Here is an 89,127-nt window from a genome sequence, read left to right on the forward strand (position 1 = left end):
TATTGCAGGCCGAATGACAATCGACGTCATGATCGACCAACAGCACCTGCGCGCCGCAATGACCGTGAATAGCCTTGATGACGTCGCGCAGGTGCTCGCTCTCATGCTGTGCGAGCCCCGCTCCGGGCTCGTCCATCATGATCAATCGGGGTAGGCCTGCGGTCGCCCGCGCGATCTCCAGCATGCGGCGCTGATAGGCGTTCAGCTCATGTCCAGGCGTATTGCGCCTGGCGAGAAGACCGACGAAGTCCAACGCCTTGTCGATCGACAGCCGCTGCGGCTGGCCGTCCATCGGCACGTTGTCGAGCACCGCGGCAACATTGTCGCCGGCGGTCAGATTCTCGACGATCTGCTCATTCTGAAAGGTTCGGCGGAGGCCAAACGCGGCGCGCTTGCGAATGGGAATATCCTTCAGGTCTCGTCCATCGACCCGCACGCGGCCCTTCGTCGGCCGCACGAATCCGGAAAGGACGTTGATCAAGGTGGTCTTGCCGGCGCCGTTCGGGCCGACCAGGCCGGTGACCGGCTCCGCCAGATTGGCGGTCAAGGCGTTCAAGCCGAGCACGCCGCCGAATTGCACGGTGACATCGTCGATCTCGATCATGGCTCGGCCTCTCGCTTGCCGCGCAAGAGCCGGCGAACCGTCCGAACCAGATCCGCCAGTTGGCCGGCGACGCCACGCGGCGCCGTGATCAAGGCGTGCAGCAGGCCGAGGCCGAAGATCATGGTCGCGATATTGCCGTCGACACGAAAGTCGTTCAGCAGCGCCGGGAATGCCCGCAGCAGCAACCCGGCAATGATCGGGCCGAACCAGGAATAGGCCCCGCCGACGATAGTCAGCGCGAACAGCATGATCGACTGGCTGGCGGGGAATGCGCTTGCATCGAGCTGGCCGACGCCGCCCGCGAGCAGTCCGCCGGCAATTCCCGCAAGGAAGCCAGCCAGCGCAAAGGCCCGCACCTTGTAGGCGGTGATGTCGACGCCACCGGCCAGCGCGCAGACTTCGCTGCGGCGGATCATCGCCCATGCGCGGCCCGGTCGCCCACGAACATGCAACAGCACGAGCAGGTAACAGAGCGCTGCGATCACGATGGCATAACGCAGATAGGCTTCATCGTTCTGCGCGAGGAAGGGACGCGCCATCATCATCCGCGTTCCCGTGCTCTTGCCGAGGATGCCCGAGCCTCCATCCGGAAAGCCGAACGCGCTGATCAGCACCTGGATCGCACCGGCCATCATCAAGGTGATGATCGCCAGGTAAAGCCCGCGCATCCGCAGCGCGGGCAGGCCGATGACCAGCCCAACCAGCGCCGCGGCGAAGCCGCCCGTCAGCAGCGCGAGCTCGAACGGTACGCCGAGGCCATGCGATATTCTGAGCGCGAACCAGCCGCCAACTCCGAGCAGGCCATACTGGGCCAGTGAGACCATGCCGAGCTGAGCGAACAGCACACTGACGCTCAAGCTGGCGACGGTGAGCGCGGTGACCGAGATCAGCGTGCGCAGCCAGTAGTCGCTGAGCGCAGCCGGCAGGAAATAGAGCGCGGCAAGCGCGCCGGCACACATGGCGAGCTCGCGCAACGGCAATCGTGAAAAGGGAATCAGTGCGGTTGCCTCCAGGCTTCGATCAGTCACGCCAGCTCACCTGTAGACGAAGGTCATGCGACGCTGCATCCACAGCATGGCGCCAACCGCAAAGAGAAAGGGGATCGCGGTGCGGAACGGCCCGATCACGGGGACCGGCGTCAGCAGTGCCTCGCAGACCCCGATCACCAGGCCGCCAGCAACGGTCGCAGGCAGGGATACAAAGCGCCCGAGCACCGCGGCGGCGATCGCCGGAATCACCGCGAAGGTGAGAGCCTGCCCGCTCAAGCGCTGCAAATCGGCCAGCAACACGCCGCTGACGCCCGCCAGCAGGCCGGAGATCACCCACGCCCAGCTGTCGACGCGAAGTACGCGAACCCCGAGCATCGCGCTGAGATCGCGGTTGCTGGCGAGCGCGCGCATCTGAAGGCCAATGCGGCTATAGGCGAGAAACAACATCACGGCACTGGTCGCCAGCACGCCAAGGCCGAATGCAATTGCCCGCGTCATCGTGATCCGGACGCCCAGGAGCTCGAAACTCATCGTATCCGTGGGCAGGCGAAGCCGGCGTGGCGCCTCCCCCCAGACGTAACCCATGAAGCCGAGCAGGATCAGCGCAAAACTCAGCGTTGCCACCGCACGCATGATCGGATCGCTGTAGGCGAGGCGGGGTGCAATGACCCGACCATAGAACAGCGAGACGAGCGCGGCGGCAGTGACGCCGGCGACCCACGACCAGCCAGGGGGCCCTCCGTGCTCGACGATCGACCAGGAGATAAAGGCCGCCAGGGCACCGACGGCGCCCTGGGCGAAATTGACAATGCCCGCAGCCCGGTAGAGCACCACGATGCCGACGCCGGACAGGACGTAGGTTGCCGCCGTCGCGAGGCCCGAAACGAGAAAGGGCGTGAAATCAGGCATGGCTGCTACTTCGCGATGCCGATCGTCTTCTCGTAGGCGTGCACATCGTCGAGTTCGGGATCTTCCGACTCGATGCACACCGGCTTTGCCACGAGTTTGCCGTCCTTGACGAATGACACGGGGCCCGCATGATTTGCGTTGTGACGAGGCCCGTCGCCGACATACCAGGGCGAACACCACATATCGCTTTCGAACCGCTTGATGTTGCGCAGAGCCGCCGTCACCGATTTCCGATCGATCTTGGCGGCATCCATCTTCAGCAGGGTTTCAGCGGTGACCCGTGCGGCGAGGTAACCGGCTTGCGAGAACGTGTCCCTCGGATCGGAGGCCTGGCCGTATTTGTCCATCACCGCGAGCCAGTTCAGCATGTCGGGTGTGCCCGCATCGGCCGCATTCAGCTCCATGTCCACGGTGACCTTGCCGTCCCAGTATTTTCCGATCGCACGAGGAAAGTCCGGATTGTACAGGGAGGCGGGTCCGGTGAAATGCACCTTGTCGGCAAGCCCCTGCTCTTCCGCAGCGGCAAAGATCGGAACAGCCAGGCCCTTGGGCGTGCCAACGCTGATGACGTCAGGCTTGAAGGCCATTGCCTCGAGGACGACCGAGGTGGCATCGAGCGAGCCGGGGTCGAAGGTGATGATCTTGCCGTCGCCGCCCTGCTTCTTGATCCAGGCGACCGCACCGGAACAGGACCATTCACCGAGGTTCGGGATGTTCGGCGCGATGCAAACGACGCGCTTGATCTTGCCCGGATAGGTCTGCGCCACATCCATCACGGCTTTGGTGTTGCTGACGCGCGGGCCGGCGTTGGTCGGTGCATAGTTCTTCTGGAAGAAGCAGTCGCGCGGGACACCGACCCCCGCAATGACCATGATATCTTCCTTTTCGTAGATGCCCTGGTTCGCACCACAATCGACAAAGCTCATATTGCCGACCAGCGCCACGGCCTTCTGATCGCGGATGAGCTTGGCTGCGACCTGCGACGACTGCTCGGGATTCCAGCCGTCATCTTCCATCTGGTACTTGATCGGACGTCCGTTGACGCCGCCATTGGCGTTCAGGCACTTGAAGTAGGCCGCGGCTGCCAGGCCGGACGAGCTGAAATTATCCGGTCCGGTGACGCTGACGATTCCGCCGATCACGATCGGCTCACCGGTTGCCGCCTTGCCGGTGGTGGCGCCGCATTTGGCATCCGCCGCGTGGGCCACGCCGCCGGCACAGCCGAGCAGCGCTGCCGTAACGATTCCCAGGATCGTGTTCCTCAAGCTCATGCGTTTCCCCTCCTTAGGCCACCCAGCGGGATGGCGACGTTGCACCGGCGCGTCCGTTTGAGATCGCGGCGCTCCTTGGAGCGAAGCCGTCCGCAACCGTCCGACGCTTGTCGAGCTGGCGGATAGTAGGCCCGGCCCTTCGCAGGCGTCTTGGACTCCGACGCGGCCTGCCTAGGACGCAAACGAGCAAGGCTGGACCCGCAAAAAAAGACGCGGCCCACATCGTGAGCCGCGCCGAGGAGGGCCGAGGAGGAAGGAATCCCGGCTCTAGGTCGTCGCGTCGGCAACGAGGCTGGTGTCGGCAAACTGCTCGAAGCGAACGACCCGCCCCTCGTTCATGTCCCAAACATGCACCACGCGCGCCGTCATCGATTTCCCGGTCTGCTTGTAACGGCCCGAATAGGTCCCGACACCGACGATGGTGGCACCGCCATCGATCAGCCGTTCGAGCGCGAACGTATAGTCGATCCACTCCTCGCCGATGCGCTTGAAGACGCCGTCCACGATGGCGCCGGCGCCGACATATGTGCCCGCATACGGAAAGCCTGCCATCTCGGTCCAGCGCGTTTCGGGAGTGATGGGCGCCATCATGCCCGCAACATCCTTGCGGTCGGACGCCGCGTAATGCGCCTTGATTGCATCGTAGTTCGCGCTCACTTCGCCTTGCCTCCCGTCAAACCGGTTGCTTGCTGTCGTCGTAGGAGGTCCGCGACTTCATCGCGATGAACGCGCCGGCGGGCTTGTTCTCGATCGTGCCCTGGCTGGTCACGCCAAGAAATTTCCCGGTCGAACGCATGTCGTCCCAATTGTAGAAGAAGATCGACGCCACCGGGATGATGAACTCACGAAACCCGAACACATATTGGTTGTGATCGAATTTGTAGGTGGTGGCCAAATCGACGTCGCCGTGCCCGCGCTGCACGCCGACGATGTTCTGCCAAGCATAGCGCTGTGAACTCAGATAGACGTGCTCGTAGACGTGCTGCGGGCTGTATTCGTAATGCGCGGTCAGCCCGATCAGATCCCGCGTCGGCGCAGGCTCGATCCCTGTGGCCGGAACCGCGGGGTCGCCGACGATGCCGGGCGTATAGTCTTGCCGCACGCGGGGCTCACCAGGCGCTTCGCTCGCAGGCCGCACCCGCTCCCGCACCGAAAGGACCCGACGCGTCCTGAGATTGACGATGAAGGCCTCGTCCTCATCGGGGCGCCCGGAGAACGTCATGTTGATGAAGAGCACGTCCGGCGCGACATCGATCGCCTCGTACCAGTCCTGCCCGGCTGCGCTCCCCTCCGCCCATTCAACCCGATCTGCAGAGGCGAAGTTCAGTCTGACCGCACGCCCGTTTTGCAGCGTGACATCGAGCGACTTGCCCGCGAGCCTGTCCGTAACCGGCAGGCGATTGGTGGCGATGCCGGCGGCAAAGTCATCGAAATGTTTCCAGTCCGCAGGCCTGCTTGCTTGCTCCATCTCACACGTCCTCCTTACTCGACAAACGCCAGCGTCGGCAGATCGACCACGGTGGCGCCGCCATCGACCGTCAGGATCGAGCCATTCATCGCGCTCGCTTCGTCCGAGGCCAGGAAGCAAACGACATTGGCAACCTCTTCCGGCGTTGCCGGCCGGCCGAGCGGCACGTCCTTGGTCACCAGGCGATAAGCTTCTTCGATCGAGGAAAGCCGGTGCTTCTCGACCAGCACCTGCATCTGTTCGTCGGCCATGGCCGTCGCGACCCAGCCCGGGCAGACCGTGTTGGTCCGCACGCCCTTGCGGCCGTAGTCACGGGCCAGCGATTTGCCCAGGCCGATACAGGCATGTTTCATGGTGACGTAGCCGGCGGCCTGCGGGCCTGCGAACAGGCCGGCGATCGACGCAACGATCACAATGGCGCCCCGTCGCTCGATCAGGTCGGGAAGGGTTTCGCGCGCGCAAACGAAAGCCGTGTCAAGGTTGAGGCGCGTCGACAGCGCCCAGGTCTCGTCCGTCATCGAGATGGTCGGGCCGACCCCATGACCACCGGCATTGGCGACGAGAATATCGAGCTTGCCAAGCTTGCCCTGAATCTCACCGAGCGCGGCGCGGACCGCAGCGCCATCCGCGGCGTCGGCCTGCACCACGAGGCACCCGGTCTGATCGGCAAGCTCCCGCAGCGGCTCGCTGCGCCGCCCCATGACCGCGACCCTGGCGCCGTCCGCGGCAAGACGCCGCGCGACCGCCGCACCGATACCGGTTCCACCACCGGTCACCAGTGCATTTCGTCCAGCAAATCTCATTGGTACCTCGAGCGCTGTTCCCGGATCGACGCTTCGCAGAGACGCGGCGGCGCGCCAAGGACCAGATAGGCCAGCCGAATGGAAGCTGTCTTGGACTCGCGCGCAGGCCCGCTAGGACGGCGGCGAGACCGATTGGTGCCGACGGAGCTTCAGGCGAGTTGGGAGACAATACGAGGGCATCGAGACGAACCCTCAATGGCGGCCCTTGTCTCCACAGCCACGGGATCGCGGCGCATGACAGAGCCATCTTCGCCGCCACGGTCGCGACGACCGCGTAACCGGCATGAACGCACCGGCTCCGACCGATCAACAGATTCGGCTAGCTCGTCCGGATGCGAGGTCAAGCAATGCGACGAACGATCGGGCTTGGCACCTCGAACCGGTTGACGGCAGTCCTTCCGTCGATCTGCTTCAGCTTGAGCGACGGGCTCGGCCGCTCCACCGCGATCCGTTTCGTGACGGTCAGAACAGCCATCAAACTTGCGGCGCAGAAGCCCACCAGCAGGATTCCGCCTACCCATCGAAGGATGTTCATGTGATCAGGCCGCATGCCCGTTGGTGGGGTCTCGCTTGATGTAGGGTCCATGCAGGACGTCCTGCCGTCTCACATAGAGCGTGCTGGAAATCGCACCGACGGCAATCACTACGATCGATAAAATCATCAACTCAACAGGCATGTGGTGCCTCGCCATTTTGCAATAGGCGCAACATGGAGACGAGGCCGAAGCGCCGTCAACAGCACCACGGAATTAACCTCAATTGGTATGGCTAATCGGGCAACGCGCCCGAAGCGAGCCCAGTCATCCGATGGCGCGCGGACGAGCCGGGGTCGCCGGCACGCTGACGCGACGGATATCGGCCGCCACCGTCCGTCCCGGGCGGCCGGACGGTGATAGCCGCTGCGGGCAATCGATGATTGAACGGACACGCAGTAACCAGGAACGCCTCGAAGCTGGCGCCGCCAGTTCTTGTACGCCTCGGCGAGCTTCGTCGGCCGAATGGATGGAATTCAATCTGATCGACGCCGGATGGCGCATACCTGCAAGAATCGCCGACGCTACCGGGCAATCAAGCCGCACTCCCGCGTAAATGCCGTCCGAACGATGTGGGCGGGGGGGCCGCATTTTCTCGCAACTGCTCCGATCTCACGGCCGGGCAAATCGAGAAGGACAAGAGAACTCGAACCACCGTTCAGACCGATCTCGATCGCTCGCCAATTGCGTATGTCGACCTCACAAAGCCCGACATCCAGCGTATCCGGGGCCAGTGAGAAGCCACAACCAATGGCTTTCACGATAGCCTCTTTGCGTACCCACAGGCGAAGCAACATTGCGGCGGGGCAGCCAGCGGTGATCTCTGCCCTCTCCCGGTCGGAGAGGATCGCATCAAACCATCCTTGCTCCGCCGCCGGATCATCGGTTTCGATATCCACGCCGACCGGCGCCAGTTCATCAAGGGCGAACAGTGCGGCCCGGCCGGTATGCGATAGATTGAAGAACGGACCGTTCTTCAGTTCCGGCTTATTCCAGGCATTGTAGGCTATCGCGACGTCCACGGGCCGAACACCGAGCAACCGTCCCAAGGCGTGGCGCATCATCACCCGGCCCGCCACGAACCGCCGCGCAAGCTCTGGTCGCGCGTAGCGGCCCGCCCTTGCCCGCTCCGCCGTGTCGAGACAGCTCGCGACCGACGCATCGCTAAGCGACGGATCATCAAGGTCGGCGGAGAATAGCGTGAGAACCGCCATGCTATCCGTAGCGTCGCGACATCGATGGACGGCTGCTCAGCGCCGACGCCATCGTCCGCATCTTCACTTCGGTCTCCCGATATTCATCGTCGGGCGACGAGCCATCAACGATCCCGCAACCGGCAAACAGCGTGGCGCATCCCTCATGCAACAGTGCCGAACGCAACGCGACGGCAAATTCACCTTCTCCTCGGTCGTCGATCCAGCCGACCGGCCCAGCATACCAGCCACGATCCAAGCCCTCCTGTTCCCGAATGTGGGCAAGCGCGGCTGCGCGGGGTAGACCTCCGACCGCCGGGCTCGGATGAAGCTGCTCCAGCAGCGCGAGCAGTTGCAGATCATCATGTGCCTGCCCCTCGATCGGCGTTATCAGGTGTTGCACATGCGGCAACTTGCGCAGGTCCGGCTCCTCGGCAATTCGCAGCCGCCTGCAATGGCGGGCCAGAACCGATCGAAGTTCATGCACCACAAGCGCATGCTCATGACGATCTTTGGCGCTGCGCAGCAAGCCCAGTCCGAGGCGCGCGTCTTCGACCGGGACCGTGCTCCGCGGCGCGCTGCCAGCCAAAGCCCAGGTCGACAGGTAGCCGTCGCGGAACTCGATCAAGCGCTCCGGAGACGCTCCCAAGAAGCAGGCGTCCTGGCGCGCGAAGGCGAAGAGGTAGGCATCAGGATGGGTCTCGGACAGGTTCGAGAGAATATCCTCGATCGGAACGGTGAGCGGTACGGTCCTCGTGCGCGCCAACACCACCTTGGCCATTGCGCCGGCACCAATGCTGTCAATGGCCGCCGCCACCTTGCGTTTCCAGCTATCGGCGGCAACGTCGGGATCCGGCGCATCGGCAAGCCCGGCGCCGCATGACGCAGGTGGCCGACGCGACACGATCCTTGTCCAATCCGCAATCGCGTCGTTGGCCAACGCGACGCAATCCGATGTGGCGGTCACCAGGATATTGATGGTGAGCCGGGTCGCCCCGCCGCGCCGGGACAAGCAGAAGCGCGCCAAGGTGAGCGCGGCGGCCGGAAAGTGCCGCCACCGCGACCGGCGTGGACAGAATCGGTCAAAGGCAAAGCCGCCGCACAGCAGCGGCCGATGACCACCGTGGATGACGGCTGTCTCAACGAGATGCAACCATTGCTGCTGAATGGCGGACCACGGCGTCTCCGCTCCGACCTGGAATTCACGCGCCGCTCCCAGCCCAAGCAGCGCAAGCTCCCGTTGCGGGATCGCCCACAGCGTCGCCGATGGCTCGATCAACCGGTTCGACGCGAAGAGGATGGCGTGGTCGCTGGCGGTCCACGGCATGGAATACGATGCCAAAATCTCCGGCCGGTCTTCATTGACGCGGCCTTTCGCCTCGGTCAGGCATTGCAGCAGGTCCGAGGGAGGTTGCGACATCATCGCGATCCCCCTCGGGCCGCAACGCCGTGCAGCGTCCGCCAATGCAAAACCTGCTGGTCGATGAACCACTGGATCAGCCCCGCAAACAGCATTTCGACGCCGTCCGCCGGTAGCCCCGCAGCATCGGCCCAAGCGCGCCGGTCGGCCAGCATGACGGCCACCCGTTCAGGGGCCGGAATGCTTTCTTCGGTCGGTTTGAACTGCGCTGCTGCCCTGACGTAAGCCATGCGGTGTTTCAGGATCGCGACGATCTGCCGGTCCAAATCATCAAGTCCCTCGCGGATGTCACCGAGATTCTCACAACATTCCGGTGCCTTGGGTGGCGGCATTGGAGCCCTCCATGAAGATCAGAAACGGCCCTCGGTCGCACCAGTCACGGCGCCGTGGCGGGCCGACTGTGACGATGCCTCCGAATAGCGGACCGGCATGCGCCGGATTCCGGTGTGCTTGTTGCTTCGCACCCACTCGGTGTCACCGGCGAGGTCGAAACCGTCGACACGCTCCAGCAGCGCATTCAGCACGACGCGCATCTCGAGCCTCGAGAGTTGCGCACCGAGACAACCATGACCGCCACTGCCGAATGCCAGATGGGGATTGGCCGGCCGGCCGATATCGAACGCGAAAGGTTGCTCGAAAATCGCCTCGTCGCGATTGGCCGATGCCCACCACAACGTCACCTTCTCGCCACGCCGGATCAGCCGGCCGCCAATCTCGACGTCACGGGTTGCGGTCCGGCGGTTGTAGGGCGTCGGCGACGTCCAGCGCAGGATCTCTTCCAGGGCCGGGTCAATCAATGATCGCTGGTTCTGCAAGCGGGTCCATTGCTCCGGATGCTGGATGAAGGCACGAATGCCGCCGGCGATGGCGTTGCGGGTGGTCTCGAGGCCCGCGACCATCACGACATTGAACACCATCAATTGCTCGACGGCCGACAATCGCCCAAGCCCGTCGTTCAACTCGCCGGTCACCGCGAGCGAAATGACGTCCTCTCCCGGAGCCTGCCGCCTGGCTTCAACGAAGCGATGTCCATACGCCATGAACTGCTGCATCGCCTGCGCGCTGGTCTGACTGGTCTCGCCGAGCTGTCGATCGGCGTAGTCGAGCACCGCATTGATCCAGGCAAAGATCTGGTGGCGGTCTTGCGGCGGAATGCCGAGCAAACTCGCAATCGCAAGCAGCGGGAGCTCGGCGGCGATGTCGCTGACGAGATCGCCGTGGCCGCGCCGCACCGCTTGGTCGACCGCGCTCCGCGCCGCATCGGCCAGCACGGGCTCCAGCGCTGCAATCCTCGCATGGGTGATGCCCGGCGCGACCAGACGGCGCAACGCCCGATGCCTTGGATCGTCCATCATATTGATCACCGAGCCGACCCCGACCGAACGGGGCAGGTCCTCGATCATGGTGCCGCCGCCTTCCCGATCGCCGCCGCTCTCGGAGGAGAACGCGACGCTGTCGCGCGCAACGGGGACGATGTCGCGATACCGCGTGAACACCCAGAATCCCTCGCGTCCCGGCGTCAGCGCTGTAGCCGGGTGAAAATGCGGCCCTTCATGTCGCCGCAATGCCGTAAACAGCGGATGCGGAAAGCCGCTTGTGAACAGATCGAGGTTCGTCAGGTCCGTGTCGGGCAGCGGCCATGCCGCCGCACAAGCGCAGCTATCGAGAAGCGGAAGCATAGCGGCTCCGGTCGGGTGCGATATCCTGATCGAAGGCTTGCAGCCGCCAACCTGCCGATGCCGAACGCGCGCGCCAGAACGCCGCATAGCGTCCCTCGGCCGCAAGCAGTTGCGGATGGGTGCCCTGCTCGACGATGCGATGATTGTCGAGCACCACGATCTGATCCGCGTTCCGGATAGCGTCGAGCTGGTGCGTAATGATCAGAAGCGTCTTGCGGCCATGCAGCATGCGGAGGCTTTCGGTGACGGCTGACTGGTTCTCGCCGTCGAGCCCGCTTGCCGCCTCATCCAGCAGCATGATCGGCGCGTCCTTGAGCAGCGCCCGCGCGATACACACGCGTTGGCGCTCGCCTCCGGACAACAGGCTGCCGCGTTCTCCGACCTGACTCTCCAATCCCTGAGGCAGGCGGTCGATGACTTCGTCAAGCCGCGCCAGCTTCGCCACCCGCTCCAGCTCTGGCTCACTCGCCGCGGGATCGCCAAGCAGGACATTCTCGCGCAAGGTTCCAGAAAAGAGATAGGTGTCCTGGAAGACCGGGGCGATCAATCGCATCAACTCCGCGCTTTCGAGATGGCGCAGATCTACGCCGCCGATCCTGACCGCGCCGCGGTCAGGATCGTGAAATCGCGCAATCAGTTGCAGGATCGTGCTTTTGCCCGAGCCGGATATCCCGAGCAGGGCCGTGGTGGTGTTTGCGGGCAATTTCAGATCGATCGCGTCGAGCACCGGCGTTCCGCGGACATAGCCGAAGCCGACCTGATCCAGCTCGATGTCGTACGTCGCGGGCAGCGGCGCCACCGGCGTGAGCAACGGTAGCGGTTCGGCGACCAGAATGGCTTCCACCGCCTCCATCTGCGCCGATGCCATACGGATGCCGGCGCTGTAGTTCGCGACTTCGGTCAACGGGTCAACCACCCGATTGATCAGCACCAGCATCGCGATCAGCGTCGCCAAATGTTGCGGTTCGCTGCCGATTGCGAGCCAGGTGATACCAGCCATCAGCGAGAGAAAGCTGAGCTGGCCGAGCCAGGAATTGGCGAGCAGTGGCGGCAGCACGAGCCAAAGCTGCCGCCGGCTGGCGCGGCTTTGCGCGAGCAGCGCGTCGTCGAACATCGCGTAACCGCGATCGCCGCAACCATAGGCGCGCAGAACCGCCTGGTTCTGCGCGAATTCGACCATGCGCTCACTCGCCTCGGCGGCGGCGCTGGCGACGGCGCGGTCAGCGTCCCGGCCCAAGCGCCCGGCCCACCAATAGACCAGCGCCACCCCAGGAAAGATCACGGCAGCCATCACCGCCAGCCGCCAGTCGAAGAACGTCATCATCGCCACCACCACCAGTGGCGTCACGGTGGCGCGCATCAAAGGGGTCAACTGTCGCGCGGGGAGTCCGAGGATATCCATCACGCCCTGACTCAGGGTCATACCGAGCCGGCCGGTGTTCTGCGGGGTGAACCAGCCGAGCGGCAGCGAAACGACATGATCGCCGACGCGATGGCGCAGGGTCTCCAGCAGCCTGATGGCAACCCGAAAGCCGCGGACGGTCGCGGCATAGTTCAGCAGCCATGTCATGAAGGTGCCAAGGGCCAGCAACGGCAACCACCGCGCCGCGCCGCGCGGGTCGCCAGCCAGCAGCGCCTGCATGATCGGTACGACGAGCACGAAGGTAAGACCTTGCACGACGCAGCAGATCAGCATCAGCCAGAGATAGCGCCGCAGCAACGGTTCACTCCCCGTCCCGAGCAACCGGGCCAACCGTCGAACGATCATCGCTCGCTCGCCTCCGCTTGAGTATTGGGATTCTGAGCTCGCCACATGCGCGCATAGTATCCGTCGCGGGCGAGCAGCGCCTGGTGCTGCCCCGTCTCTACGATTCGGCCCTCGTCCAGCACGGCGATCAGGTCGGCATTCACCACGCTCTTGAGGTTGTGTGCGATCACGAGGACGGTTCGAGCCCGTCCTCGACCCGCCAACAGCGCCGAGAGCCCGGCCTGAATCGCAGCCTCGGCCTCGGCATCGGCCTGCGCGGTGGCCTCGTCCAGCACCAGCACCGGTGGATCGAGCAACAGAGCGCGCGCGATGCTCAACCGTTGCGCCTCGCCGCCCGAGAACCGCGCGTCCTCGCCGTAGACCGACCGGTAGCCGCGCGGAAGCTGGAGGATGCGGCGATGGATATCGGCCGCCGTCGCGGTCGCCTCGATCTCCTCGTCGCTCGTATCCGGTCGTGCCAGCGCGATGTTGTCGCGCACGCTCATGCGCAGCAGCCGCACGTCCTGAAAGACGAAGCCGACATGCCGGTAAAGGTCGCGGGAATTGATCGTGGCAATGTCACGCCCGCCGAGCGTGATGCGGCCGCTCTCGAGCGCATGAAAACGCAGCAGCAGCTTCGCCAACGTCGACTTTCCAGATCCCGAACGACCGACCAGCGCCGTCACCGTGCCCGGCTGCAATGTCAAGGATACGTCATCCAGAATCCGGCGAACTCCGTCGAATGAGAACGTCACGTGTTCGAAACTGACCGAACCGCCGTCCGGTTGCAGTCCCGGCTCAGGCTCCTGCTGTTGCGGAATACTCAGCAGCGCCGATAACCGGGCAAAGGCACCCCGACTGAGCTGAAGCGACTGTGCGCTGCTGCTCAACGCTGCGATCGGGATCGAGATGCCGAGACCCAAAACGGCGAAGGGCACAAGCTGCATGCCCTGCATCCAGCCCTGACTGACGGCGAACGTGCCGCACGTCAGCACCAGGAACAGCAAGGTAATCGGGGCGATCACCAGCGACGACAGCGTCTCCGGCCGGATCAACGGACGCACCCAGGCAAGAAAGAAGGCGAGGAAGTCGTCCACCGCCGCGCGATAGGCCTGATGAGCCTGCCCTTGCCGGCCGAATATCTTGACCAGCGGAATCCCCTGCGCGAACTCGATCACGGAGTGATTGACTTGTGCCAGCGCAGCGCCATATCGCGCCATCTTCTCGCTGCTGCTTGCGGCCACGACACGGCCGTAGAGAAACAGCGAAACCGGCAGCGGTAGCAGCGCCACCAGCGTCATTCGCCAATCGACCTGCATCAGATAGCCGTAGACGAAGAGCGTGGTCGCAACCGCGTTGGCGAGGTTGACGTAGGAATGGGCAATCAGATGATGGATCGCGGTGACGTCGTCTTGGACGCCTTGCTTGATCTGCCCGCTGCTATTGCCGTCCAACCAGCCGAGCGGCGCCCGCGCGATCCGCCGGGCGAGCCGCTGGCGCAGGTCCAGCGCGAATGCGTTGTCCGCTAGATGGGTGACGAGTTCGGCCAACCCGCGCAACGCCAGCCCGCCGCCGAGACATACGGCCGAAAGCACCACAAGCCGCCAGGACTCGTGCTGGCGTGCGCCGTTGCCCAAGAGGATCGGCGCCAGCTCGGACAGCCCGATCAACGGCGCCAGGACCAGCCCCGACGAGATCACCTGCAGGATGATCGCAAGGCACAGCCAGCCGCGGATCGACCGGAGCAGGCCAGCACCCGGCCGCCGGGCTCCAGCATTCGATACGAATGTAGATGTCATGGGCCGTTGATCCAATTACTGCGTACGCCCGATTGCCAACGGTTCGTCCCCTGTCGCGACCGTTGGTTGGCGTGAACGCGTGAACGCGGCAGCGAGCAAGGCCGAGACCGCATAGCCGATGCCGGGTAGAATCAACGTAACGCCATAGCCGAACCGGGCGGCGATGAAGCCGCTCGCCGCGAACCCGACCAAAGCGAATGCCGCCATCATTGACGTCAGGAACGTGACGTCGGTCGCCGTCTCATCCGGCCGTGCGAGACCGAGAAACCAATTGGTGAATGCGACGTGCTGGACCGCGAGGGCGGCAAACACGATACCTACGCCTGCCACGGCGCCGACACGACTCCCGACATACGGTTCGATCAACCAAAGCGCTGCAAAGCCGACAGCCAGGATTGCGCAGCACCAGATGACGCCGCGATGCGGGAGCAGGCGGGCGACGATCGCGCTGGTCAGCGGCGCGATGATCGTGAACGTCAGGATATTTGCTGACGCGCCGATCCAGCCGATGTCCGCGGCGCCAAAGCCGAGATCGACCAGACGCGGCTGAACCATCGCGAACGCCACCGCGACGCCAAGAACGCCGGGAGCGATCAGGACCGCTGTCGTCCAAAGGCTCTCGTTGCGCATGATCGCCAGGATGGACGCGCGACGCGGCATCGACGCCTCGTACTCGCGCCGGGCGGGCTCGGGGATGAAAAATACCCACCCCGCGAAGGCAAGCAACAGCATAGCAAAGCCGAGCAGGGATTGGCGCCAGCCAACCCACTCGATCAATTGTAGAAAGACGGCTCCGCCGATTGCATTGCCGACGGCCCCTCCCCATCCAAGCAACGCGGCGCCGAACGGACGCTCCCCGCTGTCGAGGGCCTCCGCGGCGTAGCCCAATGTCGCGATCCGCTGCGTGGCGGCAAGCGTCGCCAGCACGAGACAAACAACGAGAACCGCAGCGAAATCGATCGCTGGATTGAGCAGCGCCATCGCAACGATCGCCGCAGCGCTGGCCACCTGCGTTGTGAGGATCCACGAGCGCCGCAGTCCGAGACGGTTCAGGCTCCAGCGATCGACGACCGGGGCCCACAGAAAGTTGACAGCGAAGGCAAGGAACACCGTTCCGAACAGGCCGACCAGTTGCAGGCTGGCGCCGTTGGCCCGCAGAATCACCGGAACTGCCGCATAGATGAACGCGATCGCCAGGTATTGCTGGCACGCAAGCGCGGCGATCACGCCATACCGCATGTAACGCTCCATCGGCCCTTCTCCGAGCGCGCTTCTTCGCCTCGCGCCCGCCGCTTGAGTAGGCTCTTTGAGTACCGAAAGACCAGAGCGCTATCGTTTGCGATAAGTTGGATAACGTATGCAGGAAGCTGCGCGATGCGCTCGACCGGATCGGCTGGATGGCTGGCCTTCGGCAGCGGATACGGACCGGCGATCCCCTGCACCGGCGCGCAGCAAGCATCGATGAATCTCGAGGCGCCATTCAGTCGACGCGCAATACCGTGCCGCGAAAGATACGACCCGCTATTCGGCCGCCTGAGTAACGGACGCTTCGCGCGACGAGCGCCGCGTTGAGGTCGGAGCGACGCCGAAACGCCGCCGAAACGCCGTGGCAAAATTGCTGGCGTGGCGGTAACCGACATAGTAGGCGGCCTGCGATACCGTCCAGCCTTCATGCTGTAGCCCGTCGCGCGCACGCGCGAGCCGCTTGTCGCGCAAGAACTGGAAGACCGGCTGACCGATGACGGCCGCAAACTTGCACTTCAGGGTGCTCGTGCTCATTCCGACATCGCGCGCGAGATCGCAGAGGTGATGCTCTGCGTCGAGATTGGCGAGCAGATTGTCGCGCACCCGGTGGATTTTTGCGACATCGCGGGAATGAATCGGACAACCCGTCGACCTGCCCTGGGCTTGCTGGGCCGTGATGGCACATGCCAGCAACTCCAGCGCACAGCTCTCGGCCAACAATCGTCCGACCAGACCGGTATGCTCCGGGGCGAACAGTTCGCGGGTCAACGCGCGGGCACGGCAACTCATGGGTACCGGCTTTGCCGTCGTCTCCTGCAAATGCGCATCGAGATGCTCGGCGAGCTCGGTGTCCATTACGCTGGCCGGACAGGCCTGGATGACCAGAATGCGGGAGCTGTCACCGCGTCGGTAGCTACTCGTCATGCGCATATCGTCGGCCGCCGATAGTGCGACGGCGCTCTCCGCCACCAGACTGACCGTCTGGTCGTCATCGATTTCATAAGTGATCGACGACCCGTCAAGATTGATCGCAATCGTGAGCGATCTTTTGGCGAGACCCATCCGCTCGTTGTCGTGCAGCGTTGTCAGATCGCTGGCGCAGACGTGCAATCCGCTCGGCAGCTTCTGCGTTGCGATGAAGCCGGCGGCCAGGGACGAATCCTCCTGCGTCGGCCTCACATCGGTTGGTCCCGACATCTCGCAGCTATAGCCCCATTCGCTGGCGATATCGGCCAAACTTGAGGGAGAGTACCGATCGCCGTTCGCAATGACAGCCCGATCGGATCGACGTCCAAGCGCTACACTCATCTTGCCAATAGCGACCGGACACTCGGCCGGCGCTAGTCCCTGTTGCTGCAGGACAGCATTCTAGGGAGAGATCGAATAATCCGACAACTACAACGATTTACTTTGCCTCTAAAGAGCGAAACCCGCATCATGGCGGTTCACGACCGCCGAAGCAGCAACACACATCCGGGCGATGTCACGTCACCGATTCCCGAAGGATTGTCGCCAGCTGCCGCTTGTCGACTTTCCCGATTGGCGTGAGCGGGAACCGCTCGACATGCGACAGCTTGTCGGGCCATTTGTAGGCCGCGACCCGTTGGCGCGTGAAGAATGCGCGGATATCGTTCAGGGTGAGATCCCTATCGTCGCAGATGACAACGGCATGAACGGCCTCGTCATGCCCGGCCTGCGGGTCGGCGAACACCGCGGCATCGCGAACCGCGGGATGATCGCGCAAACAGGTCTCGATTTCATCCGCCGCGATCGATTCACCGTGCCGGTTGATGACATCCTTGATCCGTCCTTCGACGATCAGGTGACCGCTGGCCAAACGCCGCACGCGATCCCCGCTGCGATAGAATCCATCCGACGTGAAGGCATGGCGATTGTAATCCGCCGCCCGATAGTATCCGCGGATCGTATAGGGGCCGCGGACCAGGAGCTCGCCGATCTCGCCGGCCGGCACATCCCGCCCGCGCTCATCAACGATCCGCACCTCGTCAGCGTCGCATAGCGGCCGTCCCTGGGTCGCGGCGATCACCTCGGGCGCATCGTCCAGCCGCGTGAAATTCAGCAAACCTTCGGCCATGCCGAACACCTGCTGGAGACGGCAGGGAAATGCAGACGCCAGCCGATCGGCGGCGACGGCATCGAGCTTGGCGCCGCCGACCTGCAACAGGCGCAAAGAGGACAGATCGGGCTGTTCCCATTCGGACGCCTCCAGCCAGAGTGCGGCCAGCGAGGGCACCAGCGCCGTCAGTGTCGCACGGTGACCCGCGATGCTCTCGAACGCCTCCTCCGCCGCCGAACTAGGCGGTACGATGACAGCGCCGCCCCGATCCAGCGTACCGAGAATCCCGGGACATCCCAGCGGGAAATTGTGCGCCATCGGCAACGCCGCCAGATAGCGGTCCTCGGCGGTGACCGCACAGAGCTCCGCACTGGCGCGGAAATTGTAGATGTAATCGGCGTGGGTGCGAGCAATCAATTTCGGCATGCCGGTCGTGCCGCCGGACAGCAGGAGCAGCGCCACGTCTTCCGGAGATACAACGGGCCGCGGCAATGGACCCGTCCCATCGTCCGGCCAATCCGCAAACCGCCGATTCGGCGATCCCAGCAGCGAGAAGCGAAGGCTCGACACCGCGGACCGCAATACCGCTGTGTCGATGCCCGCCTGCTCGGTGCCAAGATAGCCGACCGCCGTTGCGAGTTCAGCCACGTGCGTCACCTCGCGCTGCTGGTGCGCCGGCAGTGCCAACACAGGCACGGCCCCGAGCAGAAGCAGCGCCAGCAGCGCGACGACGAAGTCCGTATCGTTGTGATGCTGCAACACGACCGCTTCGCCCGCGACGACCCCGCGGCCCGCCAGATGGCGCCCGAACCGGTCGGCGCGCGCGACCAACGTGGTGAAATCCCAATCGTCGCGCGCCGTCAGGAGCGCCGTTCGCCCGCCATGGCGGATTGCCCAAGCCCGAACGATATCGGGTAAAGTCTCTTCGCCCCAGTATCCGCGTTGTCGATAGCGGGCGCGCACGGCGTCCGGATAGCGCATGTCGGGCAGCAGCACGGTTCGCAAGGGGCTTGTCGCGTCAGACATAGAGAACTCCCGCCTGCTGGCTGAGCCGCTCGGCCCGGAGCCCGGTCTCGCGGGCGAGATCGTCCAGCCCGAATGTGTGCCAGATGCTGGTGTTGCGGATTGTCTGTGGAGGGCTGGGTCCGCCGGTGGCCACCCAGGTTGATGTCAAGCGCATGATGTCGCCCTCGCCAGGCTCGCCGTCGAGGGTTGCAGTGTAGCTGCGGCGGCCGATCGTCGCGCTCGCCAGCGGCAATGTCGGCAACTGCATCGGCTTCTCGATCGGCAGCAACTCGACGAAGATCGGCGCGCCGCTCGAAAGCCGCGGAAGCAAGCTTCGCCACAGCCTCTGGCGAGCCTCGAAATCGAGGTGGCCCAGAACGCCATAGGCGATCACGGCGCCGAGACGCTCGGGGAGCGTCAAATTTTCCACCGGCTCTGCAATGACCGTGACGCGGCGCGAGAGTGCGGGATCGCGGACGACCATGTTCATCAGCATCGCCCGCATCGCCGGCGCTGGCTCGACCGCCAGGATCTCGACATCCGGCACGGTTTCTGCGACCGCCAGCGTCGTGCGCCCGGTGCCGGCGCCGATATCGAGGACCGGACCACCGGCCGGATCGAGTAACCGCAATCTCTCGCGGAGCTTCAGTTCGCCCTCGCCATGCGCGCGCGCGACCAGATCGTAGAATTCCGCAACCGGCGAATAGTAGTCGCTCATGTCAACTCCTCGTCGAGCATTGCCCGGCGCACCGTCGCCACGACCTGCGCACGCTGGCTGGCGATAAAAAAGTGGTCACCCGGGAAAAAATGCACGCGGCAATTGCCGCGCGTGTAAGCCGACCAGGCATGCGCCGCCTCGCGGCTCAGCTCCGGATCCTGTTCACCAGCAAGCACGGTGATCGGACAATCGAGTGGCGGACAGGTGCCGGGGCGATAGCGTTCGATCAGGCGATAGTCGCCGCGCACGACCGGAAGCAGCAACGCCGCAAGCTCCGGCTCCTGCGCCAGCGCCTCATTGTCCGGACTGAGGCGCAACAACTCGGCCAGCAATTCCGAATCGGTGCTCTGGTGAATAGTGCTGTCCAGCGGATGATGACTGGGTGGCTGCCGGCCCGACACGACCAGACGACGAGGGCGGGCTCCGCGCGAGGTCAGACGCATCGCCAGTTCATGGGCGACGGCACCGCCCATGCTGTGACCAAGAAGACAGAACGGACGGCGCTCGACATGCGCCAGCGCTTCGTTCAGAAGCTCGTCGAGCAGGGTGTCCATATCCTCGACGCGCGGTTCGCCGAAGCGATCCTCGCGGCCCGGATATTGCGCGATGGCGACGTCGGTGTCGTCGTCCAGCAGGAACGGCCAGCTGCGGAACGCGCTGGCGCCACCGCCGGCATGGGGGAAGCAGATCAGCAGCCGCGAGGCCTGCGGCCGCGGCTGGTAGAAACGCAGATATCCATCGGTCCACGTCAAGGGTGTTCTCCAATGCCTGGAAGGAGTGCTGCCAGGTCGAGCGGCGGCGGCGCGTCCGGGTAGATCAATTCGGGTGAGCCCAGCGCCGTGGACACGTCATGCCAAAAAGCGGTCAGTCCGCTCGCCCATTGCGCCGACCGCGCCGCGGCGGACGGATCACCCCAGGACGCGATGAACTCGCTCACCGCCCGATTGATGGCCTGCGGCCACAGCACATCGAACACATCGCGAAACGTGCCGGGCTCGGTGCCCACGAGCAGTTCGCTCGACGGCACAGCGAGCCGTTCGGTTCTGGACCCGCGCAAGACCAGCCGGTGGGTGTCATCGCGATGGGTATGCAGACGCGGACTCCAGATCACCGGACCGTGGGTATCGGCGAGCGCGAGAATACCTGTGTCGAATCCCAGCGTCAGGCGATGCAACAGCAGAGCATGATTGTCGGCATCCGCCGGATGAATCTGATTTTGCACGCGCAGCGTACACGGCACCCCGCCGATATCGCCGTGGAGGCTGGTATAGGGACCACACCGGCGAGGCTCGAACGGCAGCAACGCCGATGGGCGAAGCCGTCCGACCGCCCGCGCCGCAACGTCGAGCAGCGGATACAGCACCTGGGCGCCGCAACTGCCATCGATGAACCGCGGCGCGGCGTGCCGGCGCAACAGCTCGGCGGCCTGGAGAAAACGGGCAATCGGCGCCACGGTCGGGTAGAACGCATTGACGCCGTAGCGCACACCATGACGGTGGGCGCTGCGCAGACAGCGTGCCAGCTCGGCCGGATGCAGCGGATGCTCCTGCAGCACGTGGATGCCGCGGCTGAGCAGCGCTTCGCTCACGTCGCCGCCCGGGCCTCCCGACACGCCGGCGCGCACAACGACGCAGGCGAAATCGATATCCGACGGCAACTCGGACGGCGCGGTGTAGTGCGCGACGCCGTACTGCTCCGCGCATTCGGCGGATGCCCGCGAGCCGGTCGACAGCACGCCGGCGAGCTCGATCTGCGGATGCTGCGCGAGCGCCTGCAGATAGAAGCGGCCGAAGCTCGTCCCGCATACGATGGCTCGTCGCCGGGGGCTCACAGCGCTCCCTCCTCGAGCTCGGCTTGGCTCAGGGTGTGACGACTGATGCGCGTCCCCGGATGCAGACGCAGCACGTCGTCCAGCGTGCGCTCCGGCGACAGCACATCGTCGGCAAAATGCAGGCCAGGCGGAATCTCGCCGCGAAGCAGCGCGCACAGCGCTGAAACCGCCGTCGCCGCCGTCAACGCCAGGCTGCTGTCGGTGACGATGGCGGCTCGCCGGGTCGGCTGCTGCGGTTGTTCGATCACGAACACCATCGCATAGTACGGCCGCATGCCGAGCACATCGAGTTCGCTCGCCCGCTCGACATCGCGCACCGCCGCGCTCAGCGCCCCGCTCGTGCCGCGCAGACCGATCAGGGTTTCGCGCAGCCGCTGCCCGCTGAACACGTTGAACCAGCGCAGTGTGGTGAACTTGCGTCGCATGGCTAGGCGCTCGGCATCGGCGCTGAGATACGGCAGCATCGCAGTCCTGCCCGGAAAGAAATCGAGTTGCACGTCTTCCTGCGCCGCAAGGCTGCGGCTTTGACGTCGGCCGAGTTCCCAACTCGCCCCGGCTTCGCCGTACCAGTAGCCGTCGATCGCCACGGCGTCCTGCGGTCGCAATGACAGCACCAGATCGGCGGCGGCCGCGCCGCCGATCCTTTCGACACCGCCGCCATAGACCGTCAATGCGCCTCCGGTCCGATCGCTCAGCCACGCCGGCACCAGATTCGCCAGTCCGGGCAGCATGCCGGCCGACAATATTGCGATCCAACCAGGATCGGCGGGCATGTGATCGCGGAGCAACGCATGCGCCGGTCCGTCGCCGGAAACATCAACGTAATGCGCGCCCTCGGCGGCCGCGGCACGCGCCACCCGGTCGAGCACCTGATATGATGGCCCGGCGCAGTTCACCACCACCCGGCAGCCGCGGCAGAATTCCGCCAGTGCGCGATCGTCGTTCAAGTCCAACGAACGGATGTCGTCGTTCGCATACTGCCGTAGCGCCTCGAGGGCGGTCCGCCGGCGCCCGCCGAGACGCAACGGTCCGACAGTCTCGCGCCGCAGCCAGCCGACCACATGATGGCCGACCTGGCCGCTCGCCCCCAGGATCCCGATCGGTGCGCTGCGCATCATGCGCCCGCACGCTGGGTATGCTGCGCGATCAGCGCCGCCAACTTCGATGCATGGGCCCGCGACAGACAACTGAAGTGATCGCCGGCAATGTCGTCGATAACGAGATCGCCCAGACAGATATCCCGCCAATAGCCCGCGACGTCCTGTGGCGTGCCGGGCAACAGCGGATCGCTGGCGCTGTTGCGCAACAGAACCGTGCGGCCAAGCCAGGCGTCGGGGCGATGCAGACCGACCGAGGCCATGCTGTGGCCGAACAATGCGTGCTGCCGCGCAAACGAGAGATCGGCGCCATCAGGCTGATGATAGATGCCGTCGGCCTGTCCGCCCGCGCTGAGCTGCGCCAGACGTTGGTCCAACGGCCGCGATGACCACGCCGCGAAACTGTCCCTGACCCCGCAATGCCTGTCATCGAGCTGGTCGAATGCATGCCGGGCGATCCGGCCGGGCTGGGCTTGCAGGATCTCACGCACCGCCGCCGCAAGTGACGGCTCCTCCGGCATCGCCAGGCGTTGTGGCGATGCGCCGAGCGCGCGGGCGAAGATGTAGTCGACCAATGCATCAGCCTCCACATGCGGCGGCTGGTAGGCACTGATCGCGACCAGTTCGGTTACCGTCTTGCCCTGCTCCGTCAGCATTCGGGCGATCTCGGCCGCCAGCAGGCCACCGAGGCAGTAGCCAATCAGCGTGAACTCATCGCCCTGCCGCGCCAGTTCGTCGGCGTAGCGCGCGGCCAGTCTGGTCAATGCGCGGTCCGGCGGCAGGTCCGTGAATGCCTCCTGCTGCGGCAATTCCACACCGATCCCGCGCGGCCATGCCGTCCTGTCGAGCGCTTGCAGCAGATGCTGGTAGGGCAACAGATTGCCGGTGCCGGCATGCACGAACACGCAGCAGCGGCCTCCCGGCGCCTGATCTCCCCACAGCGGGACCAGAGCCGAACGCACTTCCGCAACGGCCTGCTGTTCGCGCCGCGAATGGCGCAACCGCTCCGCCAGCGCGCGGATCGTCGGTTCGCGCAGCAGGTGCCTCAGCAACACTTCCCACTCCAACTCGGCTGCCGCCGGCAGTTGCTGGCGCAGCCGCGCGATCATGCGCGACAGCAGCAATGAATCGCCGCCCAGCGCATAGAAATCGACATCGCAGGCGGGCTGCGTCACGCCCAGCACATCTCCCCAGACATTCGCGATCTGCTGCTCCAGCGCGTCGCGCGGTGCCGCGCCGGACACCCCGGCGGAGCCGGTCCGCTTCCGCTCCGGCTGGACCAGGCCAAGCAACGCCGCGCGGTCGCTCTTGCCGCTGCGCAGCCGCGGCAATGCGTCGAGCACCTGCACTTGGGCGGGGACCATGTAACCGGGCAGCCGCTCGCGGAGAAAATCACGCAGCTCGTCGGCGCGCAGCAGCGACCGGTCGGTCTTGAACTGGGCGACGAAAACGCCCTGCCCGGCGGTGGCGAGGTTGCTATCGGCTGCCGGCGCGCAATCGGCGATCACCGCGCCCGTCTCCCGCAACCAGGTCAGCCACTGCTCGCGCGTGAAGAAGGTCTGGTCGGTATCGGCCCGCAAGTCGCGGAATCCGGTCAGCTCCGGAAAGAACTCCATCGACACCAGCAGCGGGTAATTGTGCCGCCGGAACGGTTCGATGAACACCACGCAGCCGCCTGGCGCCAGCAGCGTCGCGAACTGGCGCAGCACCTCGCCGGCATGCCGGGCATTGTGCAGCACGTTGGCGCAGAGAATGACGTCGAAGCTGTTGGGCGCGATGCCCTGCGGGCGTGCATCTTCGTTCATGTCGAAGATGCCGTAGTGCATCCAGGGATAGCCCGCGAACAGCCGGCGCGCTTCGGTGAGGAAGAACTCCGACAGGTCGGTGAACCAGTACTCTGGGGTAAACTCCGCGAGCGCCGGGACCAGATCGCTGGCGGTGCCGGCAACCCCGGCGCCTACCTCCAGCACCCGCAGCGGCGCCCCATTGCGCGTCTTCCGAGATTCGGCCAGCGCCCGCACGGCGGCGACCACCATGCCGTTCATGCTCCGGCTGACGAGGTTGTCGCGGTAGGCCGCGTGCGCGGTCCCCAGTTCGCCCTGAGGAAATAGAATGGCGCGCACATCGACTTCGCCGCGCAACAGACCGGACAATTGATCGCTGCACACTCGGATGTAGTGCAGGGTCTGGCTGCCATATCCGGCCTTGCGCTCGAGGTCATCGACTTCGGCCCAGAGCTTGCGAACCGTGGCGTCATCGGCGGCGATCAAGCCATGGTACTGCCCGTCATCGCACGACAGCGCGCCCGCATCGAGCAGACCGTCGAGCCAACGGCGCAGCAGCCGCTGATGCACCGCCGCCACGCCGGTCGCCTGGTAGATCTGCGCGAGGTCATGCCGCGCCTGCGGCGTCGCGAACAGGCCGTCGCCCCGCAAACGCGCGGCCATGGCCAGGATCGCGACGCGGTCGGCCCCGTGCATCAGCGCCGCAAAGGCATCGCCATCGATCTCATGCTCGATCGTAACCGCGCATTGATGCAGCCTTTCAACCACGACATCGGCCAGCGGCTGATCGTCCTGTCGCGCCTCGACAAACGCACAGAGCAGCTTCCCGCTGCCCTCCGCACTCAGCAACACCTGGGCGTCGCCGACCGCAGGATGCGTCCGCAACACGCCGGCGATCTCACCGAGCTCGACCCGGTGGCCGCGAATTTTGACCTGCGCGTCCTGCCGGCCGAGGAACTCGATCGTGCCATCGGGCCAATAGCGGCCGAGGTCGCCGGTCAGATACAACCGCTCGCCGTCGTCACGGGTGACGAACTGCCGCGCGGTCTTGTCGGGATCGTTGAGATAGCCCAGCGCAAGGCCGCGGCCGCCGATCGCAATCTGTCCCACCACCCAGTCCGGCCGTTCGCGCAAATGGCTGTCAACGACATGCATGCGCTGGTTGGCCAGCGGGCGGCCGTAAGGGATGCTGGACCAGTGTGCGTCAACCGCCGTGACCGGATGATAGATCGACCAGATCGCGGCCTCGGTTGCGCCGCCCAGGCTGATGAGCCGCGCCGCAGGGCTATGCCGTTCCAGCCGCTGCTTGAGATCGAGCGGAACCCAATCGCCGGACACCAGCGCCAGCCGCAAATGCGACGGCGCCGGGGCGCCGCCGTCCGCCGCATCGCACAGCATCTGTAGCTGCGCCGGCACCGTGTTCCACAGCGTCACGCGGTGCTGCGCGACGAGTTGCGCCCAGTGCGATGGATCGGTCTTGCGCGCCTCATCGGGATAGACCAGCGCCCCGCCGCCAGCGGGAATCCCAAACAGATCATAAACCGATAGATCGAAACCGAGACTGGCAAGCGCCAGCACGCGGTCGTCTGCGGTGACACCAAAGCGTTGGTTGATGTCCGCGACCGTGTTCCAGGCGGCCGCGTGGGAAACCACCACGCCTTTCGGCGTCCCCGTGGAGCCGGAGGTGTAGATGACATAGGCAGGCGCTTCCGGCGACACGGCCGGCAACATCAACGGTTCTGTGCGATCACGGTCCGGCTGCACCGCGACGATCGCCGGAGGCAATTCGCATTCGGGATCGGCAATCGCGAGGCGAATGCCGGCATCGCCCAGAATGGCGTTGCGTCGCGCGATCGGTTGATCGACGTCAATCGGAACATAGCAGCCACCGCACAGCAACACCGCCAGTGGCGCGATGGCCTGCATTCGTCCCTTCGCGCACAAGATGGCGATCCGCTCGCCGGGACGGCAGCCCTCAGCGGCGAGCCCCGCGGCCAGCGCCTGAGCCGCAGCCAACCACTCGCCATAGGTGACGCAACCACAATTGTCATAGAGCGCAGGCCGTTCAGGATGCTGCTCCGCCTGCGTCACCAGCGCCCGATACAACAACGCATCGGTGTGCTGCCACGCCGTCGCATTGACCACTCGCCGCACCGCCGCCTGCGCTTCGGGCAGCGCGACCAGCTGCGCCTGCTCGAGGACAGCGGCAGCATTGTCCGCAAGCCGCTCGACCAGGCCGCGGAACGCCGCGAACATCTGGTCAATGATATCAGGCGGAAACAGGCCGTCCCGCACGTCCCATGCGACCAGCAAGCCATCGGGCTGCTCGGTGATCTGGCAATCGAGGCTGACCTGCGGCGTCTGCGTCAAGCCGCGAAGGATGCGGTAGCCGTCCGGCTGCCCGCGCCGCGCTGGGGCTCCACCCGCCGTGCTGGTGAATACGACCGGCATCAGTACCGCCGTGCCGCGCCGACGGCTCAGTTCGCCGAGCACCTCGAGCCCGGAGAATCCGGCATGGTCGAGATCGTCGAACAGCTGACGGCCGATCGCCTGCACGCGGTCGCCAAAGCTCTTTGCGGCATCGAGATCGATCTCGAGCAGCGTCACCGACGTAAAATCCCCGATCACGGCGTCGATCTCGGGATGCAGCGGCTCGCGGCGGAAAATCGGCAGATTGAGCGTGAAGCGGCGGGTCCGGCTCCATGCCCCGAGCACCTCGGCGAACGCACCCAGCATCAGCGCATTGAGCGTGGTGCCACCCGCCGCAGCCGATGCATTCAGGTGTTCGCTTTGCGCCATCGACAATCGAAACGCGCGACGGCTGAAACGGCCGCTGTCCGTGGCAGCCGCGAGCGGCAAGGCGGCGGCCATCGGCAATTCCGGTGCGGGCGGCAACGCGTCCAGGCGCGTAAGCCAGTAGTTGCGGTCGCGCCGATAGCGCCGGCCCTGACGCTGCGCGCGACGCGCGATGACATAGTCGCGGAAGCTCACGGCAGGCACCGGCGGCAGCTCGGCGCCGGACACCAGCCGGTTGAGGTCATCGATCAGCAGATAGAGGCTTGCGGCATCGACCAGGATCAATTCGATCGCCAGCAGCAACACGGTCTGGCCCGGGCAACGGCAGAGATGGACGTCGAACAGCGGCCAGCGGGCATAATTGACCGGCTCCGACAGCATCCGCTCGCGCAGGTGCTCGATGTGCCGCTCGATCTGCGTATCGCTCTGGCCGGTGAGATCGTCGACCGGTATCGGGCGGGGCTCGACGTCCTTCAGGACCTGCTGATAGCCCTCATCCTCAATCGTGACACGCAGTACGTCATGACGGCGGACCAGTTGCTGCCAGGCCTGGTCCAACGCTTGCGGAGACGTCGGCGCGGGATAGGCGATCTCCAGATAGCCGCGGCACGACACGCCGCCATACTCAAATGCCCGATGTCGGCCGAGAAGGTAGGCACTCTGCGCTTCGGTCAGCGGAAACGGCTGATGGCGTCCGGCTTCATCCACGACGAGTTCGCTCGTAGCGTCGTCTTCGGAAAGATGTTGCAGGATAGCCGACTTGTTGGTGCTCAACCGCTGCTTCAGCTCGGACGTCATGACACCCTGCGGAGCGCGGAAGCGCAGCTGATCGCCCTCGTAGGAGAGTTCGACGCCGAGCGCTTCGACCTCTTCGACCAGATTGATGATGTTCATAGTGATCCTTCCTCCATGCGCGCCGCCGCGGCCAGGTGGCCGGCGATCGATGTCAACAGACCAGCGAGCGTGGCGTCGGCAAAGAACTCGCGCAGCGTCAGTTTGATGCCGTAGGATTCGGAGAGCCGCGCGACCAGACGCGTACCGAGCAGCGAGTTGCCGCCCAGCGCGAAGAAACTGTCGGTGCGTGCACGCGGTCTGACTTCCAGCAGCTCGTGCCAGAGCCGCGCGATCTCCTGCTCACGGGCGTCGTCAACCGGCAGCGCCTGTTCGGGTCGTTGCGGGCGAAGCTCGGCGAGGCGGTGGCGATCGATCTTGCCGTTGGCATTCAGCGGCCAGGCCGTCAGCGGCACGATCTCCGCCGGAACGGCATAGGCAGGAAGGCGCTCGCGCAGAAAGTCCCGCAGGCCGGCGCAATCGGATGCCACGTGCAACTCGACGAACGCCAGCAGGCGCGCAGCCTCGCCCTTGCCGTCGACGACGGCAACCGCGCGGCGGACCCTGTCGTGCTGTTGCAGGACCTGCTCGATCTCGCCAAGCTCGATGCGATGCCCGTGCAGCTTGATCTGGCCGTCGCGACGGCCGAGAAACTCCAGCACGCCATCGGGGCGGTAGCGCCCGAGATCGCCGGTGCGATACCAGCGCTGCGGATGGCTGCCGCTGAATTGCGCCGCGGTGAGATCCGGCGCGCCGCAGTAACCGCGCGCGACCCCCGCGCCGCCGATCCACAACTCGCCAGGCACCCAATCGGGCGCATCGTCGCCCAGCGCGTCGACCACACGGAAGGCCTGGTTGCGCAACGGCAGACCGTACGGCACCGACCCCCAACCATCGAGCGGCGGCGTACCAACCGGCCACGCATTCGACCAGATCGACGCCTCGGTTGCGCCACCCATGGCGATGACCTGCGCTTGCGGCGCTGTGGCGGCAAGCCGGGCAGCAATATCTGGCGCAACCCAGTCTCCCGACAATAGCGCCAGACGCAGCGCCGGGAGCGCGATCTTGCGCGCCGCAGCCATCGTCAGCGTCATCTCCAACAACGCCGGCACGCTGTTCCACAGCGTGATGCCGTGCTCGGCCATCAGCTCCAGCCAACGATCGGCATCACGCCGCTCGTCATCCGCCGTCAGCACCAGCGTCGCGCCGCGTCCGAGCGTGCCGAACAGATCGAAAACCGAAAGATCGAAGTCGAGCGCCGATACGCCGAGAACAACATCCTGCGTGTCGACTGCGAATCGTTGACAGATGTCGTCAACCGTGTTGACGGCGCTGCGATGCTCGATCTCGACGCCCTTCGGCTCTCCGGTCGAACCCGAGGTGAAGATGATGTAGGCCAACGCATCGGCGCCCGCCGGTCCGCAGGGCTGTGCCAGCGGCGCGGTATCGAGCGCCTCCGACAGCACGCCGAGCCCTATCGACGGCGGAAGCGCCGGCGCGTGATCGGCGAGCACGAACGGGATGCCGGCCTTTGTACACATCAACGCCTGCCGCCGAAGCGGATGCGCGGGATTGATCGGAACGTACGCAGCGCCCGCCGCCAGCACACCCAGCACCGCAGCAACCTGGCCGGCGCCGCGCCGGCAGCTGATTCCAACGTTGTCGCCCGGCCGGACGCCCTGGCGTTGCAGATAGGCCGCAATACTCAAGGCCTGGCGCGCCAGCGCGCCATAGCTGATCTCGCCGCTCTGCTGCGTCCATAACGCTCGACGTTCCGGCATCACCTCGGCCTGCCGGAAGAACGCCGCGTGCAACGCTTCGGCCGGCGACCGAGCTGCGGTGGCGTTGACGCGATCACGCTCCGCGCGCTGCCGCGCAGGCAACGCGCGCTGGAACGGTTGCCGCCAGTCGGCGTCGATCAGTTGATGCAGCAGTGCAAGATAGCTGTCGAACATGTCCGCGACCATGCCCTCAGGGAACAGCTCTTCGACGTAGTCCCAGCTCAACAGCAGCCCGTCGGCGAGATCGATCGCCTGATGATCGAGCCACACTTGCGGGGTCTGCGAACTGGTGAAGTCGGGCCAGCGGGTCGCCTTGGCAAGCGTATCGGAGACACCCAGCATGCTGGTGAACACCACCGGCACCGGCCGGACCTCGGCGCCGTTGCGACCCGCGAGTTCGCGAAGCACGCGTACGGCAGAGACTTCCTGGTTATCGAGATCCCGCCAGATCTGCGCTTGCAGGCGTTCCGCGCGCGCCAGCCAACTTTCTCCGGTTTCGGCCCGATAGGCCGCCAGGATCAGGGACGTGAAGTCGCCGACCACACGATTGATGTCCGGGTGGAGTTCAGGACGATCGAACAGCGTCAGATTGACCACCAGTTCGGACTGTCCGCTCCAGCGGCTCAGGATTTCGCTGAAGCAGGTCAGCAGCATCACCGACGGCGTGATACCGGCGTCTCGCGCTTTTCCGGTCAGCCGCGACCACGGCTCGGGCGCAAGCCGCGCCTCCGCGCGAGCGAAGCGTGGCCGCGACAGCGTCGACGGGTCCGCCCGGGTCGGCAACGCCGGCGCCGGCGGCAGGGCCGCGAGACGCTCGCGCCAGTACCCGAGGGCCCGCTCGGACACCCCGGTCCGCGCGCGCGCGCAGACGTAGTCGCGGAAACCAATGCCGATCGTCGGCAACACCTGATCCGGCCGATCATAAAGCTGGAACAATTCCGTGAGTAGCGTCAGCATGCTCAAGCCGTCCACCACGAGATTGTCGAACAGCACGGCAAGTCGGCTCCGCCCTTCGCCATGACGGATCACATGAATGTCGACCAGGCCGCCGGTCGCAATGTCCCTCGTCTGGCGGGACAGTTGGTCGCGCAGCGATGCAAGCTCGGCAGACTGGTCGGCCACGGCATGCAGATCGTGGAGATGAATGTGGCTGCCGGGTTTGGGCGGCAGCACGCGCTGCCGGCCACTGTCGTCGATGACACAACGCAACATGTCGTGCCGCTCGACGAGCGTCGACCACGCCTGCTCGAGCCGGGCGACGTCGAGGTTCTCCAGGTCATACTCGACGTAGCATTGGGCAGCGATGCCGCCCAGTTCGAAGTCTTCGCGCCGCCCCAGCCAGTAGGCCTGCTGCACATCGGTCAACGGAAACGGCAGATGGCGCGATGCGGGGTCGGCGACAATCGCGGATGCCGCCGGCCGCTGATCGGCCACCAGGGTCGCCGCGAAATCGCCGAGCTGCGGTTGCGTGAACAGTGCCGCCAGCGCACCGCGATAGCCCCGTCCCTGCAAGCGCGTCATCAGGCGGGTCGCGATCAGGCTGTCGCCACCGAGCGCGAAAAAGTTGTCGTCCGCTCCGACTTCGGCGTGCCCCAGCAATTCGGACCAGAGATCGGCGACCAATCCCTCGACGATTCCGGTGGGGCGCCGCCGTTGCGCTCCGCCGCCGCCCGCAGCGACCACGGCGAGCTGAGCGGCAATGGCCCCACGATCGATCTTGCCATTGGCCGTGAGCGGAAAGCGCTCGAGCTGGAGCAGATACTCCGGCACTTCATAGTCCGGGAGCGTCGCCTGCAATGCGGTCCTGACCTTCGCCAGATCGAGCGACTCCGTGGCGATGACGGCAGCGCCGAGCTTGGCGGCGGCCCCTTTCAGCAACACCGCCGCAGCCGCATCGATCTGCGGATGGCCGACCAGGGCGCCCTCCACTTCAGCGAGTTCGATACGATGCCCACGGATTTTTACCTGATTGTCGGCGCGGCCCAGGAATTCAAGAATGCCGGCCGGATGATAGCGCGCAACGTCACCGGTGCGGTACCAGCGCCCGCCATCCCGTTCGACGAACTTCTCTTGCGTCCGGGCCGCATCGCCGTGATAGCCTTGCGCCACACCGGCGCCTGAGACCCATAGTTCGCCCTTGACCCAGTTCGGGCAATCGCGCCCGAAGCCGTCCACCACCCGGCAACGCATATTCGCCAGCGGGCGGCCGTAGGGCGCACAGGCCCATTGCGGATCCTGCCGCGTCACCTCGTGACATGTCGAATGGATGGCGGCTTCCGTCATGCCGCCCAGCGCCGCGAAACGCGCTTGCGGCGCACGGCGCCATAGTCCGTCCGGCAGCGACCGTACCACGCGATCACCGCCGACCATCACGAGACGAAGTCCGGCCGGAAGGCCGACCCGGTCGGCGGCTATCGTGATCATCTCGACCAGCGCCGGCACCGCGCTGATCACCGTCACTTCCCACCGGTTGATGAGCGTGACCCAGGCTGCGGCGTCGCGGCGCTCCGCCTCCGAGATCATCACAACGGAAGCACCGAGGCTGAGAAACGCAAACAAGTCATAGGCCGATAGATCGAAATCGAGTGCCGAGAGCGCGATGGTCCGGTCTTCAGGGCGGATGGCGAACAACCGGTCGACGGCATCGATCGTGTTGGCCACGGCGGCGTGGCTGACCTCGACGCCTTTCGGCACACCGGTCGAGCCCGAGGTGAAGATGATATACTTGATCGCTTCGGGCGGCTGCACGACCGCCGCCGGTAGAGCCGGTCCGCCCAACGCCACGGAAAGCGGCACCACAGGCGTTGCGACCGGCCAGTCCAGCCGCTCGCGACTAACGTCATCCGTCAGCACCAGGCGGACGCCGGCTGAGCCGTACACGATCTCCCGGCGCGCCATCGGCAGATCAATGCCGGATGGCACATAGCACCCGCCCGCCGCCAAGACGCCGAGCACTGCGACCACCTGGTCGGCGCCCTTGGCATGAGTGATCGCCACGCGGTCTCCCGGCTTGATGCCGTACGCAGCGAGATAGCCCGCGACCCGCAGCGCCTGGTCGGCCAAGGTTTGATAGTCAATCATCCGATCGGCGCAGATCAGCGCAGGCGCCGCGGGCGTCTGCTCCGCCTGGGCAAAGAACCTCAAATACAACGGCCGGGTATCGGGCCAGACATGGACCGTGCTGTTGACGTCATGTCGGATTTCCTGGTGCGCAGCCGGCGGCGCAAGCAGCACCGGATGAGCCCAATGTTCGTCCGCCAGCCGCCGGACCAGCCCGACATAAGCGGCAAACATGTCATCAAGAACACCAGGCGCGAAGAGTTCGTCGACGCCGTCCCAATCAAGCACGAGACAGTCGCGGGATTCCGAAACCTTGGCATCGAGCCAGACCTGCGGCGTCTGCGTCAGGGCATAGACCTGGCGCGGAAAGGTCGGCGACAGATCGAGCGAGGCATCGTTTGGCAGGCCGAGCACGCTGGTGAATACCACGGGCATCGTGGCCATCGGCTCGCCCTTGCATCGCGCCAGTTCGCGCAGCACCCACACGCCCGACACATCCCGGTGCGAGAGCCCCTCGCCTTCCTGGCGCTGCAGCCGCAGCGCAGCGTCGACGAAATTCATGCCCCCGCTGGCCTCATAGCCGAGCAACAGGATCGACGCGAAATCACCGACGACGCGGTCGATTTCATCGTGGCAGCGGGGACGATCAAACAGTGTCAGGTTGATCGCCACCGACGGTTGATTGCTCCAATAGCCGAGCACCTCGCCATAGGCCGCCGCCAGCGCGACGCTTGGCGTGACGCCATGCTGCCGGGCACGCTGCCTGAAGCGTTGCCAGCAGGACGCATCCAGCGTCTCGCTGAGACGTCGAAATCGCGGCTGTCGGAGCGTTTCCGGCGCCGCCTGCAGCGGCAGCGCCGGCGCCTCCGGCAGCTCGGCGATCCGCGCCTGCCAGAAGCGCTGTGCGCGATCGACGCGCTGCGGATCCGGTCGGTGCTGAGCGACGTAGTCACGGAAGCGGAGCTTCGAGGCCAACTCCACGGTTCTGCCGTTGCTGTACAGCTGGTCCCATTCGGTGAACAGGACCATGATGCTGCGTCCGTCCAGCATCAGACTGTCGAGGCTGACGAAAATCCGCGAACGGATTTGTTCGCCGACCGGATATTCCGCAACCTGGACGTCGAACAACGGCCATTGGGTGACGTCGTAACACGCATGCGATAGCGCATGCCGCAGCTCCTCGAGTCGCGTCTCGGCAGCTTCCGCGGACAGTTGATGCTGACGAATCTTGTAGGCAGGAACGGTTTCCAGCACGCGCTGCTGGCCCTGCTCCGTCACCACGGCGCGCAGCATGTCGTGACGGCCGACCAAGGTTCGCCAGCAGCTTTCCAGCCGCTTGATGTCGAGATTCGTTCCGTCGAGCTCGATATAGAAATGCGAGCCGACCCGACCGAGCGGCATTTGCGGCGAACGCCCGATCCAGAACGCTCGCTGGATGTCCGTCAGCGCGAATGGCTGGAAGCGTTGCGCCGGATCGGCATGAATGACGGTCTCCTTGGCACCCGCTCGCCGTTGCAACGTGGCGCAGAACGCGGCGAGTTCCGGCTTCGCGAACAGATCCGCCAATTGCCCGTCCAGCCCTCGCCGACGCAGTTCCGCCATCAGCCGCGTTGCGATCAGGCTGTCGCCGCCGAGAACGAAGAAGTTGTCGTCGCGACCGACATCAGGCGTTGCCAACAACGATTGCCAGACGCCGCTGACCAGCCGCTCGATCTCGCCGAGCGGCGCCCGTCGCGGATGCGCTTCGGATCGAAGCTTCCGTTCGGCCTGCTGGATGAGGTTCTTTCGGTCGATTTTGCCGTTGGCGGTCAGCGGAAACTGCGGCACCTGCTGATAGTGTTCCGGTACGGCATATTTCGGCAGCCTGGCCGCAGCCCATTGGCGTAGCTCAGCGATATCGATGTCGCTTCGTAGAACCACCAACGCGCTGAGCTGGCGCGCCACCGGTGCGACCACAACGACGAGGACTTGCTCGACCGCCGGGTGAAGCGACAACACCGCCTCGACCTCGCCGAGCTCGATCCGATGGCCGCGGATCTTGACCTGATTGTCCGCACGTCCGAGAAACTCGATGATGGCGTCCTTTCGGTAGCGCACATGATCGCCGCTGCGATACCAGCGCCGTCCCCCGTAGGTGACGAACTTGTCAGCGGTCCGTTCGGGATCCCCGCGATATCCGATCGCAACTCCGGGGCCGCTGACCCACAACTCGCCTGCGACCCCGACCGGGCAATCGCGGCCGTGACGATCGACGACACGGCAGGACATGTTGTCGAGGGGATGCCCATAAGGCACCACACTCCAGCCGACCTCGTCGGGATCGAGCTGATGACAGGTCGAATGGATCGCCGCCTCGGTCATGCCTCCGAGCCCGACGAACGGAGCGTCGTTCGTGACCCGCCACCATTGTTGTGCCAGGTCGGGCAAGATCCGATCGCCACCCAGCATCACGAGACGCAAGCCGGCCAAGGGTTCACCCCCGTTGGCCATCAGCAGCATGTCGAGCAGGGCCGGCACGCAGCTGATCACGTTGACATGGCGCTGCCGGATCAGTTGCAGCCAGGCGCGGGCATCGCGCCGCTGCATCTCGTCGACCACGACGACACTGCCACCATAGGCCAGGAAGGCAAAGATGTCGTAGGCCGACAGATCGAAGTCGAGTTCGGACAGCGTCAGCGTGCGATCGCTCGCGTTGACGCCGAAGCGGCGGTTGACGGCGTCGATGGTATTGGCCACCGCGCGATGTGAGACCTCCACGCCTTTGGGAACGCCGGTCGAGCCGGACGTGAAAATGACGTACATCGCCTGCTCGACCGGAACTTCGACCGGCCCCGCCAGGGGAGCGAATTGCAGAACATCAGCAAACTGGTGGACCGGCCGCACCGCCGACGCATGCCCACTTGTCGCGACCAGCACCAGCCGCACGTCCGCACTCTGATAGATCTGATCGCGTCGCAACTGTGGCAGGTCGATCCCGCATGGCACATAGGTGCAGCCGGCCGCCAGCACGCCGAGCGCCGCAGCAATCTGCTGCCATCCCTTCGGCATCGTGATCGCGACCGAATCGCCGGGCCGCACATCGCTCGCATGCAGGAATGCGGCGACGCGCAGCGCCCGTTCGGCGAGTTCACCGTAGCTCATGGCATCGCCATCGCCCCACAGCAGCGCGACGGCGTCGGGCGCGTGTGAGGCCTGCGCGAAGACGCGTGCGAACAATGGCTCCGGCACCGGCGGCCGACGGACCTGCTGCGGCTCGATCGGCGCAACGGGTGCAAGCTCCTGCAACGGGAGATGCCAGGCTTCAGGGGCCTCAAGCAGCCGGTCAATTTGCGCCCGGAAGTAGGCGAACATCGCGGCCACGACACCTTCGATGAAAACGTCGTCGCGGACGTCCCAGTTCAGCAAGATCCCGCCGCTGTACTCCGTAATCTGAGCGTCGAGCCAGACTTGCGGTCCTTGTGATATCGACCACACCGGTTCGCCGAACTGCTCCCGCACCGAGGGTTCATAGAGATCTCCCAGCGCCAGCGCACTGGTGAACACCACCGGCGCCAACACTTGCTGCCCTTGCTGGCGGCGGGCGAGGTCGCGCAGCACCTCAACGCCACCATACTCCGCGTGAGCAACGGCCTCATGCAGGCTCCGCTGTTGCGCCCTGATCTGTTCCAGGAACGGACGCCGATCCGGGCAGGCGTTGATCAGCACCGAACTGGAGAAGTCGCCCACCAGGCTATCGACGTCCGGGTGGTCGCCCTGCCGGGAAAACACCGGCAGATTGAGCAGGAACGGATCGCCCCCGCTCCAACGACCGACGGTCTGCGCAAACAGCGTCGTCATTGCCGCGGTGACGGTCACCCCGTTTTGCCGGCACAGCTGGTTCAGGAGACTGCTGGCGTGAGGGTCGAGCCAATGATGATGGCGCACGACCCGCGGCGGCGTCGCGCTATCGGTCGTGCTTCGCAGCGGCAACGTGGGCGGCGGCGCCAGATCGTCCAGCTGCGCCCGCCACCAGGCCCGGGCCTGCTCACGCTCGACGGCGCGCTGCCCCGCGGCTTGCTGGAGGTACTGCTCATAGCTGAGGTCCAGCTGCCGGAAAATATCACCCGGCCGTCGATAGAAGAACGCGAGCTCCCGCAGGATGATGCGCAGGCTCACGGCGTCGCCCGCGATCATGTCGAGATCGATATGCAGTCGCGCTCCACCATCGGGCAGGCGCGACAACGCGATCATGATCACCTCGCCCTGCTCGACGCGAAGCCGCTGGTGTGAATAGCGCTGCCGCATGCCTTCGAGCTGCCGGGCGCACTCGCAATCATCAAGCCCACGCAGGTCATGCACGCGAAACACCGGAAGGCCCGGAGACGCCAGCACGCGCTGGCGTCCTTCGGGCGTCACCTGCATGCGCAGCATCGGATGGCGCTGGACCAGGGCATCGACCGCCCGGGCCACTCGTTCCGGATCCAGACCCTCGCCGTCCAGCTCAGCATAGAAATGCGCGGTGACGCCCCCGAATTGCTGAGCGTCGCCGCGCCCGATCCAGAAAGCATGCTGCATGGTGGCAAGCTCGAAGCTGCCGGTCTGCTCGGCCGGCTCGCCCGTCGGCGGCTGGGTCGGAAGCGCGGACAGAGCCGACAACTCACGGCGCCAATCCGCCAGCGTCCGCTTGCCTATCAGTGCAGAGAATCTCACAGCGATGCCGGCTCGCCGCAATAAGCTCGCGGCGCGCATGGTACGCACCGAGTCAAGCCCGAGACAGAGCAGATCGCTCTCATCATCGAGCCGGTCGGCGGGAACCTCAAGCAATCCGGACAGTGTCTTGACCAGAATATCCGCATGTCCACGCATCACATTATCTCCAGTGCTTTCGATCCCGCCGAGTAAGCGCGAATGCAGACCCGCCAAGTCGGCGCCGAACGTTCGAGCACGATTTTCAGGTGGACGTTGCTCATGCAACTACGGGCCTGTTCCGCAATGGCCCGGAGGCATCGTTCCGTCGATCGACGATAGGGGCTCGGTGTAGCCTCGGTATCGGACTCCGACGTGAACCATCGACCGGGCAGCAAACGCGAAGACGACAGCGATACGGAATTCGGGTCTCGGCATCATCGACAAACGGCTACCACTGCTCTCTGTTGACCTGGCGGAGGGCTCACGCTCTGCGGTTCGCTGAGTTCGCATCGCTATGATGCGAGGAAATGCTCGCTTAGATTGATTTTCTCGGCAGCATTTTTGCTCGGTCAGATCAATAGATAGGCCTGCCTTGCAGTGCCAGACCCGCGACGTTTGCGTGCGGGCTAAAGACTTATGCACGCGGTCGGCGTGGAAACATTCTAGGTGCGCGACCAACGCCTGCTCGATAGGACATTGAGCGGTTTCCGGCCGACGCCGGATTGATGGATTGATGAATTGGATCTTGAATAGATGACGATCTCAAAGACGGATTTGACCAGAGCGCCTTACTTGGGAGCAGTCAGTTATCTTGTGCTCGCGGTCATTTGCAGCGAACCGACCGTTGCTCAAACGAGCCTGCCACCGGTTACGGTCGAGGCACCGAGCAAGCCCGCAGTAAGACGCAACACGGCGCCACAACGTTCAACGCGGCTCATTCGCGCGGCTACGCGCGACCGACAGACTGCCCGAAATCGCAGCGAGCCGACACCGACCGCTTATCGCGTACCGGCCGCCTCCCAAGTCAATGGCCCTCCCGCGCCGTTTGCAGGCGGACAGGTCGCGAGTGGAACGCAAGTCGGTATTCTCGGCAACAAGAGCATCTTCGATACGCCGTTCAGTATCGCCGGCTACACGAAAGATTTGATCCAGAGCATTCAGGCAAAGAACGTTTCGGACGTTCTTGAAAGAGATCCTGCTGTCACGGTCGGTTCGAACAGCTCCTATTATGATGTCCTTTCGATTCGCGGGTTTCCTTACAACGCCAACGACGTTGCGCTGAACGGGCTCTACGGTGTCGCGCCGGGCACCACCTATCCGGTCGAATTGTTCGATCGGATCGAGGTGCTGCGCGGCCCCAGCCAGCTTCTGTATGGCGCGCCGCCGCTTGGTTCGCTGGGTGGCGTCGTCAACCTGGTGCCCAAGCACGCGACCGACGATCCGATCGCGCAGATCACCGGCACATACTGGTCGAACGGGATGGGCGGCGTCGCGCTCGATGTCGGACGGCGATACGGCGAGTTCAAGGAATGGGGCGTTCGCGTCAACGCGCTCTACCGCAACGGCAATGGCCCAGTCGACCGGCTCAACGAAGAAGCAAGCGCAGTTTCGCTCGGCCTCGACTACCGTGGAGAGCGCGTGCGAGCGTCGTTCGATTACTTCCACAACGATCTCGACCAGAAGAACGGGCAGCGAACGACATTTGGATTGCTTCCTGGAGTCAACGTTCCGACCGGCGTCAGGAACACCAACAATCTGGCGCAGCCATATGAATTCTATAATGCGAACTACGACTATGGCGTTGCCAGAGTCGAAGCCGACGTGCTCGACAATGTGACGGTCTTCGGCGCTTTCGGCGCGAAGAAACAGAGCGCCACGTTCCTTCAGGCTCTCGCCAACACGGTGATCGACAACGCCGGCACGGTGTCCCAGTTCGAAGTTGGCGGCCCCTTCAAGATCAACACCACATCGGCCGAAGTCGGCGTGCGGGGCGAGTTCGAGACCGGCCCAATCAGGCACAAGGTCGTCTTCACGGCGCAGGACGTTCGCTTCGACCGGCAGTCGGCGCTGACGTTCGGGATGGCGTTGACCAACATCTACAATCCGTCCCCGTCACCGAATCCCGGGATCTCCGTCGACGGCGCCGGCCCCGCATTGCCGCTCACGAAGGTCGACAACAGCAGCCTCAGCGTTGCCGATACGCTTTCCGTGCTCGATGAGCGCATAGCGTTGACGGTCGGCGCGCGGCACCAATGGATGCAGCAGGACAATTATGGCCTGAACACCGGCAAATTGACGGACACCGAGAACAATTCAAAGACGTCACCGGCAGTCGGGCTGGTCGTGAAGCCATTCGAGAATGTGTCGCTGTACGCCAACTACATCGAGGCATTGACCCAGGTGGTCCCTGCCCCGCTTGGCTCGGCGAATGCTGGCCAGGGTTTTGCACCGGTCGTAACCCAACAAAAGGAAGTCGGCGTCAAGGTCAATTGGTGGGGCACGCTTGCCACAACGCTAGCGGCCTATGACATTACCTCTCCATCGGTGTTCACCAATCCCGTCAACAATGTTTACGGACCGCTTGGTTTGCAGCGCAATCGTGGTGTCGAGTTCACGGTGTTTGGCGAACCGACCCGGGGTGTCCGCCTGCTCGCAGGGGTCAGCCTGATCGACGGCCGGCTGGAAACCACCCTCGATCCCACCACCGTCGGCAAGAGAGCGCCGGCCGTTCCCGACTATCAGGGGTCGGTTGGCGTCGACGTCGATATCCCGGCCGTGCCTGGCCTCACCATTTCCCCGGTCGCCGTCTTTGTCGGCGATAGCTACTACGATCCCCAGAACACGCAACGCGTGCCAGCCTACATACGTGCCGACCTCGGAGCATCCTACACGTTCGCCAACATGTGGTCCGCCAAACCGATCACCGTGCGCGGGCGGGTTACCAACTTGTTCGGTGCCGACTATCTTACCAACATCCCTGGTGCGGTCGGCGGATTGTCGATCGGCGCGCCGCGCGCTTACATGCTCTCGACGACATTCAACTTCTAGGAGAGCGAGGTAGCTTCCGATGTCGATGCGGTGAAGGCATCCGCGGGGGACCAGGTCGACGCTCTCGCGAGCGTACCCTGCTAAGCGCAGGGGTCTCCGGATAGAAAGCTTTCAATACACCGCTCGTAGGGCGCAAGTTCGAGACCCTGTGCCGCGATCCACTCGTCGTTGTAGTAGCTCTGGAGGTACCGATCTCCCCCGTCGCAAATCAACGTCACCAGTGATCCTCTTTCGCCCGCCCGCAGCATCCGCGCTGCAACAAGGCACAAGCCGAAGAAATTGGTGCCGGTCGACCCGCCCACCTTGCGACCAAGCCGGTGTGACAGCACCCGCATCGCGGCCAGTGAAGCCGCGTCGGGAATGCGGATCATCTCATCGATCACCTCGCTGAGGAACGACGGTTCGACCCGCGGCCGTCCGATGCCTTCGATACGCGACGGTCGCTCGCCGGTTACCTCGCGATCGCCATGGCGGTACGCATCGAAGAACACCGAGTTCTCGACGTCGACGACACACAGGCGCGTGCTGTAGCGCCGATAGCGGATATAACGGCCGATGGTCGCCGTGGTACCGCCGGTGCCGGCACTCATCACGATGACGGCCGGCACCGCGTGCGGTTCGCCGCTCATCTGCTGAAAGATCGACTCGGCAATATTGTTGTTGCCGCGCCAGTCGGTCGCACGCTCGGCAAAAGTGAACTGGTCGAGATAGACGCCCTTCAAGCGCTCGGCGAGAGCAGCAGCCTCAGCATAGATCTGCGCGGGATGCTGCATCAGGTGACAGTGTCCGCCCTGCCGCTCGATCGCCTCGATCTTCTCGCGCGAGGTGCTCGCCGGCATCACGGCATAGAACGGCAGGCCGAGCAGCCGCGCGAAGTAGGCCTCGGACACCGCGGTCGAGCCCGACGAGGCCTCGACGATCGGCGTGTCGCCGCGGACGCGGCCGTTGCAGATGCCATACAGGAATAACGAGCGGGCCAGGCGATGCTTGAGGCTGCCGGTCGGATGGGTCGATTCGTCCTTCAGGTAGATCGACAGCCCGCTCAGGGCGGGGACATCGAAATGCAGGAGATGGGTGTCCGCCGACCGCCGCTGGTCGGTCTCGATCAGGGCAAGCGCCTGCGCCGCCCAGTTACGATCGACGGCGGAGGGGAGCGCCCGCTCGAGACCAGCACCAGTTCCGCCCGACAATAGGGATTCGATATGGAGGTCATCGCTCATTTCTGGCTCACGCGAGGTGTACCGGAGAAACACAATTGCCGCGACACCTGCGCCGCGGCTTCGACCAAAGCCTGCACGGCGGAGTCGGTAGCGGTCGCCTGCCGGTCGGGGCCGGCGATGGCAAGCACAGCCACGAGTTCGCCCTGGGAATCGAACACAGGAGCCGCAGCACCGCGGATATTCTCGACGAAATGGCCCTTGAGCCAACCGAAGCCGGACTTGCGCACCTTGGCCTTGACCGCATCGACCGAGCGCCGTCCTTCCGGCGAGGCAAGAAACCCGGCGCCGAGTTCGCGCTCGAGCCGCGCGCGGGTGTTGTCCTCGGTCAGATAGGTCAGGAAGACATGCCCGGTCGCGGATGCGAACAGCGGAAACACCGTGCCGAGACCCAGCGACGTGACACCGATGCCGCCGCCCCTGAACCAGCGCACCACCGTCGGTCCGCCATCGCCCCAGACGGTCAGGGTGCCGCCTTCGAGCGTCTTGGCCACCAGTTCCTTGAGCGCCGTGGTCGCGAGATCGATCGCCTCGACGCGGGCAAGTGCAGCGAGGCCTATCCTCAGGGAACGCGAGCCGAGATCATAGAGCCCCGTCGCATCGTCCTGGGTCGCAAGACCACAGCGCACGAGACTAACGAGGTAGCGGCGCGTCTGGCTCAGCGACAGTCCGGCGCGGCGCGCCGCCTCGCCCAGCGTCAACGGCCCCGGACTGTCGGCAAGGACGTCCAGGACCGCAAACCCGATCTCGACCGACTGGATGCCTTGAACCCGATCGGCGGCCGAGGTCCGCGCCGCGGCTGCCCGCCCGCGTCCCGTCGGCTTCGTCTTTCTTGCCATGCTAGCGCCCGCGCTGTCGGAAAACGATCAGGTTTCCAAAGCCGATTTCCGGGTCGATGTAAACGATGTCGCCGTCGAGGCGGTGACGAATCTTGCCCTGCTCGAGGCATGCTCGCAGGGCCGCGATCGATTCCACCACGATCTCATAACCGAGATAGCGGGCCTCTGCGCCCATTAACGCGCCGCCGGTGCCGAAGCGCGCCTGGGCATCCCCGGGCGACAGCACGTCGAGCCAGACCTGTCCCGGGCTTGGACGCAGGTGCTGTCCGCTGGCAAACAAGCCGCTGAAGCTGTCGCGCCAGCGAGCCGGATCGGCCGCTACTGCGAACACGCCTCCGAAATGCTGCGCGGTGTTGGCGTGGGACAGCCAGCCCTGACGCAAATACAACCCGACGTCATAGTAACGGCAGGCATTGAAAGCGAGCGGCGCATCGACGGGCAGGATCACGTCGAACTCCGGAAATACGGACTCGCCGGGCGCGATCACCCATTCGCGGCGGACATGAACCGGCTGTCCCGCGTCGAATCCGGCGGCAGCCATCACGCGCTGGGCCGCGGCGGCATCGCGGGCGCCGAGTACCATCGACTTGACGCCCTGCTCACCCGACAGCGTTCGCGCCATCGCGGGTGGCAGTCGGCTGCGATCGTGCGACGCCATCAGTTCGATATAGTTGGCAAACCCTTCGGTCTGCGGCTGCATCAGCACGAGGTGGTTGGAGATGCCCATCGGCTCGATGCGGCTGATCGGCGACAGCGTGAACCCCATGCGATGGAACAGCGACGCGGCGACGTCGAGGTCACGCACGTAAGTCAGCAGGTGGTCGATTTCGGCGATGGGATGGTTGGCCATGGTTCACTCGCAGATGTGGTCGAAAATGTCGTCGATATGCAGCGCGACGGCGTCGATGACCGGCAGCTCGATCGTCGCGACAGGAAGCAGCAGGGGGAGTTCCGTGCAGGCCAGCACGATGGCGCGAGCGCCGCGGTCTTGCAGCGTCAGGCTGACGTCGGCGAGCGTGTCGCGGCCCGCGGCATCGCCGCCATCGACCGTGAGGATCCGCTGGATCAGGTCATCGATGCGCGCCTGTGCGACCTCGTCCGGAAACAACAGCCGTCGGCCGTCGTCGAGACGGCCGCGGGCGGCTCGCGAACCACATGTCAGGGCGGTGCCGAGCACGCCGACATCGACGAGCCCGTTCGCCCCTAGTGTTTCCGCCACCGCCGACAGCACATGCGGCACGGGCACGTCGACCGCGGCGGCAACGGCGCCGTGCCAGTGATGAGCGGTGACCGCAGTCAGCGCGATCACCTCGCAGCCGGCGTGACGCAGCCGGCGCGCCGCATCGGCCAGACGCGCCTCGATCGCGGCCATGTCGCCGCGGGAAGCGAACGACAACAGCTCTGCATAGTCGAGGCTCTCGATCTGCCCAACGACCGTGCCGTGAGGGCCGAATATCCGCTCGGCGGCGCAGTTGAGCCGCTCATGGTAGAGCGCGGTCGATCGCCAGCTCATGCCGCCGATCAGGCCAAGGCGGCGACGCTGCCTCCGTCCGTCCCATGTCGCCTGCGCCGTGCTCATGTCCCGACCGCCGGCCTCGTCCGCCCGGTCAGCAGCGGCAGTCCGAGCGTGATCAGGACGAAAGCCCCGGTCAGGAACTTGAGATCAGACGGATGCAGTCCGGTCGCGAGCCCCAGCGAGACGAGCTGGTAGTAGACGATCGAGCCGACGACAGGCGCGATGATCTGTCGCTCGATCGACGCCTGGCCGACGATCGCCTCGCCGATGATCAACGCCGCAAGCGCGTTCACCAGGATGCCGAAGCCCATCGTGACGTCGGCGTAGCCCTGCTGCTGGACCACCAGCGCACCGCCGAGCGCCGCGAGACCGTTGGCGAGGCCGAAGCCCAGTACGACATAGGTGCGCGGCGAAATGCCGAGCGCCGGCGACAGCCGCGCATTGGCGCCGACGCAGCGCAGCGACAGCCCCATCTCCGTACGATAGAAGCCGATCAAGGCGAGCACGACCGAGCCGACGAGGGCGGCGAACACCGCCACTTGCGGCCAGTTGCTGAGCAGGATGTCGGGGGTGATCGCGTCGTAGACCGACAGCTCCGGCGCCACCGAGCGGTTCGGCATGCCCATCGCCCGCAGATCGACACTCCAGATCATGGTCGCCACCAGGATTCCGGCAAGCAGCGATGGAATGCGCAGGCGCAGATGGATCAGCGCCGTCGCCGCGCCGGCGAGAGCGCCCGCGGCCACCGCAAACACCGTACCTGCCCACGGATTGAACCCCGCCGTGATCAGCGCGGCGGCAACGCATCCGCCGAGGGGAAAGCTGCCCTCCACGGTCAGGTCGGGCAATGACAATGTCCTGAACGGAATCATGATGGCGATGGCGACGAGACTGTAGACCAGGCTCTGCACCAGCGTGACCGGCACGAGATTGAGAAAGACGCCGATCATCGTGCACCTGCTCGCGCCAGGACGATGCGATCGTCGGTGAGATGGAAGCGCGCGACCAGATCGGCGACCGTCATGGCCGCCTTCTCCTCACCGATATCGGCGACGATATGCCCGGCATCCATCATCACGATACGCGACGCATACGACAGCGCATGCTGCATGTTGTGAGTGACCATCAGCGTGGTCAGGCGCCCTTGGCGCACCAGCGCCGCGGTCGCTTCCATCACCAGTTCCGAGGTCCGTGGATCGAGCGCAGCGGTATGTTCATCGAGCAGCAGCAGCTTCGGTGGCCGCAATGTCGCCATTGCCAATGCCAGCGCCTGGCGCTGGCCGCCGGACAGACTACCGGCCTGAGCGTCCAGGCGGTTTTCGAGGCCGAGCCGAAGTCCGGCAAGCGCCGCGCGGAAGTCATCGAGACGGCTGCGCGTGACCGCGCGGCGCAATCCGCGCCCGCTCGCGCGCATCAGGGCCAGCGTCATGTTCTCTCCGACCGTGAGCGAAGGCGCGGTGCCGATCATCGGGTCCTGGAACACGCGTGCGACGACGCTGGACCGGCCGTGCTCGGACATCCGCGTCATATCGGATCCGTCGATCATGATCCGACCGGCATCTGCGCTCAAGGCGCCGCCCAGGAGATTGAGCAGCGTGCTCTTGCCAGCGCCGTTGCCGCCGATCACGGCGACGACGTCCGCCGCTGCGACCTCGAGATCGAGGCCGGCGATCGCGATCTTCTCCGATGCCGTCCCGGCATTGAAGACCTTGCGTAGCCCGGAAGCGACGATCATCGATCTCAATCCACGAGGCAGTTGCAAGCGCTGAGCGCCGGCGGCACCTGAAGCCCGAGGACGGCGAGCTTGCGGCTGCTGATCATCGGCACGTGCTCGGCAGCGGTCGCGCGATACGGCGGGATGGTCGCCGGATCCGTACCTTTGAGAATGCGCGCGGCGATCCGCCCGGCCGCCTCGCCCGATTGGGCGAACGACACCGCGAATGCCGCCAGCGCGTAGTTCTGCCGCACCGCATCCGGAATGGACGTGATCACCGGAAGCTTGGCACGATCGGCGGTCGCCGAGATCGCCGCCATCCCCTGCTGGATGCGTCCCGATGCCACGGTGAACAGCGCATCGACCTGCCCGACCGCCGACTGCACCCGCTGCGACAATTCATTAGGGTTATCGACGCCGATCTTGACGATCGTGACGCCGCTGCCGGAAGCGGCCGCCTCCATGCCGTCGACGGCCGCCTTCGAGCTGTCGTCACCGGTGTCGTAGAGCACGCCGAGACGCTTCAGGTTCGGCAACAGCCCCCTGAAGAAGGTGAGACCGGCTGCGTAATCGAGCGCGACGGAAGATCCCGTCATCAAGCGATCGCCCCTGTCCCACGACGGCACGAGCTTGGCGTGCACGGGATCCGCGATCGGCATGAACACGATGGGAAAGCTGCGCGACCGCAGCTGATTGCGCGCGGCGATCGAAACCGGGGTTGCCACCGTCACCATCAGATCCGGCTGCGCACCCGCAAGGCGGGTCAACATCTGCGGAATCAGAGCGGCGTCGAAATTGACGTTGGTCTCGTCGAACGTCACGTCGCGGCCTTCGGCGAAACCGCCTTCGGCAAGCCCCTTCTTGAAGCCGGCGATCGTCTCGTTGAGCGTCGGATGCGGGCCCCATCCGGCGATCGCAACCCGCCTGCTCTGCGCCGACGCACCCGACGTCACGACGCCGGCGATCGCCAGCGTCAACATGACACGCTTCCACATGACTTTCCCTCCGCCATTCCCTGTATTGCATATTGTGCAATCATATGCAGGATATGCAAGAGGATTTGTTGAGCGGATTGAGGCGCAAATGAAGGCGGTCTTTTTCGAAACGCACGGCGACTTGTCAGTTTTGCAGTATGGCGACCTGCCGCGGCCCGAGCCTGCACCCGGCTGGGTCCGCCTGCGGGTCCGCGCCTGCGGTCTCAATTACCTCGACATCTTTTCCCGGCGTGGCATGCCCGGCATCAAGGTCGAATTGCCGGGAGTCACCGGCGGCGATTGTGCCGGCGTGATCGACAAGCTCGGGGACGGCGTCGAAGGCTGGACGGTCGGCGAGCGTGTGCTGCCGGTGTCGCATCACGTCGACTGGAGCACTGGCCAGTTCGAGATGCTCGGCGAGACGCGCAATGGCGCGATGGCCGAGTACTGCACGGTTCGCGCCAGCCAGTTGATGCGCATCCCCGACGACGTCCCCGACGAAAAGGCTGCGGCACTTCCTTGCGCCTACGGTACCGCGCACCGCATGTTGCACACCCGCGGACAGATCAAGGCCGGCGAAACCGTACTCGTGCTCGGCGCGTCGGGCGGCGTCGGAACCGCTTGCGTGCTGTTGGCGAAGCTCGCCGGCTGCAAGGTCATCGCCGCCGCGGGCAGCGACGACAAGTGCGCACGGCTGCGCGACCTCGGCGCCGACGAAACCATCAACTACAGCGCCGTCAAGATCGACAAATATGTCCGTGAAACGACCGGCAGCCTGCTGCGCGGCGGCGGCGTCGATGTCGTCGTGAACTTCACCGCGGGCGACACCTGGGCGCCATCGATGCGCTGCGTCAGGCGTTTCGGCCGGTTGTTGTGCTGCGGGGGCACCGGTGGCTATGCCGCCGTCACCGATATCCCCTACCTGTTCATGTCGGAAATGAGCATCATCGGTTCGACCGGCTGGGACCGCTCGGATCAGGAGGCATGCCTTGGCCTTGTCGCGCGGGGGCTGCTCGATCCGCCGATCGATCGGGTATGCGCGCTGTCGGACGGCATCGCCGCGGTGCGTGCCATCGAGGAGCGCGCCGTTGTCGGCAAGGTCATCGTGAAGCCCTGATCGGAAGAAGGTGACAGGATGAACAGCCCCCCTCACCGCTTCGCGACGGCTGCCGACGTCGCGGCGTTCGCCGCAGTCCCGCTTGCGCAGCGGATCGCTGGCCGCGACATCGTCGCCATGATCACATCGCACGCCGATTGCGATGGCGAGGCGGATGCCATTGAGTACATTCCTTCAGGGCGCGCCGGCGATGCGGTTGCCACGACGTCGCGGCGACAGCTGTGCGACGGCGCACGCGCCATCGCCGTGCGGCTGAAGCAAGCCGGCGTTGGCCCTGACGACGTCGTGGCGACGCTGCTGCCGAATGGTCCGGCGACCGTCGCCACAGCGATCGCCGCCCTGGCCGTGGCAACGCTCGCGCCGATCAACCTCTACCTCGAGCCAGCGCAGGTCATGACGCTGATCGCAGAGAGCGGCGCCAGGGTGCTGCTCGTGCCGACCGACCCGCCACCGGCACTGGCGAAGATGCTGGCGACATTGCGCGCGGATTGCGAGCAACGGGCAATCGCGCTGATCGAGATCGACACGGCACGTCTGCCGGTCGCACCTGCCGATGCTCCGCCGCTGCGGTCGCGGGCACCGCAGGACCAGGTCGCGCTGTTCCACACCGGCGGAACGACCGGCCTGCCGAAGTTCGTACCGCTGACCGCACACAATCTCGCGGCTGCGGCGCTGATATCCTGCTTCGGCTACGGCTACGCCGCGCGGGATCGCGTGCTATGCGCGATGCCGATGTTCCATGTCGGCGGCCTGTTCGCCTGCTCGTTGTTTCCCCTCAGTGCCGGCAGCAGCATCCTAGTCCTCGGGCCGCTCGGCTATCGCGGCGAAGGCGTCGTCGCGGCGCTCCCGGCGACCATCGCCGACCATGGCGTCAGCGTGGTCGTCGGCCCGCCGACGGTCATGGCGCAACTTGCCGCCAACCTGCCCGATCGCGCCGGCCTGCCCCACCTCCGCCTGCTGATCAACGGCGCGGCGGCCTTGCCGCGCGCGGTCGGCGAACGCCTGAACGATGGCCTCGGCGTTCCCGTGGTCGAACCGTGGGGCTTGACGGAGGCGACGCTCGCCGTCACCAGCGGCCCCTGTCACGGCGTCAATCGACGGGGCTCCGTCGGGCTGGCGCTACCCTATTGCGAAGTCCGCGCCATGCGGACCGACGCGAACGGCCGTGCGGTCGGCGATGCCGGCGACGACATCGGCGTACTCGCGATCCGTGGCCCTACGGTGTTCTCCGGCTATCTCAACCGACATGCAGGCGAGCAGCCCTTTTTTTCCGACGGCTGGCTCGACACCGGCGACCTCGGCCGTGTCGATCGCGACGGCTTCGTCTGGGTGACCGGACGTGCGAAGGAATTGATCAAGCGCGGCGGGCACGGAATCGATCCCGGCATGATCGAGAATGCGCTCGCGGCACACGACAGCGTCGCCGTGGCGGCAGCGGTCGGCAGGCCCGACGCCTATGCCGGGGAAATTCCGGTGGCCTATGTCCAGTTGCATCCGGGTGCTGCCGCAGATGAAGCGGAACTGCTCGCCTTCGCATCGCAGCGCATCCAGGAGCGCGCCGCGATCCCGAAGGAGATCATCATCCTTCCGCAACTGCCGGTCACCGCCGTCGGCAAGGTGCACAAGCAGCCGCTCAAATTGGATATCACGCAACGCGTCGTCGAACGCCTCATCCACGCCATCACTGGCGCCGACCAGATGGCCTCCGTCGCCATCTTCCCTCATCCGCGCCACGGTTTCCTCGTTCACGTGCGCGCTGCTGCGCAGCACGTACAACCGATCGAGGACGCACTCGGCGCATTCGCGTTTGCCTTCGAAGTTACTCCCGCCAACAAGGTCTCTTGATCATGCTCGATGTCGATGCATTCCGCCGCATTGTGGAAACGGCCGCCTTTCACCAGTTCATCGGGCTGAAGCTCGACCGGGCCGACGATGTCGCCGGACTCGTGGTGCTGCGTCTGCCCTATAACCCGGCGCTCAGCATCTTCCCCGATGCCGGCGTCTACCATGGTGGCGTCATCGCTGCGCTGATCGATGTCGCCGGTGCGGTCGCTTGCGGCCTGAAGACCGGACGTCCGACCCCGACAGCGAACTTCCGCGTCGACTTCCTGAAATCGCCGGCGAAGATCGATCTGATCGCCACCGGACGGCTGGTGCGAGCCGGCAAGGCGTTGTCGGTCGCCGACGTCGAGATCAGCGACGACAAGGGCGAGGTCTACGCCGTTGGGCGTGGCACGTTCAGCACGACCGCGTCGTTCAAGGCGATCAGTGCCGGTGCAGCAAGTGCGCTGACCGGAAACCCGCCCACGGCCGGGACCGAAAACTAGCCGCCCTTCGTGATGGAGGCCCAGCATTTACTGAGATTTCAACAACTTACGTAGGCGCCTTTGCTGCGTGCCATGGCGCGCGCGTCTGGCTCATCACGCTGTTTCGTCCGCGGTCGAGACGACCGCCATGATCGAATCGCCCCTCGCCTCGCGGCGATAGCCACGGGAACAGCGCCGCATGTCCAAATGACCGGGCAGATCCGCTTTGTGAATGGCCTCGAATCCCGCCTCGAAGTCAAGTCATTATCCCAACAAGATCATAGGCTTGTGGATGGCTGGGGCGGGAGGGATCGAACCTCCGAATGGCGGAATCAAAATCCGCTGCCTTACCGCTTGGCTACGCCCCAATGCGCCGGTCGAAGGCCACGCCGGTCTATAGGGTGCAACAAACCATTTCAACAGGGCGGCGATCGAAAACGCGCGAAAGCCACGGGATGATGCCGGCACCCTTACTATATGACGACGTTGCGATGGCCGAAACTGACCGTGGGATGTCCGCTCGGACAGTTGAGAGCCCGGTGGTTTCATGGGAAGACAATTCACAAACGCCTCGTCGGGAGTAACGCCATGACCTACCGCGCACCCATCAACGATATCCTGCTGTCCCTCAATCATGGCGCGGGGCTTACTGCCGCAGTCGAGGCAGGCCATTATGGCGATTTCGACGGCGATATTACCGCGGCCGTCCTGGAAGAGGCCGGCAAGTTCGCCTCCGACGTGCTGGCGCCGCTGAACAAGGTCGGCGACGAGCACGGCATCAAGCTGGACAATGGCAAGGTAACAACAGCGCCGGGCTGGCCCGATGCCTATCAGCGCTGGGCCGCCGCCGGATGGAACGCGGTGTCGGGGCCGGAAGCGTTCGGCGGCCAGGGCTTGCCGCTTGCGGTCAACGCCGCCTGCACCGAGATCTGGAGCGCATCGAACGTCGCCTTCGGCCTCTGCCCCCTGTTGACGCTGTCGGCGATCGAGGCGCTCGACGCCCATGGCAGCGAAGAGCTGAAGGCGATCTATCTGGAGAAGATGGTGACCGGCGAATGGACCGGCACGATGCAGCTCACCGAGCCAAATGCCGGCTCCGACGTCGGCGCGCTGCGCACCCGCGCCGAACGGGTCCCCGACGGCACCTATCGCATCAAGGGCACCAAGATCTTCATCACCTACGGCGAGCACGATATGACCGACAACATCGTGCACTTCGTGCTCGCACGACTGCCCGATGCGCCGTCGGGCACCAAGGGAATCTCGCTGTTCCTGGTGCCGAAATTCCTGGTCAATGCCGACGGTTCGCTCGGCGAGCGCAACGACATCCATGCGAGCGGCGTCGAGCACAAGCTCGGCATGCACGCCTCCCCGACCTGCACCATGACGATGGGCGACAAGGGCGGCGCGATCGGCTTCCTGATCGGCCGGGAAAACGAAGGCATGCGCTGCATGTTCACGATGATGAACCAGGCCCGCCTCGGCGTCGGCCTCGAGGGCGTCGGCATTGCCGACCGTGCCTACCAGCAGGCGCTGGCCTACGCGCAGGAGCGACGGCAGGGCAAGGCGATCGGCCACAAGGGCGACGGCATGGATCCGATCATCGTGCATCCCGACGTCAAGCGCATGCTGATGCAGATGCGCAGCATGACGGCCGCGGCGCGGACGATCTGCTACGCCACCGCGGTCGCGCTCGATGTCTCGGTGCGGGCCAAGGACGCCGCGGTGCGTGCCGATGCCGCCGCGCGCGGCGCGCTGCTGACCCCGATCGCAAAGGCATTCTCCACCGATGTCGGCAACGAGGTCGCTTATCTCGGCGTGCAGATCCACGGCGGCATGGGCTTCATCGAGGAGACCGGCGCGGCGCAGCATTACCGCGACGCCCGCATCACCTCGATCTACGAGGGCACCAACGGCATCCAGTCGATCGACCTCGTCACCCGCAAGCTCGGCGCCAATGGCGGCGCCTCGGTGTGGGCGCTGCTCGGCGAGCTCGATGCGACCATCAAGCAGGTCGAGACCTCCAACGATCCGGCGTTTGGCACCACGGGCGCCAAGCTGCGCGACGCGCATGCGGCGCTCGAGCGCACCAGCAAATGGCTGCTCGAGCGGCTTGCCTCCGCGCCGAACGATGCCCTCGCCGGCGCCACGCCCTATCTACGGCTGTTCGCCGCGACGCTCGGCGGCAGCATGCTCGCCGGCGAAGCACTGGCTGCGAAAGCCAACGGCGAGGCGGAGCCGCAACGCTACGTCGCTCTCGCCCGCTTCTTCGCCGAGAACATCTCGGTGCAGGCGCCGTCGCTGGAGAAGACGGTGACCGAGAGCGCCGACGCCGTGACCGGCGCGGATGCGGTGCTGGCCGGGTAAGGCACCTTCGGCCGTCGTTGCTGTATCGGTAGCTCGTCCGTTTGGCGCACAGCTTGCGCCTCACTCACCGCTGCCGTCCCGGCGACGGCCGGACCAGTGCGCTCGACCGGCATGGTGAACGGGACTCGCCGTTTGCCGGTTTGCTTCGAAGAAACCAATAAGTTGCAAGATCAAATCTGGCAATCTGTTGGTGTTACGGTTCTCCAGCAATGATTGGCAACAAATCCGGCGGCAAAACCGGCTTTGTAAGCTTCATGTAAGCGATCGTAAGCTTCGTGTAAGCCGGTTGCAGTTTTTCTCGAAGCACCCGTTATTCCACCAACCGTGCGTAAGCATTGCTTAACGGCTTGATCTCCAAAAACGTCAGGAAGCGCCAAATACCGCCCAACGTCGCACGACGTGTGCGGCAAATCGCTTTGTTGAACCGGTGATCAAGATGAAGTTCATGATGCGCGGCTGGGTCAAACGCTTCGTCAGAGATCGCAGGGCCAATGTGGCCGTCATCTTTGCGCTCGCCACCATACCGTCGATCTACCTGTTGGGCATGGCGACCGACTACACGCAGGCACTGCGCAAGAAGAACCAGCTGGATGCCGCGGCGGACGCGGCGGCAATTGCGGCGGTCAGACCGGCGATGCTGCTGCAAACCGATGCCGCGGCGCAGTCGGCCGCCACCGCTGTGTTCGCGTCGACAGCGAACAATGTTCCCGGCTTGACCGGGGCACCGTCACCGACCATCACCATCGTCGACTCCGGGCTTCAGCGCACCGTGACGGTTTCGTACAGCGCGCGATCGATCAACAATTTCGGCAACGTGCTCGGCAGCACGGCCTGGCCGATCAACGGCACCTCGACGGCGCGGGCGGCAAGCGCGCCCAACATGAACTTCTACCTGGTGCTCGACGATTCGCCCTCGATGGCGATCGGAGCGACCCAGACCGACATCAACAATCTGATATCCTACACCTCCAGCCAGCCATCCGCCTCGAAGAGCTGCGGCTTCGCCTGCCATGAAACGCATCCCAACCTCGACAGCGGCGCCAACTCCTCGAGCGTCGACAACCTGACCGTTGCGCGCAACAAGGGCGTCACCTTGCGGATCGACCTGGTGATCAATGCCGTCAATCAGCTGCTCGTTTCATGGTCGAACTGCCCACAGGCAGGCGTTTCGGGCGGCGTCATGCAATGCATGTCGGCCCTGAACAACACCAGTTACAAGGCGGGCCTCTACACCTTCGACTACAACTTCAATACGCTGCAATCGCCGACCAGCCCGTCAACCGCGGGCAGCGCCATCTCGAACATCCAGCTCATGACGGTCGACCATCAGAATTGCGTCATCTTCGGCAGCTGCACCACCGACTACGGCACCGACATCGAGAACGCGCTCACCAGCGTCAACAACATCATGCCCAACCCGGGCCTTGGCAGCAATCAGACGGGCGACACGCCGCAGGAGGTCGTATTCCTCGTGACCGACGGCGTCGACGACAAGATCATCTCGTTGAGCTCGTCTTGCAACGCCAACGCGACATTGCAGTCGGTGGGTTCGAACTTCCGATGCCAGCAACCGGTCGACCCGACGGTCTGCACGACGATCAAGAACCGCGGCATTCGAATTGCGATTCTCTACACCGAGTATCTCCAGCTCCCGACCGACAGCTGGTACACGAGCCATATCGCCCAGTTCAACAACCCATCCTCCTCGACCGGCCAGATCGCGCAGAACCTGCAATCATGCGCTTCGCCAGGCCTGTTCTCCGACGTTCAAACCGGCGGCGACATCTCTGCGGCGTTGACGGCCTTGTTCATCAAGGTCGCCTCGAGCACCGCCAGCCTCACGCAGTAAGAGCGCGCCGTGGTCCAAGCGAACATCCGCTCCGCAGAACGCCATCGAAACCGGCCTGCCGGTTTCGCGAGGGATTGCCGCGGCGCCACCGCGGTCGAGTTCGCGCTGATTGCTCCGCCCTTCATCGCCCTGCTGATCGCGATCGTGCAGACGTTTCTGGTGTTCTTTGCGCAAGAAATGCTCGAAGCGGTGGTGCAGCAATCGAGCCGCCAGATCCTGACCGGGCAGACGCAATCGCAGCAGGCGACGCAGGCCGCCTTTCACCAGACCGTCTGCAATCAGGTCTCGGCCCTGTTCACTTGCAGCAAGATCATGGTCGACGTGCAGGTCGCCACCAGCTGGTCCACGGCCAATACGTCCGCTCCGTCTCTGACCTACGACAGCCAGGGCAACGTCAATAACGTCTGGCAATTCAACCCGGGCAACGCCGGAGATATCGTCGTGGTCCGGGTGGTCTATTTGTGGCCGGTCGTCCTCGGTCCTCTCGGCTTCAATCTTTCGAACCAGCCGAACAATACTCGATTGATTCTCGCTACAGCCGCTTTCCAGAACGAGCCGTCCTCGTAGGAGGTGATTCCGTGACCAGCCTGTCATTTCGAGTGCGGACGTTCTGGAAGGACAGCGAAGCCCTGGCCGCGATCGAGTTCGCCATGGTGCTGCCGTTCATGTTGCTGCTGTATGTCGGCGGAATCGAGCTGGCCAACGGCATGGCCATCAACGTCAAGGTCACCGCGGCCGCGCATTCCGTCGCCGACATGGTCTCGCAGAATACCCAGGTGAGCACGACCCAGTTGCAGACCATCCTCGGCGCGTCGACCGCGATCCTTGCGCCCTACCCGACGACCAGCGGCGGCACCTCGCTCACCACCGTGACCGTTTCCGAAGTGTCCACCGACAGCAACGGCAATGCCACCGTGCAGTGGAGCCAATCGTACAACGGAGCGAACTTCGGAACGGGCCGGCCGGTCGGTCAACGGATTACGCTACCCACCTCGCTCTCCGGATCACAGAACTACAACGTCTCCTTCATCCTGGGCGAAGTCGCCTACGGCTATACGCCCAATCTCGGCTTCACGATCAGCGGCACCCTGACGCTCAGCGACAGTTATTACCTGTTTCCTCGGTGTTCGACGAACAGCCCTGCCAACGCGAACTTTCCGTATTTCGACGTCAAGCTGACGACCTCGACAAACTGCACCTGCATCCAGCATCTGCAACAGAAGATCTGTTAGCCGGCTCATCCGCGACGAGCGCGCGTCGACAGCAGCGGTCGGGCAGCGGCCCCGGGGCGTCGCAAACTTCGCGCCGCACACCCCCCTCTCAAGCGCCGGGATGACCGGACAGGCTGCCGACGACCGATGCGCGGCGCGACAGTTCGATCCAGTTGCCGTCGGGATCGAGGACCATGGAGATCCGCGCGACCTCGCCGAGCGTAACCGGCGCGAGACCCTCGCGCACGCCTCTGGCGCGCAACGCATCATGCACGGCGTCGATATCCGCGACCTGCAACGTGATGTAGCGCCAGCCGCGCGCCTGCCGGACCGGATCGATCGTCGCCGCATGATCCTCGGCAAGCAGGAGCAGGCTGCCCCCCAGGCGAAAGGCCGGTCCGCCCGACCATGACTGTCCGGCGAAGCCGAGGATATCGCCGTAGAACCTGCAATGCGCGGCGAGGTCGCGGACGGCCACGGCAACGGCGATCCCCGTGACGCCGTCATGTCCCGGCGGCACCAGGCAAACGCCGTTGCCATCGGGATCGACCATGCGCCTTGGGGCCCCGACGCCATCGCGCGCAATCAAAAGCTCGCGGTAGCCGCTCGGCGCCGCATCCGGCAGCGGCTCGACATGATGGTTGAGCTTGATCACCGAACCATGCGCGTCGTGCCGGTACTGCTTCTGGCCGCGGCGGATCGGCTGCACGTGATCGGAGCGAATGCCGGCGTCCTGCTGCCAGAACCGCAGCATCGGCTCGAGATTGTTGGTGGAGAGGCCGATGTCGATGACGTTCTTTGCCAGTTGCATCCGCCTGCCGCCCCAAGACCAAGTGTCCGCGATGGACCGAGCCAGCTATGCAGGGATCACGTCATTGCGCAAGCACCACGGTCACTTCCTGAGCAGCGGGATCTGCAGATTGGTCGGCCGGTTCTGCTCGGTGTCGAAGCCGCGACCGTCGACATTGCGGGCGCCCCAGAACAGGAGATCGCCCCTGAGATAGACTAGGTCGTATTCCATGAAGTTGGCGCCCTCCTTCAGCGCGAAGGGGGCGAACGACTTGCCGAAGATGCTCTGCGGCGCGTCCACCGTCCACGGCGCGTAGCCTGCGGAGGCGACCTTGTTGAGGACGTCGGCGAAACCCTGCGCCAGAGGCGTGACCTCATAGGCCTCGTCGGCGACGAAATCGACCTTCTGCGCGCCAGGTGCGATCGGATGCGCGCCTTGCCACTGCATGTGCCCGACGATCCTGATCCGCGCCAACGGCACCTTGCCGTAGGGATCAGCCGAGTTGACGACCACCAGTTCGAAGCGATCGGAGGGTTGATAGATAAAGCTGCGCTTGAGATAGAACGGCTTGATCGAGCCATCCGGGTTCTTGCTCGGCCGAATCTCGGGCGCGATGCTCTCCCAGTTGCCAGCAAGGGCCTGCTTGATGGTGGCGACGTCGGTATCCATGGCGCTCATCCCTGGTTGATCGCCGGAAGATTGCGCGGCAGCGCCACCCGCCCCGGTCAGCGCCAGCAGCGACGACAGCAACACGGCAAGACCGCTCCGCATGCGACAGCTCCGGCTCGGCGATGCGGGCCCTCTGCCTGCAAGGCAGACCCACACCAGCATTGCGCTTCGCTATAGACAGTACTGGCCGGCTTGAAAAAGACTTTGTAAGCTGGCCCCATGCCTGCGAGATATGGCAGGCGCATCGACAGCTACGGTCGGCATAGTGTGATTGGGAGACGGTGATGGAGCTCCGGCATCTCCGCTACTTCGTTGCCGTGGCCGATGCGGGCAGCCTGACCGTTGCTGCCGAGCAGAAGCTCCACACCTCGCAGCCGTCGCTCAGCCGGCAGATCCGCGATCTCGAGGAGGAAGTCGGTGTTCAACTGCTGAACCGCGGCGCGCAAGGCATCGCGCTGACCGCGGCCGGCAAAGCGTTTCTCGACCATGCCCGCATGGCGCTGTTGCAGGCGGAGGCCGCCAAGGAGGCGGCGCTACGCGCGGCGCAGCCGCCGAAGCCTGTGTTCTCGCTCGGCTTCCTGTCGGGCGCCGAAATCGATCTGCTGCCCGAGGTGAACCGCATTCTGCGCGACGGATTTCCCGGCATCGACATCCGCCTGTCGAGCGACTACTCGCCCTCGCTTGCCAAGGCGCTGATGCGGCGCAAGCTCGATGCCGCCTTCATGCGGATGGACGAGACCATGGAGGACATCGCCTGCAAGCGCGTCCGCACCGACCCGTTGGTGTTCGTGCTGCCGCGCGACCATCGCCTCGCGGCGCAGGCCACAGTGGCGCCGGAGGACGTCGTCAACGAGACCTTCTATCTGCCGTCCAGATCCGCGCCGGCGGTGCGCCGCGCCGTGCTGGAGTATTTCGACCGCGCCGGCGTCGATCTCCGGCCGGAGCACGAAGTGCACAATGTCGTGCACGCGATCTCGATGATCACCTCGACGCATGCGGTGATGCTGCTGCCGGCCTACACCGCGCGCTATCTGCCCGACAGCATCACCACCCGCCCGGTGCGGGGCGAGGCGCCAATGCTCGATCTCGTGATCGCCTACCACAAGGCCAACAAGTCCCCGATCCTGAAGCTGCTGCTGTCGCGGGTCGGCCGGCTGGGAGTGCCTGCCTGACTCCATCAATCCAGTGAGGACCGATATGCCGGCGAGCCTCGTTCAGACCTTTCGTGCCTTTGCCTACAACAACGCCTGGGCCAATCATCGCCTGCTTGCCGCATGCGGCGAGCTCAGCCAGGCCGAATTCGCCGCCGCGCGCACCGGGTTCTTTCCGAGCCTGCAAGCGACGCTCAATCACATCCATGTCGTCGATCTGTTCTACGTCGACGCGCTCGAAGGCGGCTGGCTCGGGCCGAGGGCTTGGGCGAACGAAGTGCCCTGCCCGTCGGTCGCCGAGCTGAAAGTCGCGCAACGCGCGATCGACCAGCGGCTGATCGTTCACTGCGACGCGCTGACGGCGGAGCGGCTCGATGAGGACGTCAAGGTCAATCGCGACACGTCAGTGCAGACCGAGCGGCGCGACCGCCTGCTGATGCATCTGTTCCAGCACCAGATCCATCATCGTGGGCAGGCCCATGCGATGCTATCGGAAACCACCGTCAAGCCGCCGCAGCTCGACGAATTCTTCGCCGCCGGCGAAGCCCCGTTGCGGGCGGCGGAGTTCAACGAACTTGGCTGGCGCGAAGCCACCGTGTGGGGAGGCTGAGAACGCGGACTCCCGCTAACGCCACGCTTCAGACCGGCTCCGGCATCTGCGCAAGCAGCTTGTCGAGCGTGATGGGATAGTCGCGCACCCGAATGCCGGTCGCATTGTAGACCGCGTTGGCGACGGCGGCCGCAACGCCGCAGATACCGAGCTCACCGACGCCCTTGGCCTTCATCGGCGACGACATCGGATCAGTCTCGTCGAGGAAGATCAATTCCTGATGCGGAATGTCGGCATGAACCGGCACTTCGTAGCCGGCGAGGTCGTGGTTGACGAACAGGCCGTGGCGCTTGTCGACCACGAGCTCTTCCATCAGGGCAGCACCGACGCCCATCGTCATCGCGCCGATCACCTGGCTGCGCGCGGTCTTCGGATTGAGGATGCGGCCCGCCGCGCAAACAGCAAGCATCCGCCGCACGCGGATCTCAGCGGTCGCGGCATCGACGCCGACCTCGACGAAATGTGCGCCGAACGTCGACTGCTGGTAGGTCTTGTCGAGATCGCCATATTCGATGCCGTCCTCGGCCGACAGTCCGTCCTCGCCCGCGGCCTCCGCCAGCGGCACGCTGCGATTGCCTGCCGTGACCTTGCCGTCGGAGAAACTGGCCTCGGCCGAGTTGAAGCCAAGCTTCTGCGTCACCGCATCGCGCAGCTTGACGCAGGCAGCATAGACGCCCGAGGTCGCATTGTTGGCACCCCATTGGCCGCCCGATCCGGCAGAGACCGGAAACTCGGAATCGCCAAGGCGGACCCTGACCTGCTCGATCGAAACTCCCATCATCTCGGCAGCGGTCTGCGCGATGATGGTGTAGGAACCGGTGCCGATGTCGGTCATATCGGTCTCGACGGTGATGACGCCGCTCTTGTCGAGACGGACGCGAGCGGCCGACTTGGTCAGCAGATTGTTGCGGAACGCGGCCGCGACCCCCATGCCGACCAGCCAGCGCCCGTCGCGCACGCGTCCCGGCTGGGCGTTGCGCGCGCCCCAGCCGAAACGCTCAGCGCCGGTGCGCAGGCATTCGGTCAGCGCGCGCTGCGAGAAGCGCCGCTCGGGTTTTTCCGGATCGACCTGGGTGTCGTTGAGGATGCGGAGCTCGATCGGGTCGATGCCGAGGCTTTCGGCCAGTTCGTCGACCGCGACCTCCAACGCCATCATGCCGGGCGCTTCGCCGGGCGCGCGCATCGCATTGCCTTCCGGCAGATCGAGCATCGCCATCCGCGTCGCGGTCATGCGGTTGGCACCGGCATAGAGCAGCCGTGTCTGGTTGACTGCGGTCTCGGGCTTGCCGCCCGGCAAATTGCCGGACCAACCCTCATGGCCGATCGCGGTGATCTTGCCGTCCTTGGTCGCGCCGATCCGGATGCGCTGGATCGTGGCCGGACGATGCGTGGTGTTGTTGAAAATCAATGGCCGCTGCAGCGCGACCTTGACCGGTCGGCCGGCAGCGCGGGCGCCGAGCGCCGCGAGCAGCGCATCGGCGCGCAGGAACAATTTGCCGCCGAAGCCGCCACCGATAAAGGGCGAATCCAGCCGGACCTTATCCCTGGGCATACCGAGGGTCTTCGCCAGGTCGGCCGCGTTCCATGCGATCATCTGGTTGGACGTCCAGAGCGTGAGCCTGTCGCCATTCCACGCGGCGATCGAGGCGTGCGGCTCCATCATGGCGTGGGCTTCGTCCGGCGTGGTGTAGGTCGCGTCGAGCTTGACCGGGGCCGAGGCGAAGGCCGCGGCGAAATCGCCGACCGCGGTGTCGGGCGGCCCGCCGAAGCCGGCGACCGGTTTGCCGGTCTCGGCGACCGCGGCGAGATCGAAGGCGCCGTCGCTGCGCGCATAGTCGACGCGCACCAGTTGCGCCGCGGCACGCGCCTGCTCGAAGGTCTCGGCGATCACCACCGCGATGGCCTGATGGTAATGCTGAATCTCCGGGCCGCCGAGCAGAAGAGCGACGTTGAGATCGCCCTTGGTCAGCTTGCCGGCGTTCTCGGCGGTGACGATCGCAAGCACGCCGGACGCGGACCTTGCCGCCGCAACGTCCATCGCGGTGATCCGTCCCTTGGCGATCGCGCCGCCGACGACATAGCCATAGGCTGCGTTCGGCGCGACGTCGTGGCGCTCATAGGCGTAGGGCGCCGTGCCGGTGGTCTTGAGCGGACCATCGATGCGGCTGACGGGCTTGCCGATGATCCTGAGCTGGTCGATCGGATTCTCGGTGGCGGGTGTGTCGAATCTCATGATCAGCCTTTCGCTTCCGCCAGCACCGCATCGAGCGTGCGCTCGACCAGCGCGAGCTTGAATGCATTCTGCTGCGTCGGCCTGGCGCCGGCGAGCAGCCTTGCGGTGACGGCCCTGGCGCCGCGCGGCATCTCCGCCTCAGCCGCCTCGACGCGCCAGGGTTTCGGCGCGACGCCGCCGAGCGCGACGCGCCCGCTGCCGTCGCGCTGCACGACGGCGCCGACCGACACCAGTGCAAAGGCGTAGGAGGCGCGGTCACGCACCTTGCGATAGATGTGCGCGCCGCCGACCGGCTGCGGCAGCACCACCGCCGTGATCAATTCGCCCGGCACCAGATTGGTCTCGATCTCGGGTGTGTCGCCCGGCAACCGGTGGAATTTGCCGATCGGAATGCTGCGCGTCGTGCCGTCCGGCCGCATCGTCTCGACCTTGGCATCGAGCGCGCGCATCGCGATCGCCATGTCGCTTGGATGGGTGGCGATGCACGCATCGCTGGTTCCGACTACCGCGTGCGACCGGCTGAAGCCGCCGAGTGCGGCACAGCCGCTGCCCGGCTTGCGCTTGTTGCAGGGCAGATTGGTGTCGTAGAAATAAGGACAGCGCGTGCGCTGGAGCAGATTGCCGGCGGTGGTCGCCTTGTTGCGCAACTGGCCGGATGCACCGGCCAGCAGCGCCCGCGACAGCAAGCCGTAGTCGCGCCGCACCCGCGCATCGGCGGCGAGATCGGTGTTACGCACCAGCGCGCCGATCCGCAGGCCGCCGTCCGGCGTCGGCTCGACCTTGTCCAGCGCAAGCCCGTTGACGTCGATCAGATGCGCAGGCGTCTCGATCTCGAGCTTCATCAGGTCGAGCAGATTGGTGCCGCCGGCGATGAACCTGGCGCCGCTGGTGCGCGCGGCCGCAGCCGCCGCCTCGCGCGCGGTGCGCGCGCGCTCGTAGGTAAAGGCTCTCATGCATCCCTCCCGGCAACCTCGGTGATCGCCTCGGCGATGTTGGAATAGGCGCCGCAGCGGCAGATGTTGCCGCTCATGCGCTCGCGCAGCTCGGCGTTGGTGAGTTGCGGCTGCGTCGTGAGATCGGCGCTGACATGGCTTGGAATGCCGGCCCTGACCTCGGCGAGGACAGCGACAGCCGAGCAGATCTGGCCCGGCGTGCAGTAGCCGCATTGATAGCCGTCATGCTTGACGAAGGCCGCCTGCATCGGGTGCATCCGGTCCGGCGTGCCGAGCCCTTCGACGGTGGTGACACTGTCGCCCTCATGCATCACCGCGAGCGACAGGCAGGAATTGATGCGGCGGCCATTCACCATCACCGTGCAGGCGCCGCACTGGCCGTGATCGCAGCCCTTCTTGCTGCCGGTCAGCTTCAGATGCTCGCGCAGCGCGTCGAGCAGCGTGGTCCGGGTGTCGATCTCGAGGGCATGCGCATTGCCGTTGACGTTGAAGGATACTTTCATCATCGCGGGGGCTCCGCTCGGGGCTGACGGACCTTGCGCGCGCACCGGACGCGGAATCTCGGTCGCAAAGGCTGGCGTCGCCAACGTGCCTGCGCCGGCGATCAAGAGTTCGCGCCGGGAAAGTTCCAGACCAATGGGACCACCAGGTCCTGGACTGCGCCTTGGCATACCGTTCTCCATCGTCGTGATGCATTCCAACTTGCAGACCGGCCGGGTGTTTCAATTCGCGTCATCACCCGGGGCCGGCACACTCGGCGACAGCTAGGCGTGCGGTGATGAACGCGTTAGGTCCCGAAATCTGCATGCACCTATCGATGGGGCTCATGAATGCATGGGGCTTGGGGACCGCCCATGCGCGACATAATTGCGCAATCCGGTCCAATTGCCGGCTGTACGGATCGCTTTGGGCTTGCGCAGGATCATGTAGGATGCCGTCACGAACCCCACCGCCCGCCGACCCCATGGAACTGGCTGATGACTGCGCATGTCATAGTGACCGACGAAGCCGCCACCCGCGTGATCCGGCTGCGCCGGCCCGAGAAAAAGAACGCGATTACCCAAGAGATGTTTCGCGCGATCAGCGACGCGATCGACAAGGCACAGAACAATCCGAAGATCCGCTGCCTGATCATCACCGGCGGCTCCGGCGTATTCACCGCCGGCAACGACATCGAGGACATGCTCGCGCAAGGCACCTCGACCGGCGAGACGCCGCCCGCCTCCGACCTGGTCCGGTTCCTGTATTCATTGGCCCATAATGTGAAACCGGTCATCGCCGCGGTCGACGGCGTCGCGATGGGCATCGGCACCACCATGCTGTTCCACTGCGACTATGTGCTGGCCAGCAAGACCGCGCTGTTCTCGACGCCATTCTCCAATTTCGGCCTGGTGCCGGAAGGTGCCTCCAGCCTGCTGATGCCGCGGACGATGGGCCACCAACGTGCCTTCGCGATGCTGGTGATGGGCCGCACCATGTCGGCCGATGACGCCCGTGTCGCCGGCTTCGTCAACACCGTGGTGGCGCCGGGCCATGCCGAGGTCGAGGCGCACAAGGTGGCGCGCGAGATCTGCGCGCTGCCGGCCGAGGCGGTGGCGATCTCGCGGCGGCTGATCCGGCTGCCGCCGGAGGACGTCACCCGCCGCATCGAGCAGGAGAACCATCTGTTCAGCGAACGGATGCGCTCCAAGGAAGCGATCGGCGCCTTCAAGGCGTTCATGGCGCGCACGAAGGATTGAACGAAGCGTCGGGATTGAAACGAAGCGTCGCAAAATTGTAGTGGCGTCGCGCCATGATCGTGTGTTCCATGGACAGGTCATGAGACAGCCCCGCCTGACATTTCTCGCCGCGCTGTGCGCGCTCGAACTGGCCGCAGCAAGCCCCAGCCTGGCGCAGGGCGCCGCGCCGGTCGACCTGCGCATCCTCGCGATCAACGACTTCCACGGCTATCTGCGGCCGCCGCCGGGCGGCATCCACATCACCGACCCCGCTGATGCGACCAAGAAGATCATGGTGCCCGCTGGCGGCTCGGAGCGGATGGCCACCGTCGTCAAGCAGCTGCGCGAAGGACACAAGAACAACATCTTCGTCGCGGCCGGCGACCTGATCGGCGCGAGCCCGTTTCTGTCGGCCATGTTCCATGACGAGCCGACCATCGAATCGCTCTCGATGATGGGCCTTGCGATCTCCTCGGTCGGCAATCACGAATTCGACGAGGGCAAGGACGAGCTGCTGCGGATGCAGAACGGCGGCTGCCACCCGGTCGACAAATGCCAGGGACCGCACCCGTTCACGGGCGCCAAATTCCACTATCTGGCGGCGAGCACCTTCGACAAGGGCACCGGCAAGACGGTGTTTCCACCCTACGAGATCAGGGAATTCGACGGCATTCCGGTGGCCTTCATCGGGCTCGCGCTGAAGAACACCCCGAACCTGGTCTCGCCGGCCGGCGTCGCCAGCCTCGACTTCCGCGACGAGGCCGAGACCGTCAATGCGCTGGTCCCCGAATTGAAGGCGAAAGGCGTCGAGGCGATCGTCGTCTTGATCCACGAAGGCGGCTTTCCCATCGGCAATTACAACGAATGTCCCGGCATCTCGGGACCGATTGTCGACATCGTCAAGAAGTTCGACAAGGCGGTCGACGTCGTGATCTCCGGCCACACCCATCAGGCCTATATTTGCGAGATCGACGGACGGCTGGTCACGTCAGGCGACAAATACGGCACGCTGGTCACCGCGATCGATCTTCAGCTCGATCCGAAGACCCACGACGTGATCAGTGCCAAGGCCGACAACACCATCGTGCGGATCGCTGGCACGGCCAAGGACCACGAGCAAAGCGCGCTGCTGGAGTCCTATGACCGGCTCGCCGCGCCGATCGCCAACCGTCCGGCAGGCTCGGTCACGGAAACCCTGTCGCTTACGCCCGCCGAGACCGGCGAGAGCGTGCTCGGCGACATCGTCGCCGATGCGCAGTTGCTCGCGACGAGCGCCGAGCCGAACGGCGGCGCGGTGATCGCCTTCACCAATCCCGGCGGCGTGCGCACCGACATCACCAGGCGCGAGGACGGCGCGGTGACCTACGCCGACATCTTCGCAAGCCAGCCGTTCCGCAACCAGCTCGTGACGATGACGCTGACCGGCAAGCAGCTCAAGGACGCGCTGGAACAGCAATGGGCCGACCCGAAGCGCCCGCGCGCGCTCCAGGTCTCCAGGGGGTTCGCTTACGCGTGGGATGCGAACAAGCCCGACGGCGCGCGCATCGTCGCCGAACGGATGTCGCTCGACGGCAAGCCGATCGACCCCGCCGCGAGCTATCGCGTCACCGTGAACAATTATCTCGCCGAGGGCGGCGACGGCTTCACGGTGTTCAAGGCGGGAACGGCGCAGCAGTTCGGCATCTACGATGTCGATGCGCTGTATGCCTACTTCAAGGCCAACAGTCCGGTCGGCCCGGCCGCAGGAAAGCGGGTCGAGCGGATCAATTGAGCAAGACGACGCCGCGGAACGTATCCCTTCCCGTCATTGCGAGCCAACGGGTTGGCGCAAAGCGCCGCCCGATAACCGGCTCCGCGAAGCAATCCATTCGACCAAGCGAGCGGAGGCATGGATTGCCTCGTCACTTCGCTCCTCGCAACGACGCGGACGGAGCCCGGCATTGGAAGGGCAGGATCGGGAGATAAAGTCGGGCCTTTCCGGACGGCCGCTAAGGGCCTAGATTAGACCCGTCCTCGCACGCGCTTCCTTTGCGCCGGGAATTTGTATGACACTGCTTCTGACGCACGCCGCCTGCCTCAACCATTTGACCCCTCCCGGACATCCCGAACGTCCCGATCGGCTGCGCGCGGTCGCCGAGGTGTTGGGAGAGGATCGCTTCAAGGCACTGGTGCGCGACCTCGCGCCGGAAGGCGACCTCGACGCCGTGCTGCTCTGCCATGGCGAACACTATGTCGGCGAGTTGCGCCACATCGCGCCGACCTCCGGGATGATCTACATCGACGGCGACACCTCGATGTCGCCCGGAACCTGGGAAGCCGTGATGCGCGGCGTCGGCGGCGCGGTGGCCGCCACCGATGCGGTGATGGAAGGCAAGCACCAGAACGCCTTCGTCGCGGTTCGGCCACCGGGCCATCACGCCGAGAAGTCGACGCCGATGGGCTTCTGCTTCTTCGACAATGCCGCGATCGCGGCGCGCCACGCGCAGCGCAAATATGGCATCAAGCGCGCCGCGGTGATCGATTTCGATGTCCATCACGGCAACGGCACGCAGGACATCTTCTGGGCCGATCCGACCGTGATGTACTGCTCGACACATCAGATGCCGCTGTTTCCCGGCACCGGAGCCGCCGGCGAGCGCGGCGAGCACGATACTGTCGTCAACGCGCCGCTGGCGCCCGGCGACGGCGGTGCCAAATTCCGCGCCGCGTTCGAGAACCTGATCCTGCCGCAGCTCGAGAAGTTTTCCCCGGAGCTCGTTGTCATCTCGGCAGGCTTCGACGCGCATCACCGCGATCCCCTGGCCTCGATCAACCTGACGGGCGAGGATTTCGGCTGGGTCACGCGCAAGCTGATGGATCTCGCCGACAAGAGCGCCGGCGGCCGCGTTGTCTCCGTCCTGGAGGGCGGCTACGATCTCGAGGGCCTGAAAGAGTCGGTGGCATCTCACGTCACCGCATTGATGGGCGCGTAAAACCCCGCCACAATAAGCTCGCAAAAATTCGATTGATTCTGCGCACAGATACGTGCGCAGTCGGGAACACGAGATGGCCGAAAATACCCAAGCCGACGTCAAGAAGCTGTCGTTCGAGCGCGCGATCGAGGAACTCGAATCCATCGTCAAGCGGCTCGAGGACGGCAAGGTCCCGCTTGAGGAATCGGTCACGATCTATGAGCGCGGCGAAGCGCTGAAGCGGCGCTGCGAGGAATTGCTGCGCCAGGCCGAGGCCCGCGTCGACAAGATCACCACCGACGCCTCGGGTCAGGCGACCGGCACCGAGCCGCTCGACGTGCAGTAGCGCCGCGCGGCGACAACCGGCACGATCATGCGACAGAATGTCCGCAGTGGCGGCCGATTATTGCTGCGCATTGCCAGCAATCCGTGGGACTACGGGCCGACCGTGGCGGCCGGCCGCAGTCCCGGATCAGGCCGATCCAGACCAGCCGGCTGCCGTTAAATTGGGCGACATGGAACCCATCATCAGCCCCAAGCATTGAAAAGACTGGCTTTTTTAATACAAAGCATAGGAACCCAGCGCCCCTAGCGGGTTGGCTTTGGCTACGGCTTTGGTGTAATGCTTCCAGTTCTATGGGCATTTGAGGGTGGCGGGCGGCCCGGATTCTTCGGGCGGCAAGCATCTCAAATGGTTCGACAAAACTGAACCGGGACGGGTGAAGAGCGACCAAGGTGATGCATATCACGTGGTCCAATCCGGAGTGAATCTAGCTTTACAACCAGGCACCGGCCTGCCGGGGCGGCACCCAGTGTCTGGCATTCGCTGCGCGGTGAGCGCGCCAACCCATCTCGCGTCGGGCGATTCGTTCCGACAGGCAAAAATTGGAAATTCGCTGTGACCACATTTAGTAAAACGCCGCTTCTTGACACTATTCGCACGCCGGATGACCTGCGCAAGCTGAAGGTCGAGCAGGTGCGGCAAGTTGCCGACGAGCTCCGCCAGGAAACCATCGACGCCGTGTCGGTGACCGGCGGCCATTTCGGCGCCGGCCTCGGCGTGGTCGAGCTGACCACCGCCATCCACTACATCTTCGACACCCCGCGCGACCGCCTGATCTGGGACGTCGGCCACCAGGCCTACCCGCACAAGATCCTGACCGGACGCCGCGACCGCATCCGCACGCTGCGCACCGGCGGCGGCCTCTCCGGCTTCACCAAGCGCACCGAGAGCGACTACGATCCGTTCGGCGCCGCGCACTCCTCGACCTCGATTTCGGCCGGCCTCGGCATGGCTGTGGCGCGCGATCTCTCGGGCGGCAAGAACAACGTTATCGCCGTGATCGGTGACGGTGCGATGTCAGCGGGCATGGCCTATGAGGCCATGAACAACGCCGGCGCGATGAACTCGCGCCTGATCGTGATCCTCAACGACAACGACATGTCGATCGCACCGCCGGTCGGTGCGATGAGCGCCTATCTGTCGCGCCTGTACTCCGGCAAGACCTACCGCTCGCTGCGCGAGGCCGCCAAGCAGATCAACAAGCGCCTGCCCAAGATCCTCGCCAACCGCGCCAACCGCGTCGAGGAATATTCCCGCGGCTTCATGATGGACGGCGGCACGCTGTTCGAGGAGCTCGGCTTCTATTATGTCGGCCCGATCGACGGTCACAATCTCGACCATCTCTTGCCGGTGCTGAAGAACGTCCGCGACATGGAGACCGGGCCGATCCTGGTCCACGTCGTGACCCAGAAGGGCAAGGGCTATGGCCCGGCCGAAGCCTCGGCCGACAAGTATCACGCCGTCGTCAAGTTCGACGTCGCGACCGGCACCCAGGCCAAGGCCAAGCCGAACGCGCCGGCCTACCAGAACGTGTTCGGCCAGAGCCTGGTCAAGGAAGCCCAGAAGGACGACAAGATCGTCGCCATCACCGCGGCGATGCCGTCGGGCACCGGCGTCGACATTTTCAACAAGGCGTTCCCGGATCGCACCTTCGACGTCGGCATCGCCGAGCAGCATGCCGTGACCTTCGCCGCCGGCCTCGCCACCGAAGGCTACAAGCCGTTCTGCGCGATCTACTCGACCTTCTTGCAGCGCGGCTATGACCAGGTGGTCCATGACGTCGCGATCCAGAGCCTGCCGGTCCGCTTCGCGATCGACCGCGCCGGCCTGGTCGGCGCCGACGGCGCGACCCATGCCGGCTCGTTCGACAACGCCTATCTCGGCTGCCTGCCCAACATGGTGATCATGGCGGCCTCCGACGAGGCGGAGATGGTCCACATGGTGGCGACCCAGGTCGCGATCAACGATCGCCCGAGCGCGCTGCGCTATCCGCGCGGCGAAGGCCGCGGCGTCGAGATGCCGGAAGTCGGCATTCCCCTGGAAGTCGGCAAGGGCCGCATCATCCGCGAGGGCAAGAAGGTCGCGCTGCTGTCGTTCGGTACCCGCCTCGCCGAGTGCGAGAAGGCGGCCGACGAGCTCGCCGCGCACGGCCTCTCCGCCACGATCGCGGATGCGCGCTTCATGAAGCCGCTCGACGAGGACATGATCCTGAAGCTGGCGCGCGACCACGAGATCCTGATCACGATCGAGGAAGGCTCGGTCGGCGGATTCGGCTCGCATGTGGTGCAGTTCCTGACCGACCACGGCATGCTCGATAGCGGCATGCTCAAGTTCCGCTCGATGGTGCTGCCCGACGTGTTCCTCGACCACGACACGCCGGCGGCGATGTATGCCCGCGCGGGTCTCGACGCCAAGAGCATCGTTGCCAAGGTGTTCGAAACCCTCGGCAAGGACTACAAGACCGAGACCGTCAAGCTCGCGTAATCGCCTTCCACCTCTCCCCGCCGGGGAGAGGTCGGATCGCGCGAGCGATCCGGGTGAGGGGGTGAGGTCCCACGAAAGAGCATAACCCCTCACCCGCGCCTCTCCCAAAGGGAGAGGTTTCAAGTCGATCTTGTCCTGGGCAAGTCCATGAGAGTCTATCTGGCAGGTCCTGACGTATTCCTGCCGGATGCCGTGGAGATCGGACGCCGCAAGGCGGAGGTGTGTGCCTATCACGGGCTGACCGGGCTGTATCCGCTCGACAACAGCATCAATCCCACGACTGCCGGCGCTTCGCTTACCATTTTCAAAAGCAACGAGGCGATGATGGAGTCGGCCGACGCCATCATCGCCAATTTGACGCCGTTTCGCGGCCCCAGTGCCGACGCAGGCACCGTCTACGAACTCGGTTACATGGCGGGACGCGGCAAGCTGTGCCTCGCCTATTCGAACGATCCCACCTCCTACGCCAATCGGGTGGCGCGGCTACAGCAGGTGGTGCCGGCGCCCGACGGACGCCTGATCGACGCGGAGGGGCTGACGGTGGAAGAGTTTGGATTGCCTGACAATCTGATGATGATGCACGCGCTCGACCTGCACGGCAGTCCGCTGGTGACGCCGCGCGAGCCCGCGGCCGACCTCTGGCACGACCTCACGTCCTTCGAGGCCTGCGTGCGGCTCGCCGCGGCGCAGCGCCGGCAGGGCACCAAGTGAGCAAGGCGGGCGACGACGAGCCGTCGGCCGGCAAGCGCATCGATGTGCTGCTGGTCGAACGCGGCCTGTTCGAAAGCCGGGCACGGGCGCGCGCGGCCATCGACGCCGGCCTCGTGACGGCTGACGGCAAGCCAATCGCAAAGGCATCCGAGATCGTGGCGCCCGGCGCTGCGCTGACCGCCGAGCCGGCGCATCCCTATGTCTCGCGCGGCGGCGTCAAGCTTGCTGGCGCGCTCGAGCACTATCCGATCGACGTCGAGGGTCATGTCTGCCTCGATGTCGGCGCCTCGACCGGCGGCTTCACCGAGGTGCTGCTGGCCAACGGCGCGAGCCTCGTATTCGCGATCGACGTCGGTCACGGCCAGTTGCATTCCTCGCTGCAAGGCCATCCGAAGATCGTCTCCATGGAGGAGACCGACATCAGGAATTTCGAGGGCAAGCGCCTGCCGGCGCGGCCCGACGTCGTCGTGATCGATGTCAGCTTCATCTCGCTGAAGCTGGTGCTGCCGGTGGCGCTGTCGCTGGCCGCGGCCCCGATGCATCTGCTGGCGCTGATCAAGCCGCAGTTCGAGGCGGCGCGCAAACACTCCAAGCGCGGCGTCATCCGCAACGCGATGGTGCACCAGGAGATCTGCGACGATATCGCCGCCTTTGCCGCCTCGCTCGGCTGCACCGACATCCAGGTGTTTCCGTCCTCGATATCGGGCGGCGACGGCAATATCGAATTCTTCCTCGGCGCACGCCGTGGCTGAAGTCCTCACCATCGACCATGTCGGCCACCGCGGCGACGGCGTCGCGCTCGACGGCACGCAGTCGGTCTTCGTGCCCTACACGCTCGGCGGCGAAACCGTCGAGGTCGAGGACGTCCCCGGCAACCATCCCGACCGGCGGCGGTTGCTGCGCGTCACACAGGAAAGCCCGGAGCGGATCGCGCCGTTCTGTCCACATTTCGGCGTCTGCGGCGGCTGCGCGATCCAGCACTGGAGCGAAGCGCCCTATCAGGCCTGGAAGCGCAACATCGTGGTCGAGACGCTGGCGCAGGCGAAGATCGCGGCCGACGTCGCACCATTGCTCGACGCCCATGGCGCGGGCCGCCGCCGCATCACGCTGCACGGGCGCATGGCCACCCAAGATGTCCTCAAGGTCGGCTTCGCCGCGGCAGGATCGCACGACATCATCCCGGTCGACCGCTGTCCGATCCTCGATCCCGCGCTCGACGGCGCGATCGAGGCGGCATGGGCCACCGCCGAGCCGCTGATTGCGATCGGCAAACCGCTCGACATCCAGGTGACCGCGACCCTGAACGGCCTCGATATCGATGTGCGCGGTTCCGGCGCGCTGCCGACCGGCCTGATCAGTGCCTTGTCGCGCGTCGCGGAGAAGCACCGGCTGGCGCGGCTGACGCGGCACGGCGAGCTGGTGCTGCAACGCGGCTCTCCTGACGTGGCGATCGGAAATGCCAAGGTCGTGCTGCCGCCGGGCTCGTTCCTGCAAGCGACCGTCAAGGGCGAGGAGACGCTGGCGGCGCTGGTCCGCGCGCAATGCGGCCGCGCCAAGCATATCGCCGATCTGTTCTGCGGCGTCGGCCCGTTCGCGCTGCGCCTTGCGGAGAAGGCGCGCGTGACGGCCTTCGACAGCGACGCCGGCGCGATCACGGCGTTGCAGAAGGCGGCGCAAACGACGCCGGGATTGAAGCCGCTGAAGGCCGAGGCGCGCGACCTGTTCCGTCGCCCGCTGATGCCGCAGGAATTGCGCGACTATGACGCCGTCGTGTTCGATCCGCCGCGGCAGGGCGCGCAGGCCCAGGTCACGCAGCTGGCGGCGAGCAAGGTGCCCGTGATCGTTGCGGTATCCTGCAATGCCGCGACGTTTGCGCGCGACGCGAAAATCCTGATCGACGGCGGCTACAAGATCGCCGATGTCACCCCCGTCGACCAGTTCCGCCATACCCCGCATGTCGAGCTGGTGGCGCGGTTCGCGCGCTGAGGCGCCGCCGCTTCTATCGCGGCGCGCGGTATCCTCGCTATAATCCGCCGAGCATGTCCCACGACCCGCTGCTCGCGCGCATCATTCCCGTCCTCGCCGCCGTTCCAGGCGTCGCTGCCGTCGTGCTCGGCGGCTCGCGGGCGCGCGGCACGGCGCATCAAACCTCCGACTATGATCTCGGCCTTTATTTTGCGGAGGCCGCTCCTGTCGACACCGAGCGGCTGCGCATGGTCGTGCAAGGTCTGGTAGACGATCCCGCTGCTGTGCATGTGACGCCGGTCGGCGAATGGGGACCATGGATCGTCGGCGGCGCCTGGCTTGCGATCGGCGGCCACAAGGTCGACCTGCTCTACCGCAGCGTCGAACAGGTCACGGCTGTCCTCGACGCCTGCCGGAACGGCGAGATCGGCATGCACTACCAGCCGGGCCATCCGCACGGCTTCTGCTCGGCGATCTGGATGGGCGAGGTCGCGCTGTGCCGCGTTCTGCACGATCCCCAAGGCGTCGTCGCGGCGATGCAGGCTAAGACGGTGCCCTACCCGCCGGCGCTGCGCGACGCGCTGCTGCGGCGCTTTCAATGGGAAATCCGGTTCGCGATCGACAATGCCGAGCTTGCCGTACCGCGTGGCGACGGCACGCATGTCGCCGGTTGCGCCTATCGCGCCTTGGCCTGCATCGCGCAGGTGCTGTTCGCGCTGAACGGGCAGTATCTGATCAACGAGAAGGGCGCGCTGGTGCAGGCGGCGGATTTTCCGTTGACGGTTCGCGGCCTCGCCGGACGCGTTGCCGAGCTCTGGCGCCAGATCGGTGCTGCGGAGTACGCGGCTGCGTTGCGGACGCTGCGGACGCTGGAGAATGAGCTGCGGGAGATTTCAACGAAACCGTAGGATGGGTAGAGCGCAGCGAAACCCATCGACTTCTCTCCGCGCGGCGAGATGATGGGTTTCGCTGCGCTCTACCCATCCTACGAAATACTACCGTCCCCAGCGGTCCTGCCAGATCTTTTCGCCGATCATGCAACTGACCCGCGGCTCCTTCTCGGCGGTGCGCACGATCGGGCGATCGGGGGTCCGGCCGGCGACTTCGAGCAGCAGCTTGGTGCGGATCGCCTCCTTGAACTTCTCGCGATCCTTGATCGTGACCACGAAGGAACCGGGGCCGCCGATCACGCAATCTTCGTAATAGTAATCGAGATTCTCGATATCCATCGTCGAATAGGACGGCTCCTTCACCATGATCGGCAGTCCGTTGATGACGATGCCTTTCTCGAGCGCCGCGTCGCGCGCCGGCGTGATCGGCGTGCCGTTGTTGTTGGGTCCGTCGCCGGAAATATCGATTACGCGGCGCAGGCCACGATGCGGGTTCTCGTCGAACATCGGGATCGCAAAATAGATCGCGCCCGAGATCGAGGTCCGCGAGGCGCGACGCACCGGGGTCTTCATGATCTCGGCGGAAACCGCATCGGCGGATTCAGGGCCGTCGATCACCCGCCAGGGAATGATGACCTTCTGGTCGTTGGAGGCGGCCCATTCGAAATAGGTGATCGAGATCTTGCCGTTCGGGCCGGCCTTCAGCGCCTGCAGGAATTCCTTGGAGACGATCGCCTGCGCATAGCCCTCGCGCTGGATCGCGAGTTCGTCCATGTCCATCGAATAGGACACGTCGACCGCGATGATCAGCTCGATATCGACGCTCGGCGTGGATTCCTTTTCGGCCACCCGGCCGGTCTGTGTTCCCGGGCCAGGCGCGGCAACACCGGCCACATCGCCGCTGGCCAACATGCCCGCGACAAGCACCGCTCCGATCGAGACATACCAGCGCATTGCGGCCCTCCCGTCGTGTCGCGTCATGGTGACACGCAAATCTGGCGGCGAAAAGCGCAGATATCATCTCGCCTTCACATTCAGGTTAGATGTCACGCATGACGCAACACGCGCCGTGCCTTTGCCGCAATGACGCCGTGCAAATCGAACGGTTCCAAGATGTGCCTGAAGACGGTATTCTTACGGAGCAATCGCGAGGGAGTGCGATGCCCGATAGCGTCGTCAAGCCGAAAACCAGGACGAAGACCAAGGTCGAGCGGCCACGCCTGCACAAGGTGATCCTGGTCAACGACGATTATACGCCGCGCGAATTCGTCGTCACCGTGCTGAAGGGTGAATTCCGCATGACCGACGACCAGGCCTACAAGGTGATGCTGACCGCGCACCAGCGCGGCGTCTGCGTGGTCGCCGTGTTCACCAGGGACGTCGCCGAGACCAAGGCGACCCGCGCCACCGACGCCGGCCGCGCCAAGGGCTATCCGCTGCTCTTCACCACCGAGCCCGAGGAATAGCGCCAGATTGCCGCAGGCGTTGCCGCGCATTTTAGCGATCCCTGCCACTGCCGCTTTAGGGATCGCATGGCACGAACGCGGCATGTCCGTCGCATTGCGCCAACAGCTTTCACTGCGGAAGACCCGCCCCGAGACCTCGTTCGGCCCATTCCGCCCCCTGCCCGCTTTGCCCTGGCTCGTCATGGCGACGGCGATACGGATCGTCGGCTTCGGCAAGCCCGGCCTGGTCGTGCCCGCCCTGGTGCTGGCCGACATCTGCGTGCTGCTCGCCTTCTTCGCCACGGCGCGGGACTCGATCCAGGCTGCCGGAGGTCAATCGTCGCTCGGCGAATTGACGCTGGCCGAACAGACCAGGCTGTCATGGTCGATCCTGTGGCGGATCGCGCTCGTGATCATCATCGTCACACTCGCCACCGCCGCGATCGGTTTCACGTCGTTTGCGCCACACCTGCTGTGGGGCCTCGACGGCATGGCGTTCGATCAAGGCGCCGATCTCGGCCGGTTCTGGAGCGCAGCGATCGCAGCGCTGGTGCTGATGATCATCGTCAACGCGGAAGGCAATGGCGGCCGCATTGCGTTGTTCGCCGCCATCAAGGAACTCGGCCGACACGCGTTGTGGCTCGGCGCCGCGGTGCTCGTGCTTGGCGTGATCCAAGTTGGGCTCGGCTACGGGCAGCAGTTCGTGCGCACCGCGATCTGGCAATTCTGGCAAGCCTCGACGGTGGGCCAGCCGGTCAAGAGCCTGGTCTACGTCGTCTTCATCTTCAGCTTCGCAATGCTGCGGCTATGGATCACGCTGTCGATCCTGACCTTCGGCCTGAAGCAGTCCTATGCCCGCGGCGGCTGACCCGACGCTTGCGGCAATCACGGCCGGGCCGGCTGCGTCCGCTGGCTGACCACGATGTCGGCAACGACCGCCCCCATCACCAGCGCACCGCCGATGAGGGCGCGGAGCGAAGGCACCTCGGCGAAGGCGAGCCATACCCAGAACGGCATCAGCGGGGTCTCGAGGGTGGCGATCAGCGATGCCTGCCCTGATGGCAGCAATCTGGAGCCGACCGTGAACAGGGTGAGACCGAGGCCGACCTGGCACGCCCCGAACATCGCGAGCACGCCGAGATCGGCGCCCCCGACCGCGCCGATGCCGTGCCCGAGCGGAAAGCTGACCGCGCTGCCGAGAAAGTTCGAGAGCGCTGCGGCTGCGATCATCGGCGTACCCTTGTGCCGCCGGATCACCACCGTCATCAGCGAGATCGCCAGCACCATCACGCAGGCAAGGCCGATGCCCCTGTAATCCGTGATGCCCCCGGCGCCGCTGACGGTGACGGCCACACCGGCGAGCGCGATCAGGCTTGCCAGCAGCGTGCCGGGCCGCGCCCGCTCGCGCAGCCAGAGCCAGGCGATCGCCGCCGCTGCAAACGGCTGCATCGCGATCAGGATTGCGACGTTGGCGACGCTGGTCAGTTGCAGCGCCGGAATGAACGTCACCATGCCCAGGGTCGAGAGGCCCGCCACCAGCCATCCGCTCAACGGCATCGCGACGAGGTCCCGCACACCGCGCCGGCCCTGCATGGCGACCAGGAACAGCGCGATCGCGCCGCCGCCGAACAGCCCGCGCCAGAACAGGATGGTCCAGGAATCGAAGTGCAGCAGCCGGGTGAAGAACGGAGCGGTGCTCCAGGCCGCCGCGGCCGCGACGACCAGTACGATCCCGCGGCGATGCTGCGCGTCCGTGTCAGTCACATCGCACCGCAGCTAACCGGCAGCGGCGACAGGCGCCTCGTCGAACAGGCCGTAGACCCGCTCGGCCTTGGCGAACCCCGCGATCGGAAACTCGCCGAGATCGCTCCAGCCGCCATCATGGATACCGGCGAAGCGCTCGGAGGCGACGACGGTACGGCCGAGCCGGCCGGCGATCTTCTCCAGCCGCGCGGCGAGATTGACCGCGGGACCGATGCAGGTGAAGTCGAGCCGGTTGCCGCCGCCGATATTGCCGTAAAGCACGCGGCCGAGATGCAGCGCGACGCCGAAGCGGAACCGCTCGACGGCATCGCCATTGGCGAATTGCAGCGCCTCGACGCCGGCGCGCGAGACGCGCGCAGCCTCCAGCACCCGCGAGCAGACCTGCGCCTCGTCACCGAGATATTCGTCGACCGGGAACACCGCAAGCAGCCCGTCGCCCATGAATTTGAGCACCTCGCCGCCATGCTCGCGGATCGCGGTGACCTGGCAATCGAAGTAGAGATTGAGGATCTCGACCACGGTTTCGGCCGGCAGGCGGTCCGACAACGCGGTGAAGCCGCGCAGGTCGGACAGCCAGATCGCGGCATCCATCGTGTCGGCGTGGCCGCGCCTGATCTGGCCGCCCATGATGCGTTCGCCGGCCCGGTTTCCGACATAGGTGTCGAGCAGCAGCGAGGCGGTGCGGCGCAGCGTGACGATCTCGATGTAGCGCGCCAGCGGCACGGCGATCGAGCGGATCGCGTCGAGCTGCTCGTCGGTGAAGCCACCCGGTTGCCTGGTGGTCCAACTCGAGGCGTTGGGCGGACCGTCGGTGTTGATCAGCGGGACCGCGATGTAGTCGGTGACGCCTTCGGCCTGCAAATCCGCGACGATCGGAAAGCGCGTGCTGGTTGGATCATCGAGCCGCGCGCGGACTTCGACGCCCTGCTTGAGGACGATCGCCAGCGGGCTGACGGCAAATTCCGGGGTGTCGAGGATGTTGTGATCGACGGCGCCGGTCTCGACCTCGGCGCCCGGCTTCCAGATGAAATGGCGGCCGTAGATCTCGGGATGCAGGGTGCGCACGAAAACGCCGATGCGCCATAACGGCAGGCCGGCCCGCACCAGGCGTTCGCAGCATTCGGCCATCATCTGCGGCGGGGTCGGTGCGGATCGTGCGCCGCCGATCATCCATGTGATGATGTCCCGTAGCTCCGACGCATTCATGGCATTCCCCAAGGCGAGCACCCCATTAGCGACCACCACTATAATATAGGGTCCAGAAGATGATCCGGAAATGTGTGCGTGGCTTTCACCCCCGCCATTTCCCAAACAGGATGGCATCCAGGGCGAACGGACCGGATGAAGCTGCGGCTCTTGCGGCTGCATCGAGGCTGGCGACCAAGCCATTGTTCGGAAACCGCAGCGCGCCGATGACCAGCATCCGGTCCACGCCACTCACGATCTTGCCGTAATATTGCGCCACGTCGGGACAGGAAGCGGAATTTGCAGCGGTCACGACACCGCCGAACCCGGCTCCCTTCGCCAGGCAGGCATAGTATTGCGTAGCCGCCTCAATGGATTGCCTGTGCGCTCCACGATATCCGTAGGGATCAAACCCGGCATTGCGCAGGATTTCGGCCGCATCGTAAAGACGCTCCAGAGTGAACATCGGATATCCGATGCCTTGTCCGGGATCTGCATTGCGGTAGCGGTCGTCGATCTCGCCCGAAGCCACCGCCCGGGTCTGGAAGAACGGCCTGCTCGCAAAGCCATCGGTGGCCTTGTTGGCATAGCAGCCGTTAGGCGTATCTGCTGCGCCATAAACGGCCCGCTGGAAGAACGCGATCCAGGGCAGCGACACACGGATCGCGTCGTCGCCGCCGTTCAGGACCGCCACGAAGGCCCTCTGGTTGTTCTGAACGCGCGCGAGCGCCAACAACGCTGCCAACTGGTTTGCCGCATGGTTGCTGTAGTGATCGCAGGGCCACGCGTGGAGCTGCAAATTGTAGTTGAGCGCGTTGCGGAGCAGGCCGAACATCGCGGCATCGAACGCTTCGACCCGCGTCACATCTGCATCGCCAAGCGTGCCGACATACATCAACAGGTCTTCAGCCTGCACGGAATAGACAATGCCGCGAGAGACCACCAACCCCACGCCGGCAAAGGCAGCCTGGTCGAACTTGCCCTCCGCCCCACAAAATTGCGACGGATTCTCGCGAAACCGGCCGTGATCGTCGCGAAATCCGGAGGTGCTCCAGGCGACAAGTATCTTCGCGGCCACCGCCGCAGCGTAAGCCGGGTCGGGCGCATTGATCGGCCGCTTCGCCCCCGCCTTCATCAGGGCTGCATAGAGCGCGAGGCGCGACGCCACCACGGCAGCACCGCGCGGCGGGACAAGGTTTGCGGCAAGCCCCATGTCGGCACGCACTTCCGGGACGTGGTCTTCGCCATGAATTGTCTGGGGCTCGTAGGAAAACGCGTAATTGTAGGTGTCGGTGCTACAGCCGGAATAAGCGGCATCCCATTTGTTGCCGCCAGCAAGATCACGGGCCACCTGCCCGGCGAGTTGATCGAAGCGCCGCGCCGAATAGCTGCCAAGCTGATTGATCCGCCCCGCCAGATCGATCAGATCTTTCTCGGTCAGGAAGACATCGGGATGTCGCACGGAGCTGGCGTAGGCACCGCCAAGGATTGGCGTGGCCTGCGCGGATTTGGGACTCTGCGCCAGACCGGATGACGATGCCGACAGCCAGATCATGGACAGCGCAACGAACAACCGGTTCATTGGAACCTCCAAGGGCGACGGAAGCCGCCAGCCGACCAGCCATGACTGAGATTAGTCGGCTTCGCGTGACGCGATGACGTCAGCCTACAGGCCCGATCAGCGCCCGGTCTGCCCGCGGTCGCGCAGAAAATGATCCGCCAGCACGCAGGCCATCATCGCCTCACCCACCGGCACCGCGCGGATACCGACGCAGGGGTCGTGGCGGCCCTTGGTCAGGATATCGGTATCGGCGCCCTTGCGGTCGACGGTGCGGCGCGTGGTCAGGATCGAGGAGGTCGGCTTGACCGCAAAGCGCACCACCACCGGCTGTCCAGTCGAGATGCCGCCCAGCACGCCGCCGGCATGGTTGGACAGGAAACGCGTTCCGTTGTTGCCGGTCCGCATCTCGTCGGCATTCTCTTCACCCGTGAGCTCGGCGGCGCCGAAACCGGCGCCGATCTCGACGCCCTTCACCGCGTTGATGCTCATCATCGCCGACGCCAGATCGCTGTCGAGCTTGGCATAGATCGGCGCGCCGAGACCGGCCGGCACGCCCTCGGCAACGACCTCGATGACCGCGCCGATCGAGGAGCCGCTCTTCCGGATGCCGTCGAGATAGCTTTCGAAGAACGCCGCCTTGTCCTTGTCGGGACAGAAGAACGGGTTGTTGGCGATCTCGTCCCAGTCCCATTTCTCGCGGTCGATCTTGTGCGGGCCCATCTGCACCAGCGCGCCGCGCACCTTCACCTCGGGCAGGACCTTGCGCGCGATCGCACCGGCCGCGACGCGGGTCGCGGTCTCGCGCGCGGACGAACGCCCGCCGCCGCGATAGTCGCGCAGGCCGTATTTCGCCTCATAGGTGAAGTCGGCATGGCCCGGGCGGAACTTGTCCTTGATCTCGGAATAATCCTTCGAGCGCTGGTCGGTGTTCTCGATCAGCAGCGCGATCGGCGTGCCGGTCGTCACCTGCACCCCGCTCTCCGGATGCGCCATCACGCCGGACAGGATCTTCACCGCATCGGGCTCCTGGCGCTGCGTGGTGAAGCGCGACTGGCCGGGGCGGCGGCGGTCAAGGTCGTGCTGGATCTCCTCCACCGTCAGAGGGATCATCGGCGGGCAGCCGTCGACGACGCAGCCGATCGCGACCCCATGGCTCTCGCCGAAGGTCGTGACGCGGAACATATGGCCGAAAGTATTGAAGGACATGGCGTGTCGTAACGCGCAGGGTCGGCAGCGTCAAACGGGTTTCCTGCTCCCCAAGGACGTCCCCAACGACGCGGATGGCCCGGACGCCCTTAACTATATTTCCGCAGGCTGCCTTCGCTGAACACGTAGACCGCGCCCTGCTCGATATAGAGCTCCGCGGCCGAGGCCGGCGTCTCGAAGCCGAGCGCCACCATCAGCGCCCGCGCAGTGCCGCCATGGGCGACGGCGACCGTGTCCGAGGTCACCGAACCGTACCATTCGGTCATCCGCGCCTGCACGTCGACATAGCTCTCGCCGCCCTCCGGTGCGACCTGCCACTTCTCGGCCAAGCGGCGCGCATACACGACCGGGTCCGCCGCCTGCGCCTGCGCCAAGGTCGACCCCTCCCATGTCCCGTAGCCGATCTCGCGCAGCCGCGCGTCGAGCGCGTAGTCACCCGGCGCAAGGCCGAGCTCGGCGCGCGCCAGCTCCATGGTGGCACGCGCCCGGACCAACGGGCTGGCGACGAACGGCAGCGTCGCCTTGTCACGGCCGTCGCGGACCAACAGACCGGCGAGGATCCGCCCGGCATGCGCCGCCTGGGCGCGACCGCGCTCGTTGAGGGCGATGTCCTGCGCGCCCTGAAGCCGGCCTTCGGCATTCCACGTCGTCTCGCCGTGGCGGATGTAGTAGATCGTTGGCACCGGCATTCCCGTAACCATATTCCCCGCCCAGCGAGATGTCGGGCGCTTGCAGCAAGGCGTCGAGTTTTTCGGCTCGGAGGTACACCAGCCGTTTGCCCAGCCACAAGCCCAAATAAGTCCGCGCCGGGGCGCCATGCGCGCGGATCGACGCAGCCGGAATAGCGGCGCCGCGAGGGTGTTATGCTGAGCAAGGCGGTCGGCGCCGCCGAGACCATCGAAGACTGGGATACATGACCGCGTTTCGTCAAAGTGTCGAAGCCATGATTCCGGCGCTCCGTCGCTATGCGCGCGCGCTGGCGCGTGACAGCGATATCGCCGACGACCTGGTGCAGGACACGCTGGTGCGGGCGCTGCGCTCGGAGCGGCTGTTTCTCGGCGGCGACGTCAGGAGCTGGCTCTATACGATCCTGACCAATCTGAACAAGAACCGCAGGCGCTCGCTGGCGCGGCGGCCGCCCCTGATGCCGTTGCTCGACAACAATGCCGACGCCAGCGGCACCGAGGCCGAGGGACGCGACATCGAGCGCGCGCTGTCGACGCTTGTCGAGGAGCAACGCTCGGTGCTGCTGCTCGTGATGCTCGAGGGCATGAGCTATCGCGAGGTCGCCGACATCCAGGGCGTGCCGATCGGCACCGTGATGTCCCGCCTCGCTCGCGCGCGCGCCCATGTGCGGGCATCGATCGAGGGCCAGCGCCCGGCGCTGCGGCGGGTGAAGTGATGGACTGCGCGATGACCGGCGTGACGCGCCAAGGATTTTCGAACAGGATTTGGCAGAGACGACTGATATGACCGACCCGAACATTCCCGTCACCGAAGACGAGCTGCACGCCTATGTCGACAACGAGCTGCCGGCCGAGCGCCGCGGCGATGTCGAGGCCTGGCTTGCCACACATCCCGACGACGCAGCGCGGGTGCAGTCCTGGCGGACGATGGCCGAGACGTTGCATGCGCGCTACGACGGCGTGCTGGACGAGGCGGTGCCGAAGCGGCTCGAGCTCGAGCGCCTGGTGCGGCAGCCGCGCCGCTGGGTCTATGGCGCGGTGGCAGCGACGCTGATGGCTTTCGTCGCGGGCGGCGGCGTCGGCTGGATCGCGCGCGGCGCCTCGGCGACGCCCTCGACCTTCCAGAGCTTCACGCTGGATGCGCTCGACGCGCATCGGCTCTACGTGGTCGAAGTCCGCCACCCGGTCGAGGTCCCCGGCAGCGAGCGCGACCACTTGCAGCAATGGCTGACCAAACGCTGCGGCTGGGCCGTCCGCGCGCCGGAACTGACGGGGCTGAAGCTGGTCGGCGGCCGCCTGCTGCCGGGACCGAGCGGGCCGGCGTCGTTCCTGATGTATGAGAGCACGTCCGGTGAGCGCTTCACCGTCTATACCGCGAAGGCGAAAACCGAGACGACCCAGATGCGCTACGCGGTCCAGGGCAGCGACGGCGCGCTGTTCTGGGCCGATCGCGGCGTCGCCTATGTCGTCAGCGGCAGCACCGACCGCGACCGCCTGACCCAGGTCGCGCAAGCCATCTACGATCAGATGGAGAAGAGCGGCGGCTGAGCGCCCGTAATTCTACGGGACATGCCGCTCGCGAAAATCGCGCCGTGTCGAGTAAGTGAATCCGGCCTCACTCAACGTCCCAATTCCGACATTGAAAACTTCGATTCGCGTCATCGGCACGTCTCATTATCGCACCGCATGCTCACGCGAAGATGATGCGCGCCCGATCCGCCGATCGGCGCACGCGGCCTCGATTGGGGTTTTGTGTACCGCGCTGGTCCCCCTCTCGAGGCCGCACTCCTTTTTCCGCCGCCCGGATCGCCTGCTCGCCGCAGAATCAGGGCATCGGTGGATTGTTCTCTAAGCCGCTTGCGATGCCCCGTGTCTATTCCGGAAGCACCCGGGGATAGATACGAGACGTCTCGCAAGTGGTTTCGGCGGTCAGCCGAGATCGCTGCGCGGATTATAGGGGTGTTGATCCCGCCACGTTTGCATCAATGCCTCGAGCCCGGCATCGTTCCCGTCGGGAAGCATGATGCGGGTCGTGACATAGAGGTCGCCAGTGGCGCCGGCCTTCGACAGACCCTTGCCCTTGAGACGGAAGATGCGGCCGCTCGAGGTGTTCTTCGGGATCGACAGTTCGACCGCGCTGCCGAGCGTCGGCACGCGGACCTTGCCGCCCAGCACCGCCTCATAAAGCGTCACAGGCAGATCGATCCTGAGGTCATTGCCGTCGACCTTGAAGAACGGATGCGGCGCGATCGAGATCGTGATCAGGAGGTCGCCGGGCGGCTGGCCCTGCGCGGTGTCGCCCTGACCCTTGAGCCGGATCTGCTGGCCCGCGCTGACGCCGGGCGGAATCTTGACATTGAGCTCGCGGCCGTTCGGCAGGCGGACGCGCTCGTCGCCGCCCCTGACCGATTCCTCCAGCGACACCGTCATGGCGACGGAAAGATCGAGGTCGACGCCGACCCCACCGCCATCAAACTCAAACGGACTGGCTCGCCCCCCGCGCGCGGCACCGCCCCGCGTAGCATTGCCGAACATGCTGTTGAGGATGTCCTCGAAACTGCCGCCGCCCATGCCACCACCGGGACCGCCGCGGAAGCTGTATTCGAACCCGCCGGGACCGGCGCGGCCGCCAGCGGCGCCGCCGCCCGGGAAGCCCTGGAAGCGCGGCTTGCCCTCGGCATCGATCTCGCCCCGGTCGAACTGCTTGCGCTTGTCCTCGTCGCCGACGATCTCGTTGGCCGTGTTGATCTCCGCAAAGCGGGCAGCCGCCTTCGGATCGTTGCTGTTGTTGTCCGGGTGATGCTTCTTGGCGAGCTTGCGATAGGCGCTCTTGATCGTCGCAGCGCTGGCACTCCGCTGCACCCCCAAGACCTCATAGGGGTCGCGCATCCGTCACGTCTCCTTCACGGGAAAAAAGTCAGTCCTGACTGGGAGCCCATCCGGGCCCACCTTGCCTCTCATCTGGGGGCTCAGTGGCATTTTTGCAACTAGGCTGGCGCCGGCTTCTGCCGGAACTCTCAGGACTTTCTCCAAGGTGTCAAACTACGGATTTCCCACCGGCCTTGTCCAGCCTTGCAGGCAGCCCCTTGCAGCCAGCTCTCGCTGGCTCCATTGACGTAGCTGGCGAGGAAATCCCGGCACGTCTTGCCGTCCTCGCCTGAATAGGCCTGGGCCAGCGGCGTGACCGAGCCGCGTGCGCCCGTTTCGGGATTTTCCCAGGGCTGGCTGGAATCCTTGTCGCCCTTGGTAAGCACGTCGGAGGCGGCATTGCGGGCGAAGGCCAGATCGCTGTCGGTCGGCATCGCCATGCTGACCCGGGTCGGGCTGATCGAGCCGGTCACGTCCTTGTCGTCCATCTTGGCGAAAGCGTCGCTGCGCGACAGGCTACAGCCGCTTGCACCAACGCCGATCAGGATCAGCGTGACCGCCGCGCCCGCGCGGCGGATCGCCGATAGGCCAACGCGCTCCCATGCCCTATATAGGGCTGATAACGCGCGCTCGGACGCGGGCGGATGCAATCGGGACTCCTGAACATGACCGACACGACCTCCATCAAACACCCGGCACCGTTAACATCGGGTGATTTCACCGCGGCGGAGGAACCGTTCGCCCTGTTCGGCGAATGGTTTGCCGAGGCGGTCAAGTCCGAGCCCAACGATCCGAACGCGATGGCGCTGTCGACCGTCGACGCCGACGGGCTGCCCGACGTGCGCATGGTGCTGATGAAGGGCTTCGATGCCGACGGCTTCGTGTTCTACAGCCACATTGCAAGCGCCAAGGGCCGCGAATTGGCCGCAAATCCTAAGGCCGCTTTACTCTTTCACTGGAAATCGCTGCGCCGGCAGGTCCGCATCCGCGGGCCGGTGACGCCAGTGACCGATGCCGAGGCCGATGCCTATTTCGCCACGCGGCCGAAGCAGGCGCAGATCGGCGCCTGGGCCAGCAAGCAATCGCAGCCGCTGGAGAGCCGCTTCGCATTCGAGCAGGCGATCGCCAAGGCCGGCGCGAAATACGTGATCGGCGAGGTGCCGCGTCCGCCGGGCTGGAGCGGCTGGCGGATCACGCCGCAGCGCATCGAGTTCTGGCACGACCGCCCGTTCCGCCTGCACGATCGCATCGAATTCCGCCGCGATGGCGCCGGCAGTGCCTGGTCGAAGGTGCGGCTGTATCCCTGAAAATCCGCGGCTGTCATGGAAGGGCGAAAGCGCGAAGCGCGTCTTCGTGTAAGATGATCCCGGCCATCGACGTCCTGCCCCCTAACGACCGAGACGTCGATCCCCGGCGCAACGCCGCGCACGGCGAAAACGAAAGAAACCGTCGATGCCCCGCCCATCCAATGCACCGCGCCGCACGCTGCTCCTGACCGGCGCGAGCCGCGGCATCGGCCATGCCACCGCGATCCGGTTCTCGTCCGCCGGCTGGCGGGTGATCACCCTGTCACGGCATGCCTTTCCGGAGGTCTGCCCCTGGGGCGCCGGGCCGGAAGACCACATCGAAGTCGACCTCGGCAGTCATGACGACACCGTGCGGGCGATCTCCGAGATCCGGCGGCGGCTGGATAACGACGAGCTGCACGCGCTGGTCAACAACGCTGCGATCTCGCCGAAGGCCGCAGGCGGCGGCCGGCTCGGCACCATGGACACCGACATCGACACCTGGACCCACGTCTTCCACGTCAACTTCTTCGCCCCGATCATGATCGCGCGCGGATTGATCGAGGAGTTGAAGCACGCCAAGGGCGCGGTGGTGAACGTCACCTCGATCGCCGGCTCGCGCGTGCATCCGTTTGCCGGCGCGGCCTATGCGACATCGAAGGCGGCGCTCGCGGCGCTGACACGCGAAATGGCATCGGATTTCGGCCGCGTCGGCGTCCGCGTCAACGCGATTGCGCCGGGCGAGATCGACACCTCGATCCTGTCGCCCGGCACCGAGAAGATCGTCGATCAGCAGATCCCGATGCATCGCCTCGGCACGCCGGACGAGGTCTCCAAGATCATCTACGTGCTGTGCACGGAAACCAGCTCGTACGTCAACGGCGCCGAGATCCACATCAATGGTGGTCAGCACGTCTGAGCTTTGGTCTGGATGATTTTTCGGAGAGGTTCGAGGCGATCCCGGCCGCCGCCGCGGCCGTACTCCAGGATTGCTTCGATGGCAGGCGCAACAGCGCAAACGAGGCTTCTGCCTTGCGAGGCGTCAACCTCTAGTCTGCGTAAAACCGACGTGACTTCTTCTCGGTCCGCCGCAGCGCGATGTCGTTCAACGCGCTGGAGCACTCGTCTTCGTCCTCGCCATCAAGCAGCGCAGCGTCACAATAGCGGCAAAGTCTCGGCGAGATCGCCTGCACTTTGCCTGCGGCGCGGTCCTGTTGATAGCGCGCAAAGTCGATGACGTTACGCCGTGGCGTTATGATCTTCTCAACCATTGCTGTCCTCCGGCTTCGAGGCGGGCGTTATCGCAGACAAGTTTCGCCCAAACGTTCAGCGCAACACTCAAATTTTAGCAGAGGAAATAAGGCAGAAAACGCGTCCCAAAACGCGACGGATGGAACAGCGCTAGAGCCACTTCTTCCACCGGAAAATCCAGTACGGAACGATTGCCGCGGCGAGCATCATGACCAGCGCGAGCGGATAGCCGTGCGCCCATTCGAGTTCCGGCATCACCTTGAAGTTCATGCCGTAGATCGAGGCAATCAAGGTCGGCGGCATCAGCACCACCGCCATCACCGAGAACAATTTGATGATGTTGTTCTGTTCCAGATTGACCACGCCGAGCATGGCGTCGAGCACGAAGGTGATTTTATTGGAGAGATAGGACGCGTGGTCGGTCAGTGAGGCGACGTCACGCTGCATGGTCTTGAGCTGTTCGCGCATGTCCTTGGACCATTTCACGCCTTCGACCACGGCGGACAGGAAGGTGACGAGGCGGCCGATCGAGACCAGGCTCTCGCGGACCTTCGAGGTCAGGTCGCCCTTGCGGCCGATCGCGATCAGGATCTGGGAGTATTGCTTGGCGTGCCCGTGGCGCGCGCTCTCCGGCTCGAAGATGTCGTGGGAGACCTGGTCGATATCCGCCCCGCAGCGCTCCAGGATATCTGCGCAACGATCGATCACTGCATCCAGCAGTTCCATCAGCACCTGCTCGCCGGTGATGCCGGGGACGCAACTGCGGGCGAGCTTGTTCTCGACCAGCGCGAACGGCTTCGGCAGGTCGTAGCGCACCGTCACGAGCCGGTGGCCCGTCAGGATGAAGGTGACCGCCGTGGTCCGCGGCATGTCGGTGTCGGACTGGCACATCAGCGTCGCGGTCATGTAGCGGGCGCTGTTCTCGATATAGAGGCGGCTGGAGATCTCGATCTCCTGCATGTCTTCCCGGGTCGGAACCGCGATCCCCGCCAGCTTCTCGACGGCCCGGTCCTCTTCCACGGTCGGATTCACGAGGTCGACCCAGACCGCATTGTCGGGTAGCCCCGTCAGATCGGCAGCGGCGGCCTTCCTGAGGGCGGAATCGGTAGGGACGAACACCGACAGCATTAACAAGCTCCACGAGACGGGCGGCAGGGTTTGCGGACTTAGCGCGATTCTCGCTGGCGCTTCATGACCGGGACATTAACCGGACATCCATCCTGTGGTGGCCGGGTTGGGGTGACGCGGCAGTCGGCTTGGCGACCGTTGCCTGTTTGCACAAATACCGGTCCCGCGCCAGACGACTTGCGGCAAAAAAGCCACAGCCGACGTCCCGCGATGCGGGAAAGCCATCTAAACTCTGGGAAGAATGGCAGGTTTCGGCAATAATGCCCTTAATGGAATCGTGGCGTTTGGGGCGTAATCTTGACGCTTTGAGACGCAGATTTTCGATTGGACCGTAATCATGTCGTCGTTCAAAGTTACCCTTGGAATCCTGGCCGCGGGCCTGATGTTGTCGGGCTGCATGCAGGCCACGACCTATGAGGCAACCAACACTGCGGCCTTTAAGCCACGCGACAAGGAACTGCTGGCCAAGACCACCTACGTCAAGACGCCGGTCGCCGAACCGTTCCGCCGCGCCATCGTCGAATATCACCGCAAGGAAGCTCCCGGCTCCATCGTGGTCGATTCCGACAATCATTACCTCTACTACGTGCTGAACGACGGCAAGGCGATCCGCTACGGCATCACCGTCGGCGAGGAAGCCATGGCCTGGTCGGGCATTGCCAAGGTCGGCAGCATGACCGAATGGCCGGCCTGGCACCCGACCCCCGGCGAAATCTCGCGCCTGGGCGTTCCGACCTTCGTGGCCCCCGGCCCGGACAATCCGATGGGTTCGCGCGCGATGTATCTCTACTCGGGCGGCAAGGACACCCTGTTCCGTATCCACGGCACCAACCAGCCGGAATACATCGGCTCTTCGATCTCCTCCGGCTGCATCCGCATGACCAACGAGGACGTCATCGACCTCTACAACCGCGTCAAGCTCGGCACCATCGTCGTGGTGCTGGAGCCTAAGCATGGCGACTCGCCCTACAAGCCGCAGATGGCGCTCCAGGGCGGCTCGAACGTCACCTACTGATCCGAATTACATCGCAATCGCGATCAGAGGCGCCGGCTTTGCCGGCGCTTTTTTGTTGGCTGCGGCTTGGTCTCGGCCGCGCCTTCGGGCGGCGGCGCATCATCTGATTTCGCTGCATCCGGCTCGTCGGCCTTGCCGTGGTCGACCTTCGCTGCGTCGGGCTTGGACGCATCCGATTTCGCGGCGACCTCGCGCGGCGGCGCCTCCTCGGGGCGCCCGGCCGGCAACAGCGGCGCGACCCGCGGCAGCGGGTCGTACACGTTCCACTGGCAGATCCGGTAGTTGTTGCGACGCTCGATCAGGTCGAGATGGATGTGGTCCTCATGGTACCAGTCCGAGCCCGGACCGAGCACCGTCGAGAAGCGGGCACAGACCGAATGCAGTACGGTCTCCCGCAGATCACGCGGCACGCCCCGGTCGGTCAGCGAAATCGACTTGCCGTTGGCGAGCCCGAAGGCGCGCACGTCGAGCGCATTGGCGCGGCCGTGCTCGGAGAGCTGCGCGCCGGCGACGCGATTGCGGCCACGGCACTCGAACGAGTCGAAATTGTCGAGATTGCTGATCCCGCCGCCAAGCCTCTCGGCCAGCGGCGCAATATCGGTGCGAACCCAGTCGGCCACAGCACTCGCCATCTTGCAGCGAAGGATCGCCGCCGGCTTGACCGCGACCTTGCGCCTGTCCGGCAGCACGATGGCTTCGAGCCGCACCAGGTCCTCGCCGCCGCAGCCGCCGGCGCCATGGATATCCGGAATGCTGGGCGCGATCGCGATCTCCTCGGTGAGGGCCTGCCGGCAGGCC

At 65.1% G+C, this 89,127-nt stretch carries 72 protein-coding genes and 1 tRNA gene; 26 read left to right on the top strand and 47 right to left on the bottom strand.

The window, feature by feature from the left end:
* From B2W55_RS16120 to B2W55_RS16230, 23 genes are all read right to left on the bottom strand, one after another.
* Positions 1 to 604, bottom strand: a 604-nt coding sequence (locus tag B2W55_RS16120) for an ATP-binding cassette domain-containing protein (protein WP_291532246.1), incomplete at its 3' end; no start/stop codon positions are given.
* Entirely contained in the window at positions 601 to 1,632 is a 1,032-nt protein-coding gene (locus B2W55_RS16125) for a branched-chain amino acid ABC transporter permease (RefSeq protein WP_029879021.1), read from the bottom strand. The genes B2W55_RS16120 and B2W55_RS16125, both read right to left, overlap by 4 nt.
* A 6-nt stretch (positions 1,633 to 1,638) precedes the next feature.
* The gene (locus B2W55_RS16130; RefSeq protein WP_024580706.1) at positions 1,639 to 2,502 is read right to left on the bottom strand and encodes a branched-chain amino acid ABC transporter permease; all 864 of its coding nucleotides are present in this window, start codon (positions 2,500 to 2,502) and stop codon (positions 1,639 to 1,641) included.
* Positions 2,503 to 2,507: 5 nt separating this feature from the next.
* Positions 2,508 to 3,773 (bottom strand): ABC transporter substrate-binding protein, encoded by a 1,266-nt coding sequence (locus B2W55_RS16135; protein WP_029879020.1) that lies wholly within the window; start codon positions 3,771 to 3,773, stop codon positions 2,508 to 2,510.
* Positions 3,774 to 4,040: 267 nt separating this feature from the next.
* Positions 4,041 to 4,430 (bottom strand): nuclear transport factor 2 family protein, encoded by a 390-nt coding sequence (locus B2W55_RS16140; RefSeq protein WP_024580704.1) that lies wholly within the window; start codon positions 4,428 to 4,430, stop codon positions 4,041 to 4,043.
* A gap of 16 nt (positions 4,431 to 4,446) precedes the next feature.
* Positions 4,447 to 5,241 (bottom strand): MoaF C-terminal domain-containing protein, encoded by a 795-nt coding sequence (locus B2W55_RS16145; RefSeq protein ID WP_024580703.1) that lies wholly within the window; start codon positions 5,239 to 5,241, stop codon positions 4,447 to 4,449.
* 14 nt (positions 5,242 to 5,255) lie between these two features.
* Positions 5,256 to 6,044 (bottom strand): SDR family NAD(P)-dependent oxidoreductase, encoded by a 789-nt coding sequence (locus tag B2W55_RS16150; RefSeq protein WP_024580702.1) that lies wholly within the window; start codon positions 6,042 to 6,044, stop codon positions 5,256 to 5,258.
* A 340-nt stretch (positions 6,045 to 6,384) separates the two neighbouring features.
* Positions 6,385 to 6,630, bottom strand: coding sequence for a hypothetical protein (locus B2W55_RS16155; RefSeq protein WP_145987280.1), 246 nt, complete (start codon positions 6,628 to 6,630; stop codon positions 6,385 to 6,387).
* A 471-nt stretch (positions 6,631 to 7,101) separates the two neighbouring features.
* Positions 7,102 to 7,791 carry a 4'-phosphopantetheinyl transferase family protein gene (locus B2W55_RS16160; protein WP_024580700.1) on the bottom strand — a complete coding sequence of 230 codons (690 nt, stop codon included), beginning with the start codon at positions 7,789 to 7,791 and terminating at the stop codon, positions 7,102 to 7,104.
* Position 7,792: 1 nt separating this feature from the next.
* On the bottom strand, positions 7,793 to 9,190 hold the full coding sequence (locus B2W55_RS16165) for an isochorismate synthase (protein ID WP_024580699.1): 1,398 nt from the start codon (positions 9,188 to 9,190) through the stop codon (positions 7,793 to 7,795).
* The gene (locus B2W55_RS16170; protein WP_024580698.1) at positions 9,190 to 9,522 is read right to left on the bottom strand and encodes an isochorismate lyase; all 333 of its coding nucleotides are present in this window, start codon (positions 9,520 to 9,522) and stop codon (positions 9,190 to 9,192) included. The genes B2W55_RS16165 and B2W55_RS16170 overlap by 1 nt, the downstream gene beginning before the upstream one ends.
* Positions 9,523 to 9,540: 18 nt before the next feature.
* Entirely contained in the window at positions 9,541 to 10,869 is a 1,329-nt protein-coding gene (locus B2W55_RS16175; RefSeq protein WP_043855508.1) for a cytochrome P450, read from the bottom strand.
* Positions 10,850 to 12,589: an ABC transporter ATP-binding protein gene (locus B2W55_RS16180; RefSeq protein ID WP_200894405.1), complete on the bottom strand. Its 1,740-nt coding sequence runs from the start codon at positions 12,587 to 12,589 to the stop codon at positions 10,850 to 10,852. Before B2W55_RS16180 ends, B2W55_RS16175 begins: the two co-directional genes overlap by 20 nt.
* A gap of 44 nt (positions 12,590 to 12,633) precedes the next feature.
* Positions 12,634 to 14,430 carry an ABC transporter ATP-binding protein gene (locus tag B2W55_RS16185; RefSeq protein ID WP_291532247.1) on the bottom strand — a complete coding sequence of 599 codons (1,797 nt, stop codon included), beginning with the start codon at positions 14,428 to 14,430 and terminating at the stop codon, positions 12,634 to 12,636.
* Positions 14,431 to 15,666, bottom strand: coding sequence for an MFS transporter (locus B2W55_RS16190; RefSeq protein WP_024580694.1), 1,236 nt, complete (start codon positions 15,664 to 15,666; stop codon positions 14,431 to 14,433). It abuts the gene before it with no gap.
* 270 nt (positions 15,667 to 15,936) lie between these two features.
* Complete coding sequence (locus B2W55_RS16195) at positions 15,937 to 16,896, bottom strand: helix-turn-helix transcriptional regulator (protein WP_024580693.1); 960 nt, start codon at positions 16,894 to 16,896, stop codon at positions 15,937 to 15,939.
* Between the two features lie 247 nt (positions 16,897 to 17,143).
* Positions 17,144 to 18,733 (bottom strand): (2,3-dihydroxybenzoyl)adenylate synthase, encoded by a 1,590-nt coding sequence (locus B2W55_RS16200; protein ID WP_291532250.1) that lies wholly within the window; start codon positions 18,731 to 18,733, stop codon positions 17,144 to 17,146.
* Between the two features lie 22 nt (positions 18,734 to 18,755).
* Positions 18,756 to 19,460, bottom strand: coding sequence for a class I SAM-dependent methyltransferase (locus tag B2W55_RS16205; protein WP_024580691.1), 705 nt, complete (start codon positions 19,458 to 19,460; stop codon positions 18,756 to 18,758).
* Entirely contained in the window at positions 19,457 to 20,212 is a 756-nt protein-coding gene (locus B2W55_RS16210) for a thioesterase II family protein (protein ID WP_024580690.1), read from the bottom strand. The genes B2W55_RS16205 and B2W55_RS16210 overlap by 4 nt, the downstream gene beginning before the upstream one ends.
* Positions 20,209 to 21,291: a Gfo/Idh/MocA family oxidoreductase gene (locus tag B2W55_RS16215; RefSeq protein ID WP_024580689.1), complete on the bottom strand. Its 1,083-nt coding sequence runs from the start codon at positions 21,289 to 21,291 to the stop codon at positions 20,209 to 20,211. Before B2W55_RS16215 ends, B2W55_RS16210 begins: the two co-directional genes overlap by 4 nt.
* On the bottom strand, positions 21,288 to 22,409 hold the full coding sequence (locus tag B2W55_RS16220; RefSeq protein WP_024580688.1) for a saccharopine dehydrogenase NADP-binding domain-containing protein: 1,122 nt from the start codon (positions 22,407 to 22,409) through the stop codon (positions 21,288 to 21,290). The genes B2W55_RS16215 and B2W55_RS16220 overlap by 4 nt, the downstream gene beginning before the upstream one ends.
* Positions 22,406 to 27,862, bottom strand: a complete 5,457-nt coding sequence (locus B2W55_RS16225; protein ID WP_024580687.1) for a non-ribosomal peptide synthetase — start codon at positions 27,860 to 27,862, stop codon at positions 22,406 to 22,408. Before B2W55_RS16225 ends, B2W55_RS16220 begins: the two co-directional genes overlap by 4 nt.
* Positions 27,859 to 37,542 carry a non-ribosomal peptide synthetase gene (locus B2W55_RS16230; protein ID WP_291532248.1) on the bottom strand — a complete coding sequence of 3,228 codons (9,684 nt, stop codon included), beginning with the start codon at positions 37,540 to 37,542 and terminating at the stop codon, positions 27,859 to 27,861. The genes B2W55_RS16225 and B2W55_RS16230 overlap by 4 nt, the downstream gene beginning before the upstream one ends.
* Before the next feature lie 519 nt (positions 37,543 to 38,061).
* Between B2W55_RS16230 and B2W55_RS16235 the strand changes: the two genes are divergently transcribed.
* Complete coding sequence (locus B2W55_RS16235) at positions 38,062 to 40,356, top strand: TonB-dependent receptor (RefSeq protein ID WP_029879013.1); 2,295 nt, start codon at positions 38,062 to 38,064, stop codon at positions 40,354 to 40,356.
* A gap of 80 nt (positions 40,357 to 40,436) precedes the next feature.
* On the opposite strand, the gene B2W55_RS16240 is transcribed toward B2W55_RS16235, so the two are convergent.
* Genes B2W55_RS16240 through B2W55_RS16270 form a run of 7 tightly spaced genes read right to left on the bottom strand, consistent with a single transcriptional unit; the run spans position 40,437 to position 46,637 of the window.
* Positions 40,437 to 41,576 (bottom strand): PLP-dependent cysteine synthase family protein, encoded by a 1,140-nt coding sequence (locus tag B2W55_RS16240; protein WP_024580684.1) that lies wholly within the window; start codon positions 41,574 to 41,576, stop codon positions 40,437 to 40,439.
* On the bottom strand, positions 41,573 to 42,412 hold the full coding sequence (locus tag B2W55_RS16245) for an IclR family transcriptional regulator (protein ID WP_024580683.1): 840 nt from the start codon (positions 42,410 to 42,412) through the stop codon (positions 41,573 to 41,575). Before B2W55_RS16245 ends, B2W55_RS16240 begins: the two co-directional genes overlap by 4 nt.
* A 1-nt stretch (position 42,413) precedes the next feature.
* Entirely contained in the window at positions 42,414 to 43,262 is an 849-nt protein-coding gene (locus B2W55_RS16250) for a VOC family protein (protein WP_024580682.1), read from the bottom strand.
* 3 nt (positions 43,263 to 43,265) lie between these two features.
* Positions 43,266 to 43,991: an aspartate/glutamate racemase family protein gene (locus B2W55_RS16255; protein ID WP_043855509.1), complete on the bottom strand. Its 726-nt coding sequence runs from the start codon at positions 43,989 to 43,991 to the stop codon at positions 43,266 to 43,268.
* Positions 43,988 to 44,878, bottom strand: a complete 891-nt coding sequence (locus tag B2W55_RS16260) for an ABC transporter permease (RefSeq protein ID WP_024580680.1) — start codon at positions 44,876 to 44,878, stop codon at positions 43,988 to 43,990. Before B2W55_RS16260 ends, B2W55_RS16255 begins: the two co-directional genes overlap by 4 nt.
* Positions 44,875 to 45,663 (bottom strand): ABC transporter ATP-binding protein, encoded by a 789-nt coding sequence (locus tag B2W55_RS16265; protein ID WP_024580679.1) that lies wholly within the window; start codon positions 45,661 to 45,663, stop codon positions 44,875 to 44,877. Before B2W55_RS16265 ends, B2W55_RS16260 begins: the two co-directional genes overlap by 4 nt.
* Before the next feature lie 5 nt (positions 45,664 to 45,668).
* Positions 45,669 to 46,637 (bottom strand): ABC transporter substrate-binding protein, encoded by a 969-nt coding sequence (locus tag B2W55_RS16270; protein ID WP_024580678.1) that lies wholly within the window; start codon positions 46,635 to 46,637, stop codon positions 45,669 to 45,671.
* 88 nt (positions 46,638 to 46,725) lie between these two features.
* On the opposite strand from B2W55_RS16270, the gene B2W55_RS16275 reads away from it, so the two are divergent.
* Genes B2W55_RS16275 through B2W55_RS16285 form a run of 3 tightly spaced genes read left to right on the top strand, consistent with a single transcriptional unit; the run spans position 46,726 to position 50,060 of the window.
* The gene (locus tag B2W55_RS16275; RefSeq protein WP_024580677.1) at positions 46,726 to 47,733 is read left to right on the top strand and encodes a zinc-binding dehydrogenase; all 1,008 of its coding nucleotides are present in this window, start codon (positions 46,726 to 46,728) and stop codon (positions 47,731 to 47,733) included.
* Between the two features lie 18 nt (positions 47,734 to 47,751).
* A complete protein-coding gene (locus B2W55_RS16280) occupies positions 47,752 to 49,578 on the top strand; it encodes an AMP-binding protein (RefSeq protein ID WP_024580676.1) in 1,827 nt (608 codons plus the stop codon).
* A gap of 2 nt (positions 49,579 to 49,580) precedes the next feature.
* A complete protein-coding gene (locus tag B2W55_RS16285; RefSeq protein ID WP_063830187.1) occupies positions 49,581 to 50,060 on the top strand; it encodes a PaaI family thioesterase in 480 nt (159 codons plus the stop codon).
* 272 nt (positions 50,061 to 50,332) lie between these two features.
* On the opposite strand, the gene B2W55_RS16290 is transcribed toward B2W55_RS16285, so the two are convergent.
* A tRNA-Gln gene (locus tag B2W55_RS16290) sits at positions 50,333 to 50,407 on the bottom strand.
* Between the two features lie 220 nt (positions 50,408 to 50,627).
* Here B2W55_RS16290 and B2W55_RS16295 point away from each other — a divergent pair.
* From B2W55_RS16295 to B2W55_RS16310, 4 genes are all read left to right on the top strand, one after another.
* Positions 50,628 to 52,406, top strand: a complete 1,779-nt coding sequence (locus B2W55_RS16295) for an acyl-CoA dehydrogenase (protein WP_024580674.1) — start codon at positions 50,628 to 50,630, stop codon at positions 52,404 to 52,406.
* Positions 52,407 to 52,851: 445 nt separating this feature from the next.
* Positions 52,852 to 54,255 (top strand): TadE/TadG family type IV pilus assembly protein, encoded by a 1,404-nt coding sequence (locus B2W55_RS16300; protein WP_024580673.1) that lies wholly within the window; start codon positions 52,852 to 52,854, stop codon positions 54,253 to 54,255.
* Positions 54,256 to 54,264: 9 nt separating this feature from the next.
* Entirely contained in the window at positions 54,265 to 54,822 is a 558-nt protein-coding gene (locus tag B2W55_RS16305) for a TadE/TadG family type IV pilus assembly protein (protein WP_024580672.1), read from the top strand.
* A gap of 11 nt (positions 54,823 to 54,833) precedes the next feature.
* Positions 54,834 to 55,487, top strand: coding sequence for a TadE/TadG family type IV pilus assembly protein (locus B2W55_RS16310; RefSeq protein ID WP_024580671.1), 654 nt, complete (start codon positions 54,834 to 54,836; stop codon positions 55,485 to 55,487).
* Between the two features lie 88 nt (positions 55,488 to 55,575).
* Here B2W55_RS16310 and B2W55_RS16315 read toward each other — a convergent pair whose 3' ends face one another.
* On the bottom strand, positions 55,576 to 56,277 hold the full coding sequence (locus B2W55_RS16315) for a VOC family protein (RefSeq protein ID WP_024580670.1): 702 nt from the start codon (positions 56,275 to 56,277) through the stop codon (positions 55,576 to 55,578).
* Between the two features lie 81 nt (positions 56,278 to 56,358).
* Positions 56,359 to 57,027, bottom strand: a complete 669-nt coding sequence (locus tag B2W55_RS16320; RefSeq protein ID WP_024580669.1) for a hypothetical protein — start codon at positions 57,025 to 57,027, stop codon at positions 56,359 to 56,361.
* A gap of 182 nt (positions 57,028 to 57,209) precedes the next feature.
* Between B2W55_RS16320 and B2W55_RS16325 the strand changes: the two genes are divergently transcribed.
* Both B2W55_RS16325 and B2W55_RS16330 read left to right on the top strand, forming a co-directional pair.
* On the top strand, positions 57,210 to 58,097 hold the full coding sequence (locus tag B2W55_RS16325; RefSeq protein WP_024580668.1) for a LysR substrate-binding domain-containing protein: 888 nt from the start codon (positions 57,210 to 57,212) through the stop codon (positions 58,095 to 58,097).
* 25 nt (positions 58,098 to 58,122) lie between these two features.
* Positions 58,123 to 58,686: a DinB family protein gene (locus B2W55_RS16330; RefSeq protein WP_024580667.1), complete on the top strand. Its 564-nt coding sequence runs from the start codon at positions 58,123 to 58,125 to the stop codon at positions 58,684 to 58,686.
* A gap of 28 nt (positions 58,687 to 58,714) precedes the next feature.
* Here the strand turns inward: B2W55_RS16330 and paoC are convergent, their stop codons facing one another.
* From paoC to paoA, 3 genes are read right to left on the bottom strand one after another with little or no spacing between them, the layout of a single operon-like run.
* The gene (gene paoC, locus B2W55_RS16335) at positions 58,715 to 60,919 is read right to left on the bottom strand and encodes an aldehyde oxidoreductase molybdenum-binding subunit PaoC (RefSeq protein ID WP_024580666.1); all 2,205 of its coding nucleotides are present in this window, start codon (positions 60,917 to 60,919) and stop codon (positions 58,715 to 58,717) included.
* Positions 60,920 to 60,921: 2 nt separating this feature from the next.
* Positions 60,922 to 61,872: an FAD binding domain-containing protein gene (locus tag B2W55_RS16340; RefSeq protein ID WP_024580665.1), complete on the bottom strand. Its 951-nt coding sequence runs from the start codon at positions 61,870 to 61,872 to the stop codon at positions 60,922 to 60,924.
* Entirely contained in the window at positions 61,869 to 62,543 is a 675-nt protein-coding gene (gene paoA, locus B2W55_RS16345) for an aldehyde dehydrogenase iron-sulfur subunit PaoA (RefSeq protein ID WP_043855529.1), read from the bottom strand. The genes B2W55_RS16340 and paoA overlap by 4 nt, the downstream gene beginning before the upstream one ends.
* Positions 62,544 to 62,849: 306 nt before the next feature.
* Between paoA and B2W55_RS16350 the strand changes: the two genes are divergently transcribed.
* The 9 genes from B2W55_RS16350 to B2W55_RS16390 all read left to right on the top strand — a co-directional run bounded on the left by B2W55_RS16350 (position 62,850) and on the right by B2W55_RS16390 (position 72,952).
* The gene (locus tag B2W55_RS16350; protein WP_024580663.1) at positions 62,850 to 63,611 is read left to right on the top strand and encodes a crotonase/enoyl-CoA hydratase family protein; all 762 of its coding nucleotides are present in this window, start codon (positions 62,850 to 62,852) and stop codon (positions 63,609 to 63,611) included.
* Between the two features lie 79 nt (positions 63,612 to 63,690).
* Positions 63,691 to 65,361 (top strand): bifunctional metallophosphatase/5'-nucleotidase, encoded by a 1,671-nt coding sequence (locus tag B2W55_RS16355; RefSeq protein WP_029879008.1) that lies wholly within the window; start codon positions 63,691 to 63,693, stop codon positions 65,359 to 65,361.
* A gap of 274 nt (positions 65,362 to 65,635) precedes the next feature.
* Entirely contained in the window at positions 65,636 to 66,562 is a 927-nt protein-coding gene (locus tag B2W55_RS16360; protein WP_024580661.1) for a histone deacetylase family protein, read from the top strand.
* Positions 66,563 to 66,635: 73 nt separating this feature from the next.
* The gene (locus B2W55_RS16365; protein WP_024580660.1) at positions 66,636 to 66,887 is read left to right on the top strand and encodes an exodeoxyribonuclease VII small subunit; all 252 of its coding nucleotides are present in this window, start codon (positions 66,636 to 66,638) and stop codon (positions 66,885 to 66,887) included.
* Between the two features lie 552 nt (positions 66,888 to 67,439).
* Positions 67,440 to 69,368, top strand: coding sequence for a 1-deoxy-D-xylulose-5-phosphate synthase (gene dxs / locus B2W55_RS16370; RefSeq protein ID WP_024580659.1), 1,929 nt, complete (start codon positions 67,440 to 67,442; stop codon positions 69,366 to 69,368).
* A gap of 147 nt (positions 69,369 to 69,515) precedes the next feature.
* The gene (locus B2W55_RS16375) at positions 69,516 to 70,079 is read left to right on the top strand and encodes a nucleoside 2-deoxyribosyltransferase (RefSeq protein WP_024580658.1); all 564 of its coding nucleotides are present in this window, start codon (positions 69,516 to 69,518) and stop codon (positions 70,077 to 70,079) included.
* Positions 70,076 to 70,831, top strand: coding sequence for a TlyA family RNA methyltransferase (locus tag B2W55_RS16380; RefSeq protein WP_024580657.1), 756 nt, complete (start codon positions 70,076 to 70,078; stop codon positions 70,829 to 70,831). Before B2W55_RS16375 ends, B2W55_RS16380 begins: the two co-directional genes overlap by 4 nt.
* Entirely contained in the window at positions 70,824 to 72,065 is a 1,242-nt protein-coding gene (locus B2W55_RS16385) for a class I SAM-dependent RNA methyltransferase (RefSeq protein ID WP_024580656.1), read from the top strand. The genes B2W55_RS16380 and B2W55_RS16385 overlap by 8 nt, the downstream gene beginning before the upstream one ends.
* A 53-nt stretch (positions 72,066 to 72,118) precedes the next feature.
* Positions 72,119 to 72,952: a nucleotidyltransferase domain-containing protein gene (locus tag B2W55_RS16390; protein WP_024580655.1), complete on the top strand. Its 834-nt coding sequence runs from the start codon at positions 72,119 to 72,121 to the stop codon at positions 72,950 to 72,952.
* Between the two features lie 87 nt (positions 72,953 to 73,039).
* On the opposite strand, the gene B2W55_RS16395 is transcribed toward B2W55_RS16390, so the two are convergent.
* Positions 73,040 to 73,888, bottom strand: coding sequence for a DUF1194 domain-containing protein (locus B2W55_RS16395; RefSeq protein ID WP_024580654.1), 849 nt, complete (start codon positions 73,886 to 73,888; stop codon positions 73,040 to 73,042).
* A 206-nt stretch (positions 73,889 to 74,094) separates the two neighbouring features.
* On the opposite strand from B2W55_RS16395, the gene clpS reads away from it, so the two are divergent.
* Together clpS and B2W55_RS16405 are read left to right on the top strand one after the other, a co-directional pair.
* A complete protein-coding gene (gene clpS / locus B2W55_RS16400; RefSeq protein WP_024580653.1) occupies positions 74,095 to 74,400 on the top strand; it encodes an ATP-dependent Clp protease adapter ClpS in 306 nt (101 codons plus the stop codon).
* Positions 74,401 to 74,482: 82 nt separating this feature from the next.
* Positions 74,483 to 75,247 (top strand): hypothetical protein, encoded by a 765-nt coding sequence (locus tag B2W55_RS16405; protein WP_244442181.1) that lies wholly within the window; start codon positions 74,483 to 74,485, stop codon positions 75,245 to 75,247.
* Positions 75,248 to 75,264: 17 nt separating this feature from the next.
* Here the strand turns inward: B2W55_RS16405 and B2W55_RS16410 are convergent, their stop codons facing one another.
* From B2W55_RS16410 to B2W55_RS16430, 5 genes are all read right to left on the bottom strand, one after another.
* Positions 75,265 to 76,143, bottom strand: a complete 879-nt coding sequence (locus tag B2W55_RS16410) for a DMT family transporter (RefSeq protein ID WP_024580651.1) — start codon at positions 76,141 to 76,143, stop codon at positions 75,265 to 75,267.
* A gap of 12 nt (positions 76,144 to 76,155) precedes the next feature.
* Positions 76,156 to 77,349: an adenylate/guanylate cyclase domain-containing protein gene (locus B2W55_RS16415; protein WP_024580650.1), complete on the bottom strand. Its 1,194-nt coding sequence runs from the start codon at positions 77,347 to 77,349 to the stop codon at positions 76,156 to 76,158.
* 85 nt (positions 77,350 to 77,434) lie between these two features.
* Positions 77,435 to 78,910 carry a hypothetical protein gene (locus B2W55_RS16420; RefSeq protein ID WP_024580649.1) on the bottom strand — a complete coding sequence of 492 codons (1,476 nt, stop codon included), beginning with the start codon at positions 78,908 to 78,910 and terminating at the stop codon, positions 77,435 to 77,437.
* A 96-nt stretch (positions 78,911 to 79,006) separates the two neighbouring features.
* Positions 79,007 to 80,095: a chorismate synthase gene (gene aroC, locus B2W55_RS16425; protein WP_024580648.1), complete on the bottom strand. Its 1,089-nt coding sequence runs from the start codon at positions 80,093 to 80,095 to the stop codon at positions 79,007 to 79,009.
* A gap of 89 nt (positions 80,096 to 80,184) precedes the next feature.
* On the bottom strand, positions 80,185 to 80,784 hold the full coding sequence (locus tag B2W55_RS16430) for a histidine phosphatase family protein (RefSeq protein ID WP_024580647.1): 600 nt from the start codon (positions 80,782 to 80,784) through the stop codon (positions 80,185 to 80,187).
* Positions 80,785 to 81,008: 224 nt separating this feature from the next.
* On the opposite strand from B2W55_RS16430, the gene B2W55_RS16435 reads away from it, so the two are divergent.
* Both B2W55_RS16435 and B2W55_RS16440 read left to right on the top strand, forming a co-directional pair.
* A complete protein-coding gene (locus B2W55_RS16435) occupies positions 81,009 to 81,497 on the top strand; it encodes a sigma-70 family RNA polymerase sigma factor (protein WP_024580646.1) in 489 nt (162 codons plus the stop codon).
* Positions 81,498 to 81,564: 67 nt separating this feature from the next.
* A complete protein-coding gene (locus B2W55_RS16440; RefSeq protein ID WP_024580645.1) occupies positions 81,565 to 82,329 on the top strand; it encodes an anti-sigma factor family protein in 765 nt (254 codons plus the stop codon).
* A gap of 381 nt (positions 82,330 to 82,710) precedes the next feature.
* Here B2W55_RS16440 and B2W55_RS16445 read toward each other — a convergent pair whose 3' ends face one another.
* On the bottom strand, positions 82,711 to 83,670 hold the full coding sequence (locus B2W55_RS16445) for a DnaJ C-terminal domain-containing protein (RefSeq protein WP_024580644.1): 960 nt from the start codon (positions 83,668 to 83,670) through the stop codon (positions 82,711 to 82,713).
* A gap of 128 nt (positions 83,671 to 83,798) precedes the next feature.
* The gene (locus B2W55_RS16450; RefSeq protein WP_244442180.1) at positions 83,799 to 84,299 is read right to left on the bottom strand and encodes an RT0821/Lpp0805 family surface protein; all 501 of its coding nucleotides are present in this window, start codon (positions 84,297 to 84,299) and stop codon (positions 83,799 to 83,801) included.
* A 15-nt stretch (positions 84,300 to 84,314) separates the two neighbouring features.
* Here B2W55_RS16450 and pdxH point away from each other — a divergent pair, with 15 nt between their 5' ends.
* Together pdxH and B2W55_RS16460 are read left to right on the top strand one after the other, a co-directional pair.
* The gene (gene pdxH, locus B2W55_RS16455; RefSeq protein WP_024580642.1) at positions 84,315 to 84,956 is read left to right on the top strand and encodes a pyridoxamine 5'-phosphate oxidase; all 642 of its coding nucleotides are present in this window, start codon (positions 84,315 to 84,317) and stop codon (positions 84,954 to 84,956) included.
* A gap of 145 nt (positions 84,957 to 85,101) precedes the next feature.
* Positions 85,102 to 85,854, top strand: a complete 753-nt coding sequence (locus B2W55_RS16460) for an SDR family NAD(P)-dependent oxidoreductase (RefSeq protein WP_024580641.1) — start codon at positions 85,102 to 85,104, stop codon at positions 85,852 to 85,854.
* Positions 85,855 to 85,984: 130 nt separating this feature from the next.
* Here B2W55_RS16460 and B2W55_RS16465 read toward each other — a convergent pair whose 3' ends face one another.
* Both B2W55_RS16465 and B2W55_RS16470 read right to left on the bottom strand, forming a co-directional pair.
* Positions 85,985 to 86,206 (bottom strand): hypothetical protein, encoded by a 222-nt coding sequence (locus tag B2W55_RS16465; protein WP_024580640.1) that lies wholly within the window; start codon positions 86,204 to 86,206, stop codon positions 85,985 to 85,987.
* A gap of 130 nt (positions 86,207 to 86,336) precedes the next feature.
* The gene (locus tag B2W55_RS16470) at positions 86,337 to 87,314 is read right to left on the bottom strand and encodes a magnesium transporter CorA family protein (protein ID WP_024580639.1); all 978 of its coding nucleotides are present in this window, start codon (positions 87,312 to 87,314) and stop codon (positions 86,337 to 86,339) included.
* 337 nt (positions 87,315 to 87,651) lie between these two features.
* Here B2W55_RS16470 and B2W55_RS16475 point away from each other — a divergent pair, with 337 nt between their 5' ends.
* Positions 87,652 to 88,329 carry a L,D-transpeptidase gene (locus tag B2W55_RS16475; RefSeq protein ID WP_024580638.1) on the top strand — a complete coding sequence of 226 codons (678 nt, stop codon included), beginning with the start codon at positions 87,652 to 87,654 and terminating at the stop codon, positions 88,327 to 88,329.
* 23 nt (positions 88,330 to 88,352) lie between these two features.
* Here the strand turns inward: B2W55_RS16475 and B2W55_RS16480 are convergent.
* A partial coding sequence (locus B2W55_RS16480; RefSeq protein ID WP_291532249.1) for an extensin family protein occupies positions 88,353 to 89,127 on the bottom strand: 775 nt, incomplete at its 5' end.

The sequence above is a fragment of the Bradyrhizobium sp. UBA2491 genome (genome assembly GCF_002341725.1).
Lineage (GTDB): Bacteria > Pseudomonadota > Alphaproteobacteria > Rhizobiales > Xanthobacteraceae > Bradyrhizobium.

Excerpts from the sequence above, each read along its gene's own strand:
- B2W55_RS16130 (WP_024580706.1), bottom strand. The coding sequence starts at position 2,502 with ATGCCTGATTTCACGCCCTTTCTCGTTTCGGGCCTCGCGACGGCGGCA.
- B2W55_RS16135 (WP_029879020.1), bottom strand. The coding sequence starts at position 3,773 with ATGAGCTTGAGGAACACGATCCTGGGAATCGTTACGGCAGCGCTGCTC.
- B2W55_RS16145 (WP_024580703.1), bottom strand. The coding sequence starts at position 5,241 with ATGGAGCAAGCAAGCAGGCCTGCGGACTGGAAACATTTCGATGACTTT.
- B2W55_RS16150 (WP_024580702.1), bottom strand. The coding sequence starts at position 6,044 with ATGAGATTTGCTGGACGAAATGCACTGGTGACCGGTGGTGGAACCGGT.
- B2W55_RS16155 (WP_145987280.1), bottom strand. The coding sequence starts at position 6,630 with ATGGACCCTACATCAAGCGAGACCCCACCAACGGGCATGCGGCCTGAT.
- B2W55_RS16160 (WP_024580700.1), bottom strand. The coding sequence starts at position 7,791 with ATGGCGGTTCTCACGCTATTCTCCGCCGACCTTGATGATCCGTCGCTT.
- B2W55_RS16165 (WP_024580699.1), bottom strand. The coding sequence starts at position 9,190 with ATGTCGCAACCTCCCTCGGACCTGCTGCAATGCCTGACCGAGGCGAAA.
- B2W55_RS16170 (WP_024580698.1), bottom strand. The coding sequence starts at position 9,522 with ATGCCGCCACCCAAGGCACCGGAATGTTGTGAGAATCTCGGTGACATC.
- B2W55_RS16175 (WP_043855508.1), bottom strand. The coding sequence starts at position 10,869 with ATGCTTCCGCTTCTCGATAGCTGCGCTTGTGCGGCGGCATGGCCGCTG.
- B2W55_RS16190 (WP_024580694.1), bottom strand. The coding sequence starts at position 15,666 with ATGGAGCGTTACATGCGGTATGGCGTGATCGCCGCGCTTGCGTGCCAG.
- B2W55_RS16205 (WP_024580691.1), bottom strand. The coding sequence starts at position 19,460 with ATGAGCGACTACTATTCGCCGGTTGCGGAATTCTACGATCTGGTCGCG.
- B2W55_RS16220 (WP_024580688.1), bottom strand. The coding sequence starts at position 22,409 with ATGATGCGCAGCGCACCGATCGGGATCCTGGGGGCGAGCGGCCAGGTC.
- B2W55_RS16225 (WP_024580687.1), bottom strand. The coding sequence starts at position 27,862 with ATGAACATCATCAATCTGGTCGAAGAGGTCGAAGCGCTCGGCGTCGAA.
- B2W55_RS16235 (WP_029879013.1), top strand. The coding sequence starts at position 38,062 with ATGACGATCTCAAAGACGGATTTGACCAGAGCGCCTTACTTGGGAGCA.
- B2W55_RS16240 (WP_024580684.1), bottom strand. The coding sequence starts at position 41,576 with ATGAGCGATGACCTCCATATCGAATCCCTATTGTCGGGCGGAACTGGT.
- B2W55_RS16245 (WP_024580683.1), bottom strand. The coding sequence starts at position 42,412 with ATGGCAAGAAAGACGAAGCCGACGGGACGCGGGCGGGCAGCCGCGGCG.
- B2W55_RS16250 (WP_024580682.1), bottom strand. The coding sequence starts at position 43,262 with ATGGCCAACCATCCCATCGCCGAAATCGACCACCTGCTGACTTACGTG.
- B2W55_RS16255 (WP_043855509.1), bottom strand. The coding sequence starts at position 43,991 with ATGAGCACGGCGCAGGCGACATGGGACGGACGGAGGCAGCGTCGCCGC.
- B2W55_RS16260 (WP_024580680.1), bottom strand. The coding sequence starts at position 44,878 with ATGATCGGCGTCTTTCTCAATCTCGTGCCGGTCACGCTGGTGCAGAGC.
- B2W55_RS16265 (WP_024580679.1), bottom strand. The coding sequence starts at position 45,663 with ATGATCGTCGCTTCCGGGCTACGCAAGGTCTTCAATGCCGGGACGGCA.
- B2W55_RS16270 (WP_024580678.1), bottom strand. The coding sequence starts at position 46,637 with ATGTGGAAGCGTGTCATGTTGACGCTGGCGATCGCCGGCGTCGTGACG.
- B2W55_RS16275 (WP_024580677.1), top strand. The coding sequence starts at position 46,726 with ATGAAGGCGGTCTTTTTCGAAACGCACGGCGACTTGTCAGTTTTGCAG.
- B2W55_RS16280 (WP_024580676.1), top strand. The coding sequence starts at position 47,752 with ATGAACAGCCCCCCTCACCGCTTCGCGACGGCTGCCGACGTCGCGGCG.
- B2W55_RS16285 (WP_063830187.1), top strand. The coding sequence starts at position 49,581 with ATGCTCGATGTCGATGCATTCCGCCGCATTGTGGAAACGGCCGCCTTT.
- B2W55_RS16295 (WP_024580674.1), top strand. The coding sequence starts at position 50,628 with ATGACCTACCGCGCACCCATCAACGATATCCTGCTGTCCCTCAATCAT.
- B2W55_RS16300 (WP_024580673.1), top strand. The coding sequence starts at position 52,852 with ATGATGCGCGGCTGGGTCAAACGCTTCGTCAGAGATCGCAGGGCCAAT.
- B2W55_RS16315 (WP_024580670.1), bottom strand. The coding sequence starts at position 56,277 with ATGCAACTGGCAAAGAACGTCATCGACATCGGCCTCTCCACCAACAAT.
- B2W55_RS16320 (WP_024580669.1), bottom strand. The coding sequence starts at position 57,027 with ATGCGGAGCGGTCTTGCCGTGTTGCTGTCGTCGCTGCTGGCGCTGACC.
- B2W55_RS16325 (WP_024580668.1), top strand. The coding sequence starts at position 57,210 with ATGGAGCTCCGGCATCTCCGCTACTTCGTTGCCGTGGCCGATGCGGGC.
- B2W55_RS16330 (WP_024580667.1), top strand. The coding sequence starts at position 58,123 with ATGCCGGCGAGCCTCGTTCAGACCTTTCGTGCCTTTGCCTACAACAAC.
- paoC (WP_024580666.1), bottom strand. The coding sequence starts at position 60,919 with ATGAGATTCGACACACCCGCCACCGAGAATCCGATCGACCAGCTCAGG.
- B2W55_RS16340 (WP_024580665.1), bottom strand. The coding sequence starts at position 61,872 with ATGAGAGCCTTTACCTACGAGCGCGCGCGCACCGCGCGCGAGGCGGCG.
- paoA (WP_043855529.1), bottom strand. The coding sequence starts at position 62,543 with ATGCCAAGGCGCAGTCCAGGACCTGGTGGTCCCATTGGTCTGGAACTT.
- B2W55_RS16350 (WP_024580663.1), top strand. The coding sequence starts at position 62,850 with ATGACTGCGCATGTCATAGTGACCGACGAAGCCGCCACCCGCGTGATC.
- B2W55_RS16355 (WP_029879008.1), top strand. The coding sequence starts at position 63,691 with ATGAGACAGCCCCGCCTGACATTTCTCGCCGCGCTGTGCGCGCTCGAA.
- B2W55_RS16360 (WP_024580661.1), top strand. The coding sequence starts at position 65,636 with ATGACACTGCTTCTGACGCACGCCGCCTGCCTCAACCATTTGACCCCT.
- B2W55_RS16365 (WP_024580660.1), top strand. The coding sequence starts at position 66,636 with ATGGCCGAAAATACCCAAGCCGACGTCAAGAAGCTGTCGTTCGAGCGC.
- B2W55_RS16375 (WP_024580658.1), top strand. The coding sequence starts at position 69,516 with ATGAGAGTCTATCTGGCAGGTCCTGACGTATTCCTGCCGGATGCCGTG.
- B2W55_RS16390 (WP_024580655.1), top strand. The coding sequence starts at position 72,119 with ATGTCCCACGACCCGCTGCTCGCGCGCATCATTCCCGTCCTCGCCGCC.
- B2W55_RS16395 (WP_024580654.1), bottom strand. The coding sequence starts at position 73,888 with ATGCGCTGGTATGTCTCGATCGGAGCGGTGCTTGTCGCGGGCATGTTG.
- clpS (WP_024580653.1), top strand. The coding sequence starts at position 74,095 with ATGCCCGATAGCGTCGTCAAGCCGAAAACCAGGACGAAGACCAAGGTC.
- B2W55_RS16405 (WP_244442181.1), top strand. The coding sequence starts at position 74,483 with ATGTCCGTCGCATTGCGCCAACAGCTTTCACTGCGGAAGACCCGCCCC.
- B2W55_RS16415 (WP_024580650.1), bottom strand. The coding sequence starts at position 77,349 with ATGAATGCGTCGGAGCTACGGGACATCATCACATGGATGATCGGCGGC.
- B2W55_RS16420 (WP_024580649.1), bottom strand. The coding sequence starts at position 78,910 with ATGAACCGGTTGTTCGTTGCGCTGTCCATGATCTGGCTGTCGGCATCG.
- aroC (WP_024580648.1), bottom strand. The coding sequence starts at position 80,095 with ATGTCCTTCAATACTTTCGGCCATATGTTCCGCGTCACGACCTTCGGC.
- B2W55_RS16430 (WP_024580647.1), bottom strand. The coding sequence starts at position 80,784 with ATGCCGGTGCCAACGATCTACTACATCCGCCACGGCGAGACGACGTGG.
- B2W55_RS16435 (WP_024580646.1), top strand. The coding sequence starts at position 81,009 with ATGACCGCGTTTCGTCAAAGTGTCGAAGCCATGATTCCGGCGCTCCGT.
- B2W55_RS16440 (WP_024580645.1), top strand. The coding sequence starts at position 81,565 with ATGACCGACCCGAACATTCCCGTCACCGAAGACGAGCTGCACGCCTAT.
- B2W55_RS16445 (WP_024580644.1), bottom strand. The coding sequence starts at position 83,670 with ATGCGCGACCCCTATGAGGTCTTGGGGGTGCAGCGGAGTGCCAGCGCT.
- pdxH (WP_024580642.1), top strand. The coding sequence starts at position 84,315 with ATGACCGACACGACCTCCATCAAACACCCGGCACCGTTAACATCGGGT.
- B2W55_RS16460 (WP_024580641.1), top strand. The coding sequence starts at position 85,102 with ATGCCCCGCCCATCCAATGCACCGCGCCGCACGCTGCTCCTGACCGGC.
- B2W55_RS16465 (WP_024580640.1), bottom strand. The coding sequence starts at position 86,206 with ATGGTTGAGAAGATCATAACGCCACGGCGTAACGTCATCGACTTTGCG.
- B2W55_RS16470 (WP_024580639.1), bottom strand. The coding sequence starts at position 87,314 with ATGCTGTCGGTGTTCGTCCCTACCGATTCCGCCCTCAGGAAGGCCGCC.
- B2W55_RS16475 (WP_024580638.1), top strand. The coding sequence starts at position 87,652 with ATGTCGTCGTTCAAAGTTACCCTTGGAATCCTGGCCGCGGGCCTGATG.